113 protein-coding genes, 1 tRNA gene and 2 pseudogenes (1 of these 116 cut by a window edge) are annotated in these 109,674 nt (G+C 63.1%); 50 read left to right on the top strand and 66 right to left on the bottom strand.

Annotated features, from left to right (window positions below; genetic code table 11):
- Together HGP13_RS07185 and HGP13_RS07180 are read left to right on the top strand one after the other, a co-directional pair.
- Positions 1–544: the 3' portion of a response regulator transcription factor gene (locus tag HGP13_RS07185; RefSeq protein ID WP_172223253.1), read on the top strand. It extends 230 nt beyond the left edge of the window; 544 of the gene's 774 nt are visible here — the last part of the coding sequence; its start codon lies off the left edge, out of view; the stop codon is at positions 542–544.
- Positions 545–638: 94 nt separating this feature from the next.
- The gene (locus HGP13_RS07180; protein WP_172223250.1) at positions 639–2,726 is read left to right on the top strand and encodes a PAS domain S-box protein; all 2,088 of its coding nucleotides are present in this window, start codon (positions 639–641) and stop codon (positions 2,724–2,726) included.
- Between the two features lie 221 nt (positions 2,727–2,947).
- On the opposite strand, the gene HGP13_RS07175 is transcribed toward HGP13_RS07180, so the two are convergent.
- Together HGP13_RS07175 and HGP13_RS07170 are read right to left on the bottom strand one after the other, a co-directional pair.
- Entirely contained in the window at positions 2,948–3,358 is a 411-nt protein-coding gene (locus HGP13_RS07175) for a hypothetical protein (protein ID WP_172223248.1), read from the bottom strand.
- Positions 3,359–3,506: 148 nt separating this feature from the next.
- A complete protein-coding gene (locus tag HGP13_RS07170) occupies positions 3,507–3,683 on the bottom strand; it encodes a hypothetical protein (RefSeq protein ID WP_172223245.1) in 177 nt (58 codons plus the stop codon).
- A gap of 162 nt (positions 3,684–3,845) precedes the next feature.
- Between HGP13_RS07170 and HGP13_RS07165 the strand changes: the two genes are divergently transcribed.
- Positions 3,846–5,048 carry an aromatic ring-hydroxylating dioxygenase subunit alpha gene (locus HGP13_RS07165; RefSeq protein WP_172223242.1) on the top strand — a complete coding sequence of 401 codons (1,203 nt, stop codon included), beginning with the start codon at positions 3,846–3,848 and terminating at the stop codon, positions 5,046–5,048.
- Positions 5,049–5,332: 284 nt separating this feature from the next.
- On the opposite strand, the gene HGP13_RS07160 is transcribed toward HGP13_RS07165, so the two are convergent.
- On the bottom strand, positions 5,333–6,751 hold the full coding sequence (locus tag HGP13_RS07160; RefSeq protein ID WP_172223240.1) for an aminotransferase: 1,419 nt from the start codon (positions 6,749–6,751) through the stop codon (positions 5,333–5,335).
- 270 nt (positions 6,752–7,021) lie between these two features.
- Between HGP13_RS07160 and HGP13_RS07155 the strand changes: the two genes are divergently transcribed.
- From HGP13_RS07155 to HGP13_RS07145, 3 genes are read left to right on the top strand one after another with little or no spacing between them, the layout of a single operon-like run.
- Complete coding sequence (locus HGP13_RS07155) at positions 7,022–7,939, top strand: ABC transporter permease (RefSeq protein WP_172223236.1); 918 nt, start codon at positions 7,022–7,024, stop codon at positions 7,937–7,939.
- The gene (locus HGP13_RS07150) at positions 7,936–8,757 is read left to right on the top strand and encodes an ABC transporter permease (protein WP_172223233.1); all 822 of its coding nucleotides are present in this window, start codon (positions 7,936–7,938) and stop codon (positions 8,755–8,757) included. Before HGP13_RS07155 ends, HGP13_RS07150 begins: the two co-directional genes overlap by 4 nt.
- A 37-nt stretch (positions 8,758–8,794) precedes the next feature.
- On the top strand, positions 8,795–9,868 hold the full coding sequence (locus tag HGP13_RS07145; RefSeq protein WP_172234632.1) for an ABC transporter ATP-binding protein: 1,074 nt from the start codon (positions 8,795–8,797) through the stop codon (positions 9,866–9,868).
- Here HGP13_RS07145 and HGP13_RS07140 read toward each other — a convergent pair.
- From HGP13_RS07140 to HGP13_RS07120, 5 genes are all read right to left on the bottom strand, one after another.
- Entirely contained in the window at positions 9,832–11,142 is a 1,311-nt protein-coding gene (locus HGP13_RS07140) for a flavin monoamine oxidase family protein (protein WP_172223230.1), read from the bottom strand. The two genes, HGP13_RS07145 and HGP13_RS07140, sit on opposite strands and share 37 nt — an antisense overlap.
- On the bottom strand, positions 11,139–12,215 hold the full coding sequence (locus HGP13_RS07135; protein ID WP_172223227.1) for an extracellular solute-binding protein: 1,077 nt from the start codon (positions 12,213–12,215) through the stop codon (positions 11,139–11,141). Before HGP13_RS07135 ends, HGP13_RS07140 begins: the two co-directional genes overlap by 4 nt.
- A gap of 111 nt (positions 12,216–12,326) precedes the next feature.
- Positions 12,327–13,409, bottom strand: a complete 1,083-nt coding sequence (locus HGP13_RS07130; protein ID WP_172223224.1) for an ABC transporter substrate-binding protein — start codon at positions 13,407–13,409, stop codon at positions 12,327–12,329.
- Positions 13,410–13,457: 48 nt separating this feature from the next.
- Positions 13,458–14,138, bottom strand: a complete 681-nt coding sequence (gene betI, locus HGP13_RS07125; protein WP_172223221.1) for a transcriptional regulator BetI — start codon at positions 14,136–14,138, stop codon at positions 13,458–13,460.
- A 6-nt stretch (positions 14,139–14,144) separates the two neighbouring features.
- Positions 14,145–14,939, bottom strand: a complete 795-nt coding sequence (locus HGP13_RS07120) for a methyltransferase domain-containing protein (RefSeq protein WP_172223218.1) — start codon at positions 14,937–14,939, stop codon at positions 14,145–14,147.
- 279 nt (positions 14,940–15,218) lie between these two features.
- Here HGP13_RS07120 and HGP13_RS07115 point away from each other — a divergent pair, with 279 nt between their 5' ends.
- Genes HGP13_RS07115 through HGP13_RS07100 form a run of 4 tightly spaced genes read left to right on the top strand, consistent with a single transcriptional unit; the run spans position 15,219 to position 19,919 of the window.
- A complete protein-coding gene (locus HGP13_RS07115; protein ID WP_172223214.1) occupies positions 15,219–16,838 on the top strand; it encodes an NAD(P)/FAD-dependent oxidoreductase in 1,620 nt (539 codons plus the stop codon).
- Positions 16,825–18,390: an NAD(P)/FAD-dependent oxidoreductase gene (locus tag HGP13_RS07110; RefSeq protein WP_172223211.1), complete on the top strand. Its 1,566-nt coding sequence runs from the start codon at positions 16,825–16,827 to the stop codon at positions 18,388–18,390. The genes HGP13_RS07115 and HGP13_RS07110 overlap by 14 nt, the downstream gene beginning before the upstream one ends.
- A 3-nt stretch (positions 18,391–18,393) precedes the next feature.
- Positions 18,394–19,653 carry an aminomethyltransferase family protein gene (locus tag HGP13_RS07105; protein ID WP_172223208.1) on the top strand — a complete coding sequence of 420 codons (1,260 nt, stop codon included), beginning with the start codon at positions 18,394–18,396 and terminating at the stop codon, positions 19,651–19,653.
- 2 nt (positions 19,654–19,655) lie between these two features.
- Positions 19,656–19,919 (top strand): hypothetical protein, encoded by a 264-nt coding sequence (locus tag HGP13_RS07100; protein ID WP_172223204.1) that lies wholly within the window; start codon positions 19,656–19,658, stop codon positions 19,917–19,919.
- A gap of 7 nt (positions 19,920–19,926) precedes the next feature.
- Here HGP13_RS07100 and HGP13_RS07095 read toward each other — a convergent pair whose 3' ends face one another.
- The 4 genes from HGP13_RS07095 to HGP13_RS07080 form a co-directional block, all read right to left on the bottom strand.
- Positions 19,927–20,985, bottom strand: coding sequence for a dipeptidase (locus HGP13_RS07095; protein WP_172223201.1), 1,059 nt, complete (start codon positions 20,983–20,985; stop codon positions 19,927–19,929).
- 145 nt (positions 20,986–21,130) lie between these two features.
- On the bottom strand, positions 21,131–21,430 hold the full coding sequence (locus tag HGP13_RS07090; RefSeq protein WP_172223198.1) for a GNAT family N-acetyltransferase: 300 nt from the start codon (positions 21,428–21,430) through the stop codon (positions 21,131–21,133).
- A 2-nt stretch (positions 21,431–21,432) separates the two neighbouring features.
- Entirely contained in the window at positions 21,433–22,053 is a 621-nt protein-coding gene (locus tag HGP13_RS07085) for an alpha/beta hydrolase (protein ID WP_172223195.1), read from the bottom strand.
- Between the two features lie 4 nt (positions 22,054–22,057).
- A complete protein-coding gene (locus tag HGP13_RS07080) occupies positions 22,058–22,990 on the bottom strand; it encodes a VOC family protein (protein ID WP_172223192.1) in 933 nt (310 codons plus the stop codon).
- 225 nt (positions 22,991–23,215) lie between these two features.
- Between HGP13_RS07080 and HGP13_RS07075 the strand changes: the two genes are divergently transcribed.
- A complete protein-coding gene (locus HGP13_RS07075; RefSeq protein WP_172223190.1) occupies positions 23,216–24,781 on the top strand; it encodes an alkaline phosphatase family protein in 1,566 nt (521 codons plus the stop codon).
- A 118-nt stretch (positions 24,782–24,899) separates the two neighbouring features.
- On the opposite strand, the gene HGP13_RS07070 is transcribed toward HGP13_RS07075, so the two are convergent.
- Entirely contained in the window at positions 24,900–26,216 is a 1,317-nt protein-coding gene (locus tag HGP13_RS07070; RefSeq protein ID WP_172223187.1) for a PRC-barrel domain-containing protein, read from the bottom strand.
- Positions 26,217–26,499: 283 nt separating this feature from the next.
- On the opposite strand from HGP13_RS07070, the gene HGP13_RS07065 reads away from it, so the two are divergent.
- Positions 26,500–27,420, top strand: a complete 921-nt coding sequence (locus tag HGP13_RS07065; RefSeq protein WP_172223185.1) for a diacylglycerol kinase family protein — start codon at positions 26,500–26,502, stop codon at positions 27,418–27,420.
- Positions 27,421–27,449: 29 nt separating this feature from the next.
- On the opposite strand, the gene HGP13_RS07060 is transcribed toward HGP13_RS07065, so the two are convergent.
- On the bottom strand, positions 27,450–27,623 hold the full coding sequence (locus HGP13_RS07060; protein WP_172223183.1) for a hypothetical protein: 174 nt from the start codon (positions 27,621–27,623) through the stop codon (positions 27,450–27,452).
- Positions 27,624–27,760: 137 nt separating this feature from the next.
- Between HGP13_RS07060 and HGP13_RS07055 the strand changes: the two genes are divergently transcribed.
- Complete coding sequence (locus tag HGP13_RS07055; protein ID WP_172223181.1) at positions 27,761–29,293, top strand: HWE histidine kinase domain-containing protein; 1,533 nt, start codon at positions 27,761–27,763, stop codon at positions 29,291–29,293.
- 31 nt (positions 29,294–29,324) lie between these two features.
- Here the strand turns inward: HGP13_RS07055 and HGP13_RS07050 are convergent, their stop codons facing one another.
- From HGP13_RS07050 to HGP13_RS07040, 3 genes are all read right to left on the bottom strand, one after another.
- Positions 29,325–29,783 carry a hypothetical protein gene (locus tag HGP13_RS07050; RefSeq protein ID WP_172223179.1) on the bottom strand — a complete coding sequence of 153 codons (459 nt, stop codon included), beginning with the start codon at positions 29,781–29,783 and terminating at the stop codon, positions 29,325–29,327.
- An 11-nt stretch (positions 29,784–29,794) separates the two neighbouring features.
- Complete coding sequence (locus HGP13_RS07045; RefSeq protein ID WP_172223177.1) at positions 29,795–30,121, bottom strand: DUF883 family protein; 327 nt, start codon at positions 30,119–30,121, stop codon at positions 29,795–29,797.
- 126 nt (positions 30,122–30,247) lie between these two features.
- Positions 30,248–31,009: a Crp/Fnr family transcriptional regulator gene (locus tag HGP13_RS07040; RefSeq protein WP_172223175.1), complete on the bottom strand. Its 762-nt coding sequence runs from the start codon at positions 31,007–31,009 to the stop codon at positions 30,248–30,250.
- A 151-nt stretch (positions 31,010–31,160) separates the two neighbouring features.
- Here HGP13_RS07040 and HGP13_RS07035 point away from each other — a divergent pair, with 151 nt between their 5' ends.
- A complete protein-coding gene (locus HGP13_RS07035; protein WP_246707306.1) occupies positions 31,161–31,541 on the top strand; it encodes a response regulator in 381 nt (126 codons plus the stop codon).
- A gap of 37 nt (positions 31,542–31,578) precedes the next feature.
- On the opposite strand, the gene HGP13_RS07030 is transcribed toward HGP13_RS07035, so the two are convergent.
- Both HGP13_RS07030 and HGP13_RS07025 read right to left on the bottom strand, forming a co-directional pair.
- Positions 31,579–32,130 carry a sigma-70 family RNA polymerase sigma factor gene (locus HGP13_RS07030; RefSeq protein ID WP_172223170.1) on the bottom strand — a complete coding sequence of 184 codons (552 nt, stop codon included), beginning with the start codon at positions 32,128–32,130 and terminating at the stop codon, positions 31,579–31,581.
- A 3-nt stretch (positions 32,131–32,133) separates the two neighbouring features.
- Entirely contained in the window at positions 32,134–32,337 is a 204-nt protein-coding gene (locus HGP13_RS07025; protein ID WP_027041867.1) for a NepR family anti-sigma factor, read from the bottom strand.
- 222 nt (positions 32,338–32,559) lie between these two features.
- Between HGP13_RS07025 and HGP13_RS07020 the strand changes: the two genes are divergently transcribed.
- The 6 genes from HGP13_RS07020 to HGP13_RS06995 all read left to right on the top strand — a co-directional run bounded on the left by HGP13_RS07020 (position 32,560) and on the right by HGP13_RS06995 (position 36,020).
- Positions 32,560–33,354, top strand: coding sequence for a response regulator (locus tag HGP13_RS07020; RefSeq protein WP_172223167.1), 795 nt, complete (start codon positions 32,560–32,562; stop codon positions 33,352–33,354).
- 203 nt (positions 33,355–33,557) lie between these two features.
- The gene (locus HGP13_RS07015; RefSeq protein ID WP_027031438.1) at positions 33,558–33,722 is read left to right on the top strand and encodes a DUF1328 domain-containing protein; all 165 of its coding nucleotides are present in this window, start codon (positions 33,558–33,560) and stop codon (positions 33,720–33,722) included.
- Between the two features lie 187 nt (positions 33,723–33,909).
- Positions 33,910–34,941, top strand: a complete 1,032-nt coding sequence (locus HGP13_RS07010; RefSeq protein ID WP_172223165.1) for a sensor histidine kinase — start codon at positions 33,910–33,912, stop codon at positions 34,939–34,941.
- Positions 34,942–35,054: 113 nt separating this feature from the next.
- Complete coding sequence (locus HGP13_RS07005; RefSeq protein WP_172223162.1) at positions 35,055–35,231, top strand: hypothetical protein; 177 nt, start codon at positions 35,055–35,057, stop codon at positions 35,229–35,231.
- A 133-nt stretch (positions 35,232–35,364) separates the two neighbouring features.
- On the top strand, positions 35,365–35,691 hold the full coding sequence (locus HGP13_RS07000; protein ID WP_172223160.1) for a hypothetical protein: 327 nt from the start codon (positions 35,365–35,367) through the stop codon (positions 35,689–35,691).
- A gap of 83 nt (positions 35,692–35,774) precedes the next feature.
- Complete coding sequence (locus HGP13_RS06995) at positions 35,775–36,020, top strand: YMGG-like glycine zipper-containing protein (RefSeq protein WP_172223157.1); 246 nt, start codon at positions 35,775–35,777, stop codon at positions 36,018–36,020.
- An 86-nt stretch (positions 36,021–36,106) separates the two neighbouring features.
- On the opposite strand, the gene HGP13_RS06990 is transcribed toward HGP13_RS06995, so the two are convergent.
- From HGP13_RS06990 to xylF, 4 genes are all read right to left on the bottom strand, one after another.
- Positions 36,107–37,747 (bottom strand): CHASE domain-containing protein, encoded by a 1,641-nt coding sequence (locus HGP13_RS06990; protein WP_172223154.1) that lies wholly within the window; start codon positions 37,745–37,747, stop codon positions 36,107–36,109.
- A 151-nt stretch (positions 37,748–37,898) separates the two neighbouring features.
- Positions 37,899–38,711: an ATP-binding cassette domain-containing protein gene (locus HGP13_RS06985; RefSeq protein ID WP_172223152.1), complete on the bottom strand. Its 813-nt coding sequence runs from the start codon at positions 38,709–38,711 to the stop codon at positions 37,899–37,901.
- A 13-nt stretch (positions 38,712–38,724) separates the two neighbouring features.
- A complete protein-coding gene (locus HGP13_RS06980) occupies positions 38,725–40,056 on the bottom strand; it encodes a sugar ABC transporter permease (RefSeq protein ID WP_172223149.1) in 1,332 nt (443 codons plus the stop codon).
- 145 nt (positions 40,057–40,201) lie between these two features.
- Positions 40,202–41,242 (bottom strand): D-xylose ABC transporter substrate-binding protein, encoded by a 1,041-nt coding sequence (gene xylF, locus HGP13_RS06975; RefSeq protein WP_096450970.1) that lies wholly within the window; start codon positions 41,240–41,242, stop codon positions 40,202–40,204.
- A gap of 271 nt (positions 41,243–41,513) precedes the next feature.
- Between xylF and HGP13_RS06970 the strand changes: the two genes are divergently transcribed.
- Positions 41,514–42,764, top strand: a complete 1,251-nt coding sequence (locus HGP13_RS06970) for an ROK family protein (protein WP_172223146.1) — start codon at positions 41,514–41,516, stop codon at positions 42,762–42,764.
- A 12-nt stretch (positions 42,765–42,776) separates the two neighbouring features.
- Here the strand turns inward: HGP13_RS06970 and phoB are convergent, their stop codons facing one another.
- The 11 genes from phoB to HGP13_RS06915 all read right to left on the bottom strand — a co-directional run bounded on the left by phoB (position 42,777) and on the right by HGP13_RS06915 (position 57,160).
- On the bottom strand, positions 42,777–43,466 hold the full coding sequence (phoB, locus tag HGP13_RS06965) for a phosphate regulon transcriptional regulator PhoB (protein ID WP_032917568.1): 690 nt from the start codon (positions 43,464–43,466) through the stop codon (positions 42,777–42,779).
- A gap of 19 nt (positions 43,467–43,485) precedes the next feature.
- Positions 43,486–44,193 carry a phosphate signaling complex protein PhoU gene (phoU, locus tag HGP13_RS06960; RefSeq protein WP_172223142.1) on the bottom strand — a complete coding sequence of 236 codons (708 nt, stop codon included), beginning with the start codon at positions 44,191–44,193 and terminating at the stop codon, positions 43,486–43,488.
- Between the two features lie 25 nt (positions 44,194–44,218).
- Positions 44,219–45,022 (bottom strand): phosphate ABC transporter ATP-binding protein PstB, encoded by an 804-nt coding sequence (pstB, locus tag HGP13_RS06955; RefSeq protein ID WP_027041877.1) that lies wholly within the window; start codon positions 45,020–45,022, stop codon positions 44,219–44,221.
- Positions 45,019–45,870 (bottom strand): phosphate ABC transporter permease PstA, encoded by an 852-nt coding sequence (gene pstA, locus HGP13_RS06950; RefSeq protein ID WP_172223139.1) that lies wholly within the window; start codon positions 45,868–45,870, stop codon positions 45,019–45,021. The genes pstB and pstA overlap by 4 nt, the downstream gene beginning before the upstream one ends.
- A 3-nt stretch (positions 45,871–45,873) precedes the next feature.
- On the bottom strand, positions 45,874–46,857 hold the full coding sequence (gene pstC / locus HGP13_RS06945) for a phosphate ABC transporter permease subunit PstC (RefSeq protein WP_172223137.1): 984 nt from the start codon (positions 46,855–46,857) through the stop codon (positions 45,874–45,876).
- A 68-nt stretch (positions 46,858–46,925) separates the two neighbouring features.
- On the bottom strand, positions 46,926–47,981 hold the full coding sequence (gene pstS / locus HGP13_RS06940) for a phosphate ABC transporter substrate-binding protein PstS (protein ID WP_172223134.1): 1,056 nt from the start codon (positions 47,979–47,981) through the stop codon (positions 46,926–46,928).
- 532 nt (positions 47,982–48,513) lie between these two features.
- A complete protein-coding gene (locus HGP13_RS06935; RefSeq protein WP_172223131.1) occupies positions 48,514–53,058 on the bottom strand; it encodes a PAS domain-containing protein in 4,545 nt (1,514 codons plus the stop codon).
- 582 nt (positions 53,059–53,640) lie between these two features.
- On the bottom strand, positions 53,641–53,877 hold the full coding sequence (locus HGP13_RS06930; RefSeq protein WP_172223128.1) for a hypothetical protein: 237 nt from the start codon (positions 53,875–53,877) through the stop codon (positions 53,641–53,643).
- Between the two features lie 113 nt (positions 53,878–53,990).
- Positions 53,991–54,899, bottom strand: a complete 909-nt coding sequence (locus HGP13_RS06925; protein ID WP_172223125.1) for a DUF2865 domain-containing protein — start codon at positions 54,897–54,899, stop codon at positions 53,991–53,993.
- Between the two features lie 73 nt (positions 54,900–54,972).
- The gene (locus HGP13_RS06920) at positions 54,973–56,289 is read right to left on the bottom strand and encodes an IS701 family transposase (protein ID WP_172221580.1); all 1,317 of its coding nucleotides are present in this window, start codon (positions 56,287–56,289) and stop codon (positions 54,973–54,975) included.
- Positions 56,290–56,399: 110 nt separating this feature from the next.
- Positions 56,400–57,160 (bottom strand): IS5 family transposase gene (locus tag HGP13_RS06915; RefSeq protein ID WP_172225988.1). Its coding sequence is split into 2 segments (ribosomal slippage): positions 56,400–56,827 and positions 56,827–57,160, totalling 762 coding nucleotides; the frame shifts between segments, so codons are not numbered across the junction.
- Positions 57,161–57,452: 292 nt separating this feature from the next.
- Between HGP13_RS06915 and HGP13_RS06910 the strand changes: the two genes are divergently transcribed.
- Entirely contained in the window at positions 57,453–57,668 is a 216-nt protein-coding gene (locus tag HGP13_RS06910; RefSeq protein WP_140772725.1) for a hypothetical protein, read from the top strand.
- A 91-nt stretch (positions 57,669–57,759) separates the two neighbouring features.
- On the opposite strand, the gene HGP13_RS06905 is transcribed toward HGP13_RS06910, so the two are convergent.
- From HGP13_RS06905 to HGP13_RS06875, 7 genes are all read right to left on the bottom strand, one after another.
- Complete coding sequence (locus tag HGP13_RS06905) at positions 57,760–58,131, bottom strand: cell envelope integrity protein TolA (RefSeq protein WP_172223122.1); 372 nt, start codon at positions 58,129–58,131, stop codon at positions 57,760–57,762.
- A 371-nt stretch (positions 58,132–58,502) separates the two neighbouring features.
- Positions 58,503–59,357, bottom strand: a complete 855-nt coding sequence (locus HGP13_RS06900) for a glutathione S-transferase family protein (RefSeq protein ID WP_172223120.1) — start codon at positions 59,355–59,357, stop codon at positions 58,503–58,505.
- Between the two features lie 28 nt (positions 59,358–59,385).
- A complete protein-coding gene (locus HGP13_RS06895) occupies positions 59,386–59,967 on the bottom strand; it encodes a VOC family protein (RefSeq protein ID WP_172223117.1) in 582 nt (193 codons plus the stop codon).
- Between the two features lie 651 nt (positions 59,968–60,618).
- On the bottom strand, positions 60,619–60,951 hold the full coding sequence (locus HGP13_RS06890; protein WP_246707305.1) for a hypothetical protein: 333 nt from the start codon (positions 60,949–60,951) through the stop codon (positions 60,619–60,621).
- Between the two features lie 59 nt (positions 60,952–61,010).
- Positions 61,011–61,085: transfer RNA gene (locus HGP13_RS06885), tRNA-Glu, on the bottom strand.
- A 191-nt stretch (positions 61,086–61,276) separates the two neighbouring features.
- Complete coding sequence (locus HGP13_RS06880; protein ID WP_172223112.1) at positions 61,277–61,684, bottom strand: VOC family protein; 408 nt, start codon at positions 61,682–61,684, stop codon at positions 61,277–61,279.
- A gap of 39 nt (positions 61,685–61,723) precedes the next feature.
- Positions 61,724–62,107: a fimbrial protein gene (locus HGP13_RS06875; protein ID WP_172223109.1), complete on the bottom strand. Its 384-nt coding sequence runs from the start codon at positions 62,105–62,107 to the stop codon at positions 61,724–61,726.
- A 26-nt stretch (positions 62,108–62,133) separates the two neighbouring features.
- Between HGP13_RS06875 and HGP13_RS06870 the strand changes: the two genes are divergently transcribed.
- Positions 62,134–63,174 (top strand): RluA family pseudouridine synthase, encoded by a 1,041-nt coding sequence (locus HGP13_RS06870; protein ID WP_172223107.1) that lies wholly within the window; start codon positions 62,134–62,136, stop codon positions 63,172–63,174.
- Between the two features lie 212 nt (positions 63,175–63,386).
- Positions 63,387–64,298, top strand: coding sequence for an RNA polymerase sigma factor RpoH (gene rpoH, locus HGP13_RS06865; RefSeq protein ID WP_172223104.1), 912 nt, complete (start codon positions 63,387–63,389; stop codon positions 64,296–64,298).
- Positions 64,299–64,383: 85 nt separating this feature from the next.
- Here rpoH and HGP13_RS06860 read toward each other — a convergent pair whose 3' ends face one another.
- From HGP13_RS06860 to HGP13_RS06840, 5 genes are all read right to left on the bottom strand, one after another.
- On the bottom strand, positions 64,384–65,250 hold the full coding sequence (locus HGP13_RS06860) for an MBL fold metallo-hydrolase (protein ID WP_246707304.1): 867 nt from the start codon (positions 65,248–65,250) through the stop codon (positions 64,384–64,386).
- A 147-nt stretch (positions 65,251–65,397) separates the two neighbouring features.
- Positions 65,398–66,057: a peroxiredoxin gene (locus HGP13_RS06855; RefSeq protein ID WP_027041898.1), complete on the bottom strand. Its 660-nt coding sequence runs from the start codon at positions 66,055–66,057 to the stop codon at positions 65,398–65,400.
- Between the two features lie 185 nt (positions 66,058–66,242).
- Positions 66,243–67,559: an IS701 family transposase gene (locus HGP13_RS06850; protein ID WP_172221580.1), complete on the bottom strand. Its 1,317-nt coding sequence runs from the start codon at positions 67,557–67,559 to the stop codon at positions 66,243–66,245.
- A 97-nt stretch (positions 67,560–67,656) separates the two neighbouring features.
- On the bottom strand, positions 67,657–68,019 hold the full coding sequence (locus tag HGP13_RS06845; RefSeq protein WP_027041899.1) for a cell division protein ZapA: 363 nt from the start codon (positions 68,017–68,019) through the stop codon (positions 67,657–67,659).
- Between the two features lie 10 nt (positions 68,020–68,029).
- Complete coding sequence (locus tag HGP13_RS06840; RefSeq protein ID WP_006200774.1) at positions 68,030–68,302, bottom strand: DUF4164 domain-containing protein; 273 nt, start codon at positions 68,300–68,302, stop codon at positions 68,030–68,032.
- Between the two features lie 263 nt (positions 68,303–68,565).
- Between HGP13_RS06840 and tkt the strand changes: the two genes are divergently transcribed.
- From tkt to HGP13_RS06805, 7 genes are all read left to right on the top strand, one after another.
- Entirely contained in the window at positions 68,566–70,557 is a 1,992-nt protein-coding gene (gene tkt / locus HGP13_RS06835; protein ID WP_172223099.1) for a transketolase, read from the top strand.
- A 159-nt stretch (positions 70,558–70,716) separates the two neighbouring features.
- Complete coding sequence (gene gap, locus HGP13_RS06830; protein WP_172223097.1) at positions 70,717–71,727, top strand: type I glyceraldehyde-3-phosphate dehydrogenase; 1,011 nt, start codon at positions 70,717–70,719, stop codon at positions 71,725–71,727.
- A 194-nt stretch (positions 71,728–71,921) separates the two neighbouring features.
- Positions 71,922–73,811 carry a potassium/proton antiporter gene (locus tag HGP13_RS06825; RefSeq protein WP_172223094.1) on the top strand — a complete coding sequence of 630 codons (1,890 nt, stop codon included), beginning with the start codon at positions 71,922–71,924 and terminating at the stop codon, positions 73,809–73,811.
- 155 nt (positions 73,812–73,966) lie between these two features.
- On the top strand, positions 73,967–75,163 hold the full coding sequence (locus tag HGP13_RS06820; protein ID WP_172223091.1) for a phosphoglycerate kinase: 1,197 nt from the start codon (positions 73,967–73,969) through the stop codon (positions 75,161–75,163).
- 127 nt (positions 75,164–75,290) lie between these two features.
- Positions 75,291–76,316: a class I fructose-bisphosphate aldolase gene (locus HGP13_RS06815; protein ID WP_172223089.1), complete on the top strand. Its 1,026-nt coding sequence runs from the start codon at positions 75,291–75,293 to the stop codon at positions 76,314–76,316.
- A 168-nt stretch (positions 76,317–76,484) separates the two neighbouring features.
- Positions 76,485–77,222, top strand: a complete 738-nt coding sequence (locus tag HGP13_RS06810) for a thioredoxin family protein (protein ID WP_172223086.1) — start codon at positions 76,485–76,487, stop codon at positions 77,220–77,222.
- Between the two features lie 83 nt (positions 77,223–77,305).
- Entirely contained in the window at positions 77,306–78,019 is a 714-nt protein-coding gene (locus HGP13_RS06805) for an SGNH/GDSL hydrolase family protein (RefSeq protein ID WP_172223083.1), read from the top strand.
- A gap of 30 nt (positions 78,020–78,049) precedes the next feature.
- Here the strand turns inward: HGP13_RS06805 and HGP13_RS06800 are convergent, their stop codons facing one another.
- Together HGP13_RS06800 and HGP13_RS06795 are read right to left on the bottom strand one after the other, a co-directional pair.
- Positions 78,050–78,211 carry a hypothetical protein gene (locus tag HGP13_RS06800; protein WP_080512074.1) on the bottom strand — a complete coding sequence of 54 codons (162 nt, stop codon included), beginning with the start codon at positions 78,209–78,211 and terminating at the stop codon, positions 78,050–78,052.
- Between the two features lie 110 nt (positions 78,212–78,321).
- Positions 78,322–79,275, bottom strand: a complete 954-nt coding sequence (locus tag HGP13_RS06795; protein ID WP_172223081.1) for a ring-cleaving dioxygenase — start codon at positions 79,273–79,275, stop codon at positions 78,322–78,324.
- A gap of 329 nt (positions 79,276–79,604) precedes the next feature.
- Between HGP13_RS06795 and HGP13_RS06790 the strand changes: the two genes are divergently transcribed.
- The 4 genes and pseudogenes from HGP13_RS06790 (at position 79,605) to HGP13_RS06775 (ending at position 81,781) form a co-directional block, all read left to right on the top strand.
- Positions 79,605–79,772 carry a hypothetical protein gene (locus HGP13_RS06790; protein WP_172223078.1) on the top strand — a complete coding sequence of 56 codons (168 nt, stop codon included), beginning with the start codon at positions 79,605–79,607 and terminating at the stop codon, positions 79,770–79,772.
- Positions 79,773–79,915: 143 nt separating this feature from the next.
- Positions 79,916–80,505 (top strand): annotated as a pseudogene (locus HGP13_RS06785) (DJ-1/PfpI family protein).
- Between the two features lie 76 nt (positions 80,506–80,581).
- On the top strand, positions 80,582–80,989 hold the full coding sequence (locus HGP13_RS06780) for a hypothetical protein (RefSeq protein ID WP_172234631.1): 408 nt from the start codon (positions 80,582–80,584) through the stop codon (positions 80,987–80,989).
- A 72-nt stretch (positions 80,990–81,061) separates the two neighbouring features.
- The gene (locus tag HGP13_RS06775; protein WP_027041910.1) at positions 81,062–81,781 is read left to right on the top strand and encodes a YafY family protein; all 720 of its coding nucleotides are present in this window, start codon (positions 81,062–81,064) and stop codon (positions 81,779–81,781) included.
- A gap of 63 nt (positions 81,782–81,844) precedes the next feature.
- Here HGP13_RS06775 and HGP13_RS06770 read toward each other — a convergent pair whose 3' ends face one another.
- The 4 genes from HGP13_RS06770 to HGP13_RS06755 all read right to left on the bottom strand — a co-directional run bounded on the left by HGP13_RS06770 (position 81,845) and on the right by HGP13_RS06755 (position 85,720).
- On the bottom strand, positions 81,845–82,540 hold the full coding sequence (locus tag HGP13_RS06770) for a DUF1013 domain-containing protein (RefSeq protein ID WP_172223075.1): 696 nt from the start codon (positions 82,538–82,540) through the stop codon (positions 81,845–81,847).
- 182 nt (positions 82,541–82,722) lie between these two features.
- Positions 82,723–83,625 carry a helix-turn-helix transcriptional regulator gene (locus tag HGP13_RS06765; protein ID WP_246707302.1) on the bottom strand — a complete coding sequence of 301 codons (903 nt, stop codon included), beginning with the start codon at positions 83,623–83,625 and terminating at the stop codon, positions 82,723–82,725.
- A gap of 526 nt (positions 83,626–84,151) precedes the next feature.
- On the bottom strand, positions 84,152–84,292 hold the full coding sequence (locus HGP13_RS06760; RefSeq protein WP_081850349.1) for a DUF1127 domain-containing protein: 141 nt from the start codon (positions 84,290–84,292) through the stop codon (positions 84,152–84,154).
- A 417-nt stretch (positions 84,293–84,709) separates the two neighbouring features.
- A complete protein-coding gene (locus HGP13_RS06755) occupies positions 84,710–85,720 on the bottom strand; it encodes an NAD(P)H-quinone oxidoreductase (RefSeq protein ID WP_172223073.1) in 1,011 nt (336 codons plus the stop codon).
- A gap of 122 nt (positions 85,721–85,842) precedes the next feature.
- Between HGP13_RS06755 and HGP13_RS06750 the strand changes: the two genes are divergently transcribed.
- The 3 genes from HGP13_RS06750 (at position 85,843) to HGP13_RS06740 (ending at position 87,669) form a co-directional block, all read left to right on the top strand.
- Positions 85,843–86,037: a DUF1192 domain-containing protein gene (locus HGP13_RS06750; RefSeq protein WP_027059123.1), complete on the top strand. Its 195-nt coding sequence runs from the start codon at positions 85,843–85,845 to the stop codon at positions 86,035–86,037.
- Between the two features lie 89 nt (positions 86,038–86,126).
- The gene (locus tag HGP13_RS06745; RefSeq protein WP_172223070.1) at positions 86,127–87,374 is read left to right on the top strand and encodes an MFS transporter; all 1,248 of its coding nucleotides are present in this window, start codon (positions 86,127–86,129) and stop codon (positions 87,372–87,374) included.
- A 31-nt stretch (positions 87,375–87,405) separates the two neighbouring features.
- Positions 87,406–87,669 carry a metalloregulator ArsR/SmtB family transcription factor gene (locus tag HGP13_RS06740; protein ID WP_172223067.1) on the top strand — a complete coding sequence of 88 codons (264 nt, stop codon included), beginning with the start codon at positions 87,406–87,408 and terminating at the stop codon, positions 87,667–87,669.
- Between the two features lie 36 nt (positions 87,670–87,705).
- Here the strand turns inward: HGP13_RS06740 and HGP13_RS06735 are convergent, their stop codons facing one another.
- The 5 genes and pseudogenes from HGP13_RS06735 to HGP13_RS06715 form a co-directional block, all read right to left on the bottom strand.
- Entirely contained in the window at positions 87,706–88,170 is a 465-nt protein-coding gene (locus HGP13_RS06735) for an SRPBCC family protein (protein WP_172223064.1), read from the bottom strand.
- Between the two features lie 18 nt (positions 88,171–88,188).
- Entirely contained in the window at positions 88,189–88,563 is a 375-nt protein-coding gene (locus tag HGP13_RS06730) for a nuclear transport factor 2 family protein (protein WP_172223062.1), read from the bottom strand.
- Between the two features lie 23 nt (positions 88,564–88,586).
- Positions 88,587–88,913, bottom strand: a complete 327-nt coding sequence (locus tag HGP13_RS06725; protein WP_172223059.1) for a metalloregulator ArsR/SmtB family transcription factor — start codon at positions 88,911–88,913, stop codon at positions 88,587–88,589.
- 5 nt (positions 88,914–88,918) lie between these two features.
- A complete protein-coding gene (locus tag HGP13_RS06720) occupies positions 88,919–89,575 on the bottom strand; it encodes a glutathione S-transferase family protein (RefSeq protein ID WP_172223056.1) in 657 nt (218 codons plus the stop codon).
- Positions 89,576–89,696: 121 nt separating this feature from the next.
- Positions 89,697–90,532, bottom strand: a pseudogene (locus HGP13_RS06715) (alpha/beta hydrolase).
- Positions 90,533–90,623: 91 nt separating this feature from the next.
- Between HGP13_RS06715 and HGP13_RS06710 the strand changes: the two are divergent.
- The 3 genes from HGP13_RS06710 to HGP13_RS06700 all read left to right on the top strand — a co-directional run bounded on the left by HGP13_RS06710 (position 90,624) and on the right by HGP13_RS06700 (position 92,068).
- Positions 90,624–91,145, top strand: coding sequence for a helix-turn-helix domain-containing protein (locus HGP13_RS06710; protein WP_172223053.1), 522 nt, complete (start codon positions 90,624–90,626; stop codon positions 91,143–91,145).
- A 76-nt stretch (positions 91,146–91,221) separates the two neighbouring features.
- On the top strand, positions 91,222–91,455 hold the full coding sequence (locus HGP13_RS06705; protein WP_172223050.1) for a hypothetical protein: 234 nt from the start codon (positions 91,222–91,224) through the stop codon (positions 91,453–91,455).
- Positions 91,456–91,636: 181 nt separating this feature from the next.
- On the top strand, positions 91,637–92,068 hold the full coding sequence (locus HGP13_RS06700; protein ID WP_023810947.1) for a heme-binding protein: 432 nt from the start codon (positions 91,637–91,639) through the stop codon (positions 92,066–92,068).
- Positions 92,069–92,202: 134 nt separating this feature from the next.
- On the opposite strand, the gene HGP13_RS06695 is transcribed toward HGP13_RS06700, so the two are convergent.
- The 3 genes from HGP13_RS06695 to HGP13_RS06685 all read right to left on the bottom strand — a co-directional run bounded on the left by HGP13_RS06695 (position 92,203) and on the right by HGP13_RS06685 (position 93,929).
- Positions 92,203–92,604 carry a hypothetical protein gene (locus HGP13_RS06695; RefSeq protein ID WP_172223047.1) on the bottom strand — a complete coding sequence of 134 codons (402 nt, stop codon included), beginning with the start codon at positions 92,602–92,604 and terminating at the stop codon, positions 92,203–92,205.
- Between the two features lie 240 nt (positions 92,605–92,844).
- Complete coding sequence (gene rpmF / locus HGP13_RS06690; protein WP_008834724.1) at positions 92,845–93,027, bottom strand: 50S ribosomal protein L32; 183 nt, start codon at positions 93,025–93,027, stop codon at positions 92,845–92,847.
- 140 nt (positions 93,028–93,167) lie between these two features.
- Positions 93,168–93,929: a transglycosylase domain-containing protein gene (locus tag HGP13_RS06685; protein ID WP_172234630.1), complete on the bottom strand. Its 762-nt coding sequence runs from the start codon at positions 93,927–93,929 to the stop codon at positions 93,168–93,170.
- A 78-nt stretch (positions 93,930–94,007) separates the two neighbouring features.
- Here HGP13_RS06685 and HGP13_RS06680 point away from each other — a divergent pair, with 78 nt between their 5' ends.
- Positions 94,008–94,925 (top strand): polyprenyl synthetase family protein, encoded by a 918-nt coding sequence (locus tag HGP13_RS06680; protein ID WP_172223044.1) that lies wholly within the window; start codon positions 94,008–94,010, stop codon positions 94,923–94,925.
- A gap of 38 nt (positions 94,926–94,963) precedes the next feature.
- Here HGP13_RS06680 and HGP13_RS06675 read toward each other — a convergent pair whose 3' ends face one another.
- Positions 94,964–95,887, bottom strand: a complete 924-nt coding sequence (locus HGP13_RS06675) for an SMP-30/gluconolactonase/LRE family protein (RefSeq protein ID WP_172223041.1) — start codon at positions 95,885–95,887, stop codon at positions 94,964–94,966.
- Positions 95,888–96,018: 131 nt separating this feature from the next.
- On the opposite strand from HGP13_RS06675, the gene HGP13_RS06670 reads away from it, so the two are divergent.
- From HGP13_RS06670 to HGP13_RS06660, 3 genes are read left to right on the top strand one after another with little or no spacing between them, the layout of a single operon-like run.
- Positions 96,019–97,512, top strand: coding sequence for a sugar ABC transporter ATP-binding protein (locus tag HGP13_RS06670; protein WP_172223038.1), 1,494 nt, complete (start codon positions 96,019–96,021; stop codon positions 97,510–97,512).
- Between the two features lie 9 nt (positions 97,513–97,521).
- Entirely contained in the window at positions 97,522–98,601 is a 1,080-nt protein-coding gene (locus HGP13_RS06665; RefSeq protein WP_172223036.1) for an ABC transporter permease, read from the top strand.
- A gap of 13 nt (positions 98,602–98,614) precedes the next feature.
- Positions 98,615–99,712: a substrate-binding domain-containing protein gene (locus tag HGP13_RS06660; RefSeq protein WP_172223034.1), complete on the top strand. Its 1,098-nt coding sequence runs from the start codon at positions 98,615–98,617 to the stop codon at positions 99,710–99,712.
- An 81-nt stretch (positions 99,713–99,793) separates the two neighbouring features.
- Here the strand turns inward: HGP13_RS06660 and HGP13_RS06655 are convergent, their stop codons facing one another.
- The 3 genes from HGP13_RS06655 to HGP13_RS06645 form a co-directional block, all read right to left on the bottom strand.
- Positions 99,794–100,813 carry a LacI family DNA-binding transcriptional regulator gene (locus tag HGP13_RS06655; RefSeq protein ID WP_246707431.1) on the bottom strand — a complete coding sequence of 340 codons (1,020 nt, stop codon included), beginning with the start codon at positions 100,811–100,813 and terminating at the stop codon, positions 99,794–99,796.
- 48 nt (positions 100,814–100,861) lie between these two features.
- Complete coding sequence (locus HGP13_RS06650) at positions 100,862–101,896, bottom strand: L-idonate 5-dehydrogenase (protein ID WP_172223032.1); 1,035 nt, start codon at positions 101,894–101,896, stop codon at positions 100,862–100,864.
- A 72-nt stretch (positions 101,897–101,968) separates the two neighbouring features.
- Complete coding sequence (locus HGP13_RS06645) at positions 101,969–102,916, bottom strand: 2-hydroxyacid dehydrogenase (protein WP_172223030.1); 948 nt, start codon at positions 102,914–102,916, stop codon at positions 101,969–101,971.
- A gap of 80 nt (positions 102,917–102,996) precedes the next feature.
- Here HGP13_RS06645 and HGP13_RS06640 point away from each other — a divergent pair, with 80 nt between their 5' ends.
- From HGP13_RS06640 to HGP13_RS06620, 5 genes are all read left to right on the top strand, one after another.
- Positions 102,997–103,752: an SDR family oxidoreductase gene (locus HGP13_RS06640; RefSeq protein WP_172223028.1), complete on the top strand. Its 756-nt coding sequence runs from the start codon at positions 102,997–102,999 to the stop codon at positions 103,750–103,752.
- On the top strand, positions 103,721–104,257 hold the full coding sequence (locus HGP13_RS06635; protein ID WP_172223026.1) for a gluconokinase: 537 nt from the start codon (positions 103,721–103,723) through the stop codon (positions 104,255–104,257). Before HGP13_RS06640 ends, HGP13_RS06635 begins: the two co-directional genes overlap by 32 nt.
- On the top strand, positions 104,254–105,144 hold the full coding sequence (locus HGP13_RS06630; RefSeq protein ID WP_172223024.1) for an NAD(P)-dependent oxidoreductase: 891 nt from the start codon (positions 104,254–104,256) through the stop codon (positions 105,142–105,144). The genes HGP13_RS06635 and HGP13_RS06630 overlap by 4 nt, the downstream gene beginning before the upstream one ends.
- The gene (locus HGP13_RS06625; protein ID WP_172223022.1) at positions 105,141–105,482 is read left to right on the top strand and encodes a hypothetical protein; all 342 of its coding nucleotides are present in this window, start codon (positions 105,141–105,143) and stop codon (positions 105,480–105,482) included. The genes HGP13_RS06630 and HGP13_RS06625 overlap by 4 nt, the downstream gene beginning before the upstream one ends.
- A gap of 145 nt (positions 105,483–105,627) precedes the next feature.
- Positions 105,628–107,967 carry a response regulator gene (locus HGP13_RS06620; protein WP_172223020.1) on the top strand — a complete coding sequence of 780 codons (2,340 nt, stop codon included), beginning with the start codon at positions 105,628–105,630 and terminating at the stop codon, positions 107,965–107,967.
- A gap of 24 nt (positions 107,968–107,991) precedes the next feature.
- Here HGP13_RS06620 and HGP13_RS06615 read toward each other — a convergent pair whose 3' ends face one another.
- Both HGP13_RS06615 and HGP13_RS06610 read right to left on the bottom strand, forming a co-directional pair.
- Positions 107,992–108,732, bottom strand: a complete 741-nt coding sequence (locus HGP13_RS06615) for a class I SAM-dependent methyltransferase (protein ID WP_172223017.1) — start codon at positions 108,730–108,732, stop codon at positions 107,992–107,994.
- A 97-nt stretch (positions 108,733–108,829) separates the two neighbouring features.
- Positions 108,830–109,600 (bottom strand): Stf0 family sulfotransferase, encoded by a 771-nt coding sequence (locus tag HGP13_RS06610; RefSeq protein ID WP_246707301.1) that lies wholly within the window; start codon positions 109,598–109,600, stop codon positions 108,830–108,832.
- Positions 109,601–109,674: the final 74 nt, after the last annotated feature.

Genomic DNA, 109,674 nt, shown 5'->3' with positions numbered 1-109,674 from the left:
GCTGTCGCTCGGCCGCTGGTTGCGCTCGAAAATGCCGATCGGCATCATCTACGCGACCGCCGCCGGCACTGCGCTCGACCGCATCGTCGGGTTGGAACTCGGCGCCGACGACTATATCGTCAAGCCATACGAGCTGCGCGAAGTGCTGGCGAGGGTCCGCAGCGTACTGCGCCGCGTTCCAGAGCCAACGGAGCTGCTCAACAAGAAAGCCAGGACGGACCGCCGTTCCGTCGCCTTCGGCCCGTTCCAGGCCGATCTTGACGGCCGGCTGGTCACCGGCGCCAACGGCGCCGTGATCGACATGGCCAAGAGCGAATTCGATGTGCTGGAGGTTTTCCTGACCCGTGCCAACCGGCTTTTGACGCGCGCCGCGATCTCGGAGGCGATCGGCTTCACCGAGGATCCGGAATCGTCGCGAGCCGTCGACATCCGCATCATGCGCCTGAGAAAGAAGATCGAGGCGGATCCGGCCAACCCGAAATTCCTGCGCACGGTGCGCGGTGAAGGCTATATCTTCTCGCTGCCGACCGGCGACAGCAACTGAGCGCCAGGCCCACGCGGTCTCAGGTTCACAGCCGTTGCTCGCCGATCGAATTGGGCCGATCGAATTGAGCATGACTTTGGAATAACGGCTGAAAATGACGGGCGAAGCAACAAGCACGGATGCACAGGGTTTCAGACAGGGCGCGGCGATGGCGGCCGTGCGCGTCGTTCGCCGGCTGCGCGAGGCAGGCGATTGGCAACGCGAGATGGAAGGCATATTGGAAACACTGTGCCGCGCCATGGAGTGCCAGCGCGGCATCCTGTTCCGCCTGCGCGAACTGCCCGGCCAGGGTTTTGCCCAGTCGGTGGCCGCCTACTGGATCGCCCCCGACTTTGGCGGGGAACTGGCCTCACCGACCGTCATCATGCAGTCGATCGTCAATTCGGATCCGCTGCTGGAGCGCGTGGCCGAGGACGAACGGCAGGGCAAGATCTTCGCCGGCCATACGCGCAATCTCGAAGGGTTCCTGAGAACCGATTTCGAAAAGCAGAACATCAAGTCGTTCCTGTCGGTATCGGTCTTCGCGCACGGTCATCTGTGGGGCACGCTCGCCGTCAATGATTGCGTCGAGGAGCGCGAGTGGACCGACGAGGAAGAGGCAACGCTGCACATCATAGCGCTCGCCATCGGCGACGCCATCGAACACTCGCCCTCCGACGCCCATGCCAGCGAAGTGATCCGCCGTACCATGCTGCAGGCGTCGCTTGATGCCATCATCGTCATCGACGAGGCCGGATCGATCATCGAATTCAATCCTGCCGCCGAAAAGATGTTCGGCTTCCAGCGCAGCGACATCCTCGGCAAGGACCTGCTCGACACCGTCGTGCCGGAATACTACCGCAAGGGCTATTCCTCGGGCGCCGACTACATGTCGGGCCGCGGCGCGCCGATGGTCGGCCAGCGACTCGAGACCGTGACGCAGAATGCCGCCGGCGAGGTGTTCCCGATCGAACTGACGGCGACCGAGATGCGGGTCGCCGACCGCCGCCTGATCTTCGGCTCGATCCGCGACCTGCGCGACAGGCTGCGCGCGGAGGAAGAGATCAACCGGCAACGCGAGAAGCTGCATCAGAACGAGAAGATGGCGGCGATGGGCTCCCTGCTCGCCGGCGTCTCGCACGAGCTCAACAACCCGCTGGCGGTGGTGGTGGCGCAATCGACGCTGTTGCACGAATTCGCCTCCGACCCACAAACCAAGGTCCGCGCCGAGAAGGTGCGTGCCGCGGCCGAGCGCTGCGGCCGCATCGTCAAGAGCTTCCTGTCGATGGTCCGGCTGCATCCGGCGGCCCAGGCCGAGACCGACCTCAATCAGGTGATCCGCGCCGCCCTCGAGGTCACCGCCTATGGCGCACGCTCGAGCGGCATCATCATCGATACCGATTTCGCGCCCGGTCCGCTGCTGGTCATGGCCGACGCCGACCACGTGACGCAGGTGGCGGCCAATTTCCTCATCAACAGCCAGCACGCTTTGGCCGGTGTTGCCGGCGACCGGCTGATCAAGGTGCGGACGTTCCGCAGCGACCTGGGCAAACCCGGCTTTTCGGTCGAGGACAATGGACCCGGCATTCCCGAAGCGATCCGCAACCGAATCTTCGAATCCTATTTCACCACCAAGCCTGTCGGCGTCGGCACCGGCATCGGCCTGTCGATCTCGAAATCGATCATCGAACGGCACAATGGCAATGTCTGGTTCGAGGAAGTGCTGCCCAGAGGCGCGCGTTTCGTCGTCCAGTTGCCGGCCATTTCGGCCGGCATCGCCGCCGTCGGCGAAGCCCAGCCACGCTCGAGCGGCCTGCGTCACGCTCTGATCATCGACGACGAGCCTGATGTCGCCGGCTCCTTGTCCGACATTCTCGAACTGATGGGCATCAAGTCGCGGATCGCGCCAGTCTGGGAATCAGGCGCCGCCACCCTGGGCGGCCACATGCCGCCGGACATCGTCTTTTCGGACCTGCGCATGCCCGGCATATCAGGCATGGCCATCTACCGCGAACTGCTGGCCGAAAGGCCCGACCTCGCACGGCGTTTCGTGCTGGTCACCGGAGACCTGATCGGCGCCAAGGCCGAAGTCGAGGCCTTGCCGGCGCAGCAGCGGCCGCAGATCCTGGAAAAGCCGTTCAGCACCCTGGATGTGCGCAGCGTGCTTTCAACCATTGCCGAGCAGGCCGCGTTGAAAGGCTAGAGCAATTCCAGGAAAAGTGTGAGCGGTTTTCCGTCCGGAATTGCGTCAAAACGAAGAGCTAGAGCCGCTCGCCGTTTCCGTTAAACGGCGAGCGGCTCAAAAAAGAAGCTCCCGACCGACAGAGCGGCGGGAGCTGAATGGAGCGCTGGAGGGTGCGCTCGGGGAGGTCAGAGCAAGAGCCCGAAGAGGGAACCGGTTTCGGGATCACGCTTCGACAAAAATCAGAAAATGTTGGGCGTGTTGGTCAGCGGCACGGCATTGGCGATCATGCGGATCGCACGGGTCTTGTGTGTCCCGGACTGCTCGGCGATGGCGCGCAGGCAATCGACGCTCTCGGCACCCCAGGCCTGCCCCTTGCAGGCGAAGTCGAGCGCCGGCATCGGCAGGCGAGCGGTCTTGATTGTCGTCGGCGCCCCGTCAACGACGTTGGCCGGCGGATTCAGCGAAGCGAAGGCCGGGCCAACCGTCGGCGTGAACGCCATGCCGGCGAAGGCGCAAGCAGCCAGCGCCATGAACATGGCCATGGGGTGGTCGCTTGCGCGCTGGCGCAGGGCCAGCTTCGGGCGGCGGTCAGCGCGCTCTGGAGCCTGGAGGCGGAGTTCGCTGCTGATGGTCTCGACTTTCGCATACATTGCCTTCCCCTTCGCTGCGTTTCTTTTTGGTGATGAAACGAACTTAATCGCACTTTGTAACAGCATAAGATTGGTATAACTCTGGCAATGTAACCATATTGAAACGTCGCTTTCGGGCAATACCGGGCAGAATCGGTCATTCCAGCTCTCATTTTGCTGAAGCAAGCGAATCCGGATCGACTCCGGCCAGGCTGTCCCGAACCAGACGCCTGCCGATCAGGCGACGCGCGGCGAGCGTTTTTAGCTCCAGCGAGGCGTCCTGTTCCTCAGCACGCACGCTTTGTGAAATCGCGCGGAAACAGCATTCCGGAACCGGGGCTAACACCCGGATTCTCCGCGGTTTTCTCAGGCAGTAGCCGTATCGAATTCCGCTACGGGCGATCCAAGGAACCTGCCTTAGTTTCATCCGTATTTTCACAAGCCATTGCATTTCAATGCAAAATATGATTTTATTGAATGATTATTCAACAAAAAGAAGAGACGTTTTATGAACCCGCACCTCCGTGACGTGGCGATCCCCAACGATTGGGACCGGCGGGGATTGCCGGGCTGGAGTTACCATTCCGATGCCCTTCTCGAGCTTGAGAAGGAGCACGTTTTCCGCAACCACTGGCAGATCGTCGGCCATGTCAGCGACGTGCCCAACGCCGGCGACTATCTGACCATGGACGTGGTCGGCGAACGCGCCCTGATCGTGCGCGGCAAGGACGGCGTCGTGCGCGGCTTCAACAACATGTGCCGCCACCGCGGCAGCCGCGTCGTCGCCGACAGCCAAGGCAATTGCAAAAACGCGCTGGTGTGCCCGTTCCATGGCTGGGTCTACAATCTCGACGGCACGCTGCGTGGCGCCGCGCGCCCGCGTTCCTTCCCCGACCTCGACAAGACCGAGTTCGGCCTGATGCAGCTCGATCTCGAAATCTGGATGGGTTTTATCTTCATTCGCTTCCGCAATGGGGGGCCGCAGCCCTCGGTCGCCGAACTGATGAAGCCGATCGAGCCCGAATTCGCGCATTACAAGGCCGCCGACATGGTGCCGTCCTGGGGCATCTGGACCCAGAAGACCCCGGTTAACTGGAAGTCGGTGCGCGATGTCGACAATGAGGGCTATCACGTCGCCATGGCACACCCTGCACTGCAGGATCTTTATGGAGCCACCTATTTCGACGAGCCCTTCATCAACGGCGTGTCGCGATCCTTCGCCACCTACAACCCGCATGCCGGACGCCGCTGGAGCGTCAAGAACTATGTCAAGATCGCGCCCGAGCCGACACATCTGCCGGACTATCTGAAGAAGGCCTGGGTCTATTACGGCATCTTCCCCAATGCGGTGATTTCGGTGATGCCGGAATCGGTGCAGTTCTATCAGGAGTTTCCGCTGTCGACGGGTGAGACCCTGCTGCGCGGCGCCATCTACCGCTACCGCGATGAAAGCCGCGAGCAGGCGGCCGCCCGCTACCTGTCCTTCCGCATCGACCGCGACACCATGTCGGAGGATGTGCAGCTGTCGGTGTGGTCGAACGAATCCATGCTGTCCGAGGCCTTCGAGGGCTTTTATCTCTCCGACCTCGAATACGGCGTGCGCACCCACCACGACCATCTGCGCAAGATGCTGCCGGTGCTCGGCCTGGAGACCGCGCCCGACGAGAAGGACATGGGGAATTTGAACGACGCGCTGAGGTCGCGGTCGTAGTCCTCTGCTTTCGCAACGCTGACAATTGGCGAAACCACTGATCAGAGCGTCCCTCGCCCCGTTTACGGGGAGGTGAGGAGCGGTCAGCACAGCGGATGAAAAGCCAACTGCTTGGCTTTTCAAGCGACGAACGCCGGCAGGCAGGTGAGGGGCAGCACCGGCTTGTGAGATTATCGTGTTGGACTGACGACGCATTTGCGGACGCGACCTATCGCCAACGCTGGCGCCGCCCCATCCGCCCTTCGGCACCTTCTCCCCGTGGAACGGGGAGAAGGGAAGAGCCATCACCCCCGCCACACGCCTTCTTTTCTGAGATCATCCATAGTCCGCGAAATACCCTCGCGCAGGATGCCGACCATGTCGTCGATCTGCTCGCGCGTGATGATCAGCGGTGGCGACATCACGCACATGTTGATCAGCGGCCGCACCAGCAGGCCGAGTTCGTGGCAATGCGCGTCGATGCGTTTGCCGACATCCTTGTCGAGCTGCAGCGGGTCCTTGCTTTCGCGGTCCGCCACGCATTCGACGCAGCCCATCAGCCCGACGCCGCGCACCTCGCCGACCAGCGGCAGTTCTTCCAGCGTCTTCAGTTGCGCCTGGAAATAGGGGGCGACCGCTTGCGTGTGGGCGAGCACGCTTTCTTCGAGGATGTCGAGGTTTTTCAGCGCCACGGCGCAGCCGACGGGGTGGCTGGTGTAGGTCAGGCCATGGCCGAACATCGCATCGGGATGGTTCGAACGGCGCAACTCTTGCAGCAGCCGTTCCGAGATGATGACGCCGCCGAGCGGGAAATAGCCAGAGGTGACGCCCTTGGCGAAGGTGATCATGTCGGGATCGATGCCGAACACATCGCCCGAGGCAAAGACATGGCCGAGCCGGCCGAAGCCCGTCACCACCTCGTCGGAGATATAGAGGATGTCATTGTCGCGGCAGATCTCGCGGATGCGCTTGAGATAGCCGTCCGGCGGGATCACGACGCCTCCCGATGCCTGCACCGGCTCGCCGACGAAAGCGCCGATCTTGTCGGCGCCGACGCGGGCGACCGTGTCGCGGAACTGGTCGACAAGGAAATCGGTGAAGGCGGCAAGGCTCATGCCGTGCGGACGGCGGAACGGATCGGGCGAGGACAACTTGATCACCAGCTCGTCGGCGCCATCCATCCAGTCGCGGTCGCGCGGGCGGCCGTTTAGCGAGGCCGACAGATAGGTCGAGCCGTGATAGGCGCCGCCGCGCGACAGGATCAGCTTCTTTTCCGGCCGGCCACGCACATTGTTGTAGAACTGCATGAAGCGCAGCGCCGTCTCCACGGCCGAAGAACCGCCGGTGGTGTAGAAGACATGGCTGAGATCGCCCGGCGCATGGCCGGCGATGCGCATGGCAAGTTCGGCCGACGGCGCGTTCATCGTGTACCAGGGTGTGTTGTAGGACAGCGCCATCGCCTGGTCGTACATCACCCTGGCCAGTTCCTCGCGGCGATGGCCGACATTGACGCACCACATGCCGGCAGGTCCGTCGATCAGGCGCTTGCCGGTGTTGTCGGTGATGTAGATGCCATCGCCCTCACCGATCAGCGCGCGTGCCTCGGCACCAACCGAACCGGCATAAGGCCAGGGCTGGATGAGATGGCGCTTGCCCAGTTCAATGGCATCGTCGCCGCCAGACGCTGCCATTTCGGTCGCCTTCAGGTCTCTCACCGCAGCCATTGTCGTCTCCACATCTCTTTCGAATTTTCCTGGACCTCAAAAAACGGCGGCAAATGCCGGAAATGGCGGCTTTCTTCACCTAATTTTGAATGTCCATTCAATCAATATCTCAGAAATAGCGCTTGATTTCAATCCACGGATGCGCGCATGATGAAAGAAAGCCGGCAAGGGGAACGACAGTCGGTGTCAGCACAATGGGATGCGCATGGCGGAAGAGCCCAGGCCAGCAACCGAGATCACGCCCGGAGCCCTGCCCCCCGGAGTCTGGCAATGACGGCGGCTGTGGAAGGGTCGCCCCCGCGGCGCATGACGCGGGCCAGACGAAATGCCCTTCTGCAGTCCGAACCCGTCCAGGGCTTTGCCCTGATCAGTCCGACCTTTCTCTACGCCCTCATCCTGCTGGTCCTGCCGATCCTCGTGGTCATCGCCCACTCCTTCTGGACGCAGCACTACCTGACCATCGACCGCACTTTCACGCTGGAAAACTACCGCGTCGCGCTGACCGAGCCGATCTACCGCGATCTGTTGTGGCGTTCGCTCTACATCTCGCTGACGGTCAGCCTTTTCACCGTCATCCTTGCCTACCCGATCGCCTACTTCATTTCCTTCCATGGCGGCCGTCACAAGAGCCTGTGGCTGTTCCTCATCACCATCCCGTTCTGGACCAGCTATCTCCTGCGCGTCATGTCGTGGAAGGTCATCCTAGGCTATAATGGCGTCTTGAATTCCGGCCTGATGGGCCTCGGCATCATCGACGAGCCGTCGACGGCGCTGCTCTACAATTCGACTGCCGTCATCATCACGCTCACCCACGCTTGGGCGGCCTTTGCCATCCTGCCGATCTTCGTCTCGCTGGAAAAGGTCGACCGTACGCTGGTCGAAGCAGCCACCGATCTCGGCGATGGCCCCTTGCGTTCATTCCTGCGTGTGACCTTGCCGCTGTCGGCGCCAGGCGTCATCTCGGCGGCGCTGATCGTCATGATCCCGACGGTCGGCGACTATGTCACGCCGAAGCTGGTCGGCGGCAAGGACGGCGTCATGATCGCCAACGCCATCCAGGCGCAGTTCGGCAAGGCGGCGAACTGGCCGTTGGGGGCCGCGCTTTCCGTCACCACCATGCTGATCGTCACCCTGATGGCCGGCGCCACGGTGCTGATCATCCGCGCACTGCAGAGGTTGGCACGATGAGGGCGCGGCGTTTCCTGTCGGGCGGCTGGCTGTCCGTCTATGCGTTCCTCTATGTCGTCTTCCTCTATCTGCCCGTCATCTTCCTGCCGATCTTCTCGATCAACACGGCGCCAACACCAAAATTCCCGCTCACCGGCTTCACACTGCAATGGTATGCGGACCTGCCGCACACGCCGGCCCTGCTCGACGCCGCCTGGAACAGCCTGAAAGTCGGCGTCTCCGCCTCGATTCTCGCCACCGTGCTCGGCATCCTCGCCGCCCGCTCGATCACCCGCTACCGCTATCCCGGCCGCCGCACCATCAACGGCCTGATCATGGCGCCGCTGGTGCTGCCCGAGGTGATCGTCGCCATCTCGATGCTGCTGGTGATGCTGCAGCTGGGTCTCAGCCTGTCGCTGTTCACCGTCGTGCTCGGCCATGTCCTCGTCTGCATTCCCTATTCGATGACAGTGCTGACCTCCGGCTTCGAGGGTTTTGATCGCAGCCTGGAGGAAGCCTCCGCCGATCTCGGCGAAAGCGCCTTCGGCACCTTCCAGCGCGTGACGCTGCCGATGGTGGCGCCGGCCATCATCTCCAGCCTGCTCGTCTGCTTCACCATTTCGCTCGACGAGTTCATCATCGCCTTCTTCCTGACCGGCACCGAAGCGACGCTGCCGATCTACATCTGGAGCCAGTTGCGCTTCGCCTCGAAACTGCCGGGCGTGCTGGCGCTGGGCACACTGCTTCTGGTTGCCTCTTTCCTGTTGATGACCGTTGCCGAAATCCTGCGTCGCCGCGCGGCCAGACGCACCCAGAATGAGGGAGGCCTCTATGCCTGAACAGCCGCCGATCGAGCGCCCTCAATCCGATCGAGCCATGATCGAGATCCGCAACGTCACCCGCAGCTATGGATCGTTCAAGGCGCTCGACGACGCGTCCCTGACCATTCGGGAGGGCGAGTTCTTCTCGCTGCTGGGGCCGTCCGGCTGCGGCAAGACCACGCTGCTACGCATGATCGCCGGCTTCGATAACCCGACCAGCGGATCGATCGCCGTCGGCGGCCAGCCGATGGAAGGCATTCCGGCCAACCGCCGGCCGACCAACATGGTCTTCCAAAGCTATGCAATCTTCCCGCACCTCAATGTCGAGCAGAACGTCGCCTACGGGCTGAAGCGACTGAAACTGCTGGGCGGCGAGGAGAAACGCCGCGTCGAGGAGGCACTGGCGCAGGTGTCGCTGACCGGGCTCGGCAAGCGCCTCGCTACCGAATTGTCCGGCGGCCAGCGCCAGCGCGTGGCGCTCGCCCGCGCGTTGGTCATGCGGCCCAAGGTGCTGCTGCTCGACGAGCCCCTGTCGGCACTTGACAAGAAGCTGCGCGAGCAGATGCAGGTCGAGCTGCGCCGGCTGCAGCAGGCGGTCGGCATCACCTTCGTGCTGGTCACCCACGACCAGTACGAGGCGCTCGCCATGTCCGACCGCATCGCCGTGATGTTCGGCGGCAAGATAGCGCAGGTGGCCTCGCCCAAGGAAATCTACCAGCGGCCGGTCAACCGTCAGGTCGCCGACTTCCTCGGCGGCATGAACTTCGTCAAGGCTGAAATCGTCGAGGAGAACGCCGCCTCGCTGGTCGTCGACACGCTGGGCTTCGGCCGCGTCAAGACCGACAAGCCGAAGGCCTTCGTGCGCAATGGCGGCGCCGCCACGCTCGGCATAAGGCCCGAGCGCCTGCGCGTGCTATGGGACAATGCGACGGCAAAATTCGAGGTCGCCGGCAAGGTGGTCGAACGCCACTATTTCGGCGAGATCACCCATCTGATCGTTGAGATACCGGGCCTGGAAAAGCCCCTGTCGGTAACCGAGACTAACGATTTCGGCGCCGACGACATTCCGGTCGGCACTCCGATCCGTCTCGCCTACGATCCCGAGGCGCTGGTGGCGATGGGGGACTGAAGCTCGGCGATGATCTTGCGCCCCGTGATGCGCCCGGCAACGATCGCGCCTTCGACATAACCCGGAAATGACGGCGACAGTTCCGAAGCGGCGAAATGGACTGGCGGTGCACCCGCAAGAATCGTCCGCTCCGCATCCCTAGCCGTCACGTCGACAATGAGGTCGCTGTAGGCGCCACCGCTCCAGCGGTCCTGTATCCAGTCGCGCGAACTGAAATCGATGACATTGCCCGCGCCCGGACCGAGGGCTCCCTGCAGTCGTGCCGTCACTTCGGCGCGCAACGCCGCATCGCCGAGCCCTCGCCAGCGCAGCGCCAGCGGTCCGCCGACGAAGACGACAAGCGCGGCATGCTCCGCATCCCTGCTGGCGTCGCAGGCAAACAGTCCCGGCAGGTCGCGCCACATCACCATGCCGCTCAAGCCCCGCTGGCGCCAGAACGGTTTGGGATAGCGCACCAGAATCTTGATCACCGCGCCACTTTCCCAGACGCCAAGCGCCTGCCCGAGCGAGGGCGGCAAGGCTGGCGCGAAATCGAGCTTCACGGCCGTCGCCGGCGGCAGGGCGACCAGCACTTGACGCGCTTCGATCACGCCATTGCCCGTAACGACACGAACACCTTGCGGCCCATGCTCGATGCGCGTGACCGGTTCGCCAAACCGCACCCGGCCGCCGAGATCGCCGGCCAGGTCTTCGGCAAGCGACTGCATGGTCTCGCGCAAGAAATACTGCAGCTCCGGCACTTCATTGGTGATGCGGCGGTCATTGTCGATCAGGTACCACAGCGGCACCTTGTCCATCGGCAGACACCACAGGCCTTCGATCATCGACCGAAAAGCCGTTTTGGCATCGATGGGATCATGCTGCTGTTCGAGCCAGGCGGCGACGCTCATGCCTTCTATCGACGGGTCGTTCGGCTCGATGCCGTTCATGCGCTCGCGGATCGCCATCGCGCCGTGATAGGTCTGCTTGGCGTCCTTGGCCGGCATCGGCGGATGGGTGATGAAATCACCCTCGACATAGGTTTCGACGAAGGTCTTGCCGCGCGCCTTCGCCAGCGCCATCAGCTGCGGCATGTCCTCGCACAGGAACTGGCCACCGCTGTCGATGCGCTCGCCGAGTCCATTGAGGATCGCTTCGACGCGCCCGCCGACGCGATCGCGTGTTTCGAGCAACAGAAAATTGATGCCAGCCTGCTTCAGCTCAAGCGCCGCCGACAGGCCGGTGAAGCCGGCACCGACGATGACGACGTCGGTTATTTGCCGTTCGCTCGTCAATAGCCGGCCTTGATCTTCTCGAACTCGTCGACCATGCGCTTCTTCAGCTCCGGCGCGACCGGCTGCTGGAACAGCGTCTTGTCGAGGAACTTGTCGATGTCGTCGAAGCCGCGCTCGGCCAGCACCTTGTGGTCGATCGCGGCCATGCCGGCACTGTTGCCGTGGCCGTAGCCGAACGTCGTCACCATATATTTCGAAATGTCCGGCGCATTGACCGCGCTCAGGAAATCATAGGCCTGGTCGAGCTTGCCCGGCGCGTCCTTCATCAGCACATAGCCGCACACCCAGGTCGACATGCCCTCTTTGGTGTCGCGGTTCATGGCGACGGGAACACCTTGCCCGTTCATAGCGATCAGTGTCTGGCCCCACCCCCAGGCGAGGTCGACCTCATTGCCGGAAAACGCCTGGTCTATGTCGCTCGAATCGGTCCAGTAGAGGCGGACATTCTTGTGCACCTGGCGCAGGAAATCGGACGCCTCCTTGAACTGCGCGTCGGTCATCTTGGTCCAGTCCTTCAGCCCAATGACCAGGCTCGCCAGCGCGTAGGCGTCGTCCACATTGTCGCCGATGGTGACGCGGCCCTTGAATTTCGGATCGGCCAGTATCCGCAGTGACTGCGCCTCTTGAGCCGTCACGTTGTCGGTGCGGTAGAGCAGTGCCGTATTGCCCCAGTCGAACGGCATGAACCAGGCCTTGCCGTCGGCCGTGGTGGTGAGGTTCTTCATCGCCATAATGCCCGGATTGAGATCCTTCCAGCCAGCAATCCGCGAGGTGTCGAGCGGCTGCAGCAGGCCGGCATCGCGCCATTTCGCCACGCTTTGCGAACAGGGATGCGCAATGTCGGTCTTGAAGCCCGCCCGCATCTTTTCGAAGGCCTCATCCTCGTCGCCGAAAAAGGCGAAGGTCGGCTCGGCGCTGTGTTTGGCAGTGTAGGCCGGATGCAGCAGCGGATCCTCGTAACCGGACCAGTCGAACACCACGAGATCGCCGCCGCCTTCCGCCCAGGCATAGGCCGCGCCGGCGCCGATCGTGCAGGCTGCAGCAAGCGCCAGGCGGCGTAGCATTGGCGTCATGGCGAAACTCCCCCTTCGCGAAAAAGCTGCTGCGAGGTTAGGAGAAATCATCTGCTTTGGCGAGGCCCGTCCGCCCGCGCTGTCGGCGGCGGACGGGCAGTCGGGACGAGATCAATAGCCCGCTTTGATCTTCTCGAACTCGGCGATCATCTTCAGTTTGAGGTCGGACGGCAGCGGCGACTGGAACAGCGTCTTGTCGACGAATTTCTGCACGTCGTCATAGCCCTTTTCCTTCAGGATCGCCGGATCGACGCCGGCCATGCCCTTGGCATTGGCCTGGCCATAGCCCCAGTCCTTGACCAGCACCTTGGCGGTCTCCGGATCGTTGACGGCGTTCAGATAATCATAGGCCTTGTCGATATTGCCGGGCGCGTCCTTGAACAGCACATAGCCGCAGACCCAGGTCGAGATGCCTTCGTTGGTATCCTTTACGGACTTGATCGGCACGCCTGCCTTGACCGACTGCACCGTCGCGTCGTTCCAGGCCCAGGCGAGGTCGACCTCGCCGCCGCTCAACAGCTGCACGATGTCGGTGGTGTCGGTCCAGTAGGAGCGGACATTCTTGTGCACCTGGCGCAGGAAGTCGGACGCCTGCTTGAACTGGTCGTCCGTCATCTTGGTCCAGTCCCTCAGGCCGATGGCCAGGCTCGCCAGCGCATAGGCGTCGTCGACATTGTCGCCGATCGACACCCGGCCCTTGAACTTCGGATCGGCGAAGGCCTTCAGCGACTGCACGTCCTTGGCGTCGATCTTGGAGGAGTTGTAGGTGAGCTGCGTGTTGCCCCAGTCCCACGGCATGAACCATGCCTTGCCGTCATCGGTCGTGGCGAGATTTTTCATCGCCATGATGCCGGGATTGAGATCCTTCCATCCGGATATCTTCGAAGTGTCGAGCGGCTGCAGCAGGCCGGCTTCACGCCACTTCGTCACGCTCTGCGAGCAGGGATGGCCGAGATCGGCCTTGAAGCCGGAGCGCACCTTCTCGAACGCCTCATCCTCGTCGCCGAAGAAGGCGAAGGTCGGCGAATCGCCGTTCTTCTCGACATATTTAGGGTGGAAGCTCGGATCCTCATAACCGGACCAGTCGAACACGATCAGATCCTTGTCGGCGGCGACGGCGAACGCTGCCGCCGAAGCCGCAAGCGCGCCGCCCAGCGCCAATGTCAATGTCAGGCGTCGGCTAAGTTTATTCATGCTGTTCCATCCTCTTTTGGTCTTGCCGGTCTTGGCGGCCAGCTGTTGCTAACCGTAATGCTTCGGGAAGGCAGCGGCCAAAAAAGCGTTGGCCGCCTGCAAGGCTGTTTCGCGCGTTGTGTCCTCTGTGCCCATCATCAGCCGCAGCCACAGCCCCTCCAGCATGGCCGACAGCGCCAGCGCCATCACCTGCGGCTCATAGGCATACGAGCCGCTCTGCTTGAGCGTCGTGCAGAGATCGATGAAGACCTGCTGGTAATAATTATCGCGCGAACTGCTCAGCGCCTGGTAGGTCGGCCGCGACTTGGCCTCGCCCCAGAAGGCCAGCCAGGCGGCGAGCTTGCGCTTGTTGCAGATCGAGCGGTCGAAGTCTGCCCACACCAGTTGCTGCAGCTGCCGCGCCGGATCGTCGCCGGCCTTCTGCAGGGAGGCGCGCCAATGCGCCGAGTACTCGTCATACATGTGCTGCAGCGTCGCGATCAGCAGCTTTTCCTTGCTTTCGAAATGGAAGTTGACGATGCCCCGCGAGAGGCCCGCGCCATCGGCGACATCGGCCATCGTCGTCTCGGCGTAGCCGCGCTTGGCCAGCGAATCGATCGTCGCCTCGATCAGCTGCAGCTGACGGACTTCCTTAGAAGCCTTGCGGCCGCGCTTTTCGGCATCGCCCTTTCGCACCGTTTCGGCGAGAATGCCCTCGGAAGTCTTCATGGATGTGACGGTCTCCAGCATTGCCGGCTATGCAACCGGCTTCCAACCGCGCAGATGAGTGGGACGGTGCTCGCCACTGTCAAGCACCTTCTGCATTGCCTCCCAGGTTCGGATGTTCTTGTCGACATAGGCGGCGCCGACCACGGCGGCGACTGGCGCATAGAGCGGTCCTTTCAGCCTTTCCAGTTCGCCGCGCGCCACCTCGCGGTACCAGGGATTGCGGTCGCGCACGGTGACATCGGCAAAGCCGGCGCCACGCATCGCTTGCGCATAGCGCGCCGGCGAGGCCATGGCGAAGGACAGCCCCTCCGCGGCGACATAGGCCTTCATCTCGGGCGACGGTTCGCCGTCATGCCCAATCATCCAGTTGGAAGCGGCAAAGACGCCGCCCGGCTTCAGCACGCGGAAGATTTCGGCGAACAGGCCGTCCTTGTCGGGCACATGCAGCAACGCGTCCTTGGAGAAGACAACATCGAAGGAACTATCGGTGAAAGGCAGTGGCCCGGGTGCCGCTTGAACGAAGCTGGCGCGCTTCGCCAGACCACGCACTGCTGCTCGCCGTCTGGCCGCCTCGATGACCGGCTGCTCGACATCGAAACCGATGGCGTGAGCAGCAGCATGGCGCTCGATCAGATGCAGGGTGATGCCGCCGGAGCCGCAGCCGATATCGAGGATCGTCTTGCCGTTGAGCAAAAGTCCGTCGACCACCCGATCGACCTCATCAGGCCCGCCCGGCGACAGGTAACCATCGCCCCAGAGCGCCTCGAGGAAGCGGATGGCGGTGTCGTCATATTCCGGTTCGGTATCTGCCGTTTCGATCATCGGCCCTCGGTCCCCAATCGCCGAATTGCACACTGTCGAATGTCGGCAAAGCGTAGCGCATGTCAGGGAAAACGCAACACCATTTGTTGAACATTCATTCAGAATGGCTGGACAGAATGGCCGTTACCATGCCAAATTCCGCACATTCGGGAACAGATCACGCAGAAATGAACAGCGGGTCGCACAGAGCAATCCCAGGAAAAGTGTGAGCGGTTTTCCTGGGAAACCGCGCAGCGCTTTCCCTTGGGAATTGCGTAGAACAAAGGGATTGGGGGCACAATGAAAGCTTGGGATGCGATCATCATCGGCGGCGGACACAACGGCCTGGTCAACGCCTGCTACCTGCAGCGCGCGGGGCTCGACGTGCTGGTGGTGGAGAAGAACGAGTGGGTCGGAGGTGCAGCCACCAGCCGCGAGCTGACGCCGGGCTTCCTCTACTCCAACTGCTCCTATGTCTGTTCGCTGTTCCGCCCCGAGATCATGCGCGACCTCGAACTGCCGCGCTTTGGACTGCAGGTCATTTCCTATGAAGGCGGCGCGGTGTTCACCCGCGACGGCGACTATCTCGCCAACTACCGCGACCATGATGCGCACCGGCGCGAATTCGCGCGCTTCTCCAGGCGCGACGCCGAAGCCTATGACCGCTACGCCCGCGACGTGACGCGGCAGTGCCGTTTCATCCAGCCGCTGCTGATGCGCACTGCCCCCGACCCGACCAGCCTCAAGCCGCGCGACCTCGGTGAGTTGCTCTATCTCGGCAGGAAATTCGCCGGCCTTTCGGCTGAGGAAATGGCGCTGACACTGCGCTTCTGGACGATGTCGATCTCGGAGTTCCTCGACGAGTATTTCGAGACCGATGTCATCAAGGCGAATTTCGCTTTGTCCGGCATCATCGGCACGGCACTCGGCCCGATGTCGCCCGGCACAGCCTACGTGCTGCTGCACCATTATATGGGCGAGGTCGACGGCTCGGTCGGCGCCTGGGGCTATGCGCGCGGCGGCATGGGCGCCGTCACCAAGGCGCTGGCCGCGTCGTTCAAGGCCTCGGGCGGAACCATCCGCACCGGCGCCGAGGTCGACCATGTGCTGGTGAACCGAGGCAAGGCCAAGGGCGTGGTGCTGGCCGGCGGCGAGGAGATCTACGGCAAGCTCGTCGTCTCCAATGCCGACGTCAAACGCACCTTCCTGAAGCTGGTCGAGGAAAAGGAATTGCCCGACATCTTCCTGCGCCGGGTGAAGAACTTCAAGATCCGCGGCTCGTCGGGCAAGGTCAACATCGCACTCGATTCGCTGCCGGAATTCCCGGCACTGCCGAAGGATTCGCCGGTCTATCGCGGCGACATGCATTTCACCGATTCGATGAAGCGCATGGAGCGTGCCTATGACGACTGGAAGGCCGGACGCTGGTCGGCCGATCCCTTCCTCGACATGGTCATCCCGACGACGCTCGACCCGACCATGGCGCCGCCCGGAAAACACTTCATGAGCTGCTTCGTGCAATACGCGCCGCCCAAGGTGAACGGCCGCGAATGGACCGATGCCGACCGCGATGGTTTTGCCGAAAGCGTGATTGGGCAGATAGCCGAATACTCGCCGGGTTTTCGCGACCGCATCGTCCACATGGAAGTGCGCACGCCGCGCGAGATCGAGGCCGAGGTCGGCCTCACCGAGGGCAACATTTTTCAGGGCGAACTGACCTTCGACCAGCTGCTGTTCAACCGCCCGGTGCCGGGCTACGCGCAATATCGCTCGCCAGTTGGCGGCCTCTATATGTGCGGCTCCTCGACCCATCCCGGCGGCGGCGTCATGGGCGCGCCCGGCCGCAATGCGGCGGCCGAAATCCTGCGCGATCTTGCCAAATCCACCTCACATATGAGCCCGGCCCATGACGTCATTTGATGCAATCGTCATTGGCGGCGGCCACAACGGCCTCGTCGCCGCCGCCACGCTGGCGAAAGCCGGCCGTAAGGTGCTTGTGCTGGAGGCCGCAAACGATGTCGGCGGCGCCGCGCGCACCGAGGAATTCGCACCCGGCTTTCGCGTCTCCTCAGTCGCCCATGTGCTGAATCGTCTGCATCCCGATGTGGTGAAGACGCTGGAACTGGAGAAGCACGGGCTGCAATTTGCGCGTCCCGACTTTCTGCCGTCGGTGGCGCTGTCGAAAGACGGTCCGGCGCTTATGCTGCATGCCGCCTATGGCGAGGTGCTGACCGGCGCCAGCTCATCGGAACAGTCCGCCTGGAAGGATTTGCGCGCGCAGTTGCTGCGCTATGCCGGCATCCTGAGGCCGTTCCTCTCCCGCCGGCCGCCCGATCTCGCCGGCATGTCGTTGCTCGAGACCGCTGCCCTCGGCCAGACGGCGCTGGCGCTGAAAAAGCTTGGCAAGGAAGACATGCGCGACTTCCTGCGCGTGCTGCTGATGAACGTCGCCGACCTGCTCGACGAGCAACTCAGGGATGACAGGCTGAAAGGCCTGCTTGCCTTCGACGCGACGCTCAGCAGCCATCTCGGCCCGCGCTCGCCAACCTCGCTGCTCGGCCTCTACTATCGCCTCGCCGGCGAGACCGGCGGAGCAGCTGGCGCGCAAATGTTGCCGAAGGGCGGCATGGGCGCTGTCGTCGCCGCCATTCGCGCTTCGGCGGAGAAGGCCGGCGTCAACATTCGCACATCGGTTGCCGTGGCAAAGATCACCGTCGAGAAAGGCCGCGCCGTCGGCGTCGCGCTCGACACAGGTGAGGAGCTGCGTGCCAGGACTGTGGTCTCTGCCATCAATCCGGCGACCACTTTCCTCGACCTCGTCGGGCCGCGCGAGATCGACACCGGCTTCGTGCGCAAGGTGAAAAACATCCGCATGAAGGGCGATGCCGCCAAGCTCAATCTGGCGCTTGACCGGCCGCCGCAGTTCACCGGCGTCGATGCAGCTGGCCACAGAGGCCGGCTGGTCATCGCGCCCTCACCCGACCACGTCGAGCGCGCCTTCAACCCGTCTAAATATGGCGAGTTCTCGCCCGAGCCGGTGATGGAAATCACGCTGCCCTCGCTCGCCGACCCGTCGCTCGCACCCGCCGGCGCCTGCGTGCTGTCAGCGGTTGTGCAATACGCGCCCTACGCACTGAAAGAGGGCTGGGATGCCGGCAAGCCGAAATTCCTCGAGGCTGTTATGGCGCAGCTCGAGGCTTACGCGCCAGGCATCGGCAAGAGCGTTGTCCAAGCCGAGCTTCTGACGCCGGCCGATATCGAAACGCGTTACCGCATGCCGGGCGGCCACTGGCACCATGGCGAATTGCAGGCCGACCAGATGCTGATCTCGCGCCCGGTCTCCGGCTGGTCGGGCTACGACACGCCGCTGGAAGGGCTGTTCCTCGCCGGCGCCGGTTCGCATCCGGGAGGTGGCGTTTCCGGTGTGCCGGGGCTCAATGCCGCACGGCGCATCATTGCGATGAAGGGATAGGTCATGGCCCAGGCGATCACGAAGAAGCCCGTTAAAAAAACGGCCAATGCGGCCGATACCGCCCGCACTGCCACGCAATCCCATTTCCGCACGTTGCGCCTCGGCACGCCGTTCCAGCCGCGCCTCGATGCGCTGGCCAAAACCCAGGACTGGTACAATTGGGCCGGCTACCGCGCTCCGCATTCGCTGTGGGACGAGGAACTCGAATACTTCGCCATCCGCAGCCAGGCGGCTTTGTTCGACATCTCACCGATGACCAAATACCGGATCGAGGGGCCCGGAGCCGAAGCCTTCCTCGATCGCATTACCTTGCGCGATGTCACCAAGCTTAGGCCGGGCCGCGTCCACTACACGGCATGGTGCAACGACGAGGGTTTTGTGCTGGACGACGGCACGCTGTTCCGGCTGTCGGCGACGCGCTTTCGTCTGTGTTCGCAGGAGCGGCATCTGCCGTGGCTGCTCGACAGCGCCATTGGCTTCGATGTGACGGTCGAGGAGGAAACCGAGGCCGTCGCTGGGCTCGCGCTGCAGGGACCGACCTCCTTCGCCGTGCTGCGCGATGCCGGCTTCGCCGGCGTCGAGAAATTGAAGATCTTCGACCTCGCCGATTTCCCGCATGATGGCGGTACCATTACCATCTCGCGCACCGGCTTCACCGGCGATCTCGGCTATGAACTCTTCGTGCCGGCCGATAAGGCGTTGAGCCTCTGGGACCGACTGATGGCGGCGGGCGAACTGCGCGGCATCCGTGCCATCGGCTACACCGCGCTCAACCGCGCGCGGCTCGAGGCCGGTCTGATCGTTGCCAATGCGGACTTCACCACGGCCGAGCATGCCATCCGTGCCGATCGCTTGCGCAGGCCCGACGAGATCGGCCTAGGCTTCATGATCGATCTGGAAAAGGGCCATTTCAACGGTCGCCGGGCCATCCTCGAAGCGCGCGCCAAACGCAAGCTGCGGCATGTGCTGGTCGGGCTGGAGATCGAGGGCAACATCCCGGCCGAACACGCCATCGTCTATTACAAGAAGAGCCAGGAGGTCGGCCTGGTCAGCGCCTCCATGTGGTCGCCGATGGCCAAGCGCAACATCGCCATCGCCTCGCTGGCGCGGCCTTACGGTGATACCATTGTGGAGGACCTCTGGGTCGAGATCTACGCCATGCGCGAGCTGCAGTATCAGAAGCTGATGAAGCGGGCCAAGGTGGTGGCGCGGCCCTTCATCAAGCTCGACCGCCGCATCGCCAACCCACCAGCGGATTTCTGACCATGGCCGCCGAAGCGGACAAGCGGCAAGAAGATGGGGAGGCCGCCGAACAGTGGGAGCTGGTCAACACGCCGCTCGGCGAGAAATGGTCGGGCCGCACGCGCTATGCCGCCGCCATGTTCTTCTACAAGCGCGATGAGATGAGCGCCGAAACGCTCGAAGTCTACCGCATCTGCGCGCGGCTCGATTCGGAAAACCCGCTGCCGATCATCCGCGATCGTGGCGTCGGCAAGGACTGGCTGAAGCGCATGGGCTTCGGTCAGTAGCGTCGCCTCAGCCTATCGTACGCTCGAGCATGCTCAGCCAGTTGCGGTAGGCGATCTTCTCGATCAGCGCCCGGCCGAAGCCACGCGCGGTCAAGGCATCGATCAGCTTCGGCAGGCCGGCGACGTCGCCGATGACCGCCGGGATCATGGCGCCGTCGAAATCGGAGCCGAGACCGACGCCATCCTCACCCAGCGCCTGCAGCAGGGAATCGACATGGCGCACCATGATGTCGAGGCTGGTGTCGGCATTCATGCGGCCGTCCTCGCGCAGGAAGCCGGTGGCGAAGTTCAGACCGACCATACCACCGGACTCGCGGATGGCGCCGAGCTGCCAGTCGGTGAGGTTGCGCGAATGGGTGCAGAGCGCATGCACGTTGGAGTGGGTGGCGACCAGCGGCGCATCGCTGAGCGCGGCGACGTCGCGAAAGCCTTTTTCGTTGAGATGTGAAAGATCGATCATGATCTTCAGCCGATTGCAGGCCTTGACCAGCGCCTTGCCGGCATCGGTCAGACCCGGGCCGGTATCGGGCGAGGATGGAAAGCGGAACGGCACGCCGTGGCCGAAAGCATTCGGCCGGCTCCAGACGATGCCGAGCGAGCGCAGACCGGCGGCATGCAGCACGTCGAGCATTGTGAGTTCGGGATCGATCGCCTCGACGCCCTCGATGTGGAATACCGCGGCGATCGTGCCTTTGGCCATGGCGTTGTGTATGTCGGCGGCAGTCCGGCAGACGGCAAGAGCTCCGGCCCGTTCCAGCCGGAACAGGATCGAGGCCATCGCGATCGTCGAGTTGAGCGCATCGGCGCGCGGCACCTCCGGCGGCAGCGGCTCGCTGTCGCTCGGCGCCAAGGGTACGGCGCTGCGCCTGGCTTTCTCGACCGGCGGCGGAAAGATCGCGAACATGCCGCCGGCAAAGCCGCCCGCCTTGGCGCGCGGCAGATCGATATGACCACCCGACTTGCCCTCGACGAACAGCTTTTCGACGTCCGTGTCCTTCGATTGATACAGCCTGAGCAGCGTGTCGTTGTGGCCGTCGAAAACGGGGACGAGATCTGTTTCGGTCATAGGGGGATCATTCAATTCGTTTGTCGGCACGGCGATATATCATATCTAGGCAAGATATCCGGCCGCGGCAAATGACAAAGCCAATCGGCAGCGGGGACCGTCCCTCTCATCCCCCTGCTGCCTATCAATGATGTCCCTGCATTCCCTACTGTTTCAGCACATCCGCCCATTCCGGATGCCGACGGAACTGGGCGTTTGCGAACGGGCAAAGCGGGATGATCTTCTTGCCCACTGCCCGCGCATCCTCGACGGCGCGGGTGACGAGCCGAAGCCCGGCACCCTGGCCGCGAAACGCGTCCGGCACTTCCGTGTGGTCGATGATGATCTGGTGTTCGCCGATCTTGGTGAAAGTCATCTCGGCCTCGGCACCGCCGGGCCCGCGCAGGACATAGCGACCCTTGGAGCCGTGGTCTTCCAATTCGATTTCAGGCAGTTGGTCGGGCATGTCTACACTCCTTGAGCGACACCGGCGAAGAGCCGCCGGGCCGCCTCGATTTCATTCGGCCGCACCTCGTGCCCGCCTTCGTGCCACTCCACTGTGACATCGGCACCGTCGGTGCGCAAATAGGCCTCGAGCCGTGTCGTCAGGTTCGGCGGGCAGATCGGATCGCGCTTGCCGGCGGTCAGCAGGATGTGGCGGCCGGCAAGGCTGCCCTTCACTTGCGGTTCGAACGGGATCAGCGGATGCATCAGCACCGTGGCGTCGAACAGCTCGGGCTCCGCGAACACCACCGAGGCCAGGATGTTGGCGCCGTTGGAATAGCCGAGGCCAAGCACCATCGACGGCTTCGCCGCTTCGACATGCGCCTTGACGAATTCAGCCATCTTGTCCGTCCCCCGCGCCAGGTCGTCCATGTCATAAACGCCCTCGCCGGTGCGGCGGAAGAAGCGCGCCGCGCCATGTTCGGAGACATCGCCGCGCGGCGAGATGATGATGGCCTCGGGCACGAGATCGCGCCCCAGCGAGACGAGCTGGCTCTCGTCACCGCCCGTGCCGTGGAAGACGAAAAGCAGGGGGCCGCCGGGCGAACCGGGCAGCATCTTGTTGATATAAGCTTCCTTGCTCATGGTCTCAGCCTTCCAGCTTCTGCAGGTGCTGTTCGAGATAGGGCCGCAGATGCTGATGCTGCGTCGGCAGCTTCAGCGCTTCGCCCAGATGCGCGGTGTCCTCGTCGCGGTCGAAACCCGGCTCGTTGGTGGCAACTTCGAACAGCACGCCGCCCGGCGTGCGGAAATAGATCGCCCAGAAGTAGTCGCGGTCGATCACCGGCGTCACCCCATAGCCCGTGTCTATCAGCGCCTTGCGCACTTCGAGCTGCTTGGCGCGGTTCTCGACGGCGAAGGCGACATGGTGGACCGAGCCGGCGCCAAGATCGGCAAAGGCCGCGGTCGGCAGCGATTCGATGTCGACGACATCGGCACCATTGCCGTTCTTCACGGCAAGCCGCCTGACATTGCTTGATTTATCGACTTCCTCGTAGCCCATGAACTTCAACAGCTCCTCGGTGGCGCCGCCATCCTTCAGCCTCAGCGAAACCGAGTGAAAGCCGCGGATCGCTTGGTCGGTCGGAATGCCGCCTTTCACCCAGGGCAAGCGGCGGTCGGCCTTGTCCTCGACGAGCGCGAAACTGTCGCCGTCGGGGCCGGCAAATCCGAGCCGCTTCTCGCCAAAACTCTCCTCGCGGGAAATACCGGTCACGCCTTCGTCAGCGAAGCGCTTCTCCCAGTAGGCGAGCGTGCCTTCCGGCACGGAATAAACCGTGGTGCCAACTTCGCCGACGCCGTGACGGCCCTTGCCGATGTTGGGAAACGGAAAATAGGTCATCACTGAACCCGGCGTACCAGCCTCGTCACCATAATAGAGGTGGTAGACGTCGGGCGCGTCGAAATTGACTGTCTTCTTGACCCGGCGCTGGCCGAGCTTGTGAGTGAAGAACTCATTGTTCTGCCGGGCATCCCTGGCCATCGAGGTGACGTGATGCAGGCCCTTGATCTGGTCGAGCATTGTCTTGCTCCTTCCCTTGGTGTTTGTGCGGCCCTTGCCGCTGTCCACGCCAATATGAGGACACGGCCGCTTGCGGCAAGGCGGCAAACACAGAATGGACTGTGCTGTAAAAGTGAACAATCAAAAGAGATTTGTTCACCAATCGACTAACACAGGCGGTCTTGCGCCCTTGCCGGAAATCGGTTCCATGAACGGCATTCGACCATCCAGCGAAAGGTATCGCGCGTGACAGCAAAAGCCAGGCGCCCGAATGTTCTCCTGATCACCTGCGACCAGTGGCGCGGTGATTGCCTGTCGGCCGCAGGCCACCCCGTGGTGAAGACGCCGAACGCCGACGCACTGGCTGCCGAAGGCGTGCTGTTCAAGCGCCACTATGGCGGCGCGGCGCCGTGCTCGCCGGCGCGTGCCTGCCTCTACACCGGCCTCTACCAGATGAACAACCGCGTCTGCCGAAACGGCTCACCGCTGGACGCCCGTCATGGCAACATCGCGCAGCACGCGCGCAGCATCGGCTACGATCCGACGTTGTTCGGTTACACCGACGTGTCGCTCGATCCGCGCCTGCTGGCGTCCAACGATCCAAGACTGAAAAGCTACGAAGGCGTGCTGCCCGGCTTCACGGCACGGCAATTGCTGCCCGAGCACCAGAAGCAATGGCTGTCCTGGCTGAAGCAGCAAGACATCGATGCCAGCGCCGGATCTCCGGGCATTCACCGTCCCGTTGGCGAGGACGACGACACCGACGCCGTGACCGAGGCGCCACCAATCTATTCGAAAGACCATACGCCGAGCGCTTTCCTTGCCGGTGAATTCATCCGCTGGCTCGGCGAGCAGGAGCAGGCCACGCCCTGGTTCGCGCATCTCTCCTTCATCAGCCCGCATCCGCCCTTCATCGTACCGGAGCCCTACAACACACTATACGATCCGGCCGAAGGCCCGGTCTTTCACCGCGCGGAGAGCTGGCGGGCCGAAGCTCAAAGCCATCCCTATCTCGCCTATGATCTGAGCCGGCAGAAACGCGCGAAGTTCCGCCCCGGTGCCGCAGGCAAGGTGCACGACTGGAGCGAGGACGATTTCCGCCGCATCCGGGCGATTTATTACGGCATGATTTCGGAGGTCGACGCACAGCTTGGCCGCATATGGCAGTCACTGAAGGCTTCGGGCGCGTGGGAGGACACACTCATTGTCCTCACTTCGGACCATGCCGAGATGATGGGCGACCATTACATGCTGGGCAAGGGCGGCTACTTCGACGGCAGTTACCACATCCCGTTGATCATCCGCGATCCGCGACATCGCAAGGCTGCCGGCAGCACGGTCGATCGCTTCACCGAAGCGGTAGACATCTTGCCCACGCTGATAGATCTGCTTGGCGAGGCCCCCGAACCGCATCTCGACGGACACTCGCTGAAACCGTTCCTGAGCGGCGGAACCCCCGCTATCTGGCGTGACGCGGCGCATTGGGAATTCGATTTCCGCTCGATCGCAGGCGGCGAGGCCGAGCAGCATTTCGGCATTGCCTCGCGCCAGTGCAACCTCGCAGTCATCCGCACCAAAAAATTCAAGTACGTGCATTTTAGCGGTGGCTTGCCACCCTTGCTTTTCAATATCGAGGCAGACCCTGGCGAGCTGACCAACCTCGCCACCAGCCCCGCCCATCTGTCCACCCGTCTGGAATTCGCCGAGCGGCTCCTCGCCTGGCGGGCAGAACATCTCGACCAGTCACTGGCGCTGGCGGAATTGACGGACAATGGTGTGGTGGGACATGTGAGTAAGGCAATAAGGGAATAGGGCAGTAAGGCAGTATGTTTGGAAACACCGGCACCGACGCCGGACCCTACTGCCCTACTGCCCTACTGCCCTACTGCCCTACTGCCCTACTGCCCTACTGCCCTACTGCCCTACTGCCCTACTTCACGATCAACCGCTGCTGATCACGCTTCTCGGCATAGCTGCCCTTGTCATAGGCAGGCTGTGCCTCGAGTTGTTCCTTGGTGAATGTCGTGTAGAGATACTTCTTGCCGTCCTTGTCGGTCATGAACTTCAGATTATCCAGGCCGACCGCCACTTCCTTCTCGCCGATGCCGAGGAAGCCGCCGACATTGACGATCACCGCATCGGCCTTCTTGTCAGGCGCCAGCACGACATCGCCGATCTCACCAACCTTGGCGTCGTTGGCGCCATAGACGGTGGTGCCCTTCAGGTCGTCAGCCCTGATCTCGCCGACCGGCATCGCGGTCAGCGTCGACTTGTCAATGGCTGCGGTCTCGGTCTGGTCGGGTGCCGAGGCGTCGGGCGCGGCCGGGGCTGCAGCCGTCTTGTCCGCGGGTGCGGCAGCAGGAGCCGTGGTCGCGGCCGGCGCGGTTGCCGCCGGCTCATTGGAAGCCGTCGTTGCCGGCACCGCGTCATAGGCCTTGCGGTTGAAATCCGGCTGCGCCTGCAGCTCTTCCTTGGTGGTCTGCGCCACCAGCCAGCGGTCGCCGTTCTTCTCCGCCCACTGTGCCTTGCTGAAATCATAGGTGACGTTCTTGGCGCCAAGACCAAGGAACCCGCCCACGCCGATGACGAGGGATTCAGCCTTGCCGTCCCTGGTCAGCACGATGTCGTTGACGCTGCCAATGTTCTGCGCGTCATCGCCGGTGCCGTTGTAGACGGTCTCGCCGATGATGTTGGTGGCGAGATTGCCGTCAGCACGCTTCACCGGCTCGGCCGGAACCGCGGCAGGCGCCTGTGCGCTATCCGTTGTCGCAGGTGCCGTCGGTGCTGCTGCGTCGGTAGAAGTGGCAGGCGCCGGTGCCGGCCCATAGGGCTTGCTGTCGAACTCCGGATGCGCCGTCAGTTCGTCCTTGCTTGTCTGCGCAACCAGCCAGCGGTCGCCGTTCTTCTCGGCCCATTGCAGCTTGTCGTAGTCGAAGGCGACGTTCTTGGCGCCAACGCCAAGGAAGCCGCCGACCCCGATGACGACCGATTTCGCCATGCCATCCTTGTCGAAGACGACATCGGTGACCTTGCCGATGTTCTCGGCATCGTCGGCGGTGCCATTGTAGACCGACTCGCCGATGATGTTGGTGACGATGCTGCCTTCCGCGCGCGGCGCCGGAGCGGTGGCCGCAGGCTCCTGGACGGACGGCGCGGCGGCGGGAGCCGGGGTCGTAGCGGTCTGCGCAAAGGCGCCCGTCGCGACCAGCGTTGCGAGTGCGGTCGTGGCTAAAAGGGTGCGGATCATGATGGTCTCTCCTGATGCGTGATTTCGTGCAAGCCGCGCCTGGTCGAAGCGTCGCTGAGAAGATCGGCGCGGCATCTCTACGGGTTCACAACGTCGTGACCATGCTGTTGTTCCGACAAAATTGACGTGGATTTCCTCGCAAAAAAACACGGAGCGGTTGTGCGGAGGCTGAAGAACACGCGCGCAATTGCACCGATTACGACGGAACCTTACCTGCACCACCACGTTTCAGCCTACGGCTGGGTTTTCCGGTCTGTTTTGGGCTGGCATTACGGAGCGGGGCATGAAATTTGCGGCGGTGCTGAACCGGGACGGTGGCACCTTGCGCACCACCGACCTCGCCGCTTTTTCCGACAGGATGCGTCAGACGCTGGAAGCGGCAGGCCACTCCCTGAGCATCGACCTGGTTGCCGGCAAGGACGTGGTGGAAGGCCTCGACAGCGCTGCTTCGCGCAGCACCGTCGATGTCGTGCTGGCCGGTGGCGGTGACGGAACCATTTCAGCAGCAGCAGCCAGGCTGATGGGCACGAACAAGGCGCTGGCCATACTGCCGGCCGGCACCATGAACCTGTTCGCGCGCGGCCTCGGTATTCCGCAGTCGCTCGATGCCGCACTGAAATCCTTAGCCGACGGTGAGGTCATCGCGGTCGACATGGCCATCGCCAACGGCCGGCCCTTCATCCATCAGTTCTCGATCGGCATGCATGCCAAGATGGTGCAGTTGCGCCAGGGAATGGAATTCGGCTCGCGCCTGGGCAAGATCGGGGCTTCGGCCAAGGCGGCGTGGGCGACGATCAAGAACCCGCCGGCGATGAACGTCACGCTCGGCATCGGCGAAGCCGAGATGACGGCGCGCATATCAGGCATCGGCGTCACCAACAATCTGTTCGGCGAGGGCCACCTGCCTTATGCGGACAACCCTTCGGGCGGCGTGCTCGGCATCTATGTCACGGTGGCGCAGCAGCGCGCCGAACTGGTGAAATTCCTCTTCAATGTGGCGCGCGGCAAATGGCGCGATAACGAACATGTCGAAATCCATCAATCCGACCGCACCGTCCTGAAAATCCATTCCGGCAGCAGAAGGTTCCGCGCCGTCATGGATGGCGAACTGGTCAGGCTGGAGCGTGAGACGACGATTGAAATCCGGCCCGGCGCGCTGAATGTCCTGGTGCCGGCCAGCATTGCCGCGGCAAAGGCGGCCTGATGCGCTCCCAGATGATGATGGCCGGAGATCTAGCCGCCCGGCGCATTTCCTTGCTCCGTCGCCGGCGTCTTGGCCGCCTCACCATAGATTTCGGCGATGCCCCAGGCGGCAAAGGCCAGAAGCAGCGCGGCGATCAGGATACGAAGGCCATGCCAACCCCACCGCCCCTGACGCGCTTTGTCTTCGGAGATAATCTTGGTCATGGTGGGTCCTTGTCTCGTTTTGCCCCAGCCAGCCCGCGCGGCAGATCACCGTCGGGTAACGGTTCCTTGTTAGGATGGTTCCGAGGAAGCCGGGCCCGCAGGGGTAAGACGGCGGGAGCCAGGCATTGGGGATTGGCTTGAATAGCAAGGCGGAAATAGGGGCGAGCCTGCCGACCGGGGTGGCGCTTGCCGTCAATGCCGAAGATCGGTTGGCCGTGCTGCACGGGCTGGAGATGCTGGACACGGCGGCCGATCCGGATTTCGACCGCATCAGCAGCCTTGCCGCGGCCGTCATGCAGGCGCCGATCGCCCTGGTTACGCTGGTCGATCTCGAGCGGCAATGGTTCAAGTCGTGCTTCGGCCTCGACGAAACCGAGATCGCCACCGACATCTCCTTCTGTGCCCACGCCATCGCCGCCGGCGACGATCCCATGGTGGTGACGGACGCCACGGCGGACCCGCGCTTCCAAGCCAACCCCCTGGTCACCGGCAAGCATCACGTGCGCTTCTATGCCGGCGCGCCGATGGTGGTGGCAGGCGCGAGGATCGGCACGCTGTGCGTGCTCGACCGCAAGCCGCATGCCTTTCCGTCACAGGCCAAGCTCGACCAGTTGAAGACGCTGGCAGGCCTCGCCGCGAGCCTGTTCACCTTGAAGGACGCGACGCGCAGCGGCGCCATTGCCGAGGCGGCCCTGGCGCGCGAGGAAAAGCGGCGCGCCATCGCGCTCGACGCCGCCTCGCTTGCCAGTTGGGCATGGGACGTCCGCACCGACATGATCGAATGCGACGTCCGGCTGTCGGAACTCTTCGACCTGCCGCGCTCGACCCGGCTGCGGGCGCGCGACATCCTGACCGCCATCGATCCGCGCGATGTCTACCAGACAGAAACCCGCTTCCGCGATGCCTTGTCTGGCAGCGACGATTATTTCGGCGAATACCGTGTGAAAGGCTTTCATCCGCCGCGCTGGGTCGCCACGCGCGGCCGCGTCATCGAGCGCGACGGCGACGGCAAGCCGACACTGATCTTCGGCGTCAACTACGACATTTCCGAACGCAAGCTCGGCGATGAGCGGCAGCGGCTCCTGCTGCGCGAGCTCAACCACCGCGTCAAGAACACGCTGGCGACCGTCCAGGCGCTGGCGACGCAGACCGTGCGTCATGCACGCCAGCCGAGCGAATTCCTCGAAGCCTTCAGCGCCAGGCTTCAGGCGCTGGGCATCGCCCACAATCTCCTGTCCGACCGCGAGTGGCGCGGCATCGGCATTCGCGAGCTCGTCCAGATCGAGATCAGGCCCTTTGATACCGCCGACCAGCCGCGCATCACGATCTCCGGCGCCGACCTGTTGCTGTCGCCCGATCAGGCCGTCGGCCTCGGACTTATCCTGCACGAACTGGCCAGCAACGCGCTGCAACACGGATCGCTGTCGGTAGCATCGGGCAAGGTCGATCTCGCCTGGAAGACAAAAGGCAGGAAGGGTGACCGGCGCCTGGTGTTGACGTGGCGCGAAAGCGGCGGCCCGGCAGTCGCCCCGCCCGAGCGGCACGGCTTCGGCTCGATCCTCATCCGCCGCAGCCTTGCCAAGGTCATTTCAAGCGAAGTGACCCATGAATTCCGGCCGGAAGGCGTCTTCGCCGAAATATCGCTTCCGCTGGAAGATCTGTTGAAGTGACGGATCTCTGATCCGAGGCCAGGCGCCGGCGTTATTTCCCCTCCCCGGCACCCGGATCGTCGGGCTTCACGTTCTCACGGTAGATGGCATAGGCTGCGAGTGCCACCGCCGGGCCGAGAATGACACCGAGGCCACCTTTTCCCTTGAGCAATGTCGGCAGCACCGCGAGCGCTGCCGTGATGCCGAGCGCCTTCATGTCGGCGTTGCGCCGTCTCGCCGCGCGGCGGGCACGGGCGCCGGACATCAACCGGTGGATCAGAAGGACGAGGCCGGCGATCACCAGAAAGCCGACACCGAAACCAAGCGCCGCCGCGAACGATCCATAGCGGGCGGTGGCCCAGATATAAGCTGCCCCGACCAGGAAGCCGAGACCGCAGAATGCCGCCAGCGCGGCAAGCGCATAGACAATGGCCGCCGTGCGCGCACGGCGTATGGCGGCCACGGTTTCACCCGAGGCGAAACCCGAGAGCAGGGATGCCAGCAGACCCATCTCAGGCGGAACTAGCGGCGCGCAAGCAGCGCGAACAGGAAGCCGACACCGGCGGCAATCGCCAGCGACGTCACCGGCTTTTCGCGGACATTTGCCAGCAACTGCGCCTCGATATCCTTGGCACTGCCGCGAAGGCTGTCATACGCGGCTTCGCCCTGCGCGCGCAATTGCTCGACGCCCTCGGTAGCCGCGCGGCGGGCGGTGCCATAGCCATGTTCACCGGTCTTGGCCAACTGCTTGGTGAGCTTGTCGATATCAGCCTTCAACTGCCGAATGTCGGCTTCGAGGTCCGAATTCGCCTGCGCTTCGTTGGCGGTCTTCCCTGTGGCGGTTGCCATTGCTTAACTCCTTGTGATTGCTCGATTTCAAACGCGCCGTGCGTCTCAAGGTTCCGGCATCCTGACAAACTAGCCGAAAACACGCGCGCACGCACCAATCGCCAATCCATGGCGAAAAGCGCTTCGTCAGATCAGCGGCCGACGGCCCTCGCCCAGCCCTTCCCAGCCGGCGAGCGACTTGAGCCCCTCGATATCGACGACCTCGCAGCCACCATCGCGCCAGAGGATCAGCTTGCGGTCCATCAGCTTGCGGATCGTCTTGTTGGTGTGAACCAGCGACAGGCCAAGCGTGTCGGCGATATGTTGTTGCGTGATCGGTATCTGGATGGATTGCTTGCCGTTCAGCCCGACAACCTTTGCACGGCTGGCTATGAAGGCAATCAGATAGGCGGCGCGCTCGATGGCGCTGCGGCGGCCGACACTGAGCAGGTTCTCATCCAGCATGCGTTCTTCACGCGATGCGATCCAGGTGATGTCGTAGCCGAGGCCTGGATGGTTGCGGTAGAGTTCGTGCAGATTGTCGCGCTCGAAGACGCACAGCAGCATCGGCGACAAGGCCTCGACGGAATGCTGCATTTCCCCCATGACGCTGCCTTGCAGGCCGATGAGATCGCCAGGCATGAGGTAATTGAGGATCTGTCGACGACCGTCCGGCAACAGCTTGTAGCGGAACGCCCAGCCGGACAGAACGGTGTAGAGATGGGCGCTGTGGCTCCCCTCGACCAGCACCGTGGCGCCCTTATCGACCGCGAGCTCCCCCTTTTTGAACTTGCTGATGAAAGCCAGTTCCTCCTTCTCGAATTCCCGAAAGACCGGCAATGGCCGCAAAGGACAATTCTCGCAAGGATACTGTCGGCCGGATAAAGTACGCCCATTTTGCGCTGGCATTTTCGACCCCTCTTCGAAAGCATGCTGATCAGCAGGCCTGCTCAAAACGTTTTGCCGGGATCGGAGTTCCGGGGTAGAAGGCATGTCTTTTTTAAATGACAACACACGCAATAGCGATCATGACTCCCGGCGTTTCAAGGAGCCTTCACCTGTGCCCACATTGCTTGACGGACTGCGGATTCTTGTCCTGGAGGACGAGTTCCTCATCGCCATGGATGTCGAGCAGCTCTGCCGCGACCATGGCGCACAAGAGGTTGTGATCGCCCGGGACCTCACGGAGATCGACGACCGAAAGGTCGCAACGGAATTCGACGCGGCCATCGTCGATCTGATGCTGGGCGGCACCTCGACGCTCAAATTCGCCGCTGGCTTGCGAGAAACGGGCGTGCCGTTCGTATTTGCCTCCGGCTATTCGGACGCGGACGAGATCAAGGCATCCTTTCCAGGGGTGAGGCTGGTCACCAAACCCTATTCAGGCGACGATCTCGTCGAAGCGGTGGCGCTCGCCTATGGACGCGGCTCTCCGGTCTGAGATTGATGCAGCCGGATCGCAGCATCAGGATCTCACATCAGTGTGCTGCCGTCCCCGTGACCTGAGCCGAGATCGCGTCGGGACCATATTCGTCCTCGCCGGAGATCTTCAGGATTTCCTGCAGGCGCGTGCGCGCCCTGCTGACGCGGCTCTTGATCGTTCCGACCGCACAACCGCAGATTTCGGCGGCTTCCTCATAGGAGAACCCCGAGGCGCCGATGAGGATGATGGCCTCGCGCTGGTCCTCCGGCAATTGCTCGAGAGCACCGCGAAAATCCTTGAGGTCGAGTTGGCCGTGCTGGGCCGGATGCACGGCGAGCCTGGCCGTCATGATGCCGTCGCTGTCCTGCACCTCACGGCCGCGCTTGCGCATCTGCGAATAGAATTCGTTGCGCAGGATCGTGAAAAGCCATGCCTTGAGGTTAGTGCCGGGCTGGAAGCTCTCGTGCTTGTCCCAAGCCTTGACCAGCGTTTCCTGAACGAGGTCGTCGGCCTTGTCGGCATTCTGCGTCAGCGAAACGGCAAAAGCCCGCAAGCTCGGGATTGCCCCAAGCAGATCGGTCTTGAAGCCATGGGAGACCGCGGCCATGCCTCAGTCCTTCTTTTGCGCGGGTTCGGTCTGCTCCAACTGGCTGAGCAATTGGGCAAAGCGATCCGGCACGTCGTCGGAGACCAGCTCGTCGTAATATTGTTTGAGTTTTCGCCCGATTTCGGAGTTGGCCCCAAGCGGGTCGCCTGCCCCGTTCCGGCGCCTGCCCGCGGCGCCAGCCAAAATATCTTTCGTCATATCCTTCATTTTGCCCTTATATTCCCAGCACCCAGGCCGCTCATATCCAACTCAACACAAGGCAAGCGGCACCCTCGTCTGGTTGCCCATCCCGACACTCAACGCCGTTCCCGCCTATTCGTTCCACACTGGCGGAACTTTTTCGGAAAACCCGCGTTGTATTAGCGGGGCATGCAATCAGCTTGACCTGCAATCAGTGCAATCACGTCATTCTGAGGGAGACGTCATACCATGAGTTTATCCGCCACCATCGCACCGCACCTGCCGTTCCTGCGCCGCTTCTCGCGCGCCGTCTCGGGATCGCAAGAGAGTGGCGACGCGCTGGTCGCTGCGATGCTTGAGGCTATCATCGCCGACGTCGATATTTTCCCCGAGGCCTCGAGCGACCGTATCGCCCTGTACAAGGTTTTCGCCAAACTTTTCACCTCGATCGCCATCCGCGTGCCGCAGGAGCAGGCACAATCGGCGTGGGAGCAGCGCGCCGCCGCCAATCTTAACGCCATCGCGCCCCTGCCCCGCCAGGCCTTCCTGCTGGTAGCCGTCGAAGGCTTCAGCGAGGACGAGGCGGCCGAGATCCTCGACGTCGGCGACCAGCAATTCTCCGAGCTGCTTGCCCAGGCAAGCAATGAGATTTCCCGCCAGGTGGCGACCGACGTGCTCATCATCGAGGACGAACCGCTGATCGCCATGGACATTGAAGAGATGGTCGAGAGCCTCGGTCATCGTGTCGTTGGAACGGCGCGCACACATGCCGAGGCGGTGACGATGTTCGGCAAGACGCGCCCGAAGATGGTGTTGGCCGACATCCAGCTCGCCGACGGCAGTTCGGGCATCGAGGCGGTCAACGAGATCCTGTCGTCGACCTCGGTGCCGGTAATCTTTATCACCGCTTTCCCCGAGCGCCTGCTGACCGGCGAGCGCCCCGAACCGGCGTTCCTGGTGACCAAGCCGTTCAACCCCGACATGGTCAAGGCGCTGATCAGCCAGGCATTGTTCTTCGACCGGCAGGCGAAGGCTGCCGCATAGTTTCGCAGCCCTCCGGCAGGAAAAACCGAAATCAAAGGGCCGTCTGATGCGATGCATCGGGCGGCCTTATTACGACTGAACCCCTCACCTAGAATTTCGTGGGCTCCGTCCGAACCATTTGCAAGCGCCGACTTTTTCGGCAAATGGTGGAACAAACCGCTTTCACCCACGTTTTTATCGCACCATTCGGAAGGAGATGAACCATGCTTTACTGGGCGCTCGTATTTCTCGTCGTGGCAATCATCGCCGGCGCGCTTGGTTTCGGCGGCATCGCCGGCACGTCTGCCGGCATAGCGCAGATATTGTTCTTCATCTTTCTCGCTTTCCTGGTCATTTCGCTTCTCGCCGGCCTGTTCAAACGGGCGTGAGGGCGAAAGATCGTCGATGAGAACACTGGAAGCCGCACCCCTCAAACGGTTTCCAGCAACCGCCGGGCGGTGTCCTTAACAGGACGCCGCTCGGCGGACCTTTTTTGGGGGCTGCTCCGGGGATTTCATTTTGGGAACCCATTTGAGAGTGGGCCGTTCAGCCTGGGTTGGGTGGACAGATTGACCGATGCGTTCCAGGACTGCAGATAAAGAGGGAAACACACGGAGCGACGAAGTCATCGCGCTGCATCCCGCCGAAAGCGGCATGCAGCTTGGCCGAGCTCTTCTTCACGCGCTGCACAATGCCGGCATTTCCGTCCTCTATCAGGATCGTGAGATGAAGACCGTATGGGCCCGCAACATGCGCGCGCCCTGGGTTTCGGAGAGTGCCGACGGCAATGGCATACTGCCCGTGGCTCAGGCCGACCGCATCAGCGCCGCTAAGCGCGATGTCGTGGCGACCGGCAATGCGGAGCGGCTTGAGATCAGTGTTCCGGTCGAGAATGGTGTGCGCTGGTTTCAGGTCTGGGTCGATGCCGACCGAGGCGATGCCGGCGACGTGCAAGGTGTCGTCACCACCATGGTCGAGACCACCGAGCAGAAGCGGCGCGAACAGACACTGACAACACTGCTGCGCGAGGTCAGCCACCGCTCGAAGAATCTGCTGGCGATCATCCAGAGCATCGCCACCCAGACGGGTCGCTATTCCGACGGCATCGGCGACTTCCTGACGCGCTTTCGCGGCCGGCTGCAGTCGCTGGCCTCCTCGCAGGATCTGGTGACATCCTCGAACTGGCGCGGTGCGGCCCTGCATGAACTGGTGACGAGCCAGGTCGGCCGCTATGGGACGAACACATCGCACAGCCTTCGCTTCCGGGGCGCCAACCCCTATCTCAATCCCAATGCCGCGCTGCATATCGGCTTGGCGATGCATGAGCTTGCCGTCAACTCGGTCAGCTACGGCGCCTTGTCCCGGCAAGACGGATTCGTCGAAGTGACCGCCAATCTCAACACGGCCACCACGGGCGAGGTCGCCCTGTCGCTGACATGGGCCGAAACCATAGGAGCCGATGCCGGTCGCGATCAAAAGCGCTTCGGCAGCGTCGCGCTGGAGCGGGTGGTGCCGGCGTCCCTGAGCGGAACCGCGAGCCTCGACATCGCCGACGGCCACCTTGAATACCGCCTTGTCGTCCCGCACAGCAATTTCGAGACGCAGTGAGCGCCTTGCTGCAACAACGATCCTTAACCGGCTGTTCACCATAAGAGCGGATGCTGTTTTACCCAGATACCGCTGCAATCCGCCGGGTTGCGGCACGGTGTGGGGAGGAATGCTTGACAGTCGCCGACATGAACAGACTGGAACAGGCCGCCCGTGTTTCGATGGGCGAATTCCAGGATCCCGAAATATCCGCCGAACCGCTTTCCCCACCGCATCACACATTGCTGTGGGGCATCGTCCTGGCGGCGGCCGCGACAATTCTCCTCATCGCCCTGTTCCAGCTGACCTGACCGAAATTCCGTTTCTGCAGGAGTTCGCGGCGTTTAACCGCTTGCCGCAGCGGCATTTATTCGCGTGTGATCCGGAACGCTCAGGAACTTTTGGCCGATGTGAGCCGTTATTGTGGCGAGAGGGCATGTCGCCATGGAACACATCGCTGCATTGTTGCTGGTCATCGGTTGTACCAATTCGATGACCGAGTGCCGTGAGTTGCAGGTACCGGTGAGCATTTTCGAAACCGCCGACGAATGCACCGCCGAACGTCCCTTCGCCATGGGCGACGTGCAGGGACAGGCGCAGCGTATCGTCGCCAAGTGTCTCGCTGTCGATCCCGCGCTCGAGGATGATTACGATCAGATCGTCTGGAATGTGCGTCCTGATGGTAACCTTGACGCCTCACTTGCAATTTCCAGCCTGGTCATGGCATCAAACGCAGTGCGCCCGGAAAAAGACTATCTTAGCCAACAATAAATTCGAGCAGCAAAGGCCGTCATTTCGTGCTAAATGGCTGTTGGAGCTTACCAAAGTGTGGACACAAAGTGAGGAGTGACTCTATGCGGAAGATGATTATTGCCATGGTTGCGGTGGCCGCTCTCAGCGGCTGCACCTCCACCGAGAAGGACGTGGTTGGCGGCGGCTTGATCGGCGCCGGTATCGGCGGTCTGGTCGGCGGCGGCAAGGGCGCACTGATCGGTGCGGCTGTCGGTGCCGGTTCCGGCCTGCTGGTCCGCAACCTGCAAAACGGCTATTGCCAGTATCGCGACCATCACGGCCGGATCTACACGGCTCGCTGCAACTAATTCGGCGATATCAGTCGACCCGGGGACCGGTCCGCTGGTCCCCGGGTTTTCATGACTGGAGCGCCTTTCCGTCTGACGGTGCGCTGTCAGCCCGTGAGCGGAATTTTTATTTCCACCTTCAGACCATCGGCCTGATAATCGCGCTTGATCGTGCCGCGCAGCTCGCGCGTGACATTAAGGTCGATCAGCTTGGTGCCGAAACCGGTCTCGACCGGCGCCTCGACTTTTTTCTTTCCGGCCTCTCGCCAGCTCAGCGCGAGCGTCCGCTCGCGCCCACGCCCTTGCACCGACCAGTCGACCTTGAGCGCCCAATCACTCCTGAGCGAATTGGCGGAATTGCCGGCTTCGCCATATTTCAGCGCATTGGTCGCCAGTTCATGGAATGTCAGGCCAAGCGCCTGCGTCGTGGTCTCGTCGAGCAGCACCTCCGGCCCGGACAGGAGACCCTCGGGCAGGTCCTTGCCGAACACCTGGCCAAGCTCGATGCGAAGGAGATCGGCGAGATCGGCCTTCTGCCAGCGCGAGCGCGTCAGCATGTCCTGAGAGGCCGCCATCGCCTGCAGCCTGGCCGAGAAGGAGGCCGAAAACTCGTTGACGTCGGTCGCCCGCGAAGCCGTCTGCCGCGCGATCGCCAGCACCCTGGTGATCGAATTCTTGATGCGGTGCTTCATCTCCTGCAGCATCAGATCCTTTTCGAGCAGGCTCTTTTCGGTCGTCTCGTGCAGCCGCGACGCTGCCTCATAGGCCCGCTCCTGATAGCGCGCCACCAGCGCGATGGCACCGGCCGCGAGCAGGCCGAACAGTCCCAGCATCACCGGGATGGCACGCGACGACGGTTGCGAGAAAGCACTGGTCGGCCTGAACAGCACCGTCCACGGGCGGCCGGCCACCGTGATCTTGCGGGTGACCAGCAACCGGTCGCCAAAAGATGAAGCCGGCGGCGTCTCCGACCGGAACAACAGATTGTCGCTGTTCACCGCGCCGTCATAGATCTCGGTGTTGACCGGCAACAGCGGCGCCCGGCTGAGTGCGATCTGGAACAGGTCGCGGGCCCGGAAGGCCGCGTAGAGAAAGCCCGCGGTCGAGGATCGCGATGCGTTGATGACCTCCGGCGCGGTTTCGACGTTGAGCCGCACAAAGACCAGGAAGCCGGGGAAGGTCTGTGTCGCACCCGTGCCCTGGCCCAGTTGCACCAGCCCGCTCGCGTGCTGCTGGTCATCGGCCATTGCCTTCTCGATCGCCGCGCGCCGCACCGGTTCGCTGAACATGTCGTAGCCGATGGCGGCCTGGTTCGACGGATCCAGCGGCTCAAACAGCTTGATGGGTGCCCGCCAGGGCTGCGTCGTGTCCGGATAGACCGGATGGCTGGCGCCGAAATCGTGGAGGATGTCGCGTTCGACAGCCGCCTCGTCGCCCGTCTTGGCGAGCCCGAGGAAGCCAATGCCGCGCAGGCCGGCGAAATTGTTGTCGACATCCAGCGCGTTGAAGAACGCCTTGAACTCGCTCTGGGAGATGTCGCCATTGCGGGCGTCGAACAGCGCCTGTGTCGAGCGCAGCAGCGACAGATGCAGGTCGATCCGGCTCTCGATCCTGTTGAGGGCGTCGTCGGCCGCCGCTTCGAACTTGATGCGGGAGGCTTCCTGCGTTGCGAAATAGGCGAACCCCGCCATGGTCATGCTGATCAGCGCAACGGCGATGAACGCGACGATAGGAAAGAGTTTCTTCAACGGATGATGCGGTCCATGGGCAATTCCGGACCTTTATGGGCAAGTCATCAGGCCAACACAATGGCAAGGCCAAGCCATCGCGATCACTGGCATATCACGTGAGCGGCAACCGGCAATGCCCGATCAGCCCATGCCGGGCCGCCGGCAGGCCTCAGGCCGCGATCTTCAGCGCGCCCGGCCCGGGAATGGCGCCCGGAGGACATTTACCCAGGATGATCATGCCGAGCACCTCGTCCTGGGTGACGTCGGTGGTGCGCGCGGTGCCGACGACCTGGCCGTTCTTCATGACGCAGACCCGATCGGCCAGTTCGAACACATCGTGGATGTCGTGGCTGATCAGGAAGATGCCGATACCATCGGATTTGAGCTGCTTGACCAGTTCGCCGACCTGCGCCGTTTCCTGCGGACCAAGGGCTGCCGTCGGCTCGTCCATGATCAGGATGCGGGCGTTGAACAGGATCGCACGTGCGATCGCCACCGATTGCCGCTGGCCGCCAGACAGCTTGATCACCGCCTCCTTGAAGCGCTGGAAGCGCGGATTGAGCCGGCCCATCACCTTGCGCGCCTCGGCCTCCATCGCAACGTCGTCGAGCGTGCCCCATCCGGTCATCAGCTCGCGGCCGAGGAACAGATTGGCGGCAGCATCGACATTGTCGGCCAAAGCGAGCGTCTGGTAGATGGTCTCGATGCCGTATTTCTTGGCATCGCGCGGATTGGCGATCGAAGCCTCCTCGCCATTGACGAAGATCTGGCCGGCATCGCGCTTGTAGGCGCCCGACAGGATTTTGATCAGGGTCGACTTGCCAGCGCCATTATGGCCGAGCAGCGCCACGACCTCGCCGGGGAAAAGATCGATCGAGGCGTCGTCGACGGCCCGGATGCCGCCAAAGGCGATCGAGATGTTGCGCATGTCGATCAGCGGCGTGCCAGAGGGTGCAGTTGCGGGAGCGATTTTGTCAGCCATGATTTTTCTCCCCCTAAACCCGCTTGCGATAGACGGTGTCGAGCCACACGGCGATGACCAGCACGGCACCAACGACGATGCTCTGCAGCGGCGAGTCGATGCCGAGCAGCACCATGCCCGACTGCAATGATTGCATCAGAAGCGCGCCCAGCATGGCGCCCATCACCGTGCCGGCGCCGCCGGCGAGCGAGGTGCCGCCGATGACAGCGGCGGCGATGACCAGAAGCTCGTCCAGCGTGCCCAGCGCATTGGTCGATGCGTTGAGGCGGGCCGACGAGATCGCCGCGCTGATCGCGGCCAGCACGCCCATGATCATGAACACCTTCATGGTCACCCAGCGCGTGTTGATGCCGGCAAGTTCGGCCGCCTCCGGATTGCCGCCGATGGCAAAGACATAGCGGCCGAAACGCGTGCGCTTGGTGATGAAGGTCATGATAATGCCCACGGCCACCGCCATCAGCACCGGTATGGCAACGCCATGCGCGATGAACAGCCCGCCTTCGGGAATGGTAATGCCGTTCTGCTGAGCGTACTGGCGCACGATGCCGATCGGCCATGGATAGGAATTGGCGATCCAGACGGCGCCAAGGATAGCGGCGCAAGCAACCACGCCAAGCAAGGTCTCGGCCCAAACGGGGCGCAGCGGAAAGCTGAACCGCTTGCGTTGCGACCTGCCGTTGAGCAGCATGAAAGCGACCGCCACGCAGGCGACGACACCGACGATCCAACTGGCGGTAGCGCCGATCGAGCCGCGCGGTCCGCCACCCATCAGCTGGAAGGCTGTGTCGAGCGGCGCGACCGTGCGCCCGCTGGTGATCAGCCATGCCATGCCGCGCCAGACCAGCAGGCCGCCCAGCGTCACGATGAAGGCCGGAACCTCCATATAGGCGATGATGAAGCCCTGGAATGCGCCGATCAGGAGACCAAGCACCACACCGGCCGCCAGCGCGATGATCCAAAGCCACGGATTTCCAAGCTGGAAACCGATTACGCGAATGAGGAATTCGGCCTGCGCCACGCCCATGATCATGCCGATCACGCCTTCGACGGATCCGACCGAGAGGTCGATGTTGCGCATGACGATAACCAGCACCATGCCGGTCGCCATGATCGCGACCGACGAGGTCTGCACCGACAGGTTCCACAGATTGCGCGGTGTCAGGAAAATCCCGCCCGACAGGATATGGATGCCGACCCAGATGACCAGCAGTGCGCCGACCATGCCGAGCATGCGCGTGTCGAGTTCGGTAGCGTTGAGAAACCGTCCAACGGCGCTGAGTTCGGATGCACGCGCCTTATCCGCCGCAGTGCTGCCGACCGGTTGATTAGAGGTCGTGTCGGTCATGCTATCCTCCCACCGGTTTACCGTCTGGCGCGGATGCCGGAACATGGATGCTATTTGCTTTCCGCAGTCATTTGAAGCGGGAAGCCGCTTGAGAAACGCCGCGGCTTTTGGGCCGCGGCGTTGATATCAAACGGTATTGCGCCGTTTAGTTGCAGGCGGCGACGCTGCCGGCGGCGACGCCCGCGCAGACTTCGTCCTTCTTGATCCAGCCGGCGTCGATGACGACGTTGAGATTGTCCTTGGTGATGGCGACCGGGGTCAGGAACAGCGACTTGACGGTGTTGCCGCCGGGCGTCGTGAAGTCCTTGACGCCGGCGATGTCGGTCATCTTCTTGCCGTCAGCCAGTTGCGAGGCGATCTCGGCTGCGTTCTTGCCGAGCTCGCGCGCGTCCTTCCAAACCGACACGGTCTGGGTACCGAGCGCGATGCGGTTCAGCGCCGCATGATCGCCGTCCTGACCCGACACCGGCACGGTGCCGGCCAAGCCCTGCGCCGTCAGCGCCGCGACGACGCCGCCAGCGGTGCCGTCATTGGCCGCAACCACGGCGTCGACCTTGTTGTCGTTGGCGGTCAGGAACTGCTCCATGTTCTTCTGGGCGTTGGCGGGCAGCCAGCCGTCCGTATAGGCCTCGCCGACATTCTTGATCTTGCCGCTGTCGATGGCCGCCTTGAGCACTTCCATCGAGCCCGAGAACAGGAAGTCGGCATTCGGATCGGCACCCGAGCCCTTGATGAAGACATAGTTGCCTTCCGGCTTGGCCTTGAACACCGCGGCCGCCTGCAAGCGGCCGACTTCCTTGTTGTCGAAGGTCAGGTAGAAGACGTCCTTGTTCTCGATCAGGCGGTCATAGCCGACGACCGGAATGCCTTCGTCCAACGCCTTCTGCACGGCCGGACCGATGGCCGAGGCGTCCTGCGCGAGGATGATCAGCGAATTGGCGCCCTGCGAGATCAGGCTTTCGACATCGGTAAGCTGCTTGCCGGGATTGGACTGCGCATCGGCGGAGATGTACTTGTCGCCGGCGGCCTCGATCGCCTTCTTCATGGCGGCTTCGTCGGTCTTCCAGCGCTCTTCCTGGAAGTTGGACCACGAAACGCCGATGACCTTGTCCTTCGCCTGCGCGACCGACGCAAGCGTCAGCGACATGGCGACACCCGCCAGGATGGCGGCTGTGAATCTCTTCATGATATTCCTCCCTGCGCCGCGTATGGCGCGACCAAACTGGCCCTAAAGGCCGGCACAAAGGCTCTATTTTTTCGAGCCTCGAAAAAACACTGGTCCAACACCGGAACGCTGTCAACAACGATTCTGATCGATTTTGATGCCCTTGTGAATTTTTTTCGAGCCTCGGAATAAATAAATGACAGGACGGGCCGCTTCTGCCAGTATTTACCCGTGTCGTCGGCAGGGTTCGAGGGGCCGGAGGAACCGCGGCGACCGGGAGGATATGGGAAAGATGTCGGTCGGAATCCGCCACGACGATCTGCGCCGGCGCAACCGCGCGATGGTGATTGCGGCCGTGCGCCGGGCCGGTCGACCCTCGCGCACCGAGATTGCCGCGACCACCGGCCTCAGCCACTCGACCATATCGGCTATCTCTTCCGACCTGATCGGCGAAGGCATCCTGGCCGAAGGCAAGCCGAGCGAGGCCGGCGCGCTCAAACGCGGCCGGCCGCAGGTCGGCCTCGGCCTCAACCCGGAGGCCGCGGCTGTCATGACCGTGGTGCTGTCGCTGAATTTCCTCTCCGTCGCCGTCATCGACTATGCCGGCCAGGTGGTATCGGAGGAACAGCGCCGGTTGGACACACTGACCATGTCGCGCGAAGCGCTGATCGGCGAATGCGTCGCCATCGTGCGGCGGCGCCTCGAGGATCCCGATATCGACGTGCGCAGCGTCGCCCGCATCGCGCTGGCGATCCAGGGCATCACCGACACCGAGGCCCGGGCGATGCTCTGGTCGCCGATCACGCCGCAGACCAACATCGCCTTCGCCGACATACTCGAGGCCGAGTTCGGCATCCCCGCCACCATGGAAAACGACTGCAACATGATGGCGGTGGCGCTGCGCTGGCGCGATCCCGAGCGCTACCGCGACGACTTCATCGCCATCCTTCTGTCGCACGGCATCGGCATGGGCCTGGTGCTGAAGGGCGAGTTGTTCACCGGCACCCATTCCTCAGGCGGCGAGTTCGGCCACATGATCCATCGGCCCGGCGGCGCGCTCTGCCGCTGCGGACGCCGCGGCTGCGTCGAGGCCTATGCCGGCAACTACGCCATCTGGCGCAACGCCAGGCAGCTCAGTGAGGACACCGAGCCGGTGGCCGACGTCAGCGACGCGCAGATGCGGGCGCTCGCCGCCACGGCACGCGAACGCGACGGGCCCGAGCGCGAAGCCTATCGCAAGGCGGGCGAGGCACTGGGCTACGGCCTCGGCAGCCTGTTCGCGCTGATCGATCCAGCACCCGTCGCCATGGTCGGCGTCAGCGCCGCCGCCTTCGACCTGATCGAGCCCGCATTGCGCGAGGCCATCGCCCAGACCGCCGGCGGCCAGCACTCGAAATCGATTTCCTTCGACACCGAACCGAACGAACTTCCCCTCATCCGCGAAGGCTGCGCCATGCGCGCGCTGACCTTCGTCGACCAAGAGATCTTCGCACCGGGTGTGCAGGCGAAATCAGGCCTTGCCGTAAAGAAAAACGTAGCCTGAATCAGGTCACGCTCAATCCTCGCGGATCGCGTAGCCCGCCCCACGGATGGTGCGGATAACATCGGGCATGCGGCCATTGTTGACCGCCTTCCGCAGCCGGCCGACATGCACGTCCACCGTGCGCTCGTCGATGTAGATCGTCTCGCCCCAGACATTGTCGAGCAGCTGGCTGCGCGAGAACACGCGGCCGGGATGACGCATCATGAATTCGAGCAGGCGGAATTCGGTCGGCCCGAGCCGGATCTCGCTCTTCTTGCGATAGACCCGGTGCGATTCACGATCGAGCACGATGTCGCCGACCTTGAGCACGCTGGACAGAACTTCCGGCTTGGCGCGGCGCAGCAGCGCCTTGACGCGAGCCATGAATTCCGGCGTCGAGAACGGCTTGACCAGATAGTCGTCGGCGCCGGTCGAGAGCCCGCGCACGCGGTCGCTTTCTTCGCCCCGCGCGGTCAGCATGATGATCGGCAACCGCTCGGTCTCGGGCCGCATCCGCAGCCGCCGACAGAGTTCGATGCCGGACACCGCCGGCACCATCCAGTCGAGCACGAGAAGGTCGGGCACGTTCTCCTGCAGGCGGATCTCAGCCTCGTCGCCGCGCGGCACCACCTCCACCTGGTAGCCTTCGGATTCAAGATTGTAACGGAGCAGCACCCCCAGCGGCTCCTCATCCTCCACCACCATAATGCGTGGCGCGATCATCGATTGGTTACCTCTTGCGTCAGGCCGCGGGCGCCGACATCGCCGTCTCATCCTGTTTTGGACGGTTGGCGGGCAACTGCGTGCCGGTCAGGACATAGTAGGCGTTTTCGGCGATGTTGGTCACGTGGTCGCCGATGCGTTCGAGATTCTTGGCGCAGAACAACAGATGCGTGCACGCCGTGATGTTGCGCGGGTCCTCCATCATATAGGTCAACAGTTCGCGGAAGACGGAGGTGTATTTGACGTCGATGCGTTCGTCGTCATTCCTGAGCTTGGCAAGTGCGGCGGCATCGCCGGCCGCGTACTCCTCGATCACGCCCTGCACCTGGATCAGCACCAGCTGCGCCATGGCGTCGATGGAATGCGACAGGTCGCGCGGCGTAGTGGCGAGGCCGACGGTGCCGACGCGCTTGGCGATGTTCTTGGCAAGGTCGCCGATGCGCTCGAGATCGCCGGCCATGCGGATCGAGCCGACGACATGGCGCAGATCGTCGGCCATCGGCTGGCGCTTGGCGATCAGCGTGATGGCGCGGTCGTCGAGTTCGCGCTGGCGCGCGTCCATGATGGCGTCGTCGGAGACCACACGCTGTGCCAGCGCGTTGTCGGAATTCAGCAGCGCCTTGGTGGCCCCGCCGACCATCGAGCCGGCGAGATCGCCCATGTCGCTGATCAGCTTGCTGATCTGTCCGAGATCCTCGTCGAAGGCTGCGACTGTGTGTTCGGCCATGATCCTGGTCCTCGTATGCGTGCGATCAGCCGAAGCGGCCGGTGATGTAATCTTGCGTGCGCTTCTCGCGAGGCGACGTGAAGATCTTCTCGGTTTTGTCGAACTCGACCAGTTCTCCCAGATACATGAAGGCGGTCTGCTTCGAGACGCGCGCCGCCTGCTGCATGTTGTGGGTGACGATGACGATCGTGTAGTCGGCCTGCAGCTCGTCGATCAGCTCCTCGATCTTGGCGGTCGACAGCGGGTCAAGCGCCGAGGCCGGCTCGTCGAGCAGGATGACTTCCGGCTTCACCGCCACGGTGCGGGCGATGCACAGCCGCTGCTGCTGGCCGCCTGACAGGCTGAGGCCGCTGGCATTGAGCTTGTCCTTGACCTCGTTCCATAGGGCTGCGCGCTTCAGCGCCTGCTCGACGCGGCCGTCCATCTCGGCCTTGCTGATCTTCTCATAGAGCCTGACGCCGAAAGCGATGTTCTCATAGATCGACATCGGGAACGGCGTCGGCTTCTGGAACACCATGCCGATCTTGGTGCGCAGCAGGTTGAGATCCTGCGAGCGGTCGAGGACGTTCTGGCCGTCGAGCAGGACCTGGCCCTCGGCGGTCTGCTTTGGATAGAGCTCATAGATGCGGTTGAAGACGCGCAGCAGCGTCGACTTTCCGCAACCCGACGGCCCGATGAAAGCGGTGACGCTGCGCTCGGGCAGCGACAGCGTGATATCCTTCAGCGCCTTCGACTGGCCGTAGTAGAAGTTGAGGTTCTTGACCTCGATCTTTACCTTGGCGGCTGCCTCGGCGGCGATCGTCATGTCTGGAGACAACATCTGGCTCATTTGTCCTCTCTGCGTCCGGTCAGGCTGCGCGCAACGATGCTGAGCGCGAGAACCGTCAATGTGATGATGAGTGCGCCAGTCCAGGCCAGCTGCTGCCATTCCTCGTAAGGGCTGAGAGCAAACTGGAAGATGGTCACAGGCAGGCTGGCCATTGGCGCGTTGAGATTGCTCGACCAGAACTGGTTGTTCAGCGCCGTGAAAAGAAGGGGTGCCGTCTCGCCGGAGATGCGGGCGATGGCCAGCAATATGCCGGTGACGATACCGGACATTGCGGCGCGGTAGGCGACCGACTTGATGACCACCCAGCGCGGCGCGCCGATCGCGGTGCCGGCTTCGCGCAAGGCGTTGGGCACCAGGTTGAGCATGTCCTCGGTGGTGCGCACGACGACGGGGATGACCAGGATGGCAAGCGCGACGGCGCCGGCGATCGCCGAGAAATGCCCCATCGGCCGCACCATCAGCTCATAGACGAACAGGCCGATGATGATCGACGGCGCCGACAGAAGGATGTCGTTGATGAAGCGCACCACGGTGGTGAGCTTCGAGAATCGGCCATATTCGGCCATGTAGGTGCCGGCCAGCACGCCGATCGGTGTGCCGACGATGATGCCGATGATGGTCATCACGATGCTGCCGTAGATGGCGTTGAGCAGACCGCCGGCATCGCCGGGCGGTGGCGTCATCTCCGTGAAGACCGAAAGATTGACACCGGAAAGGCCCTTGTAGAGCAGTGCGCCGAGGATCAGCGCCAGCCAGGCAAGGCCGATGCCGGCGGCGACGACGCACAGCGTCATCATCACGCCATTCTTGCGCTTGCGGCTCTGGTGAAGCGACGTGGCTGTCGACATCGGTCAAGCTCCCGTGCGGGCGTCGATGCGCATCAGCATGTAGCGTGCGATGGCAAGGATCAGGAAAGTGATGACGAACAGGATCAGGCCGAGCGCCACCAGTGAAGAGGTGTAGAGATCGCCGACCGCTTCGGTGAATTCGTTGGCGATGGTGGCCGAGATCGTCGTTGCCGGCGCGAACAGCGAGGTCGAGATGCGGTGCGCGTTGCCGATGACGAAGGTCACCGCCATGGTTTCGCCGAGCGCACGGCCGAGGCCGAGCATGACGCCGCCCATGATGCCGATGCGGGTGTAGGGAATGACGACGCGGCGGGTCACTTCCCAGGTGGTGCAACCAATGCCGTAGGCCGATTCCTTAAGCACCGGAGGCACCGTGTCGAAGACGTCCTTGGTGATCGAGGTGATGAAGGGCAGCACCATGATGGCAAGGATCATCGACGAGGTCAGCAGGCCGATGCCATAGGGCGGGCCGGCAAACAGGCTGTTGAGGCCCGGAATGCCATGGAACACGCTGATGATGAAGGGCTGCACGGTCGTCTGCAGGAACGGTGCCAGGACGAACAGGCCCCAGATGCCGTAGATGATCGAAGGGATGCCGGCCAGCAATTCCACCGCCATGCCGATCGGGCGCCGCAGCGGACGCGGGCAAAGCTCGGTGAGGAAGATGGCGATGCCGATGCCGAGCGGCACGGCGATCAGGATGGCGATGGCCGAGGTGATGATGGTGCCGTAGATCGGCGCCAGGGCACCGAATTTCTCCGTCACCGGGTTCCAGCTTTCGCTGGTCAGGAAGGAAAAGCCGAAGGTCGAGAGGGCTTGCCAGGAGCCGGCAAACAGCGAGATCGCAACGCCGCCGAGCAGGACCAGCACCAGGATCGCGGCAGCGCGGGTCATTCCATGGAAGATCGCGTCGGTCAGCGCGAAGCGTCGGACGATGGCGTCGCGCGAACCTCTAACGGCTGGCAAGGCTTCCTGGACAGCGCTCATGTCAAGCTCGGCTCTTTTGAATTGAAAGGGAAAGGAGCGCCGCGGGCGCGGCGCTCCTTCAAGGGATGTTACTCGCCGACGTAGACGGGCTTGCCGTCGGCCTGGATGTCGGTCTTCCACGAAGCCTTTATCAGGTCGACGACGCTGTCGGGGATCGAGACATAGTCGAGCGCCTTGGCGGTTTCCTTGCCGTCCTTGTAGGCCCAGGCAAAGAACTTCAGGGCTTCGCCGGTGGCGGCGGCATCATCCGGAGCCTTGTGGATCAGGACCCAGGTGGAAGCCGCGATCGGCCAGGTGGCGTCGCCGGGCTCGTTGGTGATGATGACGTTGAAGTTCTTGGCAGTCTTGAAGTCGGCATTCGAAGCGGCCGCGCCGAAGGATTCGAGCGACGGCTCGACGACCTTGCCGGCTGCATTCAGCATCTTGGAATAGGACAGGTTGTTCTGCTTGGCATAGGCGTATTCGACGTAGCCGATGCCGCCGTCCGTCTGCTTGACGGTGTTGGCAACGCCTTCGCTGCCCTTGGCGCCGACGCCCGTGGGCCATTCGACGGCGGTGTCCGAACCGACCTTGTCCTTCCAGTCGGGCGAGAGCTTCACCAGATAGTTGGTGAAGTTGAAGGTGGTGCCCGAGCCGTCCGAACGATGCACGACGGCGATCGCGGTCGACGGCAGGGTGAGGGTGGGGTTCAGCGCCTTGATCGCGGCGTCATCCCAGGTGGTGATGGCGCCGAGATAGATCTGGGCAATCGTCTTGCCGTCGAGGACGAGCTCGCCCGGCTTGACGCCGGTCAGGTTGACGATCGGCACGATGCCGCCCATCACCATCGGGAACTGCACGAGGCCGTTCTTTTCCAGATCGGCATCGGACATCGGCTTGTCGGTGGCGCCAAAAGTCACGGTCTTGGCGATGACCTGCTTGATGCCGCCGCCCGAACCGATCGACTGGTAGTTGAGGCCGATGCCGGTGTCCTTCTTGTAGGTGTCGGCCCACTTGGCGAACACTGGATAGATGAAGGTCGAACCGGCGCCGGAAAGGTCAGCTGCCATGGCTGCGGAAAGGGTGAAGGTAGACGCTGTAGCCATTGCGATCGCAACGGCCGCCGAGCGGATGAAATGTCTCATGTGGCCTGCTCCTGTTCGGAAGATGGTCTCTCGGCGCCATTCCTAACCAGCGCCCGCTGAGGCCAATAGCCCTCGATTATAACAGTCGCATGACAGTTTCGTGTCAGCCCGGTAACGCGTCGCTGGCACTGGAAATGGCAGTGGCGTCGGGCGATCGTCGCCTGATCCGAGTTTGCCCCCGGAATCAGGGGCTTGAGCCATCCATCGGCTGGAGCCGCCGCCGGATTCGACGGGGCTTTGTCAGGTGAAGAAAATCCGGGCGGGAGTGCGTTGCTCAAGACCAGAGCGTGTCATGGCCGGGCCATCGCCAAAAACAGGTCCGTTGGGGTAGGTTGACGCTGTTCCGTGCTGGCGGTCGCTGCTCCCGCCCGTAACTGCAAGGGCGGAATTCGATTTTGCTATTCTCCCGGCTGGGCGCCGCCTTTGATATGGTGCGATCGCACCATAGGCATTGCAAGCAGGGGTAGCAGCAAATCGGCGATTGATTCCCTCGGCTTGCCTCTCCGGGTCCCTGAAACCCAGCGGCGGGATGCTATCCCGCGTTGCGCTGGACCTGGCTGCCGGCGCCGATCCAGCGCTCGACTTTCTCCAGCAGGGCCCTGGGGCTGATCGGCTTGGGCAGATAGTCGTCCATACCCGCCTCCAGGCAGCGTTCGCGGTCGCCCTTGAGCGCATGCGCGGTGACGCCGACGATCGGCACATGCGTGCCGGTTTCCTGCTCCAGCCGGCGGATCGCGGCGGTCGCCTCGAGCCCGCTCATCTCCGGCATCGAGACGTCCATCAGGATCATGCACGGATTGAGCTTGCCGAAGGCGTCGAGCGCCTTGCGGCCATTGCCGACGATCTCGAAGCCGTAGCCGGTCTCGCCGAGGATCTGGGTGAAAACCATCTGGTTCACCTCATTGTCCTCAGCCACGAGGATATCCAGCCTGTGTCCGCCATCGCCGGTGGCAGGCAGCCTGGGACGAACCGGCGGCGGCTGCAATTGCGCGCGTTGTTCGGACGGCGCCAGCGGCGGCCGCTGGGGGGCATCAAGCCTCTCGGTTGCGAGTTGCTGAACCGGCGCATCCGTGGTGTGGCGATGGCGCTGGATGGTCGCCACCAGCGTTTCCAGAAGCACGGAGGATCGCGCCGGCTTGATCAGCTGGGCGTCGATGCCGAGATCGCGGTAGCTGGTGTTGGCGAGCGACTGGTCGACCGAGGTCAGCATGATGATCGGCGTGTCGGCGAGGCCTTCGGTGTTACGCACGATGCGCGCCATTTCGGCACCGCTCATCTCGGGCATCTGGTAGTCGAGCACGACGCAATCCACGGCCACGCCATAGGCAGCGGCGGCGATCAGCACCTTCAGGCCCTCGGCGCCGCTCTCGGCCGCGCAGGAATCGAACGTCCACGAGGCCATCTGCTCGGCCAGGATGGCCCGGTTGACGGCATTGTCGTCAACGATCAGCACGCGTGCGCCCGTCACGTCCACCGGCATGATGCGCTGCCCGTCCTGCTGTCCAGCCCGCGGCAGCGTCACGGTGAACCAGAAGGTCGAGCCCTTGCCTTCGGCGCTCTCGACGCCGATGGCGCCGCCCATCAGCTCGACCAGCCGCGAGGTGATGGCAAGGCCAAGCCCGGTGCCCTCGTGCCGCCTTGTCGAGGAGGTGTCGACCTGGCTGAATTTTTCGAACACCAGTTTCAGTTTTTCCTCGGGGATGCCGATCCCGGTGTCGGTGACCGAGATTGTCAACCTGGTTCCGGTCGGGACCTTCTCGCCGGTCACGTCGACCAGCACATGGCCCTCATCGGTGAATTTCACCGCGTTGCCGACGAGGTTGGTGACGATCTGCCTGATGCGGCCGACATCGCCGATAAACAGGCTCTCGAGCCTCGGCTCGACGCGCACGATGAGCTCGAGGTCCTTTTCCTTGGCGCGCGTCGACACTAGCGTCGCCACGTCCTCGATCGCCTCGGCAAGGTTGAAGGGCGCCGGATCGAGCACCATCTGGCCGGCATCGATCTTGGAGAAATCCAGGATGTCGTTGATGATGGTCAACAGCGCGTTGCCCGACTTGACGATGATGTCGGTGAACGTCTTCTGCTTCGGATCGAGATTGGATTTGGCCAGGAGTTCCGCCATGCCCAGCACGCCGTTCATCGGTGTGCGGATCTCATGGCTCATATTGGCGAGGAATTCCGACTTGGCGCGGTCGGCGAGCACGGCGCGCTGGCGCGCCTCGCTGAGTTCGGCCTCGCGCATCTTCAGTTCCGTGATGTCGGTGGTCGATCCGATCAGGTAGAGCGAGCCGTCCGAAGCGATCATCGCGCCCTTGCGCGCGAACTGATGCCTGACGCTGCCGTCGGCAAGCGTCACGGTTTCCTCGATCTCCTGCGTTTCGCCGGTGCGCAGCACTGCGAGGTCGCCATTGACGAAAGCCTCGCCGTCCTTCCCGAAAATCTCGATGTCGGTCTTGCCGATCGCATCTTCCCTGCTGAGACCGGTGAGGTCGCACCAGCCCTTGTTGACATAGAACTGCCTGAGATCGGAGCGCTTGGCGTAGATCGACACCGGCACATTGTCGATCAGGCTGCGGAACACCTCGTTCTCGCGCATGCTCTCTTCCAGCACCCGCTCGCGCGCCTTGACGTCGGTGATGTCGGTGCTGGAACCAACCAGATGCACCGATCCGTCGATGGCCACCAGCCGGCTCTTGCGCGTCATCAGCTGCCGCACCGTGCCGTCGCGATGGGTGACGGGCTCCTCGACCTCGCGCGCAGCGCCGGTCGCCACGACATCGGTGTCGTCATGGCTGAAGCCTTCCGCTTCCTCGGCGCCGAACAGCTCGCGATCGGTGCGGCCGATGACGTCTTCCTTGGCAAGGCCCGTAATCGCGCACCAGGCCTTGTTGACGAATTCGATGCTCAGGTCCTGCGCCTTGATGAAGGCGGCCACCGGCAGCTCGTCCATGACATGCCGGAACAGATCGATCTGGCGCATCGAGTCGCGCAGCGCCGCTTCGCGGCTCTTGAGGTCGGTGATGTCGACGCGCACGCCGATAAACGTGCCGTCCTCGGTGCGCATGTCGTAGACCTGGTACCAGCGCCCATCGGCATTGAGGCGCTCGTAGGACGAATTCCGCAGATGGTAGCGCGCCAGCACGCCGTCGGCCCAGCGTTCGGTGTCGACGTCGTAAAGCTTGTCGAGTTCGGGATCGCCACACGAGCGGAAATAGCCGACCGCATGGCCGAACTCCAGCGCCTCGCGGAAGGTAGAGCCGGGCTGCCAGACGGGTTTCAGCGCCGGCAGCGAGTCCTGCAGCTTGCGGTTGGCGAAGACGAACTTGTCGTCGCGGTCGTAGATGATGACGCCGGCCGGCAGCGATTCCAGTACGCTGGCGAGATGCTTGCGCGCGTCCTGTGCCTCGGTCTCCCGGCGCTTCATTTCGGAAATGTCGAAAAGGAAGCCGGCAACATAGTTGCGGCCGCTTGCCATGCCGACGCGGTTTTTCCTGACGATGCGCGAACGGCTGGCGCCATTGACCTCGAAATTTTCTTCAACCTCGTAAGCACGCCCGCTGGCAAGCACCTCACGTTCGCTACGCTCGAAGAGCGCAACCTGGGCCGGCGCGAGGAAGTCGCCGCCCGGCTTGCCCAGCATGGCTTGCGGAGTCTGGCCGAACAGGCCTGCGAACGCCTCGTTGACGAAGACGAAGCGCAGATTGTCGTCCTTGACGAAGATCGGGTCCTTGACGCCGTTGATCACCGCTTCCGCCAGCCGCGCCTTTTCCAGCGCATCTGCGAGTTCGGCTTCGCGGTCCTTCATGTCCGTGACATCGACATAGGAAATGAGCCGCTTGCCGCCGGCCAACGGCGCCATCGAGGAGATCAGCGTACGACCGTCATTGCGCGGAAACTGCCGCGAGCCAGCTGTGCCGGCTCTGATTTCCGCTTCACGTTCGGCGATATGCTGCTGCCATGTCGCATCATCGCAACCATACGGGTCGATGTCGCGGCTGGCGTCCATCAGATCGCGGAAGCTGCAGCCGATCTCGGAGCGCCGGGCGTCGATCTGCCAGAAATCGTAAAATGCGCGATTGATGATTTCGGCGCGCATCTCGGCATCGAGGACGAGAACGCCGATCGGCATCTGATCGACCATGGTGCGCAGATTGACGAAGGTCTCGGCGATCTTGGCGTTGGCGCTTTCGATCTCGGCATCGCGACGCTTGAGTCCGGTGACCTCATAGTAGGTCAGCAGCCGCTTGCCTCCGGACAGCGCCGTCACCGAGAACATCATCGTCCTGCCGTTGGCATGGACAAATTCGCGCGGCGCGACGGAGCCGGCGCGAATCTCCTCGATACGGGTGGCGAGGTAGCGCTGCCACTGCTGGTCGTCGATGTCGCCATAGATGCCATCGCGGCGGTTGAGGTCCATCAACTGGCTGAACGGAGCACCGACAGTCACGGCACCATCCGCAATCCTGGACAGATCGCGATAGGCCTTGTTGACGATCAGCGTGTCGAGCTTGGCATCGAGAAGCACGACGCCCATGTGCATGGCGTCCATTGTCCGTTCGAGATCGGCAAGATGCCGGTCGGGTTCGCTGTCCGGTAACGGGTTCCGCTCCGCGATCTCGAAGGCGCTGGCCAGCGCGGTGACGTTGCGGCCTATGCCGCGATAGCCGGCGAATCGTCCCTCGCTGTCAAACCGTGGGAAGCCTGACGTCAACACCCAGCGGCAGTCGGCGCCGCCTCCTTTCAGTTCGTAGACGAAGTCGCGGAAGGGCCGGCGCGCCTGCAGATCCTCCAGATGCGCTGCCGCGCTGTGGTTGCCCTGATTGAGGAAATCGAAGCGGAACCGGCCAAGCACATCGGCCGGATCGATACCGGTGGCCGCCTGATAGCTGGGGGAAAGCCAGGAGAATCGCAGTTCGGCGTCGGTCTCCCAGATCCAGTCCGAGCCCACCTCGACCAGTTGGCGCAGCGCGTCGGCCGAATCCATGTCCGCGCAAGGCGGCGCGTCGCCGCGGTGTACCGCCTTGCCGGGCTCACGCTTGCCGCGCGCGCCGATTGCTTCGTCCGCTTCCGCCATCCCGTCCCCACCCCGAAAATCAAGGCCGAACCCTCCCTCCGCGGTTCGTCGGCGGAATGTGCCCGAGAAGCATTAACGATCCGCTAACCTTAACGGCGCAACCAGTCCGTTCCTCCTGCGTTATTCGGTCCGGTTGTCGGGTGCACCAAGGCCGCGTTATAAGCCTGTGCAGGGGTGTTGCTTATGACTGGACGGATAGGGCCTTTCTTGCTGGGCGTGGCGCTGCTTTTCGGCAGCGGCTGTTCGCGCAGCTATGACGGCACAGTCATCATCCCGCGGCCACTCGACGCCAGGCGCTTCTGGGACCGGCCGCCACCCAATGTCGACTACGCACCGCAGGCCGACAGTGGCGCCTTTCCGGTGCCGCCACAGCCGCCGCCCGGACGATTTTCGGAGCGCAGGGTTTTTAAACCTGGCGTGCAGAGACGGCATCAGACGAAATTTTCACCGCCGCCTCCCCCGCCCTCGGCCCCGGAAAAGCAATTGGCGTGCAGGAACGTAAGCGCGCCGGGCCAGCGGGTCCGCATGGTCTGCGAATAGGCACAATTGAGGGAAAGCCCCGGGGCCCAACAGCGGAGAGGCCTACAGCGATGCCGCGCCCTTCTTCGGTTCCTTCGCTCCAAGCTTGTCGAGTGCAAGGCGAACCTGGCGCAAATCGTCCTGCCAGCCGTCCTCATCACCCATCGAACTCTCCGACGCGGCCCGCTGCAGGCCGCGCGCCTCGGATTCGATCTCACGCAGTTCGGCGATCTTCTCGTCATTGGTCAGCGAGCCGTTTTCGACGATCTCCAGAACCCGCATTTCCCTGAACGTGGCCATGGCGTTTCTCCTGGCTGATGTCGATCACAACGCCGTGAGCGCCCCTCTGTTCCAGACGGGTCCCATAGCCCGCCGCAACCTGTTATCTGATGGATGCCTAGAGAGAAGGGCGGTCATTCAGCCGGGAAAAAGGCCGGGCCAACCAAGCGCACCGGCCGCTTGCTGGCCTCGATCGACTGCTCCTGAGCGGCACCCGGGGCTTCTTGAGGGATTGCCGCAACGCTGCCGACTTCCGGGCTGCCGACGTCCGGTTTCCGCTGCGGCAGGGGAATGATGGCGTTGCTCATGTTTGTCGGCGTCACCGTCCTTGCCCTCAGTTCGGCGACCCGCTGGTAGTAGCGCTTGACGTCGCAGGCCTTGAAATTGGCATCGTCCCGGTAGCGGAAAGCCGACGGCAATTCGGTGTAGGGTTTGCGCGTATCAAGCGCGACCATCTTTTCGGTCTCCAGACTGGCATCGCTCAGCGTGTAGAGATCGACAGCCGGATCATCACAGATGTAACGGCACTGATCGGCCATATCCTTGACATCGTCGCTGCCGGCGAATTGCGACTTTGGCGCGGGGAAGAAATATCCATCCGGAAGGCGCACGCAAAACAGCATCGAATTGCCGGCATAAATTGCTTCGCCCGCGGTGGGCTGGGTCTTCGATGCCGGGCGCTGATCCTTCGCACCGCAGCCGAGCGCCGCGAACCGTGCCTGCAGGCCCGAAACGTCCCGGCCGGAACCGGCCGCGATCTGGCGCAGCACCTCCGTCCGGTTCCTGGCAAGATCAGCGCAAGCGTTGAAGAAGCCGCCCTTGGCATTTTGCGCCGTGCACCGGCGCTGCCTCTCCAGGCCCTGGATCGCGGCAAGCTGGCGGCGCAACTGCGCGAGTTCGGGACTCACGCCCCCACCGCGGCCGCCGGAAAGCAACTGACCTCTGATCGCGCTGCAAATATCCGCATCGGAAGACGTCGTGCCGAGCGCAAAGGCGGCCACCGTCACCAGAGCGATCATCATGAGAAGCCAGAAGCGGATCATCGGGACAACATTGTTCTTGCTGTTGACGGACTGGAATCATATTCTCGCGACTTAGCACTACTTTGGCAGATTGTTAGCGGAGAGGGCTCTGCGGCAGTGGGGACAACGGATTGGGGGCGGCTGCGCTAGCGCGGTGAGGATGGCTTGCCTGACGGCGGGTAGGCTCGGTTGGGGCGGCGGGCCAACGATTCTTTTTTCCCCCTCCCGCTTGTTTGAGGCGGCGAGATTGCAGGAAGGCGTAGGCGATCATCGTCATCAGCGCGTGCCGGTGCAGGCCGGTCCATGAGCGCCCTTCGAAGTGGTCGAGGCCAAGTTCCTCCTTGAGCTGCTGATGCGCCTGTTCGCAGACCCAGCGCGCCTTGATGGCGCCTGCGATCTGCTTGAGCGGGGTGTCGGCGGGCAAGTTGGAGAGGTAGTATTTGCGCTCGCCGGTCGAGCGGTGCTCGCCGATCACCCAGACCTCCTCGCCGGGCAGATGCTGAGCGCCCATGTCGCGGATGCGCTGGGGTGGGCCATCTGCAACCCGGACACGGACAGCGGCGAAGCGCGCCGAGAGGCGGCCTTTGGTGCCACGCCGCCAACTGACCGCGCGCCATGGGGCTGTCTCCAGCATCGCCTTCGCGGTCATCGACTTCACATCGGGGATATGCCGCTGGCGCGGACGGCCGCGTCCGGCAACGGGAAAGATCATTGCCACGTCGGCGGGATAGACCTTCTGCTTGAACGGGATGCCGACGGCCCAGGTAAGGCCGCGCTCGGTGAGCGCCTGCCGGAAGGGGGCGCTCAAGCCATATCCGGCATCGGCGAGCACGCAGCCAAAGCGTAGGCCGGCTGCGCGAGCCCGGTCGATCTCGGCCAGCGCGATTTCGGGCTTGGTCCTGTAGGCACGATGGTCCTCGGGCACACCGGCACGGTCGAGCCGGGCGGGATCGGAAGTCCAGCTCTCGGGCAGAAACAGCCGCAGTCCCACCATGACCGGCACTTCGCTAGAGGCCAGCGTCAGCGACACCAGCGTCTGGCAGTTGGCGTTCTTACCAAGCGCCGAGGCATATTGCGGCGCGACGCCGACCGAGTGGCGCCCCTTCTTGGGGAGCGCTGTGTCGTCCACGATCAGCCATGCATCGTTCCCGCCAACTTGTCTGTCGGCCTCCGCAAGTAGCACCTTCTCCAGCGGCCCAGCATCCCACACGCCGCTCGCGATGAAGTGGTGCAGCTGGTCATAGTTGACGCCTGCGTCGCGCGCCGCCATCGGTTGGATGCTCTTGCGATCCCCAAGGCCAATCAGCCCAGCAATATAGGCCGGACACATCCGAGCACGCGTCTTGTGCCTCAACGCCGAGACGAACGGCTCAAGCCACTGCTCCAGATCGACTTGCCAATCCCTGTTCATGGCCGGCCCCTCCAACAGCCGACCTCTCATGAATCACGCAAAACCGCTCTTGGGAATCCTCAAACGCTCCCAGAACCAAAAAAATGCCAAAGTAGTGCTAGGTTCAGGACTCATTGATTGAGCCAGAAGATGACGGTGGCTGCGATGCAGATTGCAGACATGAAGGTGTGCGCACAGCGGTCATAGCGGGTGTGGATGCGCCGCCAATCCTTGAGCCTGCCGAACATATTCTCAATCTTGTGACGCTGGCGATAGAGTGCGATGTCGTGGGGGATCGTCACCTTTCGGTTGACCTTTGACGGGATGCAGGCGGTGATCTTGCGCTCTGCGAGAGCGGCGCGGAACCAGTCGGCGTCATAGCCCCTGTCTGCGAGCAAGGCTTTGGCCCTGGGCAAAGCGTCGATCATGAGGGCAGCGCCTTTGTAGTCGCTCATCTGGCCCTCGCTCAGCAGCATCACCAGCGGTCTGCCTTTGCCGTCGCAGACGGCATGTAGCTTCGAGTTCAGGCCGCCTTTGGTACGTCCGATACGTCGGGGAACATCCCCTTTTTGAGCAGACTTGCTGCAGTCCGGTGGGCTTTCAGGTGGGTCGCATCGATCATCAGATGGTCGGGCTTCCCGCCCTTCGCCGCGAGTGCCGCGAAAATCTTGTTGAACACGCCCAGCCTGCTCCAGCGAATGAAGCGATTGTAGATCGTTTTTGGTGGGCCGTACTCCGCTGGCGCGTCGCGCCACCGCAAGCCGTTCCTGATCACGAAGATGATCCCACTGATGACCCGACGATCATCGACACGAGGCACCCCATGGGACAGCGGAAAATATGGCTCGATGCGGCGCATCTGCGCTTCCGACAACCAGATTAAATCACCCATGGCAGCGTCTCCTTGCGCCGCCAAGGTAAATTTCACCCAAGTGAGCTATACCTAATACTTAAAGAATTACGACCTGAGCAGGCTTTCATCTAGTGTAATAGAATGGCCCCTGTAAATTCGATATTACATTTTTATTTCAAGATTGAGACGAAGCGGAAAACAATGCGGTCAGACCGGCGGCGGTCGAAAATTGCCAGGTCATGGCCCCAGCGAACGATCAATCCGGCGTTACCGGCGCCTGACGCTGAAACCTTTGCCTGACTGCGGCGTTGATGGGCAGAGGATAACGCAGATGTCGATCCACTTCACGGTATCGGAACTGACAAGGAACCTTTTCCATTCTCTCGGGCTGGATCATGAGCGCGCGCCACGACCGCTCAATCCCGAGCAAAACCTGTTGCTGGAGTGCTATCTTGCCGGGCAAATCCCGGAATCGGCCTGGAGCGACTATGTCTTCGAGACACCGGACCTGGCACGGCATGCCGAGGTTCGGCGCCTTAGCCATTGAGCAATTGGTTCTGGAAAAGCCAATCTGGCGGAGGCGTAGCCTTCCCGCGAAATGCGCTGTTGCTTTCTCGCTAAAAGGCCGGCGTGAACAGCTATTGCTTCGGGGAAATCAGTTGCAATGTGAAGACGTTGCCGCCGATGCCTTTCGCCAGCGTCGGCGAAACGGTCAGGGGCGTGCAATTCCTGACGGCCGCGACGGCCGCCTCGATGAACGCCTTCCGCGCCTTGTCATCGCCGGCCACCTTGGCGGCGGTCGGCCGCGGCGGACCGATCAGCGAGCCGTCGCGCTTGAAGCTGAAGCTCAGGGTTACGGTCGAGTTCCCGGCATCCGCCGGCGGCGTCCAGCACGCCTGGATCGCGTCCCCGACGTCATCCATTGTGTTGAGCACTGCTGCCTGTGACGGGAGAAGCGTTCCAGCCAGCACGCCACCGGCGATCATCAGCATTGCCGCCACGCATTTCATCGCAAGCCCTCATCTCACTCCAGGTCGGCATTCCAAGCCGAATCCGCTGAAGGGATGTTAGAGCCAACACCGGCGATGACAATATCGTGGCGCAAAAAGTTGATGCTCCGGCGCTGCCTGATCAACGTCCCGCGATGTCCCGGCGTGAGGCCCGCTAGAGCAATTCAAGGAAAAGTGTGAGCGGTCTTCCGTCAGGAATTGCGTCAAAACAAAGCGTTAGAGCGGTTCGCCGTGTCCATGAAACGGTGAAACGCTCTAAAAGCAAAAAGGCCGGCACGGAGCCGACCTTTCCTTCCGCCGATAGTGCGCCAGTACATCCGTGGTCGCGCGGCGAATTCCCAGCAGTAGACAGGGCTTAGGTTAACGAATCCTTAAGCCGAAGCCTTCGCCTGCGACCTTACATAGGCGATATAGCCACGCACATCGCCGGCCGGCTCGGCGTAAGCCTTGCCGAGCTTCTTCTCGATAGCCGCCACATACTCCTTCGCCCATTTGGGCAGGGGATAGTCGATGACCGCCAGGAACTCGAGCGTCGCCGCCAGCCGGATATCGGCGATCGACGGGTGCTTGCCGCCGATGAACGGCTTGCCGTCCCTGAAGAAGCTGTGAAAAACCTCCAGCGGCTCGGCGATCGCGGCCATGGCGGCCTTCTGTGCTTCCGACTTCTTGTCGGGATGGGCATCGCTGTGGCCGACCTCGCCGGGATAGTGCGGGAAACCCAGCGCCGGATAGGTGGCGCGCGCCACATAGGGGTAGAGCGTGCCGATCAGATAGAACATGGCGCTGTCGACCATCGCCCGCTTGGCCGGCGCCTTCGGATAGAATTTCTCCAGCCCATGCTTGTTGGAAAGATACTGCATGATGGCGCAGCTTTCCCAAAGCACGCCCCTGGGAAGTCCCTTGTCCTCGATCATCGGTGTCAGATGCGCCGGATTGCGCGCCATGTATTCGGGCGAGCGCGTGTGGCCCCAGGCATCAGTCTCGGCGGCGTCGAACCCGGCCGCGCGGGCAAACACCCGCACTGTCATGTTGTTGACGCTCGGCTTCAGCATGCTGAGCTTCAGCGCTGGTTTTTTCGCCGATTTCGCCTTGGCCTTCGGTGCGGACGTCTTGACAGCCGCCTTTGCCGCCGCCTTTTGCGCCGGCTTGGCCGCAGCCTTGCTTGCCGGTTTGGCAGTTGCCTTGGCCGCCGGCTTCTTCGCACTCTTGGTCACTGTCTTTGCCATTGTTGTTCTCCCTCTGTTTTGTTGGCCGTCAGTATGGATTCTTCGGCACCCGGTCGTCCGACAGGGTCGCGCGGGAACTCTCGACAAGCGCCTGGATCGCGTCGGCAAGGTGCACCTCGGCAATGTTGTAATCGCCGCGCGCGACACGCAGCCTGTGCGCCTGCATCAGCACGTCAGCATGGGTGAAACCCGCCGGCGGCTCGAAGCGGTAGGAAGCGAGTTCGATCAGCAGGCCGAGCGGATCCTCGAAATAGATCGAATCCATGAAGCCGCGATCTTTGACGCCGCTGTGCTTGATACCGCGCTCGTCGAGCCGAGCGACCGCCTGCAGGAAGGTGACGCGCGACACCGCAAACGCGATGTGGTGGACGCAGCCCGGGTCGGTCGGCGTGCGCCGCTTCGGCGGCGTGCGGCTCTCATCGGTGAAGACGGTGATCAGCCGGCCGTCGCCCGGATCGAAATAGAGATGGCTTTCGCTGGCCTTGTCGAGGTTGGGCTGCTCGAAGATGAACGGCATGCCGAGCACGCCTTCCCAGAAATCGATCGAGGTCTGGCGCCCGGCGCCGACCAGTGTGATGTGGTGGACGCCCTGCGATTGCAGCTTCTGCATTGGCCTTCTCCCCGCGGCATCGATTGCCCGTCAGATCTGTCCGGCACCGGCATTCTCTGTGCCGCTTGAGCCGTGCCTCGAAATCCCTGACGTGATGCTAATGCAATCGGCCCCGCCGCGCCAGAAGCGGGCGAGCCCTTTCGTTGCAAGACGGTGAAACCGCTCTTGGTCTTAAAACCTGCTGGACCTATCCAAGAGACGGCCGACACGGTAGCAACGGGAAAGTCGCCCTCATCGCGTCCTTGCCGAAGCCGCGGCTACGCGACGGCCTTGAGCTCAGCTTCCACCAGCATCCCGAGGCCGCCACATTCGGCGCACGCGACGGTCTTCCCCGGGCAACTGATCTGGTGCGTCCCTTGCGGGCAGCAATGCCCTTTCGACGCGGACCATCTCGAGCAATCGAAAACCTTGCCGCCGCCATGGCAGCGCGAGCAAATCATCTTCCCTGACGCCATTCCAACTCTACCCAAACCCAAAATCCGCCGTCCGCGGATGTTACCCCGGCGTCGTAAGTAACAGCAATTGTTGCGCTTTCAAGCGTCGCGGCCTGACTTAAATTGGGGGCATTCGGGCACGCGGAGCCGGCGGGGCCGCGGGCGTCGTCAGTCAAGAGCAACCTACATAGGGTGCCTTGTCTGAATGCCGCCAATGCTAGTCGAGAAATCTGATCTTCGTGAAGGACATCATCTCTCCCATCAAATTGCCGCTGTCATCGACCTGCTGCCCTTGCCCGACTGCAACGATCACGCGCTTTCCCTTGTAGCGCGACGGCATCGCGGTTTGCTCGTTCCAGCTTTCGCACTCGGGCGCGGCACACAGGCCGACTTGCTCCACCTTCTTGCGGTCGACAATGGTCAGATAGCAATTGTCGCCACATTCGAAACCTCGAATGGTGCCGGTGATCGTCCTGTCCTTGGAGAACGACGGGCCGCACTGGGCAATCAGGGCAGCGGAAATGAGGAGGGGCAAAGCCAATTGTTTCATGCAGCCAACTTGCTTCAACATGCCGGATTGCGCAAGCATCACATCAGGCAGAAGATCCTTGGTACGCCCAAGGGGAATCGAACCCCTGTTCCCGCCGTGAGAGGGCGGTGTCCTGACCGCTAGACGATGGGCGCGCTCAAGAACCGGCGATATAGGCTGACGGCTGGGAAAAAGCAACTGGGTTCGGCCAGCTTTACCACATCGGCGAAAAGCCGGCTGCAATCCTGGAGCAATTCCAGGAAAAGTGCGAGCGGTTTTCCGTCAGGAATTGTGTCAAAACAATGAGTTAGAGCGGTTCGCCGTTTCCATGAAACGGTGAAACGCTCTAGCGTTTCGGCTCGATCAGGTCCCAGAGATTGCCATGGAGATCGGCGAAAACCGCCACCGTGCCATAGGGCTCGAAACGCGGCGCCTCGCGGAATTCGACGCCCTTTTCCAGCATTGCCGCATGGTCGCGCGCAAAGTTGTCGGTTTCGAGGAACAAGAAGACCCGTCCGCCAATCTGGTTGCCGATGCTTTGCCTTTGCGCCTCGTCGGAAGCTTCGGCCAGCAGCAGTCTGGCGCCCTGCCCGTTGGCCGGCGCGACCGTGACCCAGCGCTTGCCGCCGCCGAGATCGACGTCCTCGAGGAGCAGGAAGCCCAGCCGCCCGACATACCAGGCGATCGCCTCGTCATAATTGGCGACGACCAGCGCGACAGTCGCGACACGACGATGTTCGGCGAAGCCGGTCATTTCTGCGACGCGCTTGTTCGTTGCATGGTTGCGGCCAGCCTATTTGTTGCGAATTGCGAACTGGCCGATCAGCCTGCGCTCGGCGATATCGTAGATGAAGATCGCGCGACCGCCGTCGGCAAGCTCGGCGTCGATCGAGATGCGATTGCCGGACAGCGACTGGCTAACCACTTTTGCACCGACCGGCAGCACGATGTCGCCGCTCAACGGCTCGCCGGCGGGCACCTGGATATCGCCAGCCAGTGGCGGGGCCACCGATGGCGCTTTGCGGGCTTTGTAGACAATCGCCGCGATCACCACCATAAGGGCCAGCAGCAGCAGGCCGAGATTGATGGCCATGAAGCGGACGAGCTTGCCACGCATCTTTTCGACCTCGGGGTCGAGCGGCTTTTCCTGGTCTTCGTCGGCATCGGGCCGGGCCATGGCAAATATTCCGGAACGGTTTTTCGATGAGCGCTCATAGCGAAGAGGACCCTGAATTGATAGAGGCAGCACCAACTGTGCTTGTGGCAGGCCCGGATGCGGCCGGACAGCGCCTGGATCAATGGCTGGCGGCGAGCCTCGGTCCCGACATGTCGCGCAGCCGCGTGCAGATGCTGATCCGGCAGGGCGCGGTTTCCATCAACGGCAAGCCGATCGACGAGACCAAGCGCAAGATGATCGCGGGCGAAAGTGTTGCAGTCGCGATGCCGGAACCGGAGCCGGCCACGCCGCAGGGCGAGAACATCGCGCTCGATGTGCTCTATGAAGACGACGCTCTGATCGTCATCAACAAGCAGGCGGGGCTTGTCGTGCATCCCGGCGCCGGCAACTGGACCGGCACGCTGGTCAACGCGCTGATCCATCATTGCGGCGACAGCCTGTCAGGCATTGGCGGGGTGCGCCGGCCGGGCATCGTGCACCGCTTGGACAAGGAGACCAGCGGCGTCATGGTGGTGGCCAAGACCGACCGCGCTCATAAGGCGTTGTCCGAAGCCTTCGCCGATCACGGCCGCAGCGGCGATCTGGAACGCGCCTATCTGGCGCTGGTCTGGGGCATACCGCAGCGGCCAACCGGAACGGTCGATGCACCGCTTGGCCGCGCCGCCGACCGGGTGCGCCGGGCCGTGGTGCCGGAAGGCCGCGACGACGCCCGCCATGCCATCACCCACTTTGCCGTCCAGGAGCGTTTCGGCGAGAACCAGCAGGAATTCGCCACGGCAAGCCTGGTCGAATGCCGGCTGGAAACCGGACGCACCCACCAGATCCGTGTCCACATGGCCCATATTGGTCATCCGGTCATCGGCGACCCCGACTATGGCCAGGCCTTCCGCACCAAGGCCAACCGGCTGCCGGAGCCGCTGAAAGGTCAGGTCAAGGCATTTTCCCGGCAAGCTTTGCATGCCTGGCTCCTTGCATTTCGTCACCCGGATACCCATTTGCCTCTGAGGTTCGAGGCGCCGATACCGGGGGACATGGGGGAACTCGTCGGCGGTTTTCGTAATCTCTGAACCTGCCACCGACAAGCCGGAAACCAGCCATCAAAAAACCTGACTGGCACTGTTCACTTCAGCGTGACACACTGTTTCGTGTTGAACAAATGCCTGTCTTTTCTGGTTTTGTTCCTGTATAAGATCTGATGTCGCGAGCAGGCCTTTTGGTGCTCGCGTCACGTGCCCGCCGCGTTTCGGGGGCATCACTCCAATAGAGAGGGGGCGCTATCATGGCCCAGTCACTACCCAGTATTGTTTCCGGCGAAGGCGGCCTCAGCCGCTACCTGGAAGAAATCCGCCGCTTTCCCATGCTTCAGCCGCAGGAAGAGTACATGCTCGCCAAGCGTTATGCCGAGCATGAAGACACCAGCGCTGCGCACAAGCTCGTCACCAGCCATTTGCGGCTCGTCGCCAAGATCGCCATGGGCTATCGCGGCTACGGCCTGCCGATCGGCGAGGTGATCTCGGAAGGCAATGTCGGCCTGATGCAGGCCGTCAAGAAATTCGAACCCGAGCGCGGCTTCCGCCTCGCGACCTACGCCATGTGGTGGATCAAGGCCTCGATCCAGGAGTACATCCTGCGCTCGTGGAGCCTGGTCAAGATGGGCACGACCGCCAACCAGAAGCGCCTGTTCTTCAACCTGCGCAAGGTGAAGGGCAAGATCCAGGCTCTGGACGACGGCGATTTGAAGCCCGATCAGATCACCGAGATCGCCACCAGGCTGAACGTTTCCGAAGCCGAAGTGGTGTCGATGAACCGCCGCCTGTCGGGCGACGCTTCGCTCAACGCGCCGATCCGGGCGACGGAAGGCGAGTCCGGCGAATGGCAGGACTGGCTTGTCGACGACCACGAAAGCCAGGAAGAGATGCTGATCGAGCAGGACGAGCTGGAAAACCGGCGCGGCATGCTGTCGGGCGCTCTTGCCGTGCTCAATGAGCGCGAACGGCGCATCTTCGAGGCCCGTCGCCTCGCCGAGGAGCCGCTGACGCTGGAAGAGCTGTCGGCCGAGTTCGACATCAGCCGCGAGCGTGTGCGCCAAATCGAGGTGCGCGCCTTCGAAAAAGTGCAGGATGCCGTCAAGGCCGCCGCCAAGCGCCAGACCCAGGCGCTGCGCACCATCGAGGCACAGCCGGCGGCTTAAGGCCGGCTTCGGCCAGGAAATATCAAGGCGGCGTCAGGAAACTGGCGCCGCCTTTTTCTTACACCGCAGCCAGGCTGAGATTGCCTCAAAGCCCATCCAGCGGAAACTTCAGATACCGCCGGCCATTGGCTTCCGGCTCCGGCAGGCGGCCGCCATTCATATTGACCTGCAGCGCATGCAGGATCAGCCGCGGCATCGGCAATGTCTTGTCGCGCGCTTCGCGTAGCGCCACGAACTCAGCCTCGCTGTGCGCGGCAACGAGATGGATGTTGCTGGCCTTCTGTACGGCGACCGTGCTTTCCCATAAGGCCTCGCGGCCACCGGCCTGATAGTCATGGCCGACGAAGATTCGCGTCTCGTCGGGCAACGCCAGTATGCCCTGGATCGAGCGCCACAGCCGCGCGGCACTGCCGCCGGGAAAATCCGCGCGCGCCGTGCCGCTGTCTGGCATGAACAGCGTGTCATGCACGAAGGCGGCGTCGCCGACCACATAGGTGATCGAGGCCAGCGTGTGGCCGGGTGAGAACAGCACCTTGACTGGGAGGCTGCCGATCGCAAACGTCTCGCCTTCCCGGAACAGCCTGTCCCACTGCGAGCCGTCGGCGGGAAAATCCGGCCAGTTGTAGATCACCTTCCACAGCTTCTGGACATCGACAACCCTGTCGCCGATCGCCGTCGGCGCCCCGGTTTTCTGTTTCAGATAGTGTGCAGCCGTGAAATGGTCGGCATGCGGATGGGTGTCGAGGATCCACTCGATCTCCAGCCCGTTTTCTCCAACGAAATCGAGCAGGGCATCCGCGTTCTTCGTACCCGTTGCGCCGGATTTCTCATCGAAGTCGAGGATCGGATCGATAAGGGCGCACCGCTTCGTCGCCGGGTCGGTGACGACGTATTGGATGGCCCCGGTCGGCTTGTCGTAAAAGCCCTTGACCTCAGGTCTTGCCAAAGCCACGTCCAAACCGAGCTCCCCAACCCCGCCGGCAGGAACGATTTTCTCCGCCGAACTCTAATAAGAGCATGGTTGTCCACCCCCGCGGGCCAGTCAAGCATGACTTGGCCCGCAAGGGCGGAAACGGCAAAAACCGTTCCGACTCCTGTTTCAGGCGGAAGGCTGCTTGGTCTTCCTGAGATAGGGCAGGATGGTCTCGAAGGCGCCAAAACGCTTGATCGCATCCTCGTTGGAAACAGCGGCGGTGATGATGACGTCCTCGCCCTGCTTCCAGTTGGCCGGCGTCGCCACCTGATGCTTGGCGGTGAGCTGCATGGAATCGACCGCGCGCAAGATCTCATCGAAATTGCGGCCCGTGGTCATCGGGTAGGTCAGCACCAGCTTGATCTTCTTGTCGGGCCCGATGACGTAGACCGAGCGCACGGTGGCGTTGTCGGCGGGCGTGCGGCCTTCCGAGGTCTCGCCGGCACCGGCGGGCAGCATGTCGTAAAGCTTGGCGACCTTGAGATCCTTGTCGCCGATCAGCGGATAGTGCACCGTTTGGCCGGTCGCCGTCTTGATGTCGGCCTGCCACTTGTCGTGGCTCGCAACCGGATCGACAGAGATACCGATGATCTTGACATTGCGCTTCTTGAACTCGCCCTCCAGCCCCGCCATCGTGCCGAGCTCGGTCGTGCAGACCGGTGTGAAATTCTTCGGGTGGCTGAACAGGATCGCCCAGCCGTCGCCGATCCAGTCGTGAAACTTGATCGCGCCTTGGGTGGTCTCGGCCGTGAAGTCCGGCGCTATGTCGTTGATACGAAGGCTCATGGTCCCTACCCCTGTGAATGCCGCCGGATGGCGGGTTCCCACCCTTTTACCACTCCCGCGGCGACCTTCAAAACGTTGAGGTCGCCGGCGGTGATGCAGGCCGCGAAAAATTTTCGCAATTTGTTGGAGAATGCAGAAATTTCGCTGCGGACGCCGAAAGAGTCTAGCACTACTTTGGCAGATTGTTAGCGGAGAGGGCTCTGCGGCAGTGGGGACAACGGATTGGGGGCGGCTGCGCTAGCGCGGTGAGGATGGCTTGCCTGACGGCGGGTAGGCTCGGTTGGGGCGGCGGGCCAACGATTCTTTTTTCCCCCTCCCGCTTGTTTGAGGCGGCGAGATTGCAGGAAGGCGTAGGCGATCATCGTCATCAGCGCGTGCCGGTGCAGGCCGGTCCATGAGCGCCCTTCGAAGTGGTCGAGGCCAAGTTCCTCCTTGAGCTGCTGATGCGCCTGTTCGCAGACCCAGCGCGCCTTGATGGCGCCTGCGATCTGCTTGAGCGGGGTGTCGGCGGGCAAGTTGGAGAGGTAGTATTTGCGCTCGCCGGTCGAGCGGTGCTCGCCGATCACCCAGACCTCCTCGCCGGGCAGATGCTGAGCGCCCATGTCGCGGATGCGCTGGGGTGGGCCATCTGCAACCCGGACACGGACAGCGGCGAAGCGCGCCGAGAGGCGGCCTTTGGTGCCACGCCGCCAACTGACCGCGCGCCATGGGGCTGTCTCCAGCATCGCCTTCGCGGTCATCGACTTCACATCGGGGATATGCCGCTGGCGCGGACGGCCGCGTCCGGCAACGGGAAAGATCATTGCCACGTCGGCGGGATAGACCTTCTGCTTGAACGGGATGCCGACGGCCCAGGTAAGGCCGCGCTCGGTGAGCGCCTGCCGGAAGGGGGCGCTCAAGCCATATCCGGCATCGGCGAGCACGCAGCCAAAGCGTAGGCCGGCTGCGCGAGCCCGGTCGATCTCGGCCAGCGCGATTTCGGGCTTGGTCCTGTAGGCACGATGGTCCTCGGGCACACCGGCACGGTCGAGCCGGGCGGGATCGGAAGTCCAGCTCTCGGGCAGAAACAGCCGCAGTCCCACCATGACCGGCACTTCGCTAGAGGCCAGCGTCAGCGACACCAGCGTCTGGCAGTTGGCGTTCTTACCAAGCGCCGAGGCATATTGCGGCGCGACGCCGACCGAGTGGCGCCCCTTCTTGGGGAGCGCTGTGTCGTCCACGATCAGCCATGCATCGTTCCCGCCAACTTGTCTGTCGGCCTCCGCAAGTAGCACCTTCTCCAGCGGCCCAGCATCCCACACGCCGCTCGCGATGAAGTGGTGCAGCTGGTCATAGTTGACGCCTGCGTCGCGCGCCGCCATCGGTTGGATGCTCTTGCGATCCCCAAGGCCAATCAGCCCAGCAATATAGGCCGGACACATCCGCGCACGCGTCTTGTGCCTCAACGCCGAGACGAACGGCTCAAGCCACTGCTCCAGATCGACTTGCCAATCCCTGTTCATGGCCGGCCCCTCCAACAGCCGACCTCTCATGAATCACGCAAAACCGCTCTTGGGAATCCTCAAACGCTCCCAGAACCAAAAAAATGCCAAAGTAGTGCTAGGATTTCACCGCCAGCGTCGACGTCAAATCTTCCATGCGCTGCGCCAGCGCGCCGAGCGCGTTGGTCAGCACGCTGTCGCTCTTGTCGGCCTTGGTCAGCGCCTCGTCGCGCGTCTTGCGCAAGGTCAGCACTTCGCTTTCCATGCCCTTGACGCGCTTCTGCAGTTCCGAGAGTTCGTCCATCACCATGATGCCGGCCATGACCGTCAGCCGCTGGTCACCGATCTCGCCGAAGGAATCTTTCAGATGCGAGACATAGCGGTCGAAACGCTCGGCGAGGTCAATCAGATGCTCTTCCTGGCCTTCGTCGCAGGCCATCCGATACTGTTTGCCGTCGATTGAAACCGTGACCTGTGCCATGGGCCAGCTCCTATCTGTCCAACACGGCGCGGATGGTTTCCATGGCGGTCACCAGCCGTCGCGAGACTTCCTTGTTGGCGTCCTCCAGCCGTTCGGCGCGCGCTTCGGAATTGTCGAGTTCCTGCGCCAGCCGTGAGCGGTCGGCATTCATCCGCTGCACTTCGGCCTCGGCTTCCGAGTAGTCGCGCTCGTGCTCCAGCTTGGCCGCGACGGCGTTTTCCAGCCCCTCGATGGCCTTGCCCAGCCTGGCGATGACTTCCTTGAGTGTGGTTTCCCCGGTCATGGCCTTCGTCCTGTGCCCTGCCCATCACCGAATCGTTCGCGTTCAGAACGCCTTATCCCGGAAACATTAGGCACCGGGTGAAGGCAACGTCAACAAAGCTCTCGCGACTGTCCCCCGCTAACGCTAATGTAGGCTCGCCGCCGGCATCACAAGACCGGCAAATGTGCACCCGATTTGTTGACTAAAAGCCCGCGCCTGCTATGTGTCGCGCACCCTTTTTCAAGGGCTCTCCCAAGCCCCAAACCCCCATTTCTGGAGGAACCATGACGTCGCGTGAACAACATGACCGGATGGCCAATGCGATCCGCTTTCTCTCCATGGACGCCGTCGAGAAGGCCCAGTCCGGCCATCCCGGCTTGCCCATGGGCTGCGCCGACATCGCCACGGTGCTGTTCACCCGCTTCCTGAAATATGATCCCAAGGCCCCGCACTGGCCCGATCGCGACCGCTTCATCCTGTCGGCCGGCCATGGCTCGATGCTGCTCTATTCGCTGCTGCATCTGACCGGCTACGAGGACATGACCCTCGACCAGATCAAGCACTTCCGCCAGTTGGGCTCGAAGACGGCAGGCCATCCCGAATACGGCCATGCCACCGGCATCGAGACGACCACCGGCCCGCTCGGCCAGGGTCTTGCCAATTCGGTCGGCTTTGCGCTCGGCGAGCGCATCATGAACGCCGCCTTCGGCAACGACCTGGTCAACCACTACACCTATGTGCTGGCCGGCGACGGCTGCCTGATGGAAGGCGTTTCCCAGGAAGCCATCGCACTTGCCGGGCACCTGAAGCTCAACAAGCTGATCGTCTTCTGGGACAACAACAACATCTCGATCGACGGCCCGGTCTCGCTCGCTGACAACACCGACCAGGTCGCCCGCTTCCAGGCCTCCGGCTGGAATGCCAGCCATATCGACGGCACCGATCCGGAAGCCATCGCCTATGCCATCGAAGCCGCCCGCCATTCCGACAAGCCGACGATGATCGCCTGCAAGACGACCATCGGCTTCGGTGCCCCAACCAAGGCCGGCACCAACAAGGCGCACGGCTCGCCGCTCGGCACTGACGAGATCGCCGGCGCGCGCAAATTCTTCAACTGGGAGTCGCCGCCCTTCGAGATCCCGGCCGACATCCTCGATGCCTGGCGCACTGCCGGCAAGGCCGGCGTCAAGCCGCGCACCGACTGGGAAGGCCGCCTCGCCAAGGCCGAACCGAAGCTGAAGGCCGAGTTCGAGCGCCGCCTCGCCGGCAAGCTGCCGTCCAACTTCGACGCCGTCATTGACGACTACAAGAAGAAGCTCTCGGCCGACAAGCCGAAGGTCGCCACCCGCAAATCGTCGGAAATGGCGCTGGAAGTCATCAACGGCGCCGTGCCGGAAACCATCGGCGGCTCCGCCGACCTGACCGGCTCCAACAACACCAAGACCAGCCAGACCAAAAACATCACGCCCGATGACTATGGCCAGCGCTATGTCCACTACGGCATCCGCGAGCACGGCATGGCCGCCGCCATCAACGGCCTGACGCTGCATGGCGGCCTCATCGCCTATGGCGGCACCTTCATGTGCTTCTCCGACTATGCGCGCCCGTCGATGCGGCTTTCCTCGCTGATGGGCATCCGCTCGATCTTCGTCATGACCCATGATTCAATCGGTCTGGGCGAAGACGGCCCGACACACCAGCCGGTCGAGCATCTGGCGGCACTCCGCGCCATCCCCAACCACAATGTCTTCCGTCCGGCCGATGCGGTGGAAACCGCCGAATGCTGGCAGATTGCTATCGAGTCGGAAAAGACGCCGTCGACCCTGGCGCTGACCCGCCAGAACCTGCCGACGGTGCGCACCGAGCACTCGGCCAAGAACCTGAGCAGCCAGGGCGCCTACGAACTGGCCGCGGCCAGCGGCGAGGCAGCTGTGACGATCTTCGCCACCGGCTCAGAGGTCGAGATCGCCCTCGGCGCCCGTGACCTCTTGGAAAAACACGGCCATCCCACCCGCGTCGTCTCGGTGCCTTGCTTCGAACTGTTCGACAAGCAGAGCGACGACTACCGCAAGAAGACCATCGGCAGCGCTCCGATCAAGATGGCGATCGAGGCCGGCATCCGCCAGGGCTGGGATCATCTTATCGGCTCGGACGGCATCTTCGTCGGCATGACCGGCTTTGGTGCCTCTGGCACGATCGAACAGCTCTACCCGCATTTCGGCATCACCGCCGAGGCGGCGGCTAAGGCGGCGGAAGCCCGCTTGCACGCCAAATAACGGATTGAGGCGCCCGTCCACGAAACCGCAATGCGGCGATTTCGTGGGCTGGCCCAACCTAATCGATTTAAATCCATGCCTTGGATGGCTGGATTCTTCGGCCGTCCGCCGCTATGAAGCTGCGGACCAAATTACCTTCCAGCTCCCAGGGAGAGAAAAATGACCGTCAGAGTTGCCATCAACGGATTCGGCCGCATCGGCCGCAACATCCTGCGCGCCATCCATGAGTCCGGCCGCAAGGACATCGACGTCGTCGCCGTCAACGATCTCGGCCCGGTCGAGACCAATGCCCATCTGCTGCGCTACGACAGCGTGCATGGCCGCTTCCCGCACGAGGTGAGCGTCGATGGCGACCAGATCACCGTCGGCAAGGAAAAGTTCAAGGTCACCGCCATCAAGGACCCGACACAGCTGCCGTGGAAGGAACTCGGCGTCGACATCGCGCTCGAATGTACCGGCATCTTCACCGCCCGCGACAAGGCGGCAGCGCACCTGACCGCCGGCGCCAAGCGCGTGCTGGTCTCCGCACCTGCCGACGGAGCCGACCTGACCGTCGTCTACGGCATCAACCACGACAAGCTGACCAAGGACCACATCGTCATCTCGAACGCGTCCTGCACGACCAACTGCCTGGCGCCGCTGGCCGCCGTGCTGCACGAGACGGTCGGCATCGAAAAAGGCATGATGACGACGATCCACTCCTACACGGGCGACCAGCCGACGCTGGACACCATGCACAAGGATCTCTACCGCGCCCGCGCCGCGGCCCTTTCGCAGATCCCGACCTCGACCGGCGCCGCCAAGGCCATCGGTCTTGTCCTCCCCGACCTCAAGGGCAAGCTCGACGGCATCTCGATCCGCGTGCCGACCCCGAACGTCTCGGTCGTCGACTTCAAGTTCATCGCCAAGCGCGCCACCACGGTCCAGGAAATCAACGAAGCGGTCATCGCCGCCTCCAACGGCAGACTGAAGGGCATTCTCGGCGTCACCCATCACCCGAACGTCTCGATCGACTTCAACCACGATCCGCGGTCCTCGATCATGGCGCTCGACCAGACCAAGGTGATGGACGGCAACTTCGTTTCGGTGCTGTCCTGGTATGACAATGAGTGGGGTTTCTCCAACCGCATGGGCGACACCGCCGTCGCCTTCGGCAAGACCATCGCCTGATCGAAGACTACCTTCCGGAGACTTGAAACGCCCGGCTTCGTCCGGGCGTTTTTCATTTGCCGGAGCAGCAACGCTGAACGCCGGAAAATCAGCGGCCCGCGCCAAAAAACCACCCTTGCGCCTTGCACTGGCCATGCCTTCGCCCCACTCTCCCGTAAATCGGTAGAAAGAGGAATTCGAGGGGCAAATCACGGATGGAGCATGCGATCTATCTCGTCACGCTGGTCGGCACAGCGCTTGTTGTCGCCGCCGCGTTTTCGAGCCTGATCGCCTTCCGCTTCGGCGCCCCTCTCCTGCTTCTGTTTCTCTGCATCGGGCTCGCCACCGGAACCGACGGCCTCGGCATCGAATTCGACAACGCCCGCATCGCCTATTTTGCCGGCTCACTGGCGCTGGCGGTCATCCTGTTCGATTCCGGTTTCGGCACGCCGCTCAACGCCTTGCGGCAGGCGGCGGGGCCGGCGCTGTCGCTGGCAACCTTCGGCGTCCTTATCACCACCGGCCTGTTCGGCGCCGCCGCCCATTACCTGCTCGACCTGACCTGGCTGGAATCCTTCCTGCTCGGCGCCGCCGTCGCTTCGACCGACGCGGCGGCGGTGTTCTTCCTGCTGCGCGCCGGCGAGATCAATCTGCGCGAACGTGTGCGTTCCACCCTTGAGGTGGAATCCGGCACCAACGACCCGATCGCCATCTTCCTGACCATCACCCTGGTCGAGGTCATCGCCGCCCACGCCAACCCCGAAACCAATGTCCTGGTCACCAACCTGATCCTTGGCTTCGTCATCAATATGGGCCTCGGCGCCATAGTCGGCGTGCTCGGCGGCCTCGCCATCGTGCGTCTCGTCGACCGGCTCAATCTCGACCACGGCCTGCTGCCGATCTTCGTGCTGACCCTGTCGCTGATGGTCTTCGCCGCCGACGGCGCCATTGGCGGCTCCGGCTTCCTGGCGGTCTATATCGCCGGCCTCATTGCCGGCAATTCCGATATCCGCGCCGTCACCATCCTCAAGCGCTTCCAGGACGGCATGTCGTGGCTGGCGCAGATCATCATGTTCCTGATCCTCGGCCTGTTCGCGACGCCCTCGCAGTTTCCTGCCATCATGGTGCCGGCAATAGCGCTTGGCCTGTTCCTGATGTTCGTCGCCCGGCCCATCGCGGTCTGGCTCTGCCTGATCCCGTTCCGCCTGCCGCGCCCCGAGGTCGCCTTCGTTTCCTGGGTCGGGCTGCGCGGCGCCGTCTCCATCCTGCTCGCCATCACCCCGCTGCTCGGCGGGCTGGAGAATGGCCGTGTCATCTTCAATACCGCCTTCATCATCGTCCTGGTGTCGCTGGTCATCCAGGGCTGGACCGTCGGCCCCCTGGCGCGTCGCCTTGGCCTCATCGTGCCGGCGCGCCTCGGCCCGCTCGACAAGGTCGAGCTCGAACTGCCCGGCTCCGCGCATCACGAGCTTCTCGCCTATCGCGTCGCGCATGGCAGCCCTGTGGCGCGCGGCGAGCGCATTCCGCGCTGGGCACGGCCCTCGCTGGTGCTGCGCGACGGCCGCTCGATGCGCTTCCAGGACATGGGCAGGCTGGCCGCCGGCGATCAGGTCTACATCTTCGTGCCGGACCGCTATCCGCGCCTGCTCGACAAGCTGTTCGCCAGCCGCGCCGTGGTCGACCCGGAAGATGCCGATTTCTTCGGCGCCTTCGCCGTCGACCCGGCACGCTCCGCCGCCGAACTGGAAGCAGCCTACGCGCCTGGCCTGACCGAGGCGGAGCAGAAGCAGACCGTAGGCGCGCTGGTCACGGCGCGGCTTGGTGGCCATGCCGAATATGCCGACCGCGTGCTGATCGGCCAGATCGAGCTGATCGTCAGGGATGTCGATGACAAGGGCAGGATCACGGGTCTCGGCCTCTCCTTCGAGCCGACCGCACCGGTGGCGCGGGTGCCGGTGTTCCTGAGCGCCGGCGAGATGGGCGACCGCCTCAGCGCCTTCATCCGCAACTGGCGCAAGCCGACCGAAACGCAGGTAGAAGCGGCTCAGGCGGACCAGAAACCGGCCCCGGAACCGCCGGTTGAAAAGGCAACGACCGAGGGCTGACAAGGGCGGTCGTTTGCCTCGCCCCATCCGCGTAGGGCGATCTTCACGCACTATGTCCCCGCTCGCCTCAAAATTTCGCATCGCACCGCGGCCAAAGCCTTGCATCGTCGTTGGCGCGGGGTATGGTCCCGGCGATTTTCGCGAAAGGAATCCGCATGGCCGCCTTCAAGACACTGGACGATATCGGCAACATCAGCGGCAAGCGCGTGCTGGTGCGCGTCGACCTCAACGTTCCCGTCGCCGACGGCAAGGTCACCGACGCCACCCGCATCGAGCGCATCGCGCCGACCATCGCCGAATTGTCCCGCAAGGGCGCCAAGGTCATCCTGCTCGCCCATTTCGGCCGGCCGAAGGATGGCCCCTCGCCAGAATTCTCGCTCGAGCCGATCGCCAAGGCGACAGCCGAGGTGCTTGGCCGTCCCGTCGGCTTTGCCTCGGATTGCGTCGGCGACACGGCGGGAAGCGCTGTCGCCGCCATGAACAAGGGCGATGTGCTGCTCTTGGAAAACACCCGCTTCTACAAGGCCGAGGAGAAGAACGATCCGGCCTTCACCGAACGGCTCGCCGCCAATGGCGACATCTTCGTCAACGATGCCTTCTCGGCAGCGCACCGTGCCCACGCCTCGACCGAAGGGCTGGCGCGTCTCTTGCCGTCCTTTGCCGGCCGCACCATGCAGGCCGAACTGGAAGCACTGGAGAAGGGCCTGGGCAACCCGGTCCGTCCAGTCGTCGCCATCGTCGGCGGCGCCAAGGTCTCGACCAAGATCGACCTGCTGATGAACCTGGTGAAGAAGGTCGACGCGCTGGTCATCGGCGGCGGCATGGCCAACACCTTCCTTGCCGCGCGCGGCACCGATGTCGGCAAGTCGCTGTGCGAGCATGACCTTGCCTCCACTGCCAAGCAGATCATGATCGAGGCGGCCGAGGCCGGCTGCGCCATCATCCTGCCGGTCGACGGCGTCGTCGCCAAAGAGTTTAAGGCCGGTGCTGCCTGCGAGACTGTCGCCATTTCGGACGTGCCGGCCGACGGCATGATCCTCGATGTCGGCGCCAAGACCGTGACCACCATCGGCGAATGGATCGACCGCGCCGCGACACTGGTCTGGAACGGCCCGCTCGGCGCCTTCGAGATCGAGCCGTTCGACCACGCCACGGTGGCGGCGGCAAAACACGCTGCCGCGCGCACCAAGGCCGGCAAGCTGGTCTCCGTCGCCGGTGGCGGGGATACGGTGGCAGCGCTCAACCACGCCGGGGTCGCCGACGACTTCACCTATGTCTCGACCGCCGGCGGCGCCTTCCTGGAATGGATGGAAGGCAAGCCGCTGCCCGGCGTCGATGTGCTGAAGAAGTAGGCCCCGGCGGGATCGACGACGCGGCGGACGGCGCCCGAAACTTTCAATCGATTCGAGCTTTCCGATGCCATTCCTTTGGCGGTAGACTTCCGTTAAGCGCGGAACGAACCCCTCCAGGAGAAGCATGATGAGCGAACGTCTCGAAGACATTGCCGCCGCGATCGTGGCCAACGGCAAGGGCCTGCTGGCCGCCGACGAAAGTTCCGGCACCATCAAGAAGCGCTTCGACGTCATCGGCGTTGAATCGACCGCCGACAGTCGCCGTGACTATCGCGAGATGATGTTCCGCGCCAAGGACGCGATGACCAAGTATATTTCCGGCGTCATCCTCTATGACGAGACGATCCGCCAGAAGGCCGCCGACGGCACACCGCTGGTCGACATCATCAAGGCGGCCGGCTCCATTCCCGGCATCAAGGTCGATGCCGGCGCCAAGCCTCTGGCCGGATTTCCCGGCGACACCGTCACCGAGGGCCTCGACGGCCTGCGCGAGCGCCTTGCCGACTACTACAAGCTCGGCGCCCGTTTCGCCAAATGGCGTGCGGTGATCGACATCGATACCGGCAAGGGCGTGCCCTCGGTCAATTCGATCAACGCGAACACCCATGCGCTCGCCCGCTATGCCGCGCTTTGCCAGGAAGCCGGCATCGTGCCGATCGTCGAGCCGGAAGTGCTGATGGACGGCGCCCATGACATCGATACCTGCTACGCGGTTTCCAAGGCGACGCTGATCAAGCTCTATGACGAACTCCATGCGGCCGGCGTCGTGCTCGAAGGCACGATCCTGAAGCCCAACATGGTCCTGTCGGGCAAGAAGTCGGGTACGGTGGACAGCCCCGAAAAGGTCGCCGAGATGACGATAAAACTGTTCCGCGAGACGGTGCCGGCGGCGGTGCCGGGCATCGCATTCCTCTCCGGCGGCCAGGAGGATGAGGAGGCGACCGCCAATCTCAACGCCATCAACGCCATCGGCCCGCACCCATGGAAGCTGACCTTCTCCTATGGCCGCGCACTGCAGGCCGCCCCGCAAAAAGCATGGAGCGGCAAGGCTTCGAACATTGCCGCCGGTCAGGCCGCCTTCACCCATCGCGCTCACATGAATTATCTGGCCGCGCTCGGAAAATGGAAAGCGAGCCTCGAACAGGCCGCCTGATTCGTCCCTTCCGTCTTCATAAGAACCCGGGCCGATGCGCCCGGGTTTTTGTTGCCTGCGGATTTGGGCGGAGACCTCCTCATTCCTATTTCCTCTGGGCGTTGCCGGCGGCGATGTCGGTTTGCGCTCATCCCGAACGTCCTTGGGATGAGAGACAGGGAGAGGTTCATGCATCGCAACAAGGTTGTTTCACGCGAAGACTGGTTCCAGGCGCACAAGGCGCATCTGGCGCGCGAGAAGGAACTGACACGGCTACGCGAACACATCGCGGCCGAGCGGCGTGAACTGCCCTGGCTGAAGATCAGGAAGGACTATGTTTTCGAGACCGAACAAGGACCGAAGAGACTGGCCAACCTGTTTGGCGCCAACAGCCAGCTGATCGTCTACCACTTCGTGTTTGCGCCAGGTTCCAATCATCACTGTGAAAGCTGCGCCTTCGTCGCCGACCATATGGACGGCGCCAACCGGCATCTGAGGCATCATGACGTGTCGCTTGTCGCCGTGTCACAGGCGCCGCTCGCCGAATTGCAGCCCTACAAGCAGCGCATGGGTTGGAAGTTCGACTGGGTGTCTTCTTATGCCTCGGACTTCAATTTCGATATGCAGGTGTCCTTCACCGACAAGCAGATTGCATCAGGCGAAGCGGTCTACAATTTCGAAACACCGGTGCTGACGTCGAAAGACCTGCCCGGCACCACTGTCTTCCACAAGAGCGAAACCAGTGACATCTTCCTGACCTTCATGTCACGCGCCCGCGGCAGCGAGCAGTTCATCGGCGCCTATCAGTATCTCGACATTGCACCGAAAGGCCGTGACGAAACCGGACCTTACAGGACCTTCATGGACTGGGTGCGACTGCACGACGAATATGGAAACAGGTCGCAACAGGGCGATGTATCCCCTTAGGGCACCGGCCGGCTGTGCAAGGATCCGTTCACCTCGACCCAAACATGCGCTAAGCCTGCCGCCGATCATTCCACGGTTCCGCCATGCGCTTCCCCGCCCTTCTCACCTGGCTCGCCTTTCCCGTCTACGTCTGGCAGGGGCTCGGCGTGCGCCGCCGCACCTCGCGCATGCTGCCGGCACAAGGGCCGGTCATGCACGATCTCGCCGGCAAGGCGCCTGACATCTCGCTGCTAGTGCTGGGTGATTCCTCGGCAGCCTCGGTCGGCATCGGCAATTCGGAAAACGGGCTTGCCGCGCAACTCGCCGTGCTGATTGCGCAGCGTACCGGTCGCGCTGTGCGCTGGCGCGCCGCCGGCTTCAATTCGGCGACATCGGGCCAGATCCGCGACCATGTCCTGCCCAACCTGTCGGCCGATCCATGGACGCATATCGTGCTTGCCATCGGCACCAACGACACCAAGAATTTTCATTCCGTGCCGCGCTTCAAGAAGGAGTTCGGCGGCCTGCTCTACGCGCTGCGTGCCAAGTGGCCGGAGGCGCGGGTGGTGTGGTCGCCGGTGCTGGAGTTCACGCGGGCACCGGCCATGCCGCCGCTGCTTGGCAAGATCCTCGAAATCCGCGCCACCGCAATGAACCGGATGGGCGAACGGCTCTGCCTGGAGCGCGGCGCGGTGCCGGCGCCCCGCCTCCCGATCACCAACCCGGAGGCCGGTTTTGCCTCCGACGGGTTCCATGCCTCGGAGGCAGGTTACCGGGCCTGGGCGGAACACCTCGTCGGTCTGGTGCTCGCCAGCTGAACGCCGGATCCGCTGTTGCCGGTGTGAGCGTTAGGTCAAATGCCCGAGCACGGCCGCCAGCGAGATGGCCGCCATCGCCAGCAGCGCCAGCTTCCAGAAATCCCCGCGGCGCTTCAGCCCGGGCCAGCCGATCGGTTTGATCAGCTGGATGACCATGAAGCCGACGATGACAAGGGCGAGGAGTTTCGTCATGCCGCCTTTGACCAGCAACGCGGCCGGCTGTCAAAGCGCGTCGTTTAGTCTCTGAGAAAGAACGGGCATCGCATTCCCGAACCGGAACGTGGCGCCCGCTGGGGGCCGTTCTACTTCAACGGCTTGAGGCCGGCCTCGATCGAGGCGCGCTTTGCTTCGAGGAAAGGCGGCAGGGCAAGGCTTTCGCCCAGCGTCTCCAGCGGCTCGTCAGCGGTGAACCCCGGCCCGTCGGTGGCGATCTCGAACAGGATGCCGTTCGGCTCGCGGAAATAGAGCGAGCGGAAGTAATAACGCTCGACCTCGCCGCTTGACGGCAGCCGGAATTCGGCCAGACGAGCGGTCCACAGATGCAACGTCTCCTGGTCCGGCGCCCTGAAGGCGACATGGTGAACCGCACCGGCACCTTGCCTTGCGGGCGCCAGCCGAGGCTGCACGGCGACGTGAAGCTCCGCCGCCGGCCCACCGGCACCCATTTCGAAGACATGGACCTGGCCCTCGCCGTCCGGCGAGGCGTAGTCGCGGACCTTGCGCATGTTCATCACCCTGGTCAGCACCGCCTCGGTGTTGGTGATGTCGGGAACACTGATGACGATCGGCCCTAGCCCGCGGATCTGATGCTCGGCCGGCACCGGGCTTTGCGACCAGGGATGGCTGCCGCCCTTGCCGCCATCGCTGACCAGCCGCAGGCGCTGGCCTTCAGGATCTTCGAAATCCAGCGACGGGAGGCCACCGATGTCGGCAATCTCTCCCGTCACGATGTTTTCGTCGGCGAGGTGCTGCTTCCACCAAGCAAGGCTTTCCGAGCTGCTGACCCTGAGGCTGGTCCGCGCTATGCTGTTGGTGCCGCGCCGCTCGCGGCCAACCGGCCAGTCGAAGAAGGTGAGGTCGGTGCCGGGCGTTGCCTGGCCGTCGGCATAGAAGAGGTGATAGGCCGAAGTGTCGTCCTGGTTCACCGTCTTCTTGACCAGCCGCAAGCCCAGAACCTTCGTGTAGAAGTGAAGATTACCGGGCGCATTGGCGGTGATGGCAGTCAGATGGTGGATTCCTGTCAGTTGCAGGCTCACGGTCGTCTCCCTGGTTTTGGGGAAGAATTTTCTCCTTTCATATCAGAACTGCGAGGACCTCGCTAAAGGCTGCCCCACCCTGACAGTCCGTCGCCATGCGGTGAACAACTTTGCCCTCACTGTCATCCGGTTGGTGAACAATCGGTGCCCCGCAGGCTCGCTGCGGCAAGGCAGGACGGCGGCGGAAAACAATGCTCTCCCCCGGCAGACGCGTCGAACGAAAGTATCGTCGAGTGCCTGACATCCTCCTGACAGACTGCTGTCAGGAGGGGTGTGCGATAGTGCCTCCATCAAGAGAGAGAGAGAGAGAGAGAGAGAGGAGACTGGCCATGAACGGTTACACCATTCTGCGCGGCATGCAGCACTATGTCGGCAAGGTTCGCACGATGCGCAATGAAATCCGCACGCAACGCTTCATGAACTCACTGCCCGCGGACATCCGCAAGGATATCGGCTGGCCCGACATGTATTCGGAACGTCACTCCCGCGGCAATTGAGGCGATTTTTTCGACGTCAATATTGGACATGGACGCGCCAATGCCCAGATATCAATGCACGTCGCCCAAAAGTGGCACCCGGTTTTGGGGGCACGACATGCATGAAAACAAAGCTACGGCGCGCCGAGGGATGGAGCGAGCTTATGCCCGAACAGAAGACAATCGGCTTTCTTTTCATCGAAGGTTTTGCCGACTGGGAATATGGGCTGCTGGCAGCCTCGGCGGTTGAATGGTTCGGCGCCCGCGCCGTCTCGCTGACACCCCAGGGCAAGCCGGTGACCGGAATCAGCGGTTTTCGGCTGACACCTGATCGTTCGGTCGATGTTGATGAGAATGCCGATCTCGATGCTGTCGCCGTCATCGGTTCTGACCAATGGGCGGGCAAGGCGCCGCCGGTGTCGCTGAACTGCTCAACGCCGTCGCAACGCGCGGCGGCGTCATCGGCGGTATCTGCGCCGGCACGCTGGCGCTGGCCCGGGTGGGCATGTTCGACGATACCAAGCATACCAGCAATGGCCGTGACTGGATCAACCACCATGAAGCCAGCTATGCCGGCGACAGCAACTATCAAGACGTGCCGCATGCCGTCGCTGACGGCAAGATCGTGTCAGCGCCGGGCTCGGCGCCTGGCACCTTTGCCCTTGCCTTTCTCAAGACGCTCTATCCCGAGAGAGGCAGCGATCTCGCTCAGATGCGGACGTTGTTTGCAAAGGAATATGCTGAAGCCTCCTGACAGTATGCTGTCAGGAGGGGGCGTGCAATGGTGCAAGATCGAGACACCGCGCGTCGACGATCGAAAGGGACGATCGATGAAGAGTTGGAACGACAGGCTGAACACACCGGGCATCAACGGCGTCAAGCCGACGCCGCGCACGATGGCAGATGTCATTGAGGGCCAGCCGATGCTGGTGCCGACGGCTCGCCAGGTCGACGATTTCATCCGCTCGATTCCGCAGGGCGTCGAGATGGATATCCGTGCGTTGCGCACTGCCCTTGCCATCGAACACGGCGCCGAAGTGACATGTCCGGTCACCATAGGCTATCATCTGCGCACGGTTGCCGAAGCCGCCAAGGAGGACCTTGAGCGCGGCATGAGGCTGAGCGACGTCGCGCCCTTCTGGCGCGTGCTCGACGCGAAGACGCCGACAACGAAGAAACTGTCCTTTGGCGCGGAGTTCGTTGCCGCCCAGCGTAAGCGCGAAGGACTGAAACCGTAATGCATGTCATCTGGAAGTGGATCCGGTCCGGGAGCCACTGCATGCATGGGAAAAACACTGGGGAAGCAAACGATGCGCCGCGCCGACAGGCTCTTTCAGATCGTGCAGCATCTGCGGGGCGGCCGTCTGGTCACCGCACAGAAGCTCGGCACGTGGCTCGAGGTTTCCGAGCGGACGATCTATCGCGACATAGCCGACCTGCAGTCGACCGGAGTGCCGATCGACGGCGAGGCCGGCGTCGGTTACATGATGAGGGAGGGTTTCGACCTTCCACCGCTGATGTTCACGCGTGACGAGATCGTGGCGCTGGTCGCCGGCGCCCGCATGGTACGCGCCTTTGGCGGCGCCGCCATGGCACGCGCCGCCGATGAGGCGTTGGTCAAGATCGGCGCCGTGCTGCCCGACGCCGAAAAGGACCGCATCGCCCGCACCGAGATCCACACGCCGATGTGGGTGGTCAGCGACGCCGCCCGCGAGGCGATCGACCTGATCGAGCGTGCGGTCGAAAAGCGGCAGGTGCTGACCATCGACTATAGCGACGAGGCCGGCCGCGGCACCGCGCGCGACATCAGGCCGCTCGGCCTGTGGTTCTGGGGCAAGGTGTGGACGCTGGTCGCCTGGTGCGAGATGCGCGACGACTTCCGCGCCTTCCGCATCGACCGTATCGCCTCGGTGGTGATCGCCGGCCGCATCTTCAAACCGGAGCGGGGCAAGCAGCTTGCCGATTTCTACAGGGCGGTGGAGCGCAGCGAGGACTACGGCATGGCGCCGGATCGCGTCGCGCGAAGCTGAGCCGATCAGACTGCACAAAAAAGCCCGCTCGAAGCGGGCTTTTTCTTGGAATTCGCGAGGCTCTTACTCGTCGTCGTCCGTGTCCGGGGTCTTCGACTTCAAGGCCGAGAGCTTGGCGAACACCGCGTTGGCGTCGAGCTCGGCGTCCTCGTCCTTCGGCTTTTCCGGAGCCGGCACTAGCCGCTCGGTCAAGGCCGCCGGCAGCAGCGTGTCGCCAACCGGCTGCGCCTGCTCGCGGCCGCGCGAGGCGCGGTTGACTTCCATGTCGAGATCGATCTGCGAAGCGAGCCCCAGCGTCACCGGGTCCATCGGCTGCAGATTGGCCGAATTCCAGTGCTTGCGCTCACGGATCTGCTCGATCGTCGACTTGGTGGTGCCGACGAGACGCGAAATCTGCGCGTCCTTGAGCTCGGGATGGTTGCGCACCAGCCACAGGATGGCATTCGGCCGGTCCTGGCGCTTCGACAGTGGCGTGTAGCGCGGACCCTTGCGCTTGGATTCCGGCACCCGCACCTTGGGGTCGGAAAGCTTCAGGCGCTGGTTCGGGTCTTTCTCGGCGCGCGCGATCTCGTCGCGGGTCAGCTGGCCGGTCATGATCGGGTCCATGCCCTTGATGCCTTGCGCCGATTCGCCGTCGGCGATCGCCTTGACCTCGAGCGGATGCAGCCCGCAGAACTGTGCGATCTGCTCGAAGGAGAGCGCGGTGTTGTCGACCAGCCAGACGGCGGTCGCCTTGGGCATCAGCAGCGTATTGGCCATTCTAGAAATCCTTCTCGTTCGCCCGCGTTCCCGCGCGGGCGGTGGTTTAGAGCCACCAAAATGGGAAATTCGCGGCCTGTATAACCGTTCCCTGCCTGTTTCGCAACGTTTTTGGAGAGGCGCGGCGGCCCGATACTTTCACAACCGGCAAGCACATTCGAGTGCCCTGACGGCCGACGACGTCAGCCAAAGGGGCCGGCGCTCTTGAGCAAGGCCACGAGCTGGCTTTGCTGGCGTGTTCCGGTCTTGGCGAATATTCGCTCCAGATAAGTTCGGGCGGTTTTTTCCGTGATATTGGAACTGACTGCCGCGGCCTTGAGCGCATGGCCTTGCGACAGCGCCGTGGCCAGGCGCGCTTCCGCCGGCGTCAGATCGAACAATCCGGCAAGCAGCGTTGGCGAAGGAACGAGCGAACTGGCGCTGAGCGCCGTCGCCGCGACCAGAATGTCCGCGCCCGAAAAGATCTCATGCGCCGAACGGCGCAACGGCAGCATGTGCAGAATCATCGGCGGCCGGCCGTCGACGCCCTGCACCGGTATGGAACGCACAGTCGGCTCCAATTCGTTGCGCGCGGCGACGACGGCCTGCTGGAACAGCCGGTTGGCTTCGGCGTCAGCAATGGCCATGCCGCCAAAGGCGGTGGGCAGGAACAGGGACGACAGGCCGTCGAACAATGCGTTGGCGACCATCACCCGCCCTTTCAGCGACAGGACGGCCGCCGGCAGGCCCATCGCCGTCATGGCGGCAACCGTTCCCTCGGCGCGTTCGAGGCCGAGCCGCCCTGCGATCAGGCCGGCGCGCGCCATGGCTGGCCGCAGACTGTCGAGTACATCCAGGCTTTTTTGGTCGTAGTCGCCTTCACCGAGCCGTCGCTGGAAGACGAAGATCGCCAGCTCACCGCTGGGCATCGGTATCGCGGTGCAGGCATGCGCGCCGATGCCCATGGCGCGAAGCCTTTTGCGCACCGGATCGTTCTCAATCTCTTCCGGTGTCAGGAAAGTCTCGACATCGACGAAGCTCGCCGGCTGCAGCGCGCACATGCGCGAAACCGCCGTCGAAAACTGCAGCGTATCGCTCGCCAGCAACTCGCCTTGCAAATCCTGCAGGAATTCGATCGCCCTGCCGCGCGCGGGCTGGTCGTCACGGCTCCGCCCACGGAACCGGATACGGAATCGATGTCCTCCAGCACATCAGGCCAGAGATCCGGCACGAAGGCCGCCTCATAGATCCTGTTGGTCAGGTCATCGAACATCGACGCGAAGCCTTTCCGGGGCAAGCATGTTTGCCGGAGCCAAACAATCAGCGCTTCAGGCCGGCTGGTCTTCCCCTACGTCAACATGCCACGGCAGTCACCGCGGTCAATCTTGAATAAGCAACATGCCACAGAACGGTTCCGTTCGGGCCGTTGAACGGCTTCCCGTCACCGATCTTGCGCAACCCGGACGGGGAGGCGCGACGCATTTCTGTATTGGCGGGGCAAGTGCCCAAGCACCCAAAAAGACAAAACCCGCTGGACAAAGTCCAGCGGGCTCGGAACCGGAAACGGGGAACGTCTGCAACGGCTCTACTTCTCAGCAGAAGCCCGGCCCCACGGCCGGGTCGTGCCTGAAGTCAGATCGCCTGGCGGGCGATCCGTTCGATGTCGCCGCGGTTGATGCCGAGATCGTTGAGCTGACGGGCGTTGAGCTTGTTCAGTTCGCGCACGGTCTCGTTGTACATGCGCCAGTTACGGAAAGCGCGGATCGGGTTCATGGTAGTCCTCCTGATGGGGTGTTCGTTTCGATGCTGCACAGATAGTGATCATCGATGAGGACTTGAACGGCCGATTTTGCATAGCAATGATGCAAATGCTGCATTGCACCATTAAGCCTCTGTTCATCTTGTAGGCAGTGGCAGGGCCTAGGACGTGGCGAGATTCAGGTCAGGCCGAGCCGAGAATGGTGGCTTCCGAGAACCGGAGCGGAGCGTACTCAAGGTACGTGAGCACAGTTCTACTGCGACGCAGTAGAGCGGGGAAGCGCAGGTGTCAGCCATTCGCAGGCCGGCCTTACCGGAATATCGGCAGGCCTAGAGCAGTTCACCGTTTCACGGAAACGGCGAACCGCTCTAGCTCTTTGTTTTAACGCAATTCCGGACGGAAAACCGCTTCACACTTTTCCTGGAATTGCTCTAGCCGACGTCGAGCACGATCTTGCCTATATGCTCGCCCTCCTCCATCCGCTCATGCGCGCGCCAGGCATCCGAGAGCGGGTAAATCATGTCCATGACAGGTGCCACCTTGCGCGTGCCGAGCAAAGGCCAGACCTGCGCCTCCAGCGCCGATGCGATCCCCGCCTTGAAATCGACGGTACGCGGCCGCAGCGTCGAACCCGTATGGGTCAGCCGCTTGACCATGATCTTGGAAAAATCGGCACTGGCGACAGCGCCGGCCTGCACGGCGATCTGGACGATGCGACCCTCGACGGCGGCCGCCTCGTAGTTGCGCTGGACATAATCGCCGCCGACCATGTCGAGGATGACATTGGCGCCCTTGCCGTCCGTCGCCTCCTTGACCGCGGTGACGAAATCCTCCTCGCGATAGTTGATCGCACGGTCGGCGCCGAGCTTCAGGCAGGCGTCGCATTTCTCCTTGCTGCCGGCGGTGGTGATCACATAGGCACCGAAGACGGAAGCCAGTTGGATCGCCGTGGTGCCGATGCCGGACGAGCCGCCATGCACCAGCAGCGTCTCGCCCTTCTTCAGGCCGCCGCGCTCGAACACATTGTGCCAGACGGTGAAATAGTTCTCCGGCACGGCAGCGGCCTCCGTGTGCGTGAAGCCGGCCGGCAGCGGCAGCACGCTGCCGGCATGAACCTTGACGTACTCGGCATAGCCGCCGCCTGGCGTCAGCGCACAGACCCGGTCGCCGATGCGCCAGCGCGATATCTCGTCACCAAGGGCAGCCACTTCTCCCGACACCTCGAGGCCCGGCAGGTCCGATGCGCCAGGCGGCGGCGGATAGGCGCCCTTGCGCTGCTGCACGTCGGGCCGGTTGACACCGGCGGCATGCACCTTGATCAGGATCTCGCCGGGGCCGGGCTGCGGCACGTCGCGCGTTTCCGGTTTCAGCACCCGTGGGCCACCGGGCTCGGAGATCGCGATCGCCGTCATCTTTGCCGGAATTTTCTGTCCGCTCGCCATGAAGTTTTCCGTCTTTCCTCGCCGCATTCCTACCGGCTGTTTGCATCGACGCCCCTGCCCTATGTATGCTCATTGCCAAATCAGGCAAATGGCCAATCTGGTGTGGCGGAGGAGGAGCAACGATGGCGATCTTCGACGACGAACCCAAGAAGAAAGCGCGTCCGCACGAGATCGGGCAGGACTTGTCGCTGCTCTCCGTGGGCGAGCTGTCCGAGCGTATCGGCATCCTGCGCGACGAAATCACACGGCTGGAAGCGGAGCTCAAGGCCAAGGACAACACCAAATCGGCCGCCGAGGCACTGTTCCGCCGCGGATAGGCAGTTGGGCGCAACGGCCCGCCGCCGAAAAGCCCGAATGCGACTGTCTTCAGACCTGCGCCCTTCCCAGAGTTCAGCCGGATCAAAAAATGCTCGCATCCTACAGACCGATCCTCTCCCTGCTTCGCGGCACTGCTTTCCTACTGGCGGCATCGGGGCTGCACGGGCTGCTGCTGCCGCTGCGCGGCCAGGTGGAAGGATTCTCAACCGCGTCGCTCGGCCTGATGGGTACAGCCTGGGCCGGCGGCTTCGTCACCGGCTGCTTTTTCGCGCCGCGCCTCGTGCGCCGCGCCGGGCATGTGCGCGCCTTCGGCGCCTTTGCCGCATCCGGCGCCATCGTGGCGCTGCTCACCGGCTTGATCATCGACGAATATGTCTGGATCCTGTTGCGCGCCTTCACCGGCTTCACCATGGCCGGCGCCTTCATGGTCATCGAAAGCTGGCTGAACGAGAAGGCCACCAACGAGAATCGCGGCACCGTCTTCGGCCTCTATATGATGGTCACCTACGCCTCGATCATGGGCGGACAGATGATCGTTGCCGGCGGCGACGTCAAATCAGCCTCGCTGTTCATGATCACCGGCATCCTGTTTTGCCTGTCGCTGATCCCGACCGCGGTTTCGTCGGCATCACTCCCCAAGCCGCTGCAGGACGTCAAGCTCGACGTCAAGGGGCTCTACGCCAACTCGCCGGTGTCGGCGGTCGCTTGCCTGTTGGTCGGTATCGCCAACGGCGCCTGGGGCACGCTGGGTGCCGTCTACGGCGCCCGCATCGGCATCTCGACGCCCGAGATCGCCTTGATGATGAGCCTGGTAGTGGTTGCCGGCGCGGCCATGCAGCTGCCGGCCGGGCGCCTGTCCGACAAGACCGACCGGCGTTTCGTGCTCGCCGGTGCCGCTTTCGGCGCGGCGTTGGTCGCGCTCCTGGTCTTCCTCTTCGAGCCGCGCTCCGCCGTCTTTGTCATCGTCTTGACCGCCGCTTACGGCGCTTTCGCCTACACGCTCTATTCGATCGCCGTGGCGCATGCCAACGACCACGCCCGTGCGGAGGATTTCGTCAAGGTGTCGGGTGGACTGCTGCTGCTTTACGGTTTCGGCACAATGATCGGGCCGTTGCTGGCAGCCGCGCTTATGGGCTGGATACGTCCGGAGGGCCTGTTCCTGGCGACCGCCTTCGCGCATCTGTCATTGACCGCCTACACGCTGCTGCGCATCAGCCGCCGCGCTCCGGTGCCGATCGAGAATCGCGATGCCTTCAAGACGCAGCCGGCCGATCGCTCGTTGACGCCGGAAGCATTACGGCTCGACCCAAGAAGAAAAGCAGAAGCAGACAGTTGAGATTCGAAAAACTTTGCCTCACAAATGAGGCATGATGTTTTCCGACGCCTTCATGGCGATCGCCGACCCCAATCGGCGCCACCTTCTGGAAGAACTTCGACGCGGCCCGAAAACCGTCAACGAGTTGGCGGCCGGATTGCCAGTCTCACGCCCGGCCGTTTCACAGCATCTGAAAGTCTTGCTCGACGCCGGATTGGTCAACGCCAAGGCTGAAGGCACGCGGCGCGTCTATACGGTAAGCAATGCCGGCTTCATGAAACTCAACATCTGGCTCGACCAATTCTGGGAAGCCTGATCTTCTCGCCCGTCGTCATCAACATCGCCACGATGGTCAGGGTTGTATTTTCAGGAAGGCGCCGAGCGCATCGAGCAGTTCCCCAGTTCCATGCTCACGCGTGGCTGAGGTGTCGTGGCCGTCGAGGAAGGCGCCCTGTTCCGTCATCACCAGCCGCGTGCCCCCTGCTTCCGCCACAAGCTCGATCGTCGCCAGTGACACAGAGACGCGGGTTTCACCGAACAGCAGCTCATAGCTGTAGACGATGCGCTGGTCCGGCACGATGTCCTGATAGACCGCGTTGAAGAAATGCATCTGGCCATCGCTCGGGCCTCCGGCATTGACCTCCTTGCCACCGACGCGGAAGTCCATTTCATGCCGGCTCGGCATCGGGTCGTGGGGATCGACGAACCAGCGCCGCTTGGCATCCGGGCTGCTGAACGCGGAGAAGACTTTCGCCGGCGCCACAGGATAGCTCCTCTCGACGACAAAGGTGGAGTGGACGACGGATCGTTCGGTCATGGATTGGGTCCTCGTTGGTCAGCTTGATTGGTTCTGTGGGATGAAGACACCGCCGCGATAGGCAGCGCCGAAATAGACCTCGACGCTGCGCAGGCGGTCGTCGCGAAACGCGTGCAGCTCTGTGTTGCGGAAGGTCTTTCCGTCTACCGTTTCACAGCGGTAGAGAACAAAAGCGGCATCCGCGTCTTCGCAGATCCGCTCGATGGTGATCGACTTGAAAGCGGGACTGCCCGGCCAGCAACGCGCGAAATAGGTCGCGCGGTCGATGGCATCGTCATAGGGGCTGGTGAACGTGAAGTCGTCCGTCAGCATCATCTCGGCAACATCGCGCTCATTTGCCTGATAGGCGGCAAAATAGCGGCGGATCAACTGCGCCCTGTTTTTGGCAGCCATGATCGTTCTCCCTGTTGTTGCGCTCATTCGCTCTCGGTGAGAAAGTCGCCGAGCCGGTCCAGCCGGCGCTCCCAGACGAGGCGCCGCTCGTTGATCCAGTGTTCGGCCGCTCTCAAGGCTTTCGGCTCGATCTGGCAGGTGCGCACGCGGCCCAGTTTCTCCGAGCGCACCAGGCCGCTCGCCTCCAGCACATTGAGATGCTGGACGACGGCCGACAGCGACATCGCCAGCGGCTCAGCCAGCTGGCTGACCGAGGCGGGACCGCGCGAAAGCCGGTCGACCATCTGCCGCCGCGCCGGATCGGCAAGCGCCTGGAACATCAGGTCGAGCTGGGCGGGATCGTGCAGCATCGCGGTCAGCCGTTATTGTAGGGAAAGAACTTGAAGTAGGGCTGCGCCTCCTCGATCACCCTGGCGAAGGCAGGGCGATGCAGCAGCCGGTCGTGATAGCGCTTCACGGCTGGATATTTGTCGCCGAACGGCTCGACCTTGTTGGCATAGAAGTGCGCGGGCGACGCCGCACAATCGGCCATGGTGAAGGAATCGCCCACCGCCCAGGCCCTCGACTGCATCTCCTGTTCGATGATGGCGTAGGAATTGCGCAACTGGCCGCGCGCCTGCTCGACACCGAACGGATCGGTCTTGTCGAGCGGTCGCAGCCGGTCGCCGACGATCTTCTGCATCGGCTCCTGCATATAGAAATCATAGAAGCGATCCGCCTGGCGGACCGCCAGTGCCAGGTCGACGTCGGCAGGGACGAGTTCGACCGGCCCCGGATAGTGCGCGGCCAGATATTCCACGACGATGGTCGATTCCAGCACCGTGCGGTCGCGCGCATCGTCGCGCAGCGCCGGCATCTTGCCGGTCGGCGATATCTTCAGGAAGGCCGCACGCGATTGCTCGTCGCCGAGATCGACGATGACCGGGATGAAGGCCGTGGCGTTCTCGTAGAGCGCGATCAGCGGCTTCCAGCAGAAGGAGGCCAGCGGATGGAAATGCAGCGTAAGGGACATTCTATGCTCGTCTGTTTCTGGTTCATCGATGGGCGGGTGTTGTGCGTCGCCAAAGTCAACACTGAAGCATTCACTTAACTATTGCGATAGGCCTTATCCGTCAAGGCCGACCGGCGAGGACTTAATTGGACCTGATATGCGCGACGATGGCGGCTTCCAGCGCCGGCCAGTCTTGCGGATGCAGTTCGTGGCCGCCGCCTGCGACGCGAAGGAATTTCGCACCGGCGACCGTCTTGGCTAGCGCCTCGCCATGCTCGACCGGAAAGATCGGATCTGAGGTTCCATGGATGACCAGCGCTGGCGCCTTCATCTCGTGCAGGCGCCCCTTCCATGCGTCACCGCCCTTGAGCGAAAAATGATTGTTGCGCTCAGGAACCCGCCGGAGCGGTCGTAATCCTGTTCGATGAAGCCTCTCGTCCCGGCCTCATCGAACGGATGTGCGGTGCTGGCGATCGCCCTGGCATCCCTGACCATGAAGTCGATCACCTGGCGGCGGTCCGCCCAGTCGATATCAGCGCCCGCGGCCGAATGTTTGATATAGGCGTCGGTTGTCTGCGGCAGATGCGAGGTGTCCGTCCACACCAGTGAACTGCTGATCGCGGTCAGCGACGCGACGCGGGAAGGATGCTTGAGCGCCATGAGTTGCGCGATCATCCCACCCATCGACATACCGGCGACATGCGCCTTGCCGATGCCGCGGCTGTCGAGCACACCGATCGCATCGTCCGCCATGTCGTCGAATGTGTAGGGCGGCAGGCCCGGCGGATACTTGGTCGAGCGGCCGGTATCGCGATTGTCGTAGCGGACCACGTACAGGCCGGCATCCGCCAGTTCCCGGCAAAATGCCTTCGGCCACCACAGCATCGAGGCCATCGCGCCCATGATCAGCAGCAGCGGGGGATTTTCCGGGGCGCCGAAAGCTTCGGATATGATCTCGGGCCGATTGATCGCGGTCATCACAGCGTCTCCTAAACTGATTGCATAATGCAATCAGTTGCACGATAATGAAACTGATACGACAATGCAACTGGTTTTGCGTGGAGATCTCATGAGCCTCGATCGCCGGTCCGGCTGCCCGATCAACCTGTCGCTAGAAGTGTTCGGCGACCGCTGGAGCCTGATCATCCTGCGCGACATGATTTTCGGCGGCAGGCGCCATTTCCGCGAGCTGCTCAACGAATCGATGGAAGGCATTGCCTCCAACATCCTTGCCGACCGGCTGAAACGGCTGATGGAATTGGGCATGCTGACCAAGGCCGACGATCCCTCCCACAAGCAGAAGGCGATCTACAGCCTGACCGAGATGGCCATCACGCTGGTGCCGATCCTGGCCCATCTCGGCGCCTGGGGCCGGGTCTGGCTGCCGACCAGCGAGGAACTCTCGATCCGCGCCGAGCTTCTGGAAAAGGGCGGACCGCCACTATGGGAGAAATTCATGGACGAGTTGCGCCATGAGCATCTGGGTACGCCGCTCGATACGGCATCTGGCCCGTCTGTTCGCGCAACCCTGCGGGCTGCCTATGAAGCCGTGGTCGCCAGCAAGGCTCTCAGCGCCAGTCCGGCTGCGTAAACAACTATTTTTCCCGTTGAGAGGCCGGCTCTGCTAGAACAAGCGGAAACCATAATTCACGGGATTGGATAAGGTCTTGGTTGAGAACTCTCGGGATGCTGCCCGCGCGCGCGCAGATCTGCGCTTCAAGAAGCAGGAAGAAGCGGCGACCGTCCGCCAGAAGGCAATGGCGGAATATGCCGCCGAAAGCGACGCCCGCAAGGCCAAGACCGACAAGCTGCGGGCGCTCCGCCTAGCCAAGGAAGCCGACGACCTCGCCAACGCGCCGGCAGCGCCCACCAAGAAGCCTGCACGCGCCAAGAAGAAATAACGCGCCGCTCTCCGGCAATCCGGCCTGAACCGGCTGGAGTTGCTCGCCTGTCGCCGTTCGACGGCGCCATCCAGACAGCCGCCCTTCATCCCACCGCTTCACAAGAAGCAATTTCAACCGAAACCGGGATTGCTTCGGCCCGCCGGCCGCAGATGATTGCCTCTTTCAACAGGAGATTGCCATGACCGCACTGCCGCTCGAAAAAGCCAGGCAAATCATCGATGCCGCCTTCGCCAAGGGTGCCGATCTCAAGCTCAAGCCGCTGGGCGTCTCGGTGCTCGACGCCGGCGGCCATCTGGTCGCCTTCCAGCGCCAGGACGGCGCCTCGTTCCTGCGCCCGCAAATGTCGGCGGGCAAGGCCTATGGCGCGCTGGCCATCGGCATGGGCTCGCGCAAGGTCGAGGCCTTCGCCAAGGAGCGTCCGCATCTGGTCGCCGGCATTTCCGACGTGTCGGGCGGACGCGTGCTGCCGGTCGTCGGCGGCGTGCTGATCCGCGACAAGGCCGGCGCCATCATCGGCGCCGTCGGCATTTCGGGCGACACCTCGGACAATGACGAGGCCGCAGCCATCGCCGGCATCGAGGCCGCCGGCTTCACCGCCGATCCGGGCTGAGCCCTTAGTCTAGAGCAATTCCAGGAAAAGTGTGTGCGGTTTTCCCGGGAAAAGCGCATAGCGCTTTCCCTTGGGAATTGCGTCAAAACAAAGAGTTAGAGCAGTTCGCCGTATCCGTGAAACGGTGAAATGATCTAATTGACGTTGATGTCCCGGCTCGCCGACCGCATCGACACCGCAAACCCGGCCAGCACATCGAACAGCGCGATGATCGTCAGCGTGAAGAAGATCGAGTGCGCCGCGCCCTTGACCAGCAGGAACTCGACCAGGAAGGCGACGAAAACCAGGGTCGACAGGAGATGGTCCATGATCGAGGCGCTGGTCGTGCGCGCCGACTTCACCATTTCGGCAAACAGGAAGATCAGCCCGATCAGGATCATCAGGTCGCCGAGCGTCATCGAGAACACCCCGCCCGACATCATGCGGAACGAGAAGATCTCGCTCGCCCACGGATCGTCACCGCCGCCGAAAATTCCGAGCAGGCCGAGATTGTAGAGAATGAAAGGCACGATCAAAAGCGGGACGGCACCGAACATCTGGCGTCTCCATATGGGGGCACCTTCTGTAGAATGCGCCAGGGCCACGCCGTCAAGATTTTTCGTAAAAAGCCGCCAACACGGTCGAAGACCGGATGCAACAACCACGTCAGCCGATTGTCCGGATTACATTGGCCTCGGCTCGGCATTTAGACCGGCTTGGTCAACCTCGGCGGCCAAACGCAAAAAGACCGGCCAGAGGCCGGTCTTTTGTAACTCAAACCCTGGGGAAAGCTGGTCTCAGCTTTCCTTGGGGGTCAGCACCTGGCGACCGCGATACATGCCGGTCTTCAGGTCGATGTGGTGCGGGCGGCGCATTTCGCCGGAATTCTTGTCCTCGACATAGGTCGGGGCCTTGAGGGCGTCGGCCGAGCGGCGCATGCCGCGCTTGGACGGAGAAGTTTTGCGTTTCGGAACGGCCATGGATATGCTCCACTACATGGTCAAAAGCCCCGCCCGCCCTCGTGAAAGGGCCATGTCAGGGCCTAAATCTGAGAAAGTCGGGTGCCTATACACGCCCTGTGCCGTTTTGGCCAGCGCTGCCACGAACTTTTTTGAGTTGGCTACTCGAGGCAGCCGACATATGCACCGGAACGGCCGGCCCGCCGCTCGATCAGATTGGCGAGCCGTCTCAGGCCAGGCCCGGGTTTTGCCGGATTGCGGGCGATCGGATTGGGCAAGGTAACGGCAAGAAGTGCCGCCTGCCGGCGCGACAGTTGTTTTGCCGGAATGCCGAAATGGTGCTGCGCCGCCGCCTCGATGCCATAGATGCCCGGACCCCATTCGGCGATGTTGAGATAAATCTCCATGATGCGGCGTTTCGACATCACCGCGTCGAAATAGACCGCCAGCGGCAGTTCGACGACCTTGCGCACCGAGCCCAGCGGCCGCGACCATAGGAACAGGTTCTTCACCGTCTGCATGGTGATGGTCGACGCACCGCGCGTCGCCTCACCGGCCAGCGCGTCATCGACGACCCCCCTGAGTTCGCCCAGATCGACGCCGCGATGGAAGCAGAATTGTCCATCCTCCGACATGATGACCGAATGGGCCAATACCGGCGCAACATCGTCGATCGACACCCAACGCCGGTCATAGCCGGAGAAGGTCGCCAGGTCCTTCAGCATCAGCGTCGACACCGGATGCACGAAGGACGGCAGGTAAAGAAAGGTCAGCACTGTCGGAATCAAAGCCAGCACGGCGGCCACGACGATGCCACGCCGGACCCAGCGCCTGAGACTGCGGCGGTTCAAGCCGCGCGATCTCGTCGCCATGTCCAGCTTTTCGGTTTCATGATCGACGATCGGTTCCGCCAAGCCGCCCAACCCGTACATCTGCCTGCTCCGGCATAATGGCGCTTGCCTTCTTGCGCAACGTCTGAGTGTCGGCTACCGCTCCCGGCCATGACGAATGACGACGAAATGGCGTTCGAAATGGCGCTCATCAGGCGGGCGGCGGCGGTCGAGGTGCTGCTGCGGCGTTTGCTCGACGACCGTCCCCTGTCGGGCGAGATCGCGCGGCCCGACCGACTGATGGCGGCGATGCGCCACGGCGTGCTGAACGGCGGCAAGCGCCTGCGCCCCTTCCTGGTCATGGAAAGTGCCGCCTTGTTTTCCGCCGACGGCGAGGCCGGTCAGCGCGTCGCGGCGGCACTCGAATGCGTGCATTGCTATTCGTTGATCCATGACGATTTGCCGGCGATGGACGACGATGATCTGCGCCGCGGCCAGCCGACCGTGCACAAGGCGTTCGACGAAGCGACCGCCATCCTGGCCGGCGACGCCTTGCTGACGCTGGCCTTCGACATCATCGCCGGCGAGGCGACCGTGCTGCCGGCCGAGCGGCGGGTAGCATTGGTGCTGGCGCTTGCCAGGGCCGCGGGTGCCGGAGGCATGGTCGGTGGCCAGAAGCTCGACCTCGAAGCCGAACAGACACCGCCGGACGAGGCGGGTATCATAAGGCTGCAGGCGATGAAGACCGGCGCGCTGATCCGCTTCGCCTGCGAGGCCGGCGCCATCATCGCCGGCGCTCCCGCCGATGATCGCGAAAGACTGGCCGAGTTCGGCTCGGCAATCGGCCTTGCTTTCCAGCTTGCCGACGATCTGCTCGACCTGACCGCCGACGCCAGCCAGATGGGCAAGGCGACCGGCAAGGACGCCGCTGCCGGCAAGGGAACGCTGGTGGCGCTGCACGGCGCGAATTGGGCGCGCAGCCAGCTGCAAGGCCTTGTTGACCAGGCGCACGTGCTGCTCGAACCCTATGGCGACCAAGCAGCGCTGCTGAAGGAAGCCGCCACATTTGTCGCGACGCGCAACAGCTGAGTTTTGGTGCGAACAGCCGGCCTGGCAAGGCAGGCAGCTTACCCCCGCGCCGCGGCATTCGCCACGACGAAGACCGAATAGAGCGACTGCCGTGCCGTGATGAACAGGCGGTTGCGCTTCGGGCCGCCGAAGGTCAGGTTCGCCACCGTCTCCGGAATGCGTATCTTGCCGATCAGCGTGCCGTCGGGGTCGAAGCAATGCACGCCGTCTCCGGCACCCGCCCATACGCGGCCTGACATATCCACCCTGAACCCATCGAACAGCCCGGCCGTGCAAGAGGCGAAGACGCCAAGTTCTTTCAGTGAGGCGCCCTCGACAGCGAACTTGCGGATGTGTCTCGGCCCGTCCTTCTGGTGTGTGACACCGGTGTCGCCGACATAGAGGATGGTCTCGTCCGGCGAAAAGGCGAGGCCGTTGGGCTTCGCCATCGTCGAGACGACGCGTGTCACCGCTCCCGTTACAGGGTCGGCGCGGTAGACGTGGCAGCCCTCGATCTCCTGCTCGGCGCGGTCGCCCTCATAGTCGGTCGCGATGCCGTAGGGTGGATCGGAAAACCAAACTGTGCCGTCCGAGCGCACCACCACATCGTTGGGCGAATTCAGCCGCTTGCCCTCGAAGCGGTCGGCGATCACCGTGATCGATCCGTCATGCTCGGTGCGGGTGACGCGCCGCGCCCGGTGCTCGCAGGTGACCAGCCGCCCTTCTGTGTCGACTGTGTTGCCGTTGGCATTGCTGGACGGCGCGCGGAAGACCGAGACCACGCCATTGGTGTCGTCGTATCGCATGATACGGTCATTCGGGATGTCCGAGAAAACCAGGTACCGCCCGGCCGCGAACCAAGCCGGACCCTCCAGCCAGCGCCCTCCGGTCCACAGCCGCTCGACCGCCACATGGCCGACGAAGCAGCTCTCGAAACGCTCATCGAGAACCTCGAAGCCTGTGCCCTCTATGTCTCCGAACATGCCTTGTCCTCCGCGAAGCCGGCCTATCGTTAGCCTTCGCGGCGAGCCATTTTCAAGACTTGACCTGCAAAAATGTTAGCGATAACATCCGAGCCAATTCAGTCCGTTTGTTTGGCTTGGGAGGGCCATGGATGCGGCCCAAGCTCATCGAATTCATCGACATCTCCAAGCGCTTCGGCGGCACCCTGGCGTTGAAGTCGGTCTCGCTCGACATCCACGAGGGCGAGATCGTGGCGCTGCTGGGCGAGAACGGCGCCGGCAAGTCAACGCTGATCAAAACGCTCGCCGGCATCTACAAGCGCGACCAGGGAACAATCCGGTTTCGCGGCGAGGACTACCACCACCGCCCGCCCCGGCCGAACCAGCCGCAGAAGGTCGCCTTCATCCATCAGGATCTGGGCCTCATCGAATGGATGACGGTGGCCGAGAATGTCGGCATGGCGCAAGGCTTCTCGCGCCGCTCGGGCCTCATCGACTGGCGCGACACCGAGCGTCGTGCCAAGAGCGCCCTGGCCCTGGTCGGCTGCGCCTTCGATCCGGCGACGCGCGTCCAGGATCTTTCGCGCACCGAGAAATCGCTGGTTGCCATCGCTCGCGCGCTCGCCACCGAAGCCGACGTGCTGGTGCTCGACGAGCCGACGGCAAGCTTGCCCGCCGATGAGGTCGAACGCCTGTTCCAGGCGCTGCGACCGTTGCGCGAGCGCGGCGTCGGCATGATCTATGTCTCGCACCGCCTGGATGAAGTGTTCCGCATCGCCGACCGTGTCGCCGTGATGCGGGACGGCCGCATGGTGGCGGTCAAGCCCGTCGCCGAGACGACGCCGCAGGAACTGGTCGATCTCATCGTCGGCCGCCCGGCGCACCAGATGTTCGCCAAGTCGCGCTGGCAGGACGGACCCGAGCGGCTGAAAGTCGAGGATCTGCGTTGCGGCAGTGTCGGACCGGTCCACTTCGAGGCGCGGTCCGGCGAACTTCTTGGGCTGGTTGGCCTGCGCGGCGCGGGACAGGAGGCCGTCGGCCGCGCGCTATTCGGCGCCGAGCCTTTCGACGGCAGTGTCTCGCTAGACGGCAAACGTCTCGACCTGTCCTCGGTCGGTGCAGCTCTTGCCGCCGGCGTCGGCTTGATTGCGCGCGACCGCACCGAGGAGTCGGTGGCGCTGTCGCTGTCCGTGCGCGAAAACATGTATCTCAACCCGTCCGCCGTCGGCCGCGGGCTTTTCTCCTTCATGACGCCGGCGCGGGAGAGCGAGCTGACGCAGGAGCTCGGCACCCGGCTAGGGCTGCGGCCGAACGATCCGCATCTGCCGATCGAGGCGCTTTCCGGCGGCAACCAGCAGAAGGTGGTCGTCGGCCGCTGGCTGGCGACGGGACGCAAGCTGCTGATTGCAGAGGATCCGACGGCGGGCGTCGATGTCGGCGCCAAGGCCGAGATCTACCGGCTGATCGCGGCGGCTGTCGAAGCCGGGCTGGCGGTCGTCGTCGTTTCCACCGATTTCGAGGAGGTCGCCCATATCTGCCATCGCGCCCTTGTCTTTTCGCACAACCGCATCGTGCGCGAACTGGCCGGCGATGCCTTGACGACGGCGGCGCTTATCCATGCCGCCTCCGTGTCCGAAGCCGCCTGAGGAGTATCCATGAACTCGATCAAATCGACGGCGCTGGAGCCGACCCGCTCGGAACTCACCGGGCTCAGCTTTGGCCAGAAGGCGGCGCGCTACCTGCCGGTCTACGGCCTGCCGATCCTGACGCTGCTGCTCATCCTGCTGTTCTCGCTGCTCCTGCCGCGCACCTTCCCGACGCTGCTCAATTTGCGCTCAATCATATCCGACAAGGCGATCATTGCGCTCCTGTCGTTGGCGGCAATGATCCCCATGGCTTCGGGCCGCATCGACCTGACAGTCGGCTACGGCATCGTGCTGTGGCATATCCTGGCCATCAGCCTGCAGACCGCCTTCGGCATCCCCTGGCCGATCGCGGTGCTGATCGTCCTGCTGCTCGGCGTCGTCACCGGCTTCATCAACGGCCTGCTGGTCGAGGTGGCGCGCATCGATTCCTTCATCGCCACGCTCGGCACCGGCACCGTGCTCTATGCTTTGGCCATGTGGTACACGGGCGGCCGGCAGGTCGTCGGCGTGCTTCCCGAAGGCTTCCTCGCCCTCAACGGGACGATGCTGTTCGGCCTGCCGATCACTGGCTACTACGTCATCGTCCTGGCGCTGGTGATGTGGCTTGTGCTCGAATACATGCCGATCGGCCGCTACCTCTACGCCATCGGCGCCAATCCCAAGGCCGCTGCGCTGAACGGCATACCGGTGCAGAAATTCGTCATGGGCGCCTTCGTCGCCTCCGGTGCGCTGACGGCGCTGGGTGGTGTGCTGCTTGCCTCCAAGCTCCGCATCGGCCAGGCGAGCGTCGGCCTTGAATATCTATTGCCGGCGCTGGTCGGCGCCTTCCTGGGATCGACCACCATCAAACCCGGCCGCGTCAATGTCTGGGGCACGATCATCGGCGTCGTCATCCTCGCCGCCGGCATTTCCGGCATCCAGCAATTCGGCGGCTCGTTCTGGGTCGAGCCGCTGTTCAACGGCGTCACCCTGCTCGTCGCCATCGGCATTGCCGGCTACGCGCAGCGCCGTCGCGGCGCAGTCGTGCCGCCCCAAGCATCCACCAATCAACCAGTCGTCCAACAAACAAAGGCAAACAACAATGCTTAATGGGAGAAGAAACATGCACCGCAGAACAGTCCTTCAGCTCGGCGTCGCCTGCCTGGCGCTTGGCATCGCCTCGAACGCGCTGGCCGACCCGATGGCCGACGCCAAGGCCGTCGTCGACAAATATGCCAGCAAGGTCGACAAATGGGACGGCCCGACGACCGGACCCAAGGGCGCCGCCGGCAAGACGATCGTCGTGCTCGGCGCCGATATGAAGAACGGCGGCATCCTTGGCGTCACCAAGGGCGTCGAGGAAGCAGCGGCGGCACTCGGCTGGACCGTCAAGACACTTGACGGCGCCGGTTCCATCGGCGGCCGCACGGCGGCCTTCGGCCAGGCGCTGGCGCTCAACCCCGACGGCATTATCATCAACGGCTTCGATGCCGTGGAGCAGAAACCGGCGATGGAGCAGGCCAGGGCGGCCAAGATCCCGATGGCGGCATGGCATGCAGCACCTACGGTTGGCCCGATCGACGATCTTGGCATCATCGCCAACGTCTCGACCGATCCGATGGAAGTCTCGAAGGCGGCCGCCGACTGGGCTTTTGTCGACGCCAAGGGCAAGCCCGGCGTCATCATCTTCACCGACTCGACCTACCAGATCGCCATCGCCAAGGCCGACCGCATGAAGAAGGAGATCGAGGATCTCGGCGGCAAGGTGCTCGAATATGTCGACACGCCGATCGCCGAGACCTCGCAGCGTATGCCGCAGCTCACCACCTCGCTGCTGCAGAAATACGGCGACCAGTGGACTCACTCATTGGCGATCAACGATCTCTATTTCGACTTCATGGGACCGTCACTGGCCGCGGCCGGAAAGTCGGGCACCGACGCACCGATCAACGTGGCGGCGGGCGACGGTTCCGAATCGGCCTACCAGCGTATCCGCTCCGGCCAGTTCCAGAAGGTGACGGTTGCCGAACCGCTGAACCTGCAGGGCTGGCAGCTCGTCGATGAGCTCAACCGCGCCATGGCGGGCGAGAAATGGTCGGGCTACATCTCACCGCTGCATGTTGTGACGTCGGACAATGTCGAATTCGACGGCGGCCCCGACAACCGGTTCGATCCGGGCAACGGCTACCGCGACCAGTACAAGAAGATCTGGGGCAAATAGGCGCTGAAGAGTATCTCTGCCAACGGGCAGGACGATCAGCGGCCGGCGGTCAACTCGCCGGCCGTTCTGTTTCGCCCAGGCTCAGGCCGTATGACGCGCGATCACCTTCGGCGTCATGCTGACGACCACCCGGTCGTCCGGCGCCCGGCGCCCGTTGAGCAGGTCGAGCACGAGTTCGGCGACACGGATGCCGATCTCATGCGCCTCGACATCGATCGTGGTGATCGACGGCACCGACTGCTCGGCGAGGTCATAAGCGCCGAAGCCGGCGATCGCGACATCCTCGGGGACGCCGATACCGCGCCGCAGGCATTCCATCAGCGCACCGAAAGCGGAAAGATCCGAAACGCACATCACCGCCTGCGTGTCCGGCCAGCGCGAAATCATCTCGACCATGGCGGTGGCGCCCTCGCGCATCGATATCGGCGGCACGCCGGAGGCAATGATGCGCGAGCCATCGAGGCCGCGGTCCTGCAACGCCGCGACGAAGCCGCGCCGACGATCAAGGCCACGCGTGTCGCGCGATGTGTCACCGCCGATGAAGCCGAGCCTCGAATAGCCACGTGCGACGAAGTGGTCGACCATCAGCCGTCCGGCTTCAGCATTGGAGAAGCCCACGACGTGACCGATCGGATTGTCCGGCAGGTCCCAGGTCTCCACCACCGGGACGCCGGCATTCTCAAGCATCTTGCGGCAGCGCGGCGTGTGCCGTCCACCAGTGACGATGATCGCCTCCGGCCGCCGCCGCAGCAACTGGCCGACAAGGCGCTCCTCCTCCTCGACATTGTAGTCGGTGAAGCCGAGCAGGATTTCCAATCCGCTGTCGCGCAGGCCCTCGGTCATGCCGCGTAGCGTATCAGCGAAATTGGCGTTGTTGATCGAAGGTATCGTCACCGCTATGAACCCGGACCGGCGCGACGACAGGTTGGCGGCGATGCTGTCGAAGACATAGCCGAGCTCGTCGGCAGCCCGTATGATCCGGTCGCGCGTGTCGGCGCTGATGGAAGTATCGCGTTTGAAGGCGCGCGACACGGTCATCGTCGAGACGTTGGCGCGGCGCGCGACATCGGCCATGGTCGGGCGTTTTGGCGAAGGCTGCATGGCCATACGTTATCGATATCACTGTGGAATGCAACGCACCGTCGCGGCTTACGAGAAGGCGATCTGAACCTTCATCGCCTGGCTGCGGTCGTTGGCGATTTCGAAGCCCGACAGCGCCTCGGCGAATGCCACGGTGTGGGTGATCAGAGGCTTTACGTCGATGAGCCCCTTGCGCATCAACTCAACGCCCACGGCGAATTCCGGATGGAAGCGGAACGACCCGTTGATGGACAGTTCCTTGGCGGTGACCACCGACATCGGCAGTGCCATCTCGGCACCACCAAGGCCGAGCTGAACGATCGTGCCGCGCGGCCGCAGCGCCGCGATGCCAAGCGCCAGCGCTGCGGCGGCTCCTGAACATTCATAGAGGATGTCGAACGTCCCCTTGTCGGCGAAATAAGGCGCCAGCCCGTCCGGATCGGTTCGTGTGTTGATCGTCCCGTCGGCGCCGGCACGCTGGGCCATGGACAGGGTATAATCGGTGATGTCGACGGCGACGATTTCGGCGGCTCCGGCGCGCCGCGCACAGAGGATCGACAACAGGCCGATCGGCCCGCAGCCGGTTACCAGCACACGCTTGCCCAGCATCTCGCCGGCCCGGCGCGTCGCGTGGAGACAGACCGCCAGCGGCTCGGCCATCGCCGCTTCGGCAGCACTCAACCCATCCGCCGGCACGCATTGCGGCGCGTCCGCCACGAGCATTTCACGGAACGCGCCCTGGATATGCGGGAACGGCATGGCGCTGCCATAGAAGCGCATGTTGAGGCACTGGTTGTGCATCCCTTCCCGGCAGTACGGGCAGCTGTAGCAGGGCCGCGACGGCGAGACCGCGACCAGCTGGCCAGTCCGCAGTCCGTCGACGCCGGGGCCGAGCTTTTCGATGACGCCGGAGACCTCATGGCCGAGAATCATCGGCTCTTTCAGGCGCACCGTTCCGAAGCCGCCATGATTGTAGTAGTGCAGGTCGCTGCCACAGATGCCGCCGGTGGCCAGACGCAGCAACACCTGACCCTGGCCCGGCGCGTCCACCGGCCGGTCCTCGATGCGCAGGTCCTTGGCGGCGTGGATGACAATCGACTTCATGGTGGCGAACTCCTCGAGCAATTCCAGGAAAAGTGTGTGACGGCTTTCTGTTCGGAATTGCGGCAAACAAATCTAGAGCACCGGCGTCAGCAGCGGCTGGCCGGCAAAATGGGCGGCAAGGTTGTCACGCAGAAGCTTGCCCATGGCCTTGCGCGTTTCGACGGTGCCGGACGCATGGTGCGGCTGCAGCAGCACATTGTCGAGCGCCAGGAAACGCGGATTGAGCTTCGGTTCGCCTTCGAAGACGTCGAGTGCGGCGCAACCGAGTGTCTTCTTCTCGAGCGCGTCGAGCAGCGCATCCTCATCGATGTTGGAAGCGCGCGAAATGTTGATCAGCATGCCTTCCGGCCCGAGTGCCGCCACCACATCCTTGTTGACGATGTGGCGCGTCGCGGGCGACGCCGCAAGCGTCACGAACAGGAAATCTGAACGTTCGGCCAGCGCGACCGGATCGGCGACGAACGCCCAGTTCGACGCGAAGCCCTTCGGCGTCGGGCTCGAATAGGCAATGTCCATGCCGAAGCCGGCGAGGCGTTTGGCCACCTCATGGCCAATGCGGCCGAGGCCGAGCACGCCGGCCCGCCGGCCCCAGACGCGGCGCTGCAGCGGGTACAGCCCCTTGGCCGCCCAGCTGCCGTCGCGCACCCAGCGCTCCGCCCCTATCATGCCACGCGACAGGGTGAGCATCATGGCGATCCCGAGATCGGCGACATCGCCGGTCAGCACATCGGGGGTATTGGTGACACGCACGCCGCGTTCCCTACATGCTGCGAGATCGACCGCGTCGAAACCGACACCATAGACGCTGACGACCTCGAGCGAAGGACAGGCCGCGATCATGGCCCGGCTGGCGCCGAGTTCTCCGCGTGTGGCGATGGCGCGTATCCGCGGCCCTACCTCGGCGAGGAAGGACGGCTTGTCGTCCGCGTCGAAATAGCGGTGGACAATGAACGCCTGGTTGAGTGGCTCCTCGTCCCATGCTGGATAAGGTCCAACCTGAAGGATGTGAGGCCGCTGCATCGGTTTTCGCTCCAACTGACTTGACAACACAATGTTATCGATAACATAACAACATTCAACGACGAGAGGCAATCGGGAAAATGTCGTCCATACTGTTCGATCTCACCGGGCGCACGGCGCTCGTTACCGGCTCCTCCCAGGGCATCGGCTTTGCGTTGGCCAAGGGACTGGCCGAAGCCGGTGCCAAAGTGGTCCTCAACGGCCGCGACGAAGCAAAGCTCGCCGAGGCGGCGGCGCGGATACACGGGGCGAGAACACTCGCCTTCGACGCGACCGACCATGATGCGGTCCGCTCCGCCGTCGACGGTTTCGAGCTGTCCGGCGGGCCGATCGACATACTGGTGAACAATGCCGGCATGCAGTTCCGCACGCCGCTCGAGGACTTTCCCGCCGATGCGTTCGAGCGCCTGCTGCAGACCAATGTCGCCAGCGTCTTTCATGTCGGCCAGGCGGTCGGGCGCCACATGATCAAACGCGGTCGCGGCAAGATCATCAACATCGCCAGCGTGCAGACCGCACTCGCCCGTCCGGGCATCGCGCCCTACACGGCGACGAAAGGCGCGGTCGGCAACCTGACCAAGGGCATGGCGACGGACTGGGCCAAACACGGACTGCAGTGCAACGCCATCGCACCGGGCTATTTCGACACGCCGCTCAATGCGGCGTTGGTCGCCGACCCGGCATTCAGCGGATGGCTCGAAAAGCGCACACCGGCTGGCCGCTGGGGCAAGGTCGAAGAACTGGTCGGGGCCTGTGTCTTCCTCGCCTCCGACGCGTCGTCCTTTGTCAACGGGCACATCCTCTATGTCGATGGCGGCATCACAGCGTCGATCTGATCCGTCGCGCCGCATGGTCATCATGGGCGTCGCCGGATCGGGCAAGACAACGATCGGCGAGGCGCTTGCCCGCACGATCGGCGCGAAATACGTCGACGGCGACCTGCTGCATCCCGACGCCAACATCGCCAAGATGAGCGCCGGCACCCCGCTTGCCGACACTGACCGGTGGCCTTGGCTGGCCAGGGTCGGCGAAACCCTGAGGTCAGGCACAGGTCCCGTCATCGTCGGCTGCTCGGCGCTGAAGCGAGCCTATCGCGATTTCATCACCGAACGGGCCGGAGCACCGGTCCTGTTCATCTATCTCGACGGTTCGCGCGAACTGATTTCCCGGCGCATGGGCGAGCGCACCGGCCACTTCATGCCGACAAGCCTGCTCGACAGCCAGTTCGCGACATTGGAGGTGCCGGGAAAGGACGAGAACGCGATCGCCATCGCGATTGACGCGCCGCTCGACCGGATTGTTGCCGACATAACAGCCAAGATCGGGGTTCCACCACCATGACCAAGACCATCGCACTGATCGGCGCCGGCGCCATGGGCGGGGCGATCGGCGAGCGTCTGCTCACCACCGGCAATCGCCTGTTGGTATTCGATCTCGACAAGGCCAAGGTCGAGGCGCTGGTCGCGAGGGGCGCTACCGCTATGGCGAGCGCGGCCGAGGCCGCGGGCACCGCCGACTGCGTCATCCTCAGCCTCAATTCGGCGGCGATTGTGCGTCGCGCGGTGTTCGGGGAGGCCGGCGTGGCTGCCGGAGCGAAGCCCGGCACGCTGATCATAGACATGTCTTCCATCGACCCCGACGCGACACGCCAGCTGGCGGCCGACGCAAGCGAGAAGGGGCTGCGCTGGGTCGACAGTCCGCTCTCCGGCGGCGCGCCGAAGGCGCTGACTGGCGAATTGACGCTGATGGCTGGCGGCGAGGCCGAGGACGTCGCCGACGCCCACAAGGTGCTGCGCCACGTCGCGGCCAACTACACCCATATGGGACCGGCGGGCGCTGGCCAGACGACCAAGCTGATCAACCAGGTGCTGTGCGCGCTGAGTTTCATGGCCGTGGCGGAAGCGACGCGGCTGGCGATCGACGCCGGCGTCGACGTGCTGAAGATCCCGCAAGCCCTGAAAGGCGGCCGCGCCGACAGTGCCATCCTGCAGGAATATTTGCCCCGTTTCGCCACGCGCGACTACCGGCCCACGGGTCGCATCGACAACATGGTCAAGGATCTCAACGCCGCGCAGGATCTGGCGCGGCGTACGCACACGGCGATGCCGCTGACGGCCGTCTGCGCCGAAATACACCGGTTGCTGACGGCGGCCGGGTTGGGCGGCGAGGATCAGGCCGCATTGATGGAATTCTTCCAACGCAACAACGACCAGGAGAACCCGACATGATTACGCGCTATGCGCTGTTTGAAGGCAAGGTGAAAGACGGTGAGACCACGGCATTCCGCCAGGCCGTCCTCGACACCGTCCTGCCGAAGTGGAAAGCGTTTCCCGGCGCGCTCGACGTACGCGTCAGCTTCGCCGAAAAGCGTGACGACGGCGCGCCGGAATTCCCGCTGATCCTGGCGATCAACTACCGCGACATGGCGGCCGTCGACGTCGCCCTTGCCAGCCCCGTCCGCGCTGAATCGCGCGCCGCGACCGAGGCGGTTCTGGCCAGATACTTCGAGGGCCGCATCCACCATCACGTAACGATCGCCAACGAGTTCCCGCTGGCCGGAGGTTAGTGGGGCATATCTATCAGGGGTTCCGGCCCCGGCTCGATTCCAGGCAGGCCATGTCAACAAATCGGACATGCGCGCGAACGAAATCTTAATGTAAATGAAGCGTAATCCCGGTCGTTAAAATAATGCGTATGTGTTGGGGTTGCGCATGCCGGAATATTCTTCCTTCATCCGGTTTGTCCGGATTCGCTATCTTTCAGGACTGCTGATTTTCGCGCTGGCTTCCACGGCCGTCATGGTTGCGCTCAACCGTGTCAACTCCTTCCGTCATGAGATCGATGCGCTGAGCAGCAACCTCGTCGTCTTCACCCGCGACCTGCGCAACGCAACCAGCTTTGCCGAGACAACCGGCTCCGCCTGGCGCAACGAAACGCGCGACGCGCTGACCGCTTCGGCGCGCGACCATTCCGAACGTCTGACCGGCGAGATCGATACACTGACCGCCCAGTTCGCCGCGATACATCAGCGCCTGTCGGCCAAGACGATCAACGAACTCGAAACCGCCTCGGTCAATGGCGACCTGTTCTGGTCGGCGCACGACATGGTGCGCAATTTCAACCTGATGTCGTTGGCACGGAAGGCCGACGAATGGAGCTATCGGGAAATCCGCAACCAGAACGACCTGTTCGTCCAGCCGATGCTGGTCCGCGTGCGCACCGCCATGGACGACGAGCGCCATTTGGCCGACGCTTCCAGCGACCGGTTGCTGCTGTGGGCGAGCGGCCTGTTGTTTGCTGTCCTTGCCATCGTCGCCTTCTGGGTCTTCCGGCCGATGGAACAGGCGATCCGCCGCGCCTTTGCCCAATCGGCCGAATCCCTGTTCAAGGCCGAGGCCGCCGACCGTGCCAAGTCGGAATTCCTGGCCAATATGAGCCACGAGATCCGCACGCCGATGAACGGCGTGCTCGGCATGGCCGAACTCCTGGCCAAGACGGAATTGACCCCACGCCAGAAGACCTTCACCGACGTCATCGTCAAATCCGGCAATGCGCTGCTCACCATCATCAACGACATCCTCGATTTCTCCAAGATCAATGCCGGCCAACTCACCCTCGACCCTGCCCCTTTCCGCCTCACCGAAGCGGTCGAAGATGTGGCGACGCTGGTCTCGGCGCGTGTCGCCGAAAAGAACCTCGAACTGATCGTGCGTGTCGATCCGCGGCTGCCGGCCCATGTCATCGGCGACGCCGGACGCTTCCGGCAGATCGTCACCAATCTGGTCGGCAACGCAGTGAAGTTCACCGAGAAGGGCCATGTGCTGATCGATGTCGGCGGCGAAATCGTCAATGACGTCGTCCAGCTCAAGCTGCGGGTCGAGGACACCGGCATCGGCATCCCGGCCGAAAAATTGCAGAACGTGTTCGAGAAATTCGCGCAGGTCGATGGCTCCTCGACCCGCCGCCACGAAGGCACCGGCCTTGGGCTTGCCATCGCCGCCCGCCTCGTCGACTTGATGGCCGGCAAGATCGGTGTCGAGAGCGAGATCGGGCGCGGCTCCGTCTTCTGGTTCGGAGTGCCGCTGCCCGTGCACCATGCCGAGGCGCGCGATGCGATCGTACCGGTCGACGTCACCGGAGCGCGTGTGCTGGTCATCGACGACAATCCGGTCAACCGCGAGATCCTGCTCGAGCAGCTCAGGAGCTGGAGCTTCGACTGCGCTGCCGCCGAAAGCGGCGCCATGGGACTGGCCTTCCTTGATCGCGCCTGCCAGTTGGGCGCCAGCGTCGACTGCATCATCCTCGACTACCAGATGCCCGGCATGAACGGCGCCGATGTCGCCAGGGCCATCGCCGCCGACAGCCGGCTGTCGGCCATCCCGATCGTTATCCTGACCTCGGTCGACCAGGTCGATTTCGGTAAGATGATCATCGACTTCGGCATATCAGCCCATCTGACCAAGCCGGCGCGCTCGGCGGTCCTGCTCGGCACGGTCATCTCGGTCATCCAGAAGGCCCGCTCACAAGTCGGCAAGGCGCATTTTGTCCGCGAGCCGGTCCAGCCTCTGCCGCAGCCGGCTCCGCCTGCCTTCACCGTCATCCGTGGTCCCGCCGTGCCGGTCGCGACAGCGCCGGAATCGACCGCCGCGCCGAACGGCCCGATCGACATCCTCATCGCCGAGGACAATGATGTGAACCAGCTGGTGTTCGGCCAGATCCTCAACGGGCTCGGCCTCAGCTACCGCATCGCCGGCAATGGCCGAACGGCGGTCGAGATGTACCGGTCGCTGCATCCGAAACTGATCCTGATGGATGTCTCGATGCCGGAGATGAACGGCTACGAGGCGACCCGCGCAATCCGGGCGATCGAGGCCTCGTCGGGCGGTCACATCCCGATCATCGGCGTCACCGCGCATGCGCTGAAGGGCGACCGCGACAAGTGCATCGAGGCCGGCATGGACGACTATCTGCCCAAGCCGGTCTCGCCCGATCGCCTCGGCGCCAAGATCGGCACATGGCTCAGCGAAACGGTGATTGCCAAGACGGCGTGAGGTGCGTGCAGTCTGGTTGCCGGATCAGCGCAGTCGACCGATCGGGATGATTTCCGGAGAGGTGTCCGCATAGGATTCGCCCTGCCAGTCGCCGAGCCATTGCTCCACCAGCAGGCCGGCGTCATCCAGCATTCCGGCAAGATTCTCCTTCTCAGGGAAAGCGATTTTCGATTCAGCGCCCAGAATCGGCCTGCCGCCGGAAATTTCATAAAAGGTCGAATAGGTGACAACTCCGGTGGCGGCATGCCAGTCGGCATCGTACCAGGCCCTGACGGGGCCAAGGTTGGGGTGCTCCACCATCCGTTCGGAGCGCTGCGGCGTCCACTCAAGCCACGCCTCCACGGCGGGATTGCGCGTGTCGAAGATGAAGCGCCCACCAGGAGCCAGATGCTCAGCGATGGTGCGTAGCACCGCGCTCTGATCCTCGGCCGTCAAGAAAACCTGGAACACGTGACCGGTCAGCAGCACCAACTCGAAACGTCGTCCGAGGCGCACCGTTCGCGCGTCGGCCGGGACCCAGTCGACCTTGTCACCGCCGGTCCTGCGCCGCGCGACGTCGAGCATGGCAGATGCGGGATCGACACCGGTGACGTTGAGCCCTTGGGCCATTTCAGCGGCCAACTGACCGGTGCCACAACCAAGATCGAGGACCGAGCCGCCATCCCGGGCAAGACGGATGCAATAGTCAAAATCGGCGCGGCCATCCTGATTCTCGATGTCGTAGAACTGAACGAAGTCGGGATCAGTGTAGATCGGATCGGTCATGCCGCCGCCTATACCCCAAATGTTTGCCATGCGCGACAGGTACCAGCCACGCCGTCGACGGCGTTCTGGCCTTGCCCGCCGTACCGGCCGCCATACCTCAGCCGGCGTCGTCCAGACGATAGCGGCGCATCCAGTCGAGGCTTGTCTCGTCGGCGAGCTTTGCGACGGCTGGGTGCACTGCCTCCGCGTCAGGCGCTTGAACGCCGAGGGCCTCGCAGATGACCAACAATGCCGCGGCTGGATCGGCGGAAAGCCGCTCATAGCCAATGCGCAGCGGCGTTATGCCTTGCGCCGCGAACCAGAAATTCCAGGCTGCATCGTAGGCTTCGAGCTCGGCAAGCTCATCTTTGATCCGCTCGAAATCATACTGTGGTTCCTTCGGCGGTGCGACCCTTTCGATCTCGGTGCCGTCAGGCGCGATGTGCCACAGGCCGGTCTGCTCCGCCTTGATCAGGGAGACAGCCTGCGCGAGCTTGTTTTCGCGCGACAGGTGGATGTAGAGGATACGGCCAAAGGCCTTTGCCAAACACGCGGTGTCCGACGCAAGCCCAGGGAAAATCTGGTCGAGGATTGCCGAAAGCTCATCCAGGTTTTCGCGCATCAGGCGCAGGCCGAAGACGCTTGTCTCGCCCTTGCCGGCGGTGATCGCCGCATCGAGATAGGCGGCGTTGAACTCAAGCGCACCCATCGTGTCGCGACCGGGCAGTTTCCACTCCTGCGCCCACTCCGACACATCCTGCCGGCGATAGAAGGAGTGAGGATCGCCTGATGTTCCGGTGGATGCCAGGAGCTTGCACAGCAAAGTGCTGCCGGTTCTCGGCGTGCCGCAGATAATGTAGGCGTCGAACATCCGCAACCTTGTCGCCATCGAAGGCAGCCCAGTACCGGGCGCTCTTATAACCGATGTTCCTGAACAGGGAAGCAGAGCCCCGAAATGTCCCG

Origin of the sequence: Mesorhizobium sp. NZP2077 (assembly GCF_013170805.1) — a bacterium.
Lineage (GTDB): Bacteria > Pseudomonadota > Alphaproteobacteria > Rhizobiales > Rhizobiaceae > Mesorhizobium.
Note: the sequence above shows the minus strand (reverse complement) of the source record. Positions and strands in the feature narration are given on the sequence as shown.

What these genes read in the sequence shown, in the direction of transcription:
- HGP13_RS07070 (WP_172223187.1), bottom strand. Translation starts at nt 26,216, where the DNA reads ATGATCCGCACCCTTTTAGCCACGACCGCACTCGCAACGCTGGTCGCG.
- HGP13_RS06670 (WP_172223038.1), top strand. Translation starts at nt 96,019, where the DNA reads ATGCGGCCCAAGCTCATCGAATTCATCGACATCTCCAAGCGCTTCGGC.
- HGP13_RS06925 (WP_172223125.1), bottom strand. Translation starts at nt 54,899, where the DNA reads ATGATCCGCTTCTGGCTTCTCATGATGATCGCTCTGGTGACGGTGGCC.
- HGP13_RS07000 (WP_172223160.1), top strand. Translation starts at nt 35,365, where the DNA reads ATGGAACACATCGCTGCATTGTTGCTGGTCATCGGTTGTACCAATTCG.
- HGP13_RS06775 (WP_027041910.1), top strand. Translation starts at nt 81,062, where the DNA reads ATGCGCCGCGCCGACAGGCTCTTTCAGATCGTGCAGCATCTGCGGGGC.
- HGP13_RS06630 (WP_172223024.1), top strand. Translation starts at nt 104,254, where the DNA reads ATGACCAAGACCATCGCACTGATCGGCGCCGGCGCCATGGGCGGGGCG.
- HGP13_RS06695 (WP_172223047.1), bottom strand. Translation starts at nt 92,604, where the DNA reads ATGTTCGGTGCCGTCCCGCTTTTGATCGTGCCTTTCATTCTCTACAAT.
- HGP13_RS06900 (WP_172223120.1), bottom strand. Translation starts at nt 59,357, where the DNA reads ATGGCAAAGACAGTGACCAAGAGTGCGAAGAAGCCGGCGGCCAAGGCA.
- HGP13_RS06655 (WP_246707431.1), bottom strand. Translation starts at nt 100,813, where the DNA reads ATGCAGCCTTCGCCAAAACGCCCGACCATGGCCGATGTCGCGCGCCGC.
- HGP13_RS07150 (WP_172223233.1), top strand. Translation starts at nt 7,936, where the DNA reads ATGAGGGCGCGGCGTTTCCTGTCGGGCGGCTGGCTGTCCGTCTATGCG.
- HGP13_RS06735 (WP_172223064.1), bottom strand. Translation starts at nt 88,170, where the DNA reads ATGACCGAACGATCCGTCGTCCACTCCACCTTTGTCGTCGAGAGGAGC.
- HGP13_RS07130 (WP_172223224.1), bottom strand. Translation starts at nt 13,409, where the DNA reads ATGAATAAACTTAGCCGACGCCTGACATTGACATTGGCGCTGGGCGGC.
- HGP13_RS06840 (WP_006200774.1), bottom strand. Translation starts at nt 68,302, where the DNA reads ATGACCGGGGAAACCACACTCAAGGAAGTCATCGCCAGGCTGGGCAAG.
- betI (WP_172223221.1), bottom strand. Translation starts at nt 14,138, where the DNA reads ATGCTGGAGACCGTCACATCCATGAAGACTTCCGAGGGCATTCTCGCC.
- HGP13_RS07165 (WP_172223242.1), top strand. Translation starts at nt 3,846, where the DNA reads ATGAACCCGCACCTCCGTGACGTGGCGATCCCCAACGATTGGGACCGG.
- HGP13_RS06905 (WP_172223122.1), bottom strand. Translation starts at nt 58,131, where the DNA reads ATGAAATGCGTGGCGGCAATGCTGATGATCGCCGGTGGCGTGCTGGCT.
- HGP13_RS07090 (WP_172223198.1), bottom strand. Translation starts at nt 21,430, where the DNA reads ATGCCCGACCAACTGCCTGAAATCGAATTGGAAGACCACGGCTCCAAG.
- HGP13_RS07050 (WP_172223179.1), bottom strand. Translation starts at nt 29,783, where the DNA reads ATGGGTCTGCTGGCATCCCTGCTCTCGGGTTTCGCCTCGGGTGAAACC.
- phoU (WP_172223142.1), bottom strand. Translation starts at nt 44,193, where the DNA reads ATGGCCGAACACACAGTCGCAGCCTTCGACGAGGATCTCGGACAGATC.
- HGP13_RS06980 (WP_172223149.1), bottom strand. Translation starts at nt 40,056, where the DNA reads ATGACCGACACGACCTCTAATCAACCGGTCGGCAGCACTGCGGCGGAT.
- HGP13_RS06770 (WP_172223075.1), bottom strand. Translation starts at nt 82,540, where the DNA reads ATGGCCAATACGCTGCTGATGCCCAAGGCGACCGCCGTCTGGCTGGTC.
- HGP13_RS07110 (WP_172223211.1), top strand. Translation starts at nt 16,825, where the DNA reads ATGACGTCATTTGATGCAATCGTCATTGGCGGCGGCCACAACGGCCTC.
- HGP13_RS06610 (WP_246707301.1), bottom strand. Translation starts at nt 109,600, where the DNA reads ATGGCGACAAGGTTGCGGATGTTCGACGCCTACATTATCTGCGGCACG.
- HGP13_RS06625 (WP_172223022.1), top strand. Translation starts at nt 105,141, where the DNA reads ATGATTACGCGCTATGCGCTGTTTGAAGGCAAGGTGAAAGACGGTGAG.
- HGP13_RS07040 (WP_172223175.1), bottom strand. Translation starts at nt 31,009, where the DNA reads ATGCCAGCGCAAAATGGGCGTACTTTATCCGGCCGACAGTATCCTTGC.
- HGP13_RS06640 (WP_172223028.1), top strand. Translation starts at nt 102,997, where the DNA reads ATGTCGTCCATACTGTTCGATCTCACCGGGCGCACGGCGCTCGTTACC.
- HGP13_RS06995 (WP_172223157.1), top strand. Translation starts at nt 35,775, where the DNA reads ATGCGGAAGATGATTATTGCCATGGTTGCGGTGGCCGCTCTCAGCGGC.
- HGP13_RS07010 (WP_172223165.1), top strand. Translation starts at nt 33,910, where the DNA reads ATGCGTTCCAGGACTGCAGATAAAGAGGGAAACACACGGAGCGACGAA.
- HGP13_RS07105 (WP_172223208.1), top strand. Translation starts at nt 18,394, where the DNA reads ATGGCCCAGGCGATCACGAAGAAGCCCGTTAAAAAAACGGCCAATGCG.
- HGP13_RS06650 (WP_172223032.1), bottom strand. Translation starts at nt 101,896, where the DNA reads ATGAAGTCGATTGTCATCCACGCCGCCAAGGACCTGCGCATCGAGGAC.
- HGP13_RS07065 (WP_172223185.1), top strand. Translation starts at nt 26,500, where the DNA reads ATGAAATTTGCGGCGGTGCTGAACCGGGACGGTGGCACCTTGCGCACC.
- xylF (WP_096450970.1), bottom strand. Translation starts at nt 41,242, where the DNA reads ATGAAGAGATTCACAGCCGCCATCCTGGCGGGTGTCGCCATGTCGCTG.
- HGP13_RS07060 (WP_172223183.1), bottom strand. Translation starts at nt 27,623, where the DNA reads ATGACCAAGATTATCTCCGAAGACAAAGCGCGTCAGGGGCGGTGGGGT.
- HGP13_RS06985 (WP_172223152.1), bottom strand. Translation starts at nt 38,711, where the DNA reads ATGGCTGACAAAATCGCTCCCGCAACTGCACCCTCTGGCACGCCGCTG.
- HGP13_RS07030 (WP_172223170.1), bottom strand. Translation starts at nt 32,130, where the DNA reads ATGGCCGCGGTCTCCCATGGCTTCAAGACCGATCTGCTTGGGGCAATC.
- pstA (WP_172223139.1), bottom strand. Translation starts at nt 45,870, where the DNA reads ATGTCGACAGCCACGTCGCTTCACCAGAGCCGCAAGCGCAAGAATGGC.
- HGP13_RS06645 (WP_172223030.1), bottom strand. Translation starts at nt 102,916, where the DNA reads ATGCAGCGGCCTCACATCCTTCAGGTTGGACCTTATCCAGCATGGGAC.
- HGP13_RS07045 (WP_172223177.1), bottom strand. Translation starts at nt 30,121, where the DNA reads ATGGCAACCGCCACAGGGAAGACCGCCAACGAAGCGCAGGCGAATTCG.
- HGP13_RS06750 (WP_027059123.1), top strand. Translation starts at nt 85,843, where the DNA reads ATGGCGATCTTCGACGACGAACCCAAGAAGAAAGCGCGTCCGCACGAG.
- HGP13_RS07175 (WP_172223248.1), bottom strand. Translation starts at nt 3,358, where the DNA reads ATGTATGCGAAAGTCGAGACCATCAGCAGCGAACTCCGCCTCCAGGCT.
- HGP13_RS06880 (WP_172223112.1), bottom strand. Translation starts at nt 61,684, where the DNA reads ATGACCGGCTTCGCCGAACATCGTCGTGTCGCGACTGTCGCGCTGGTC.
- HGP13_RS06800 (WP_080512074.1), bottom strand. Translation starts at nt 78,211, where the DNA reads ATGACGAAACTCCTCGCCCTTGTCATCGTCGGCTTCATGGTCATCCAG.
- HGP13_RS07025 (WP_027041867.1), bottom strand. Translation starts at nt 32,337, where the DNA reads ATGAAGGATATGACGAAAGATATTTTGGCTGGCGCCGCGGGCAGGCGC.
- HGP13_RS06620 (WP_172223020.1), top strand. Translation starts at nt 105,628, where the DNA reads ATGCCGGAATATTCTTCCTTCATCCGGTTTGTCCGGATTCGCTATCTT.
- HGP13_RS07095 (WP_172223201.1), bottom strand. Translation starts at nt 20,985, where the DNA reads ATGACCGAAACAGATCTCGTCCCCGTTTTCGACGGCCACAACGACACG.
- HGP13_RS06635 (WP_172223026.1), top strand. Translation starts at nt 103,721, where the DNA reads ATGTCGATGGCGGCATCACAGCGTCGATCTGATCCGTCGCGCCGCATG.
- HGP13_RS07135 (WP_172223227.1), bottom strand. Translation starts at nt 12,215, where the DNA reads ATGACGCCAATGCTACGCCGCCTGGCGCTTGCTGCAGCCTGCACGATC.
- HGP13_RS07115 (WP_172223214.1), top strand. Translation starts at nt 15,219, where the DNA reads ATGAAAGCTTGGGATGCGATCATCATCGGCGGCGGACACAACGGCCTG.
- HGP13_RS06720 (WP_172223056.1), bottom strand. Translation starts at nt 89,575, where the DNA reads ATGTCCCTTACGCTGCATTTCCATCCGCTGGCCTCCTTCTGCTGGAAG.
- HGP13_RS06665 (WP_172223036.1), top strand. Translation starts at nt 97,522, where the DNA reads ATGAACTCGATCAAATCGACGGCGCTGGAGCCGACCCGCTCGGAACTC.
- phoB (WP_032917568.1), bottom strand. Translation starts at nt 43,466, where the DNA reads ATGATCGCGCCACGCATTATGGTGGTGGAGGATGAGGAGCCGCTGGGG.
- tkt (WP_172223099.1), top strand. Translation starts at nt 68,566, where the DNA reads ATGACGTCGCGTGAACAACATGACCGGATGGCCAATGCGATCCGCTTT.
- pstB (WP_027041877.1), bottom strand. Translation starts at nt 45,022, where the DNA reads ATGAGCCAGATGTTGTCTCCAGACATGACGATCGCCGCCGAGGCAGCC.
- HGP13_RS06815 (WP_172223089.1), top strand. Translation starts at nt 75,291, where the DNA reads ATGAGCGAACGTCTCGAAGACATTGCCGCCGCGATCGTGGCCAACGGC.
- HGP13_RS07160 (WP_172223240.1), bottom strand. Translation starts at nt 6,751, where the DNA reads ATGGCTGCGGTGAGAGACCTGAAGGCGACCGAAATGGCAGCGTCTGGC.
- HGP13_RS06805 (WP_172223083.1), top strand. Translation starts at nt 77,306, where the DNA reads ATGCGCTTCCCCGCCCTTCTCACCTGGCTCGCCTTTCCCGTCTACGTC.
- pstC (WP_172223137.1), bottom strand. Translation starts at nt 46,857, where the DNA reads ATGAGCGCTGTCCAGGAAGCCTTGCCAGCCGTTAGAGGTTCGCGCGAC.
- HGP13_RS06660 (WP_172223034.1), top strand. Translation starts at nt 98,615, where the DNA reads ATGCACCGCAGAACAGTCCTTCAGCTCGGCGTCGCCTGCCTGGCGCTT.
- HGP13_RS06850 (WP_172221580.1), bottom strand. Translation starts at nt 67,559, where the DNA reads ATGAACAGGGATTGGCAAGTCGATCTGGAGCAGTGGCTTGAGCCGTTC.
- HGP13_RS07085 (WP_172223195.1), bottom strand. Translation starts at nt 22,053, where the DNA reads ATGAGCAAGGAAGCTTATATCAACAAGATGCTGCCCGGTTCGCCCGGC.
- HGP13_RS07100 (WP_172223204.1), top strand. Translation starts at nt 19,656, where the DNA reads ATGGCCGCCGAAGCGGACAAGCGGCAAGAAGATGGGGAGGCCGCCGAA.
- HGP13_RS06730 (WP_172223062.1), bottom strand. Translation starts at nt 88,563, where the DNA reads ATGGCTGCCAAAAACAGGGCGCAGTTGATCCGCCGCTATTTTGCCGCC.
- HGP13_RS06820 (WP_172223091.1), top strand. Translation starts at nt 73,967, where the DNA reads ATGGCCGCCTTCAAGACACTGGACGATATCGGCAACATCAGCGGCAAG.
- HGP13_RS06855 (WP_027041898.1), bottom strand. Translation starts at nt 66,057, where the DNA reads ATGAGCCTTCGTATCAACGACATAGCGCCGGACTTCACGGCCGAGACC.
- HGP13_RS06680 (WP_172223044.1), top strand. Translation starts at nt 94,008, where the DNA reads ATGACGAATGACGACGAAATGGCGTTCGAAATGGCGCTCATCAGGCGG.
- HGP13_RS06710 (WP_172223053.1), top strand. Translation starts at nt 90,624, where the DNA reads ATGAGCCTCGATCGCCGGTCCGGCTGCCCGATCAACCTGTCGCTAGAA.
- HGP13_RS06675 (WP_172223041.1), bottom strand. Translation starts at nt 95,887, where the DNA reads ATGTTCGGAGACATAGAGGGCACAGGCTTCGAGGTTCTCGATGAGCGT.
- HGP13_RS06780 (WP_172234631.1), top strand. Translation starts at nt 80,582, where the DNA reads ATGAAGAGTTGGAACGACAGGCTGAACACACCGGGCATCAACGGCGTC.
- HGP13_RS07020 (WP_172223167.1), top strand. Translation starts at nt 32,560, where the DNA reads ATGAGTTTATCCGCCACCATCGCACCGCACCTGCCGTTCCTGCGCCGC.
- HGP13_RS07180 (WP_172223250.1), top strand. Translation starts at nt 639, where the DNA reads ATGACGGGCGAAGCAACAAGCACGGATGCACAGGGTTTCAGACAGGGC.
- rpmF (WP_008834724.1), bottom strand. Translation starts at nt 93,027, where the DNA reads ATGGCCGTTCCGAAACGCAAAACTTCTCCGTCCAAGCGCGGCATGCGC.
- HGP13_RS06725 (WP_172223059.1), bottom strand. Translation starts at nt 88,913, where the DNA reads ATGCTGCACGATCCCGCCCAGCTCGACCTGATGTTCCAGGCGCTTGCC.
- HGP13_RS06740 (WP_172223067.1), top strand. Translation starts at nt 87,406, where the DNA reads ATGATGTTTTCCGACGCCTTCATGGCGATCGCCGACCCCAATCGGCGC.
- HGP13_RS07145 (WP_172234632.1), top strand. Translation starts at nt 8,795, where the DNA reads ATGATCGAGATCCGCAACGTCACCCGCAGCTATGGATCGTTCAAGGCG.
- HGP13_RS06870 (WP_172223107.1), top strand. Translation starts at nt 62,134, where the DNA reads ATGAGCGCTCATAGCGAAGAGGACCCTGAATTGATAGAGGCAGCACCA.
- rpoH (WP_172223104.1), top strand. Translation starts at nt 63,387, where the DNA reads ATGGCCCAGTCACTACCCAGTATTGTTTCCGGCGAAGGCGGCCTCAGC.
- HGP13_RS07080 (WP_172223192.1), bottom strand. Translation starts at nt 22,990, where the DNA reads ATGCTCGACCAGATCAAGGGCCTGCATCACGTCACCTCGATGGCCAGG.
- HGP13_RS06890 (WP_246707305.1), bottom strand. Translation starts at nt 60,951, where the DNA reads ATGAAACAATTGGCTTTGCCCCTCCTCATTTCCGCTGCCCTGATTGCC.
- HGP13_RS06745 (WP_172223070.1), top strand. Translation starts at nt 86,127, where the DNA reads ATGCTCGCATCCTACAGACCGATCCTCTCCCTGCTTCGCGGCACTGCT.
- HGP13_RS06825 (WP_172223094.1), top strand. Translation starts at nt 71,922, where the DNA reads ATGGAGCATGCGATCTATCTCGTCACGCTGGTCGGCACAGCGCTTGTT.
- HGP13_RS06755 (WP_172223073.1), bottom strand. Translation starts at nt 85,720, where the DNA reads ATGGCGAGCGGACAGAAAATTCCGGCAAAGATGACGGCGATCGCGATC.
- HGP13_RS06970 (WP_172223146.1), top strand. Translation starts at nt 41,514, where the DNA reads ATGTCGGTCGGAATCCGCCACGACGATCTGCGCCGGCGCAACCGCGCG.
- HGP13_RS06790 (WP_172223078.1), top strand. Translation starts at nt 79,605, where the DNA reads ATGAACGGTTACACCATTCTGCGCGGCATGCAGCACTATGTCGGCAAG.
- HGP13_RS06875 (WP_172223109.1), bottom strand. Translation starts at nt 62,107, where the DNA reads ATGGCCCGGCCCGATGCCGACGAAGACCAGGAAAAGCCGCTCGACCCC.
- HGP13_RS06920 (WP_172221580.1), bottom strand. Translation starts at nt 56,289, where the DNA reads ATGAACAGGGATTGGCAAGTCGATCTGGAGCAGTGGCTTGAGCCGTTC.
- HGP13_RS06810 (WP_172223086.1), top strand. Translation starts at nt 76,485, where the DNA reads ATGCATCGCAACAAGGTTGTTTCACGCGAAGACTGGTTCCAGGCGCAC.
- HGP13_RS06930 (WP_172223128.1), bottom strand. Translation starts at nt 53,877, where the DNA reads ATGGCCACGTTCAGGGAAATGCGGGTTCTGGAGATCGTCGAAAACGGC.
- HGP13_RS06935 (WP_172223131.1), bottom strand. Translation starts at nt 53,058, where the DNA reads ATGGCGGAAGCGGACGAAGCAATCGGCGCGCGCGGCAAGCGTGAGCCC.
- HGP13_RS06910 (WP_140772725.1), top strand. Translation starts at nt 57,453, where the DNA reads ATGTCGATCCACTTCACGGTATCGGAACTGACAAGGAACCTTTTCCAT.
- pstS (WP_172223134.1), bottom strand. Translation starts at nt 47,981, where the DNA reads ATGAGACATTTCATCCGCTCGGCGGCCGTTGCGATCGCAATGGCTACA.
- HGP13_RS07155 (WP_172223236.1), top strand. Translation starts at nt 7,022, where the DNA reads ATGACGGCGGCTGTGGAAGGGTCGCCCCCGCGGCGCATGACGCGGGCC.
- HGP13_RS06845 (WP_027041899.1), bottom strand. Translation starts at nt 68,019, where the DNA reads ATGGCACAGGTCACGGTTTCAATCGACGGCAAACAGTATCGGATGGCC.
- HGP13_RS06760 (WP_081850349.1), bottom strand. Translation starts at nt 84,292, where the DNA reads ATGAACCCGATCCGCGCTTTCCGTAACTGGCGCATGTACAACGAGACC.
- HGP13_RS06700 (WP_023810947.1), top strand. Translation starts at nt 91,637, where the DNA reads ATGACCGCACTGCCGCTCGAAAAAGCCAGGCAAATCATCGATGCCGCC.
- HGP13_RS06615 (WP_172223017.1), bottom strand. Translation starts at nt 108,732, where the DNA reads ATGACCGATCCGATCTACACTGATCCCGACTTCGTTCAGTTCTACGAC.
- HGP13_RS07015 (WP_027031438.1), top strand. Translation starts at nt 33,558, where the DNA reads ATGCTTTACTGGGCGCTCGTATTTCTCGTCGTGGCAATCATCGCCGGC.
- gap (WP_172223097.1), top strand. Translation starts at nt 70,717, where the DNA reads ATGACCGTCAGAGTTGCCATCAACGGATTCGGCCGCATCGGCCGCAAC.
- HGP13_RS06895 (WP_172223117.1), bottom strand. Translation starts at nt 59,967, where the DNA reads ATGCAGAAGCTGCAATCGCAGGGCGTCCACCACATCACACTGGTCGGC.
- HGP13_RS07120 (WP_172223218.1), bottom strand. Translation starts at nt 14,939, where the DNA reads ATGATCGAAACGGCAGATACCGAACCGGAATATGACGACACCGCCATC.